Consider the following 115343-nt stretch of genomic DNA (forward strand, 5'->3'; position numbering starts at 1 on the left):
AAAGGAAGAGCAAAACTTAGATACAGATTTTGTACGCAACCTTTATAAGAAAGGCAATGTGGAGCTATGATGACTTTTTTTCAAACTGGTAATTATATACTAGATATTATTTTAATGATCATGTTTTTGGTCCTAGTTACGTATCCAATTATTGGTGGATTTTCTTGGTTTATCGGTGTTTTATGTTATACCTTTCTTTTTAAATATAAACAAACAGAGTGGGATGATATCCCGGTAGAGGTTGAGCCATTCATTACAATCATGGTTCCTGCTCATAATGAAGAAATCGTTATTGAAAATACAATAGAGTACTTGATGACTAAACTAAACTATAAACATTATGAAGTATTGGTAACAGATGATGGCTCTACTGATAGTACACCTGAAATTTTAGCTCGGTTACAAAAAAAATATTCCAAGCTACGAGTCATTCGAATTGAAAAGAACAAGGGGAAAGCACATGCTTTCAATATTGGTATGGGGTTTGCAAAAGGGAAATTGATTCTAAGTAATGATGCAGATACAGTTCCGGAGCCCGACTCTTTGAACATGTACGTCAACTATTTTATTCGCCAAGATTCGACAAATATTTCTGCAGTTACAGCCAATATGGATGTGCAAAATAGAACGAAACTAATTGCAAAGTCACAAACGGTCGAATTTTCTAGTATTGTCGGAATCATAAAACGTACACAAATTGGCGTTTTAGGCAGTATCTACGCTTATAGTGGTGCAAACACGATGTACCGAAAAGACGCATTAATCGATGTGGGATTATTTAGACAAGACCGAGCAACGGAAGATATCAGCATTGCGTGGGATCATCAAATGGATGGTTGGCTTTCACTTTTTGCTCCACGAATCATGTTTTTTATGGAGGTTCCAGAATCTTTGAGGATGCTTTATCGCCAAAGAAAACGCTGGGCTAAAGGTGGAACAGAAGTTTGGTTGACGAATTTCAAAAAAATAGTGTTGCACCCATTTAGAAATATTGGCCACACGGTCATGTTCATTGACCAAACGTTCAGTATCATTTGGTCGTTTTTCTTTTGGATCTCTAGTTTGATTTTTTTGTGGAGTTTAGTCAAGTTTATTTTGGAAGGGAACACGGAAAGAATCTATCACATGATTACGTTGTCTTTTCTTTTTGTCTGCTTTGAAATGATCTCAGGAATTTTTCAATTAGGAGCATCGCTCATCTTGGATGACCAAGGAAGAAAAATCAAGTATTTATTTTTTGCACCATTATATATGTTACTTTATTGGATGATAAATGCCTTAACGATTGTGACAACTTTTATTCCAGCGATCAAAACAATTCTAGGCTTAGGTTCAGGCACGTGGAAAAGCCCAGATCGAAAAGGCCCACCAACTTCAAAAAAAGATTTAACAGATGAAATGAATGAATAGGAAAATGATTGTTCATGCTTACGAAAGTACGAATGAAGGATACGCAAAAAACAACACAGGTAATCCCTAGATAGGATTGCTTGTGTTGTTTTTTGTGAGAAGAATGTGTATAGGAAATAAATTATGTCAACTAAATATTGAATGGAAAATACTTGTGTGCAGTAATAGTTTTTTAAACAAGTAGATTCGTTGTTCAAGAAATAGTTGGAAATCAGTTCAAGATTACCTTACAGTCATTAATCAATCACTGTAACAGCTATCAATCGTTTTACTTGTTCTGAATCACCGGTTGGAATAGGGACAACGGTTGCTTGATCAAGAACGTTTTGTGTTAATGCGCGAATCGCTTCTGGATCACTCGCTTCATCCGCAGACATTTGCCAGTGAGAAGGTGTTGGGTAACGTGTAACTGTTCCATCGTGATTACTTGCATAAACGACAAGACCTTGGTACGAATATTTTCCAGAAAGAGTAACTGTTTCAGTTGGATAAGTAAGACTTCCATTGTCATAAGGATCAATCGGCTGACCTGCTGGACTAAGGTGAACATGTAATTCGAAATCATCTGGTATAGCAGCACCCATGAAAGTCAACCAAACACGAGCGTACTCAATTTGCAAATCAGAATAACCAGCTAGTGGATCTACTTGAGTTACTTGGGAAGAGCTTGTGTCAGTTAGTGGCTGCTCACTAGTGCTAGGAACCGCTAGTTCACTTGTTTGCGACTCTACCTGAGAAGGAGAAGTGACTTGAGTAGAGGAACTACTTGTTGTTGAGGCACTGGAATTTTTGGTTGTGCTGATTGTTGTACTTGAAGAAGCGGCAGAGCTTTTAGTTGTTATTGATAAATTAGGTTTGTTTGCGGCTTTTTTAGTATGGCTTTGTTTAGGACTGCAGCCAACTAAAAGCAAGGCGAGGGCAGCAGAAAGTAAAATAGGACTCATTTTTTTCATAAAATCATCTCCAAATTTATGTTATTAAAAGTATACCATAACAGATAGTATTTTGTGTCAAATGTCTGAATTTACTTAGGTTATGAATGGTGTTTTTGATAAATTATCTAGCATGGATATTGTCATTTTTCCTGTTTTAATGAAACAATTAGGAAAACAATAGAACTTTTACGAGCAAACTAAACAATAACTTTGTCATCTATTTATAGTTAAGCCGTCTTCATAAAACAACAATAAATGTTGAAAGAAGGAGTTTATGTTTTGATCATAAGGTAAAAAAGAGACAAAGGATGAATGAAGATGTTGTTGATTGATAGTAGATTTTGATATAAGTGGAGTTAATCAAAAGGAGTAAATAAGTGAACAAAAAATTAATTAGTTACTTAGTGTAGAGAAATGTAGAGACAGGAGAGAGGTTGATTTTTATTAGTAGATTTATAATTGGAAAGATTGGCTTGGTATGTTTTGTTGGGGAATCCATTCATTATATAAGGTGAAAAAATCGTTCGTTCAAATGTAGACAAGGAAGTGTCAGACTCCGACATGTCTAAGATTGAGTCAGCAATGAAACGTTAGAAAGAATTTATTTTTCTTGGTTTCCTATTTTAAGCCATCAATTTGATTCTAGTATATTGCTTAAACTAATACATAATAAAGAGAATTCAATGAATGAAACAACTAATTCCGCAGAACATAAAACTTCTGCGTATATTCATATTCCATTTTGTGAGCATATTATTGTTGTGATTTTAAGATATCTGATGTTTTTTTATAAGCTATAAAATAAGTGACAATTATGAGTATAAAAGTACTTTTTATGGTGTCTTTAGTCAATAACGATGTTATCAATTTATAGTTTTATTGTCATATAAGACAAATATTAACTTTGGAGGATACATAATGAAAAAGAAATATCTAGGTTTGAAAGTGTGGGTTCGTGTAATAGCAGTAAGTTTTGCTTTGTCCGTTGTAGCAACAAGTGGTAGTGTGGTTGTTTTGGCAAATGAGTTGATTCTAGATGAAACTCAGAATAGTGAAAGCTACTTTAATGATGAAGACTTGGCAATTTATTACTCGAAAGAAGAAAAGAATTCTGAACTAGCTCTTGAGAAAATCAAGGAAGAGTATGGAGACGTGCCACCTAAATTTAACGAAGAAGGAGAAATATTATTAACGCCTGAAGATGAAATGAGATTGGATACAGCAATAACCGAGTACTTGAAAGCGGTAGGGTATAGTTCCTATTTAAGAAGATTTGGTCGTAATTGGTGGAATAGTAGGAGCTTTATTGGTGGTGTTATTGACGTCGCGTTTATTGCTCTTGGGTTTGGAGCGGGAGCTAGATCGGCGAACCAAATAATACAGATAATTAGAGTAAATAGAAGAAATATTACTCGGTCAATCGAGAGACAGCTAAGAACTAAAGTTGGAATCACTCTTGGAAATTGGCTATCTGCTGGATTAGATGTTGCTGGTGCTCTGTCTGGAATAAGTCTTGGCTACGCCGTTGCGTGGGGAATTGACTATGTAGATGGAAAAAGACTAGATGGATATATTTTAGCGTAAAATGAGTAAGAAGTTCAGTGCATTTCTAATCAGAACGAATAAAATTTTTCTTTTTCTTATTTTCTTTTTTTTCATGTTGAGTATTACATCGTTTATTCAAAAAAAATATGTGGTCTGTTTTTTGAGTCTTATTTTTATTCCCACGATATTTAGGATATATCATTCGCTGAAAAAATTTTTAGAAGATGATATACGAGATTAAGTGGAAGAAAAAGTACATGCTGCAATAGAAATCAGCTAAGATTTAATCGTGTAGATAAGAAATTGACAACTATCTTTGAGTATAACATCAGATAGTCTTAAAGTTTATTTAGGAGGCTTTACTAATGAATTACGCTATAAAAAAGGATTCATCTACTTACTAATTGTAGTCTTGTTTACATTTGTTTTATCTATATTTATTACAAATGATAGTGTAGTTGCTTAGCAAATAAATCAAATTTAGAGAAAACTAAGAATATTGACACTAATTTTATCTCTGAAAAAACATCCTTTTTTATGTAGAAGAAAAGAAAAATTCTAAAGTGGTTATTGAAAAAATTAAAGAGGATTATGAGAAGGTTCAACCTAAATTGGAAGAAAACGGAGAATTATTGTTAATAGTAGAAGATGAATTAAGAATGGAACAAGCAATCAATTAGTATTTAGCAATGACTGGATTCAATCCAAGAATACGAGGCGTAGGGAAAAATTGGTGGAACTCAACTGGTTTTGTTGCTGGTGTTATTGATGTAGGGTTAATAGCAATTGGATTATGGACGGCTGCAAGCAATTTTGGAGCGGTAAGAACGTTATTAAGAAATAATCGCAAAAATATTACTAGAATGGTTGAAAAACAAATTTTAGCTAGAGTAGGTATCGGATTGAGTGGTTTATTAAGCAGGATGATCAATGCTGCACGTACGATTGCTAGTGCATCAGTTGGGGGGATTTTAGCAGATGGAAAGAACGACCATTATATTTTAGCATAATAGGAGCATACTTGGATGCGTAAAAAGACAAAAGAAAAAATCAATCGTTTGATTAATATAGGCATATTTTGCTCGATTATCATGGCTATTTTCTCAGTCATCTTACTTCTTCAAAAAAGATATTTTTGGGCATTTTTGAGTATGATTGGAATGATTGTCGGTATTGCTTCTTTTTGGAATTTAAAAAAAGAAATGAAGTTGATTAAAGAAGGTGATTCTTATGATAATAATTGAAGGCTACGTTAAGCAGAGACAGATAAAAACATCGGAGGAATTACATGACTGAGAAAGAACAAGTTCAAAAAATCGTAAAAAAATACAATAAGAGTATTGCTGATCTATCCAAAAATGCCACAGCGAAAGAATTTAAAACAGTGATGAACTATATAGCAGATGAGGCAAATCGTAAGCAACGAAAATTAGTGGGATTGGATAAATAAAAAACTGATTGATATGTTCCAATTATGGAAACATATAAAAGACACAAACAACTTTATAGACTATTTTCTGTAAAGTTGTTTGTGTCTTTTAAGTAGTTGCACCCATTATGTTTTTTCTAATGAATAAATAAGCAGACTACCAACTAAACTATTAACAAAATATACCAGTAAGGCAGAATTATCGAGAAAAAAATTTGATACTAAAAAAGTAGCGACAATTAGAAAAGTAAAAATGAGTATTTTTTTTTTAGCTAGACCACGTTTTATGCAAGTGTATAAAAACAAGCAGCTACCAATAAAAGTAAGTGTAATCCAGACAGATTTTGGAAGATCAGATAGGGTGACAAAACCTATATTAGAGCCGAGGATTAAGATAATACTTATGACCAACAAATTTCTATTCTTCAATAAAATCCCTCAATCTATTTTAAAATGTACCGCTGACGATATTTGGAAAAATTCCATTCATTTCGACTCCTAAATAAACACCTTGTCCGTTTGAGGCGGCTTGGATAACTTGATAGGTAAACCCAGCCAAACTTGGAAAGCCTAAAATCCCTACTGCTCCCGCAATAGCAGTTCCAACTGGACCGAGAGAAATGGTTCCTAACCCGACTATTGCTGCATAAATAGCTGACGGTCCGATTAAAGCTGCTGAGTAAAGAGCAGAAACTACATCAGCATGAGTGAAATATACTTTGCTCCCTTTAACATACATTCTGGATTGAATATTGGAAGTTTCGTTATCCCAAGAGATTGCTGGAGCTTTTAACATGGAATCAATTGTAACGATATCATCATCAGTAAAACCATATTCTGTTTTTAATGTATCATAATCAATTGATAAAGCAAGCTGATTATGATTGAAATAGAAGTATGGATATATATGAGTTAATTTGTTCATAAAAAGTTGTTGTTGTGAATTAAGATCTAAGGTAAAAGAATCTATGTTTGAAAGCTGAATACCATTAGAATCTACGACAGCTAAATCATCTGCATTTACAACTAGACTAGCACTACTTAGAAGTGAAAAACCTAACATTGATGTTGCGGCTAAACCAATAAATCCTTTTCTCATCATTTTATTTATCCTCTTTTCTTATATAAATTTATTTAACTCCAGTTGTTTGCCAAGCGCCGTCGAGTAATAATTCAGGATATGTTTCCATAAAATAACCTCCTTCATATAATGGTTGTTTGCAAAGTAATTATATAAGTAAATTTCTCATCAGATTATTTTGCATAGTAATTCGTCAAAAAAGTATTTTTAAATAGAGTAAAATGATTTAAAATTTTACAAAAAGGGAGGGGTTTGTATGGAGCACAATGAACTATTGAAACTTTTACGAAAAGAAAGGAATTTTACCCAAGAAAAGCTGGCTGAAGGGATTTCACATAGAAATACATTGTCTTCTTTTGAAAATGGGGGAATTAAAATAAGTTTTACTATTTTATTGAAATATCTTAAAAGACTAAATATTAGCTTAGAAGAATATGAATTCATATTGAATGAAAAAGAATTAGAAGGTAAAAAGAAAGTATCTGTTGAATTATCGAAAAAGTACCTTAATCCTTTTGATATAAATTTTGCAAATGAAATTCTGGATATGTATATTGATACCAAAGATTTCTATTATTACAGTTTATATGCTCAATATTATTTAGTTAGAGAGTATAAAGGTGACGCACTAGATAAAAATGAACAACGCAAAATTGCAAAAAAAATCATTAACTATTTAGATAAGATACAAACATGGGGAAGATTCGAACTTGTTATATTTTCAAATTGTTTATTTTTATTTGAAGATAAGTACATAAGGTTTAATTTTGTCGAAAGCATACAGCACATGAAAATTTATTTAGATAGTTCAAATTACTCAAGAGATTTACAAAATTTTATTATCAATGGCCTGTCTTTATCTTATACGAGAAAAAATGAAACAAATATCCAATTATTTTTAAGTGAACTTGATAAAATTATTTTTAATAGCGATGATATGCAAGCTAAAATGGTAAAAAATATTTTTAGTCTACTATTAAATCATGATCAGGGGTTTGACGATGAAAATGAAAAAAGAAGAATCGTAAATACATTAGAATTGCTTGATGAAATGGGATGGGTCGATTATATTGAAAAAGTTTATACATAAACGTATGTGAAAAATATTCTAAGTCCACTATCCAACAATGAATGGTTAGAATAATGTATACCACGAAGATAACATATTATGAAAAAATAAAATACAAGTATTGAATAAAAAACAAACATCTGAAATAATACATTTTTGTTTAAGAATAAATAACTGTGTCAAAGATATCTTAAGAGAAAAATACCCTGATTTTAATAAACATGTTACTACGCATACCTTTCGCTACACGCATATTTCTCTTTTGGCTGAAGCTGGCGTCCCAATCAAAGCCATCATGGATCGAGTGGGTCATTCCAATATGAAAACAACACTGGAAATTTACAATCAAGTGTCTAGTACAACGAAAGAAAAAGTGATCCAAGAAGTCAATTCTTGGATTTTTTAGTGGATTTGTTCATGAAATACAGTTAGTATGCTTTTATATGAGTGATCGAAATGAGTGATCGAAAAGAAGGTCGAAAAATGGTACGACTTTTCGGCGTAAGGAGAATTTAAGTCAATGAATGAAACAACTAATTCCGCAGAACATAAAACTTCTGCGTATATCCATATTCCATTTTGTGAGCATATTTGTTATTACTGTGATTTTAATAAAGTTTTTTTAGAGGGCCAACCAGTTGATGAGTATGTTGAAATGTTACTAAAAGAGATGAAGTTGATGATGGAGAAACATCCTATAGAAGATTTAGAAACATTATATGTTGGTGGGGGAACACCAACTTCGTTATCCGCACAACAATTAGATCGTTTGCTAGCAGGCGCTCGTGATATTTTACCTTTTCGAACTGGAAAGGAATTTACTGTTGAAGCGAATCCAGGTGATTTAACGCGAGAAAAACTACAAGTCATGAAAAACTATGGTGTGAACCGTTTATCTATGGGCGTTCAAACGTTTGATAATCGTTTGTTAAAAAAAATTGGCAGAAAGCATACTGCTGAAGATGTATACCAAACAATGTCATTTTTAGAAGCAGAAAACTTTTCCAATGTAAGCATTGATTTGATTTATGCTTTACCTGGACAAACACTTGAAAATTATCGTGATACACTGGAAAAAGCATTAGCGCTAGATTTACCGCACTATTCTTTATACTCGTTGATTTTGGAAAATAAAACAATGTTCATGAACTGGGTAAGACAAGGTCGATTAGAGTTACCCGATCAAGAAACAGAAACGCAAATGTTCGAGGAAACGATTGAAGCAATGGAACAACATGGCCGTCATCAATATGAAATTAGTAATTTTGGATTGACCGGTCATGAATCACAACATAATCTAATGTACTGGAATAATGACCATTATTTTGGGTTTGGTGCAGGGGCAAGTGGGTATCTTGATCAAACACGTTATCGAAACAAGGGGCCAATCCAGCATTATTTGCGTCCCTTGCGTGAAGGAAATTTACCGATTTTAGAAAAAGAAACGTTATCACGAAACAATCAGATTGAAGAGGAGCTGTTTTTGGGGTTGCGTAAAAAATCCGGGATCAACAAACAACATTTTTATGATCGTTATCAACAAACGATAGAGTCACTCTACCAGTCAACGTTAGATACGTTAGTGAAAGACGACTTGTTGGTGAACACTGAAGAAAGAGTTTATTTAACCCCTAAAGGTACATTTTTAGGGAACGAAGTTTTTGAAAAATTTTTGTTACCAAAAACAGAAATCAATGAATAAAAAATGTTTAAATTTAGTTAAATAAAAAGATAATCACAAATAATTGCGTAGCGAGAAGTCAAACAAACATTGATTTCCCGCTTTTTTTTTGAATAAAACTCATTGTTAGCACTCGGGGTGGAAGAGTGCTAAAAAGTGATGTGTTTTTCTTGACAGAAAGAAGACGACTTGTTATATTAGTAAGTGGGTTAGCACTTAGAAGATAGGAGTGCTAATGAGAGGTGATGGAAGATGTTAACACAGCGTCAAAGTGATATTTTGCGTCTGATCATCCAAAACTATACGAGTAGTGGCGTACCCGTTGGTTCCAAAACGCTAATGGCTGAGGGAATTGAAGCAAGTTCAGCGACGATTCGCAACGATATGAAGGCGCTAGAAGAAGACGGGTTGCTGTTAAAAACTCATTCTTCCTCTGGTCGGATTCCATCTGCGGCGGGATATCGTTACTATGTGGATCATTTATTGAAACCAACTCGTGTAACAAATGATGATTTGCAAGTGATTAGGCAGTCTTTAGGAAAAGAATTTCATGAGATTAACGAAATCATTCGTCAGTCCGCTGAAATTTTATCTGAACTGACAAGCTATACGACATTCTCGTTGGGACCAGAAGTGAAAGATCGCCGATTAACTGGTTTCCGAATCGTACCGTTAAACCATCGACAAATTATTGCTATCGTGGTGACGGATAAAGGCAATGTTGAAAGCCAGGTATTTACTCTTCCAGCAAACCTGGGGAGCCAAGATTTAGAAAAAATGGTTCGGCTTGTGAACGACCGCTTGGTGGGTGATCCGCTAATGACGGTTTATCAAAAACTGCGAACAGAGATCCCAATGATCTTACATAAATATTTCCAATCAACGGAAGGTATCTCCTACTTATTTGATGCTGTTTTAGGTCAAGTATTTGAAGATAAGATTTATGTGAGTGGACAAATGAACCTGCTTGATTATGAACCCCATCAAGATTTGAATCAGTTTAAGTCGATGTTTTCTTTAATGAGGGATTCCGACGAGCTTACTCAAATGATTGTTCCGATGGATAGTAATATTCATATTAAGATTGGCTCTGAATTAGGGAATGATCTGCTACAAAATATGAGCATGATTCAAGCAAGTTATGAAATTGATGGACATGGCCGAGGAACAATTGCTTTACTTGGACCAACAAGCATGCCGTATTCACGAATGTTTGGGTTGGTCGATGTCTATCGAAAAGAATTAGCGAATAGACTGGCTGATTACTATCGTTTGCTTGATTTGTCTGGCTCATGATTGTAAGTCCGCATTTCTAAAATTGATAGCAGCTAATCTGATTTTTAATATGAACAATCAAGACAGCTGACTGAATAATGAAAGGAAGACTGTATCGTGAAAGAAAACCAAGAGGAATTAGAAAAAGAATTAAAAGACATCCAGCAAGATTTGGAAGTCGATACAGAAGCTGCGGAAGACTCAGGTGTTTCAGAAGTTGAAGTGGAAAATGTTGAAATCGTCAACTTGAAAGCTGACTTAGAAGAAATGGAAGATAAATTCCTACGCGCCCGAGCTGAAATTGCCAACATGGCAAACCGCGGAAAAAATGAACGTGAACAATTGCAAAAATATCGTTCACAAGATTTAGCTAAAAAATTATTACCTTCAATTGATAACCTAGAGCGAGCGCTAGCAACAGAAGTTTCAGATGAACAAGGTGCTAGCTTGAAAAAAGGTGTCGAAATGGTATTAGAAGGTGTTCGTTTTGCTTTGAAAGAAGAGGGAATTGAAAAAATCCCTGCAAAAGGCGAAACATTTGACCCAATGCTTCACCAAGCAGTCCAAACTGTTCCCGCATCTGATGAGGTGCCGGCAGATACGATTGTGGAAGTTTTGCAAGAAGGATATAAATTACACGATCGCGTATTAAGACCAACAATGGTCATTGTCGCGCAGTAATTCGTGCAACTATAAACTAAATTTTATTTAATGAGGAGACGTTAATATGACTAAAATTATTGGTATTGACTTAGGTACAACAAACTCTGCAGTTGCTGTATTAGAAGGAAACGAAGCAAAAATTATCGCAAATCCAGAAGGAAACCGTACAACACCATCTGTTGTTTCATTTAAAAATGGTGAAATCCAAGTTGGTGAAGTGGCAAAACGTCAAGCTGTAACCAACCCAAACACAATTTCATCAATCAAACGTCACATTGGTGAACCTGGGTATAAAGTAGAAGTTGAAGGAAAATCTTACACACCACAAGAAATTTCTGCAATGATTCTTCAATATATCAAAGGTTTTGCTGAAGATTACTTAGGTGAAAAAGTTGAGAAAGCAGTTATCACTGTTCCTGCATACTTTAACGATGCACAACGTCAAGCAACAAAAGATGCTGGTAAAATTGCTGGTTTGGAAGTGGAACGTATTGTCAACGAACCAACAGCAGCAGCTTTAGCTTATGGCTTAGACAAAACAGACCGTGATGAAAAAATCTTAGTATTTGACCTTGGTGGTGGTACATTTGACGTATCAATCCTTGAATTAGGTGATGGTGTCTTTGATGTATTATCAACAGCTGGTGACAACCATTTAGGTGGGGATGACTTTGATAACAAAATCATTGATTACATGGTTGCTGAATTCAAAAAAGAAAACGGCGTAGACCTTGGTCAAGACAAAATGGCTTTACAACGTTTGAAAGATGCTGCTGAAAAAGCGAAAAAAGATTTGTCAGGTGTTTCAAGCACTCAAATCAGCTTACCATTTATCACAGCTGGCGAAGCAGGACCTTTGCATTTAGAAATGACATTGACTCGTGCAAAATTTGATGAGTTAACAGCTGACTTAGTTGAACGTACAAAAATTCCAGTACGCCAAGCATTAAAAGATGCTGGTTTATCACAATCTGAAATTGATGAAGTAATCTTAGTTGGTGGTTCAACTCGTATTCCTGCAGTTGTTGAAGCTGTAAGAAAAGAAACTGGTAAAGAACCAAATAAATCAGTGAACCCTGATGAAGTCGTTGCAATGGGTGCAGCAATCCAAGGTGGGGTCATCACTGGTGATGTAAAAGATGTTGTTTTACTTGACGTAACACCATTATCATTAGGTATCGAAACAATGGGTGGGGTCTTCACTAAGTTGATTGATCGTAATACAACAATCCCAACAAGTAAATCACAAGTATTCTCAACAGCTGCTGATAACCAACCTGCTGTAGATATTCATGTTTTACAAGGTGAACGTCCAATGGCTGCTGATAACAAAACACTAGGAAGATTCCAATTAACTGATATTCCTGCAGCACCACGTGGTATCCCTCAAATCGAAGTTACTTTTGATATTGATAAAAACGGGATCGTCAATGTATCAGCGAAAGATCTAGGCACTTCAAAAGAACAAAAAATCACAATCAAATCTTCATCAGGTTTATCAGACGATGAAATCGAACGTATGGTAAAAGATGCAGAAGCTAATGCAGAAGCTGACAAAGCTCGTAAAGAAGAAGTTGATCTTCGCAATGATGTAGATGCCTTATTATTCTCAGTTGATAAAACATTGAAAGAATTAGAAGGTAAAGTAGACGCAGAAGAAGTTCAAAAAGCAGAAACAGCTCGCGATGAATTAAAAGCGGCAGTTGAAGCAAATAACATTGAAGAAATGAAAACAAAACGTGATGCTTTGAACGAAATCGTTCAAAACTTAACAGTTAAATTATATGAACAAGCTGCACAACAACAAGCGCAAGAAAATCCTGAAGCAGCACAAGGCGGAGCAGACGATGTCGTTGATGCTGACTTTGAAGAAGTCGACGGCGACGACAAATAATTAGTTCCCTAGTGTGCTAGGAGTAGACTAGAACAGAAAAGTTGGACTTTGATGATAGCTGTAAATTCAGTTGAAGCCATCTTTTCTGAAACGTCTACCTATTCGTAAAAAAGAGAAGGCTATGGGGAAAGTCGATTCGACTTTTTGCCACAGTCTTTTTCTTTTGAAAGAATGCAAGTAGCAGTTTTGGTTTCAACTAAAATGTGATATGATTACAAGCGATGTGAATTTGATGTATTAGAACCAATAGGAGGAAAGCCTATGGCAACGAAACGTGATTATTATGAAGTCCTAGGAATTTCAAAAGGGGCTTCAGAAGATGAAATAAAGAAAGCTTATCGTAAACTTTCTAAGAAATATCATCCTGATATTAACAAAGAAGCAGATGCAGAAGAAAAATTTAAAGAAGTGTCTGAGGCTTATGAAATTTTAAGTGATCCGCAAAAGCGGGCTGCGTATGATCAATATGGTCACGCTGGTACAGATCCAAACTATGGCGCTGGAGGCGGAGGCGGCTTCGGTGGCTTTGGAGGATTCTCCGGAGGCGGAGGCGGCTTCGGTGGTTTTGAAGATATCTTTGATTCTTTCTTTGGCGGAGGCGGAGGTCGTTCAGTTGATCCAACGGCACCTCGCCAAGGAGCTGATTTACAATACACAGTTGATTTGAGTTTTGAGGAAGCAATTTTTGGTATTGAAAAAGAAATCAAATACAACCGCGAAGAAGTTTGTCATACTTGTCATGGGAATGGTGCAAAACCTGGGACGGAACCAATTACATGTCAAAAATGTCATGGTTCAGGAACAATCAATGTTGAACGTCAAACACCATTAGGTCGCGTGATGAGTCGTCAAACATGTGATGTTTGTCATGGAACCGGAAAAGAAATCAAAGAACCATGTCCAACTTGTCATGGCTCTGGTCATGAAAAGAAAGCTCACTCTGTGAAAGTGAATGTACCAGCCGGTGTCGAAGAAGGACAACAAATGCGTTTAGCTGGTCAAGGTGAAGCAGGTGAAAACGGCGGGCCATTTGGTGATTTATATGTAGTCTTCCGTGTTGAAGAAAGTAATATTTTTGATCGTGATGGTTCAGAGATCTATTACGAGTTACCATTGAGTTTTGTGCAAGCAGCTTTAGGAGATGAAGTTCAAGTTCCAACTGTTCACGGTGATGTTAAGTTAAAGATCCCAGCAGGAACACAAACAGGAACAAACTTCCGTCTTCGCGGAAAAGGTGCGCCTAAACTACGTGGTGGTGCAACAGGTGACCAACATGTGAAAGTGAAACTGATTACGCCGAAGAACTTAAATGAACAACAAAAAGAAGCGTTACGCTCATTTGCTGAAGCAGGTGGAATGAAAGTCGAAGAACAACAAGAAGATGGTTTTTTCGATAAAATGAAGGACGCTTTTGGCGGAAAAAAGCGTAAATAATAAAACGGTGAAGCTGACAAATGTGTCGCTTCACCGTTTTATTACTTATACGTTCAATGTAGTAAACTCTTTTGGAAATAAGCTGAGTAAAAAAGAACTGCGATGAACGCGTCATTCCTTCAGTAATGAATAGTAAAAGGGATAAAAGAAGAGCTTAGTGACGATTGGCTCTTCTAAAATACAAATCAAAAAAGCATCGTCAAAATCTTATTCAAGATTTTGACGATGCTTTTTCATGGTTTGAAACTGTTTCAGGTTCTTTTGTTAAATATCTAAAACTTTATCTAAAAAGTCTTTTGTACGTTCATTTTGTGGATTTTCAAAAATTTGTTCTGGCGTTCCATCTTCAAGGAAGTTTCCACCGTCAATGAACATGACACGATTGGCAACTTCTTTGGCAAATCCCATTTCGTGAGTAACGATGACCATGGTCATTCCTTGCTTCGCAAGTTTTTTCATGACGTTTAGAACGTCGCCGACCATTTCTGGATCAAGTGCAGAGGTTGGTTCGTCAAAAAGCATGATGTCTGGGTTCATTGCTAATGCACGGGCGATCGCAACGCGTTGTTTTTGTCCGCCGGAGAGCATTTCTGGTGACATATCTTTTTTGTCAGCCAAGCCAACTGTATCTAATAGCTTGATTGCTTTCTTTTCTGCTTCTTCGCGAGACTCCTTTTTCAAATCCATTGGCGCAAGAATAATATTTTCTAAAACAGAAAGGTGAGGGAACAAATTGAAATGTTGGAACACCATTCCGATATGTTGACGAACGAGATTGATATTTGTGTTTTTATCCATTAAGTGAGCGCCGTCGATGATAATATCTCCGTCAGTTGGCTCTTCTAAACGATTTAAACAACGCAGAAAAGTACTTTTTCCTGAACCAGAAGGGCCAATGATACAAACGACATCACCTTCGTTGATTGAGACGTTGATATCGTTCAATACAGTATTGTCACCATATTTTTTTACAAGATGTTCAACTAAGATTTTTTCTGACATCTTACTTCACCTTCTTTTCTAAAACTTTCGCTAATTTTGTTAAAGCGGTAATCAAAACTAAATACATGATTGCAATGATTAGGTAAACGTACGTACTTTGGGTTGTACGGGCAACGATAATTTTACCAGCTTGAAGTAATTCGACAACACCAATTGCAGAGATGATTGTTGTATCCTTCAATGAGATAACAAACTGGTTAACGAATGAAGGGAGCATGATTCGAATTGCTTGTGGCAAGATGATTTTTTGCATCGTTCGATTATAAGATAAACCTAAACTTCTTGAAGCTTCCATTTGTCCGACAGGAACAGCATTGATTCCGCCACGAACGATTTCTGCAATATAAGCACTCGCGTTTAATGTCAATGTAATAACGCCGGCAATGAAATCAGGGATTGTAAATCCAACGATACCAGGCAAGCCAAAGAAAATGAAGAAGGCAAGTACCATCATTGGAATTCCGCGAATCACATCAACGTAAATGGTTGCGATTGTGCGTAGCGCACGAATTGGTGAAGCGCTGAATAAGCCGAAAATGACACCAACAACTAATGCCAAAGCAAATGATACCAAAGCAAGTACGATCGTCATCCAGAAACCGCGTAATAGTGGTTTATAATTGTTTTTGATCAAGCCAATGATTGTTGATTCATCTTTGGTTGAATCGGCTGACTCATTTGAAGTAGCTACATACTTGTCGATGATTTTGTCATAAGCTCCTGTACGTTTTAACTCTTTAAGACCTTCATTGAACATTGCTAAAAGTTCTTGATTTTCACCCTTTTTTACTGCAAAGGCATACTTACCACCAGATTCTTTTGCAATCGGTGTATCAATTTTTTGGCCTCGTTTGATGGCATAACCAAGGACAGGATAGTCATCCATTATTGCGTCAATCGCACCAACTTTTAACCCATCGTATAGTTGGTCAGCAGCATCAAAGTATTTGATTTTATAGCCATATTCTTCTTCGTGATTACTTAGAAATTCCGCACTTTCGGTTCCGACTTTGGCACCAACTGTTTTTCCTTTTAAATCTTTGTAGGCTTTAATGGATGTATCACCTTGTTTTACACCTAACTGGATTCCGCTATCGAAATAAGTGTCAGAAAAGTCGTAACTTTGTTTACGCTCATCTGTGACGGTCATTCCAGCAATCATGCCATCAGCTTGACCAGATTCTAACGCTTGCAAAGCAGCAGAAAAACCGCGGTAGTCCATTTGGATATTAAATCCTTGAAGCTCAGAAATCTGTTTCATTAATTCAACATCGATTCCTTCATACTTGCCATCTGTATTTTGAAACTCGAATGGTGCAAAGGCAGAGTCGCTAGCAACGACGTATTTGTCTTTTTTGGGTTGAATCATTTGCATCGTCTCGGCGGTGCTTGATTCCGTATTTTTTGTTTCTGCTTGGGCAGGATTGCTAGTTGCAAGTGTGACAAATCCTACCATTATGAAAATGAACGAGTAGAATAAATGCTTTCTTTTCATAATTACCTCCTAAATTCTCAATATCTGTTTATTATAGGGGAAAAGTAATGAATCAGACAAGTTCTGAAGCTTAAAAAAATGAAAAAAGCGACAAAACCTAACAATCAATGTTATAAAACATAACATCTGTAGTCGAGGGAAAGAAGTGGCGAAAGTATGTTCGGTGTGTTATAATTTTTTAGTAAGGAATGCCTTTGCTTTCCTTTTCTTTTTGCAAGTCATAAAATGAAAAGGAATGAATGAAAAGGGGGACGAAAAATGATTGAAAGAGATACCTCTCAACGATTTGAGCTTGTCTCGAAGTACCAACCAGCGGGGGATCAACCTGAAGCGATACGCCAATTAGTTGATGGTGTTGTTGGTGGGAAAAAAGCGCAAATCTTATTAGGTGCAACCGGTACGGGGAAGACCTATACGATTTCCAATGTGATCCAGGAAGTAAATAAACCAACATTGATTATTGCACATAATAAAACTTTAGCTGGACAATTATATGGAGAGTTTAAAGAATTCTTTCCAAAAAACGCGGTTGAATATTTTGTTTCCTATTATGATTACTATCAGCCAGAAGCGTATGTTCCATCTAGTGATACTTATATTGAAAAGGACTCAAGTGTCAATGACGAAATTGATAAGTTACGTCATTCGGCTACGAGTTCCCTTTTAGAGCGAAACGATACGATTGTGATCGCATCTGTTTCTTGTATTTTCGGATTAGGTTCACCTTTTGAGTATCAAAAGCAAGTTGTTTCGGTTCGACAAGGAGCAGAACTTGACCGTAATCAATTGATTCGTAATTTAGTTGGGATTAATTTTGAACGAAATGATATTGACTTTCAGCGTGGTCGGTTCCGAGTGCGCGGTGACGTGGTGGAAATTTTTCCAGCTTCACGTGATGAACGTGCTTTGAGAGTCGAATTTTTTGGTGATGAAGTCGAACGGATTCGTGAAGTAGATGCATTAACTGGCGAAGTGCTTGGAGAAACAGAACATGTCGCTATTTTTCCGGCTACTCACTTTGTAACAAATGATGAGCATATGGAACAAGCCGTTGCGAATATCAAAACTGAACTAGAGTTGCGCTTAAAAGTGTTACGAGAAGATAATCAGTTATTAGAAGCACAACGATTGGAGCAACGAACAAATTATGATATTGAGATGATGTTGGAGATGGGCTACACTTCAGGAATCGAAAACTATTCGCGTCATATGGATGGCCGAAAAGAAGGAGAGCCACCTTATACGTTACTTGATTTCTTTCCAGAAGATTTCTTGATTGTCATCGATGAATCCCATGTAACGATGCCTCAAATTCGCGGGATGTATAACGGTGACCGAGCAAGAAAGCAAATGTTGGTTGATTATGGTTTCCGTTTGCCTTCAGCACTTGACAATCGGCCGTTGAGATTAGAAGAATTTGAGCAACATGTCCATCAAATTATCTATGTTTCAGCTACACCGGGACCTTATGAACATGAGCAAACAGATACAGTGATCCAGCAAATTATTCGTCCAACCGGTTTATTAGATCCAGTGATTGAAGTTCGCCCTATCATGGGACAAATTGATGATTTGGTTGGTGAAATCAATGAACGCGTGGAGAAAAACGAACGTGTTTTTGTGACGACCTTAACGAAAAAAATGTCTGAGGACTTGACGGATTACTTTAAAGAGCTTGGTATCAAAGTTAAATATCTACACAGTGATATCAAAACACTTGAGAGAACAGAAATCATTCGTGACTTACGTTTAGGTGAATTTGATGTTTTAGTTGGGATTAATTTATTGCGTGAAGGATTAGATGTCCCTGAAGTTTCGTTGGTAGCCATTTTAGATGCTGATAAAGAGGGCTTCTTGAGAAGTGAGCGTTCACTTGTCCAAACAATTGGACGTGCAGCGCGAAATTCAGAAGGTAAAGTAATTATGTATGCTGATAAAATAACGGACTCCATGCGTTCAGCAATGGATGAAACGGCACGGAGACGTTCGATTCAAGAAGCTTATAATGAAGAACATGGGATCGTACCGAAAACGATTATCAAAGAAATTCGTGATTTGATTTCTATTACGAAAGAGGCAAAAGATGAATCAAAAGGAACCGTTCAAGTTTCTTACAATGAAATGAGTCGAAAAGAAAAAGCTGATTTACTGATGAAATTAGAAAAAGAAATGAAAGATGCTGCGAAAGCTTTAGATTTTGAAACTGCCGCTAATTTACGTGATACGATTTTAGAATTGAAAGCAGCAGAGTAAAGAGCAGGAGGACGAGATGGCTAACGATAAAATTATTATTCATGGCGCCAGAGCGCACAACTTAAAAAATGTAGATGTAACAATTCCAAGAGATAAATTTGTAGTAATTACAGGGTTATCTGGTTCTGGGAAAAGCTCATTAGCTTTCGATACACTTTATGCAGAGGGACAACGACGTTATGTCGAAAGTCTCTCAGCCTATGCTCGTCAGTTTTTGGGACAAATGGATAAACCAGATGTTGATAGTATCGATGGCTTAAGTCCGGCGATTTCGATTGACCAAAAAACGACAAGTAAAAATCCTCGTTCGACGGTAGGAACAGTAACGGAAATCAATGATTATCTGCGTTTGCTTTTTGCTCGTGTGGGACACCCAATCTGTCCTAACGACCACATTGAGATTACCAGTCAATCGGTTGAACAAATGGTTGATCAAGTATTGGAATTGCCAGAACGGACAAAAATCCAAATTTTAGCACCAATTGTTGCAAAGAAAAAAGGGCAACATAAAAAAGTATTTGAGCGAATCCAAAAAGAAGGTTACGTTCGTGTACGAGTGGATGGCGATACCTTTGATATTACTGAGGCTCCTGAACTAGAAAAGAATAAAAAACATGACATTGCGATTGTTATTGACCGAATTGTGGTAAAAGAGGGCATTCGTTCACGTTTGTTCGATTCTTTTGAAGCAGCATTACGTTTGGCAGATGGATATGCCTTGGTTGATGTGATTGGTGAAGAAGAAATGTTATTCAGTGAACATTACTCTTGCCCTTATTGTGGCTTTACAGTTGGTGAACTAGAACCACGACTATTTTCATTCAATGCGCCATTTGGAGCTTGTCCAGATTGTGATGGACTTGGTTTGAAATTAGAAGTCGACCAAGATTTAGTTATTCCTGATCGTGCGAAGACCTTGGCTGAAGGAGCAATTGTTCCATGGAATCCAATTAGTTCTCAATACTATCCTCAAATGTTGGCGCAAGCGTGTGAAAGCTATGGAATTGATATGAACACACCGTTTGATGAGTTGCCAACAGAGCATCAAGAAATTGTTTTGAATGGGACGGATGAATTATTCCATTTCCATTACGAAAATGATTTTGGTGGTGTGCGTGATGTTGAAGCTTCTTTTGAAGGCGTACTAAAGAATATCGCGCGTCGTTACCAAGAAACAAGTAGTGATTTTACGAGAGAACAAATGCGTCAATATATGACTGAATTAACTTGTCAAACATGTAAAGGATTACGTTTAAATCCGCAAGCATTGTCTGTCAAAATTAATGGAACAAATATTGGCGAAACAAATGAATTGTCAATCAAAAAGGCAGTTGACTTCTTCTCTGATTTAACTTTATCAGAACAAGAAACGATGATTGCTAAACCAATTTTAAAAGAAGTTAATGATCGACTATCATTCTTAGAAAATGTTGGCTTGGAATATTTAACTTTGAGTCGGGCTTCTGGAACACTATCTGGTGGGGAAGCGCAACGTATTCGCTTAGCTACCCAAATTGGCTCAAATCTTTCCGGTGTTCTGTATATTTTGGATGAGCCATCGATTGGATTGCATCAACGTGATAATGATCGTTTGATTGGTTCATTGAAGAAAATGAGAGATTTAGGAAATACCTTGATTGTTGTGGAACATGATGAAGATACCATGCGAGCAGCTGATTATCTGATTGATGTAGGACCAGGCGCGGGTGAGCAAGGCGGACAAATCGTTGCAGCTGGTACACCTGCGGAAGTTGCGAAGGATCCTCATTCGTTAACAGGACAATATCTTTCAGGGAAAAAGAAAATTGCTGTGCCAACAACGCGTCGTCAAGGAAATGGTGAAGCAATTAAAATTACTGGAGCAGCAGAAAATAATTTGAAAAATGTGACCGTGGAGTTTCCTTTAGCAGAATTTGTGGCAGTTACTGGTGTCTCTGGCTCTGGAAAAAGTACTTTAGTTAATGGTATTTTGAAAAAAGCTCTTGCACAAAAATTAAATCGAAATTCAGCTAAACCGGGTAAATTCAAAACGATTTCTGGCTATGAAACGATTGAAAAAATCATTGATATCGATCAAAGCCCGATTGGTCGGACACCAAGAAGTAATCCAGCAACCTATACAAGTGTCTTTGACGATGTTCGTGATCTTTTTGCACAAACAAACGAAGCCAAAATGCGTGGCTATAAAAAAGGGCGCTTTAGTTTTAACGTAAAAGGTGGCCGATGTGAAGCTTGTCGGGGCGACGGAATCATCAAAATCGAGATGCACTTCTTACCGGATGTCTATGTTCCTTGTGAAGTTTGTCATGGAAAACGATACAATTCTGAAACATTGGAAGTACGTTATAAAGGGAAAAACATTGCTGATATTTTAGAAATGACTGTTGAAGATGCTGTAGAATTCTTCCAACATATTCCTAAGATTCATCGTAAATTAAAGACAATCGTGGATGTTGGTTTGGGTTATATTACAATGGGGCAACCGGCAACAACATTATCCGGTGGGGAAGCACAACGGATGAAGTTAGCCAGTGAGCTGCATAAAATATCTAACGGAAAGAATTTTTATATTCTTGATGAGCCAACGACTGGACTACATGCAGATGATATTGCACGCTTACTAGATGTTTTGCAACGTCTAGTGGATGCAGGAAATACAGTATTAGTGATTGAGCATAACTTAGATGTCATCAAAACGGCAGATTACATCATTGATTTGGGACCAGAAGGTGGTGATGGTGGCGGAACGATTTTAGCCACTGGAACACCAGAAGATATTGTCCAAGTAAAAGAGAGTTATACTGGGCGATACCTAGAAAAAGTGATGAATGAAAAGGTCTAAAAATTAAAAAATGGTGATATGGTTAAAAAAACTTTAAAAGATGATAAAACACTTGTTTTTTTAGATAGCATCTTCTAAAATACATTACAAGGTAGTTCTTTCTACACTGAATTGGTATAGATAAAAACTTCCTATAAGTTCAATCCGTTCAAAAAAGAATTGAGCAATCGGAGGAGTTTCCTTTGATTGCTTTTTTCTTTATGGTATGATATTCCTTGTGTAGTTAAATAAAGAATCAGTAGATTAATGAGTAAGTGAGAGATTGTGATGAATAGTAATGTAAATGAAGAATTTGTTCCTATATTATTAGGAAGTGATATGAACGTCTATGGTATGGCACGTTCATTTAATGAAGCTTATGGTAAAGTGTGTCAAGCATATGCTTCAAACCAACTTGCGCCAACTCGTTACAGCAACATCGTGAGTGTCGAAGTAATTCCAGGTTTTGATAAGGATCCAGTTTTTATTGAAACGATGCTACGCTTGGCAAAAGAAAAATATTCAGATCAAAGTAAAAAATATTTGTTGATTGCTTGTGGAGATGGATATGCAGAGTTGATTTCTCAACATAAAGAAGAACTTTCAGCATACTTTATTTGTCCGTATATTGATTATTCATTATTCGAACGATTAATTAATAAAGTAAGCTTTTATGAAGTTTGCGAAGAATATCAACTTCCTTATCCCAAAACATTGATTGTTAGAGAACCAATGTTAGTGAATGGCCGCTTGGAACAAGACTTGCCATTTGAGTTTCCAGTAGCGTTAAAACCAGCAAATAGTGTAGAGTATCTTTCTATTCAATTTGAAGGACGAAAAAAAGCATTTATTATCGATAATCGTGAAGAATTTGACTTGATTTTAGGACGAATTTACGAAGCCGGATATACAAGTGAAATGATTGTTCAAGATTTCATTCCTGGAGATGACAGCAATATGCGCGTGTTAAATGCCTATGTTGATGAAAATCATCAGGTTCGGATGATGTGTTTGGGACATCCACTTTTGGAAGATCCAACACCTGCATCAATCGGTAATTATGTCGTAATCATGCCTGATTACAATGAAAAAATTTACCAGACAATCAAGAAATTTTTGGAAACAATCGAGTATACTGGTTTTGCGAATTTTGATATGAAATATGATCCACGCGATGGAGAATACAAATTATTTGAAATTAACTTACGCCAAGGACGTAGTAGCTTCTTTGTTACGTTGAATGGGCTAAATTTAGCGCGCTTCGTTACAGAAGACAGAGTATTCCATGAACCATTTACAGAAACTATTTATGGTACGAAAGATTCCGCAGACGCAAAACTATGGCTGGGCGTACCTAAAAAAATCTTTTTAACATATGCTAGAGAGAACGAAGATAAAAAAATTGCAGAAAAAATGATTCAGGAAAAACGTTTTGGTACAACTGTATTTTATGATGGCGATCGTTCATTGAAACGATGGGTACTAATGAAATATATGTTCCATAACTATATTCCTCGATTCAAAAAATATTTTCATGTGAAAGAAGGCTAGTCATGGAGAATTTTTTCAGTATTTTGGGCGGTATGGGAACAATGGCAACGGAGAGTTTTGTCCGCTTGATCAATCACCGCACGAATGCAACTAGGGACCAAGAATATCTAAACTATGTATTGTTCAATCATGCAACGGTACCGGATCGAACTGCTTATATTTTAGATCGTGAGAAGGAAAATCCAATTCCTTATTTGCTGGATGATATTGAAAAGCAAAACCTACTACAGCCAAACTTTATCGTATTGACTTGTAATACAGCACATTATTTTTTTGATGAGCTACAAGCAGCAACAAATATCCCAATCTTGCATATGCCAAGAGAAGCAGCCAACGAGTTAGTTCGTCAACAAACGACTGGTTCAGTAGCTATCTTAGGGACAGAAGGTAGCATGAAGGCAGGAATTTATGAGCGTGAAGTGAGACAATTAGGCTTTGACGTAGTGACTCCTGATGACAAACTACAAGCGAAAATCAATCATTTGATTTATCATGATATCAAAGAATCAGACTATTTAAATGAAGCTTTGTACTATGAAATTTTAGAGGAAGCGGTCGGACAACTAAACTGTGAAAAAATCATTTTGGGTTGTACCGAATTATCATTGATGCAAGAATTTGCTTCTGATAATACGTACCCAGTGATTGATGCACAATCAATTTTGGCTGATCGAACAATTGAGCTAGCAGAAAAATTTCGGGAACAATCTTCTAATGCTAAATAGTAGCGACAATTAATTGAATCGTTAACGATAGAAAAACTTGGAGCAAGTATCATCATTTGTGGTATTTGGTCCAAGTTTTTTGTAACAACAGGTTATTTTTCCATGAAAATTCCATAAATAGGAAAGATATAGCTAGCGATGATACGCCCGGAATGATATAATTTAAATGACAATTAGAGAGGGGTTCGAGAAGATGGCTGAAAATTTACAACTCGTAATTATTACAGGAATGAGCGGCGCAGGAAAAACTGTGGCGATACAAAGTTTTGAGGACATGGGATACTTTTGTATTGATAACATGCCTCCAAGATTGATTCCTAAATTTTGGGAACTAATCAAAGAATCTGGAAAGGTAACAAAAATGGCATTAGGTGTCGATTTACGTTCTCGTTCATTCTTTGAAGAAATTCAAAAAATGTTGATTGAAATTGTCAATACGGATTTCATTGATACTTCGATTCTGTTCTTAGATGCTTCAGATGAAGAATTAGTAGCCCGCTACAAAGAAACTCGTCGTACCCATCCGATGGCAATGGATGGCCTAGTAACTGAAGGAATCCGTAAAGAACGTGCGATTTTAAATGAATTAAGGGTGCAAGCATCCGTTGTTATCGATACGACAACGATGACGCCACGCCAATTAAGAGAAAAAATCATTGCTACATTCAAAACGCAAGAAGATCAAGGCTTCCGAATTGAATTTGTTTCTTTTGGATTCAAATACGGGTTACCGATTGATTCAGATATTGTGATGGATGTGCGTTTTTTGCCAAATCCTCATTACATTCCAGAGTTACGCCCGTTAACTGGAATGGATCAACCCGTTTATGATTATGTGATGTCGTTTACTGAAACAGAGGATTTTTATAGTCAATTTCTTCATTTATTGGAGACTGTTTTGCCGGGATATGTCAAAGAAGGAAAGAGCAGCTTGACTGTTGCAATTGGTTGTACCGGCGGACAACACCGTTCAGTTGCTTTAACAGAACGTTTATCAAAAGCGTTGAGTGAAAATTATAAAGTGAATGTTACGCACCGTGACAAAGATAAGCGGAAAGAGACGGTGAATCGCTCTTGAATATGAAGACCTATCGAATTAGAAAACCAAAAATTGTGGTAGTCGGGGGTGGAACGGGTCTCCCAGTTATCTTGAAAAGTTTACGAAATCAAGGCGCAGACTTAACGGCCATTGTAACAGTGGCGGATGATGGAGGAAGTAGTGGTGCAATTCGGGAATCAATTTCAATGGCACCACCTGGTGATTTGCGAAACGTATTGGTGGCACTTTCTGATATGCCTCAGTTTTATGAAGATATTTTTCAATATCGTTTTAAGAAAGAGGATCAATTCTTAGCTAATCATAGTATTGGTAACTTGATTATTGCGGCTGTTTCAGAAATGAGAGGTAGTACGTACGATGCGATTCAGTTATTGTCGAGAATGATGCACGTAGATGGGCATATTTATCCATCGTCTGAAACACCTTTAACGCTCCATGCTGTATTTAAAGATGGAACAACAGCTGTTGGTGAATCAAAAATTGCGTTAGATCGTAAAACGATTGACCATGTCTTTGTGCGAAATACGACGGACGATCAAGTAGCAAAAGCAGCGCGTAAAGTTGTGAACGCTATTGCGGAAGCAGATATGGTTGTACTTGGTCCGGGAAGTTTGTTTACGAGTATCTTGCCCAACTTAGTTATTCCTGAAATCGGCGAAGCAATCGTTAAAACAAAAGCAGAAGTTGTTTACATCTGTAATATCATGACGCAAAAAGGTGAAACGGAACATTTCACTGATGCGGATCACATACGTGTGTTGCACGAACACTTACAGGAGAAATTTATTGATACGGTGTTGGTGAATACAGAAAAGGTACCAGAAGATTACATGGATCCTGAAATCTATGATGAATACCTTGTTCAGGTTCAGCATGATTTCAACGGGCTTAGAAATGAAGGTTGTCGCGTTATTTCAACTGATTTCTTGGAGTTGAAAAATGGTGGCGTGTTCCATGACGGCGAAAAAGTCGTTGAAGAACTTTTTCGGTTAGTTTTTGGATCGAAATATTAAATTAGGATTGTGAAAGAAAGGAGGAGAATAGAATGTCATTTGCATCTGATGTAAAAAAAGAGTTGACTGGTTTGGAAGTTCATCGTGAACATGCAAAAGCAGAACTTGCTGCTTTGTTGCGAATGAACGGCTCTTTAGGCATTGTCAATCAGCAGTTCATTTTAAATGTTCAAACAGAAAATGCTGCGATTGCCCGACGTATCTATTCTCTTTTAAAAGATCATTATAATGTTCGAAGTGAGTTACTTGTTCGAAAAAAAATGAAATTAAAAAAGAATAATGTTTATATCGTTCGCTTGAAGCAAGGAACGAAAAACGTATTGATGGACTTAGATATTATGGATGGCTTGATGTTTAATGGTCATGTGTCTGATGAAATCATGGGAAATGCACAGAAAATGCGTTCTTACTTACGTGGTGCATTCATGGCATCTGGATCTGTGAACAATCCAGAGACGAGTCGTTATCATTTGGAAATTTTTTCCATTTATGAACAACATAATCAAGACATTTGTGACATGTTGAATTACTATGGCCTGCATGCACGAACACTTGAAAGGCGTAATGGTTATATTTCCTACTTAAAAGGAGCAGAAAAAATTGCTGACTTTTTAACGTTGATTGGTGCGACAAATTCGATGTTGCGTTTTGAAGATGTTCGTATCGTTCGTGACATGAGAAACTCGGTTAATCGTTTGGTTAATTGTGAAACGGCGAATTTAAATAAGACGATTGATGCGGCATCTAAACAGATTGAAAATATTGAATTCATTGAAGCAAGAGTTGGTTTACATGCTCTACCAGAAAAACTGCAAGAAATTGCTGAATTAAGGTTGCAACATCCAGAAGTCAGTTTGAAAGAATTAGGTGAGATGATTCCATCAGGAGCAATCTCAAAATCGGGCATCAATCATCGAATACGAAAGATCAATGATTTTGCTGAGAAGCTAAGAGAAGAAGCTGTGTGATTGACTCAATTAGCGCATTGATTGAGCGAATCACTGTTAATAAAAAAGGTGAACCAAGACGGAATTCGTTTTGGTTCACCTTTTTTATTAGTTGATTAAAGAAGTTAATTCGTCTAACGTGATGCTTTCGTCAAAAATAGTTTGATCGAGTATAATCGTTGGGACGAATTGAATATGCGCAGCATTTGCTTCGTCAATGATTGCTTTTGCCATTTCCATATCTGGTTGATAAGTCAATCCTAATTCTTGCGTTGCGTATTGCGCAACTTCTTCTAAAGAAAGTTCTTTCCATTGGTCTTGCATCTCAAAAATCTGTTTGATTTCTGCTAAAGCTTTTTTGCCGTCGTTAGCAGTAATGTGATGATGCATGACATTACCGCGTTGTAAACTTTCTTTTTCTTTATCAAAGAGTTTAATTAGACGATTGACTTTTCCTTCTTGTACAAATGAGTCAAGTGTCAAAAAAGATTCTTCAAACCATTTTTTACAATAAGGACAAGCAAGATTGAGAAACTCAATCGTTGTTTGTGGCGCTGCGGTATCTCCGTAGTAAATTCCTGTTGTTTCGTTTGTTTTTGTTGCATCAATGACTGAAATATCCATAGAAACACCTCCAAATACATTTTACCGATTCAAAATAAAAAAAGATAGCGTTTTGTTTTCGGAGGATTTCACAAAATATTTCTTATTAAAAGAGTGTTTTATGAAAGTATGTGAATAAATGCTCGAAATTTATTTTTATTCCCCTCAAGTTTACGGTATAATGAAGCAGATTACTCGAGAGAAACTGAACAAGGATGATGATAAATGCGAAAAATGAAAACCATGGATGGGAACACAGCCGCAGCATATATTTCCTATGCGTTTACCGAGTTAGCTGCTATCTATCCAATTACACCAAGTTCAACAATGGCAGAATTAGTCGATCAATGGTCGGCAGCAGGAAAGAAAAATATATTTGGTCAACCAGTTAAAGTTGTCGAAATGCAATCAGAAGCCGGCGCTGCTGGCGTGGTTCATGGCTCCTTAAAAACAGGTGCTTTGACGACTACTTATACAGCATCACAAGGATTGTTATTGATGATTCCAAACATGTACAAAATAGCAGGTGAATTATTGCCAAGCGTTTTTCATGTGGCAAGTCGAGCAGTGACAACTAATGCTTTAAATATTTTTGGCGATCATGGGGATGTTATGGCCGCTAGACAAACGGGATTTGCGATGCTATCAGAAAGTAGTGTCCAAGAAGTAATGGACTTAGCTCCAGTCGCACACTTAGCCTCGATTGAAGCAGAAATTCCTTTTATGAATTTTTTTGATGGCTTTCGAACGAGTCATGAAATTCAAAAAATCGAAGTGTTGGAATATGATGAATTAGCGCCATTGATTAATCAAGAAAAATTAGCAAAATTCCGTCAAAGGGCAATGAACCCGAATCATCCAACCGTTAGTGGAACGAATCAAAATCCTGATATCCATTTTCAACAAAGAGAAACGATTAACCAATATTATGATAAACTTCCAGAAATCGTTCAAAAATATATGCAAGAAATTAATCAGTTGAGAAATACTAATTATGATTTGGTTACGTATCATGGTGCAGAAGATGCAGAAGAAATCATTATTTCCATGGGATCTGTTGCACAGACGATTGAACAGACAGTCGAATATTTAAATAAAAATGGTCGTAAGGTTGGCTTTTTGAATATTCATTTATATCGACCATTCCCAGTTAAAAACTTGCTAGAAAAATTACCAAGTACGGTTAAATCAATTGCGGTTCTTGATCGAAGCAAAGAACCAGGAGCTGGTGGAGAACCATTACTATTAGACGTTCAAAGCGTAATGTATGACGCAGAAATACGTCCAACAATTATTGGTGGACGATATGGTTTGGGTTCAAAAGATGTTACGCCTGATCAAATCGTGACCGTCTTTGATGAATTAAAAAAAGAAAAATCGCAAATGAAAACGCGCTTTACAATCGGAATTGTTGATGATGTTACGTATACTTCACTTGAAAAACGTGAGACACTTGATTTAACGAACCCAACAACTTATCAAGCAAAATTCTGGGGATTTGGCTCAGATGGAACAGTTGGTGCGAATAAATCTGCGATAAAAATCATTGGCGATCATACGAATAAGTATGCACAGGGGTATTTTCATTATGATTCAAAAAAATCAGGTGGCTTGACCGTCTCGCATCTTCGTTTTGGTGAAACGCCGATCCGTTCGACTTATCTAGTTGAACATGCTGATTTCATTGCATGCCATACGCCAGCTTACTTGCATAGTTATGATTTGGTTAAAGGATTGAAACCTGGCGGAACATTCCTATTGAATACAATCTGGAGCGATGAGCAACTTGAAACACATTTACCAACGAAATTAAAAAAATATTTAGCACAAAATGACATCCAGTTTTATACAATCAATGCAATGAAACTTGCACAAGAAGTAGGACTTGGTCGGCGAATCAATACAGCAATGGAAACGGCCTTTTTTAAATTAGCTAATATTATTGAGTTTGAAGAAGTCTTGCCAATTTTAAAAGAAGAAGCGCTGAAAAGTTATGGGCATAAATCAATGACGATCGTTGAAAAAAATACACAAGCCATTGATCGAACAGTCGAGCTTCTTCACAAAGTGGATGTTCCAGAAAGTTGGAAAACGCTTGAAGTACCGCAAAAAGCCGCTCGTAAACAGTCAAGTTATGTAGAAGAAATTCTCGTACCTGTGAACGCACAAGAAGGCAATGAATTGTCGGTGGGAACATTAGTAAGAAATGGAATGACAGCAGGCGAAATGCCTGTTGGGACAGGTGCTGTTGAAAAACGTGGTGTCGCGCTTGAGGTGCCTGAATGGATCAGTGACCGTTGCACGATGTGTAATGAATGTGCCTTTGTTTGCCCGCACGCAGCAATTCGCCCATTTTTGGCAGATGAAGAGGAGATGGAAGAAGCACCAGAAGGGTTCATCGTTCGTGAAATGCGAGGCGCTGATGGCCAGAAATACCGAATCCAAGTTTCTGTGGAAGATTGTACAGGCTGTGGACTATGTGTGGAAGCTTGTCCTGCAAAAGGAAAAGCGTTAGTAATGAAACCTTACGAAGAACAAAAAGAACAAGCAGTGAATTGGGCGTTTGCCATGACATTACGTCAAAAAGAAAACCCGGTTAAAGGAAAAAACACTGTGTTATCAACTCAGTTCAATCAACCATTATTAGAATTCTCAGGTGCTTGTTCTGGTTGCGGTGAAACACCTTATGTGAAATTATTGACTCAAATGTTTGGGGATCGAATGATGATTGCTAACGCAACTGGTTGTTCTTCCATTTGGGGAGGAGCATCACCTGCTTCACCATATACGACAAATGAATGTGGACAAGGCCCAGCTTGGTCAAATTCATTATTAGAAGATAATGCCGAGTTTGGCTATGGGATGTTACTGGCTGCACAAACAAGACGTGAAGCTTTAGCGAAGTCGATGAGTGGAGTGCTACCAAAAGTTTCTTCAGAATTACGTTTATTGATGGAAGATTGGTTGAATCATTTGTTTGATAGTGAAGGCACACAACAACGGGCAGCAAAACTTCAAGCCGCGATAGAAGCAGAACTTGAAGCTGTTCCAGAGTTAGCAATGATTTATCGCGAAAAAGATTTATTTGTAAAAAATAGCCAATGGATGATTGGTGGCGATGGTTGGGCATACGATATTGGTTTTGGTGGTATCGATCATGTGATTGCCAGTGGCGCAGATGTCAACATTTTGGTTTTGGACAATGAAGTTTATTCCAACACTGGTGGACAAACATCGAAAGCAACACCAGCTTCAGCGATTGCTAAATTTGCTGCCAGTGGGAAATATGCAGCGAAAAAAGATTTAGGCAAAATGGCGATGACTTATAATCATGTTTACGTTGCGCAAATCGCGTCGGGTGCAAACCAAATGCAAACAATCAAAGCATTTGAAGAAGCCGAAAAATTCCCTGGTCCATCTCTGATTATTGCATATACACCATGTATCACTCATGGCTTATTTGGTGGGATGAAAGAATCAATCAAGGAAGCAAAAGAAGCTGTATCTTCAGGTTATTGGTCACTGTATCGCTATAATCCGACTTTACTCGAAAAGGGAAAAAATCCAATGACATTGGACTATAAAAAGCCAGATTTTTCAACGATGGCAGAATTTATGCGTAAACAAGTTCGTTTTTCTTCATTAGAAAATACAAATCCGTTAATGGCTAAAGACCTATTTGAAAAAACTGTTCATGATGCAAAAAATCGCTTTTATAGTTATGCACTGATGTCTGGTGAACTCGAAAAAATCAAAGCGAAGTTAGAACCTGAACCCGCTTCGAATACGCCTGAGAAAGAGCAAAAAGAGAAGCGTGTTAAAAAAGAAAGACCTGTTGATCTTGAAGCACAAGAACGACGAGCAAAACGGCGTGAAGAACGTGCAAAACGTCGTAAAGAACAAGAATAATGAAAAGAAAGACTTGCTAATGACGCCTTGAAGGTGAAAATTTAGTAAGTCTTTTTTTGACGAAAAAAGAAATTGTAACTTTCTTGAAAAAATTGTGATTTTATCTGGAAAAACGAAGCAGAAAACTCTTTAAAGAATAAACATATGATATAATGGGAAAGAAATCTCAAAAGAGAAGAGAGGCTTTTTATGTCATTTCAAATCGGGGAACTTTTTAATTTGAATTATTGGCAGCAAATGCTTTCCGGTGATTTTTTATCGCTAAACTTTTTTGTGAACATACTTGATATTCTGGTTGTCTGGTACTTGGTGTACAAACTGATCCAGCTGCTAAGAGGAACGAAGGCCATTCAATTACTAAAAGGGGTTGCGATTTTTATCGTGATTCGAATTTTAGCAGAAATAATTGGACTTCATACGCTATCCTGGTTGATGAATCAAGTCATTACCTATGGTGTTATCGCAGCAGTTGTCATTTTCCAACCTGAAATTCGTCGCGGGTTGGAGCATCTTGGAAGAAGTTCACTATTTAAGCAAACGAAGAGTGAACAGCAAGAAGATGAAAAAATGATTTTGTCATTCGATAAAGCGATCCAATATATGTCCAAGCGAAAAATTGGTGCATTGGTCACGATCGAACGTCATACAGGATTAGATGAGTATATTGAAACTGGAATTGCGTTAGATGCAGATATTACGGGGGAATTACTGATTAATATCTTCATTCCAAATACGCCACTTCATGATGGGGCCGTTATTGTAAAAGACGGTAAAATTGCAGTGGCCAGCGCATATTTGCCTTTATCTGAAAGTATGTTGATCCCGAAAGAGTTTGGGACTCGTCACCGCGCAGCTGTCGGTATCAGTGAAGTCAGTGATGCGATTACGATCGTTGTCTCTGAAGAAACAGGAGATGTCAGTATCACTTTAGATAACGAATTGATTACTGGTCTATCTCAAGAAGAATATTTAGCAATCTTGCGTCGTGAATTGATTGCAGATGAAAAAACAAAGAACAGAAAAAATGTTCTTCAATCCTTCCTAGATGGCATGACTAAGGGAGGGGGTCGTAAATGATCTCAAAAGAAAAAAGGACCAGTATTTTCTATGGGTTTATTGCTTTATTGTTTAGTATCGTTTTGTATTTCAATGCAAACAATCAATCAACTCAAAGTGTCTTATCTGGTTCTGAATCGTATACACAAACTGTGAGTGATGTGCCAATTCAGTTATCTTATGATTCTGAAAAATATTATATTCATGGATTTGTAAGTACGGCAAAAGTGAAACTTACTAGCGCTAATCGTGTTCAGTTAAATGCGGAATCAAATGTTGATACGCGAACGTTCCGTTTAAGTGCAGATTTAACTAAGTTGAGCGAAGGAACCCATGAAGTTTCACTAAGAGTCAGAAATCTTAGTAGTGCAGTGAATGCGAAAGTTGAACCAAGCACAATCACGGTGACAATCGAAAAACGGGTGGAAAAAGATTTTGAAGTAACAACAATCTTGCCATCTGAAACGACACCTTCTGGTTATCAATTAGACACTGTTTCAGAAACACCAAAAAAAGTGTCGATTACGACAGGTGATAAAACATTAGCAGAAATCAACCAAGTGGTTGCTGAAGTCAATGCGTCGGACGTGACAGATGATGGTATCAATAGTAATGTAGCTGTGCAAGCTTTAAATAGCGCGGGAGAAGCGTTGAGCATCATTGCTGATCCAGTGCATGTAAGAGTACAAGCAGATGCAATCAAACCGACAAAAACGGTTCGTCTTTATGGAACACAGCAAGGTGTTCGTGCAGATGGTGTGAAAAGCTATGACTTTAATTTTTCAAAACTGGAAGCAGAAGTAACGGGAACCAGTGAGTTATTGGAACAACTGGGAGATAGTATCATCGTTCCAATCGACGTGTCAGGGATTACACATCGTTTGACGAGAGAGTATGAGATTCCGGTCAGTGATGGGCTAAGTGTTTCACCGAAAAAAGTGAGTGTCGAAATCACACCGGTGTTAGAAGAGACGACCAACAGAAGTTCATCTTCACGTTCAGAAAGCAGTGCAGATCGTACGTCAACAACACAATCTGGAACGGATACAACGAGAACGACAACACCATCAACTTCAAATTCGTCTTCAAGTTCAGATACACAAGCTACGAGTACTGAAGAATCGATAAACGAGACAGTTGATTCAACTCAAAACTAATGGATGAAACCGAACAATTGAATGGGAAAATTTCTTAGAAAATGAAGTTAAAGGAGCAAGTTAATCGTTATGGGTAAATATTTTGGAACGGACGGTGTCCGTGGAGAAGCAAATAAAGAGTTAACACCAGAATTAGCATTTAAATTAGGGCGTTATGGAGGCTATGTTTTAAGTCAACATGAAGTTGAAGGGAAACGTCCTCGAGTTTTAGTTGGTCGTGATACTCGTATTTCTGGCCAAATGCTTGAATCTGCATTAGTTGCAGGGTTGTTATCAGTAGGGATCGAAGTCTTTCAATTAGGCGTTATCTCAACACCAGGTGTAGCTTACTTGACTCGTTTACAAAAAGCGAGTGCTGGAGTAATGATTTCTGCATCGCACAATCCTGCACAAGATAATGGAATCAAATTCTTTGGAGCAGATGGATTCAAATTGGTGGATGACCAAGAATTAGAAATCGAAGCATTGCTTGATGCACCAACTGATGAGCTACCAAGACCTTCTGCTGAGGGATTAGGAACTGTCGAAGAATTTCCAGAAGGATTATTGAAGTATTCACAATTTTTAGTTCAAACAATCAATGGTGATTTGTCTGGGCTAACAGTTTGTGTTGATGCAGCAAATGGTGCAACAGCAACTTCTGTCAATCGTTTGTTTGCAGACTTGGAAACCGATTTCTACACAATGGGAACAAAACCAGATGGCTTGAATATCAACGACGGCGTTGGCTCAACACATCCAGAAAAATTAGCTGAGATGGTTGTTGAAAAAGGAGCAGATGTTGGTTTAGCTTTTGATGGCGATGGTGACCGAATCATTGCGGTTGATGAACTAGGAAATATTGTTGATGGTGATAAAATCATGTTTATCTGTGCAAAATACTTAGCAGAAAAAAATCGCTTGAAAAAAGATACAATCGTAACAACGGTTATGAGTAACTTAGGTTTCCACAAAGCGGTTGAAGGAATCGGTTTGAAAGATGTGATTACTCAAGTTGGCGATCGTTACGTAGTGGAAGAAATGCGTAAAAATGATTATAACTTTGGTGGGGAACAATCGGGTCACATGATTTTCCTAGATTTCAATACAACTGGTGATGGAATGTTATCTGGTATTCAATTGTTGAATATCATGAAACAAACAGGCAAAAAATTATCAGAACTTGCTGGTGAAGTAACGATTTATCCACAAAAATTAGTGAATATTCGTGTCAGCGATAAAAATGGAGCAATGGATGTTCCTGCAATCAAAGCAGTTATTGATGAAGCAGAAGCTGAAATGAATGGGGAAGGTCGTATCTTAGTTCGCCCTTCAGGAACAGAACCATTGTTACGTGTCATGGCAGAAGCACCAACGGATGAAAAAGTAAATTATTATGTTGATAAAATTGCTGCAGTCGTAAAAGCGGAAATTGGTATTGACTAATTAAATAAAGAGCTAAAGCGGATTTTTGCTTTGGCTCTTTTTCTTGCTAAACTCCTGCCCAAAAATAAAATTCCATGCGCAAAATGGTCTTTCGGTTTGTACATGTGTATTAAAAAGAAGTAGCCGTGAAAAACTCACGGCTACTTCTTTTTTGAATTGATTGGGGAAGACTAGAATTAGAATATTTTATTCAACGGTTACAGATTTTGCTAAGTTACGTGGCTTGTCAACGTCGAACCCGCGTAACAAAGTCGCATAGTAAGCAAGTAATTGAGTAGGGACAACAGTCGTTAATGGCGTGAAGAACGGATGAACGGTTGGTAAAACCAACTGATCATTTTCTTTTGCTAACGCTTCTGTTGAAATGACTAACGTGTTTGCACCACGGCTTTCAACTTCTTTTAAATTTCCGCGAGTGTGAGCACCAGTGATAGGATCACTAATAATCCCAATTACTGGGGTGCCTTCTTCGATTAAGGCAATCGTTCCGTGTTTTAATTCTCCGGCAGCAAAACCTTCTGCTTGGATGTAGCTGATTTCTTTTAATTTCAAAGCTGCCTCAAGAGAAACGTAATAGTCAGAGCCACGTCCAATATAAAAAGCGTTTCGCGTATCATTCAAGTAGGCAGTAGCTAGTTGTTCTAAATATTCTTTCTGAGTGATGATCGTTTCCATAGCAGTTGCTGCTAAACTTAGTTCATGGGCTACGTCAAAATCCAAAGAAAGCATGTTCTTGTTTTGATCGCCGACAGCTTTTGCTAATAATGTTAAAACAGCGATTTGAGCAGTATAAGCTTTCGTTGAAGCAACAGCAATTTCTGGCCCAGCATGTAATAAAACAGTGAAAGAAGCTTCTCTTGATAACGTAGATCCAGCTACATTCGTAATTGTTAATGAAGGAAGCCCAAGTTGATTGATTTTCACTAATACTTGTCGACTGTCAGCGGTCTCGCCACTTTGACTAAGAAAAATGAAAAATGGTTTTTTAGAAAGCAAAGGCATATGGTAACCAAATTCACTTGCTAAATGGACTTCAACCGGGATTCCTGTCAATGTTTCTAAAGCTTGTTTTCCAGCAAGACCTGCGTGGTAACTGGTACCACAAGCAACGATATAAATGCGGTCACTGACCGCGAGTGTTGTTACTAATTCTTGATCAAGTGCAATCTGATTCTCAGCTGTTACATAAGTTTGCGCAATTTTACGCATGATGATTGGCTGTTCATCAATTTCTTTGAGCATGTAATAAGGATAGGTTCCTTTTTCGATGTCAGAAGCGTCAACTTGTGCTTCAAAAGACTCACGAGTGATGACATCTCCTTGAAAATTTTGAATGGTTACGTCATCTGCCGTGATGAGAACCATTTCTTGGTCTTCGATTTCAACAAACGTTTTCGTTTGGGCTAGCATTGCCATTGCATCACTGGCAATCACGTTAAAGCCGTTGCCTAACCCAATCAATAGAGGGCTTTTATTTTTGGCAACATAGATGACATCAGGAGTTGTGCGATCCACTAAACCAAACGCATAAGAACCTTTTGTTAGCTGAAGTGTCTTTAAGAAGGCTTCTTTAGTGGACAATCCATTATTAGCAAATACTTCAATTAAATGTGCAATGATTTCTGTATCTGTTTCGCCAATCAATGTATGGTCAGCTAAATAAGTTTCTTTTAGTTCTTCAAAATTTTCGATCACACCATTGTGAACTAAAACAAAACGACCACTTTGTGATGTATGGGGATGGGCGTTTTTCTCTGAAGGTATTCCATGAGTTGCCCAACGTGTATGACCAATGCCAATTGTTCCAACAACTTCTGGCGTTAAGCGATCCTTTAAATTTTGGATTCGTCCTTTTGACTTAATCAAATAATCAGCAGAGTCATTTGCAACAAAAATACCGGCGGAGTCATAGCCGCGATATTCTAACTTTTCTAATCCGTTTACTAATCCAGGAGTTACATTTTCTAATCCAATCATTCCAACAATTCCGCACATAAAAAAACATCCTACTTTCTTCAATAAATTTGTCTGATGTTTCCAACTGCATGAGTATGTTTTTGTTCGATTCTCACAAATCGTTTTTTTCATACTCTGTAGAGTGCAGCTCCCTAGGGTCACCCGCCGAAACTTTCGATAAACCCTTTCCTCGTCATCTGGTTACCCAGATCTGGCGCTATCCTTAATGGTCTACTATTCTCCTTTTTCAAAAAAGTTTTGGAAACATTTAAAATAATAACTTTTATTGGGCATATTTGTCAATAAAAATCTTTTTTTGTTAAATTGGTATATATCTAAAATGTATTTTTGGAGAAGGAACTGCCAGAATTTTATCGAAAATTGACTATCATCTTTTCCAGTAGTTCGGTACAATGGAAACAATCATAAATGTCTAAATTGTAGGAGGAAAAGATGGAAGCCAAAATAGAAATTCTTACGTTGGGTGAGTTAAAAAAACAACTGAAGGCACTAGAAGAGATGCCGGATGTAACAGATGAAACAAAAATTTTCTTGGATACTGGTTGGGACAGTATCCAAGAGCTAGCGCCAGATGCGGTAGCTGTAGCAAAAGCACAAAAGTTTGTTGTTCATGATGAGTTGACGAATGAAGCATTTGCGGGTTACGCATTAGAAGAAAAAGCGGAAAAAATGAATGCAGAAGAAGCAACAGAAACAGTAATCGTAATTAAAAATCTATATTAAACTTGTAAAGTAAGGAGAAAAAGATGAATAAAAAAAGATGGATTGCTGTGGCAATTGCTACAGGGTTGTTAGTGGTATCAATGGTAGCTTCAGGTATGACACGACCTGTAAGTGATGAAATCCAGTTAGATAGTTTTAATCGATTACTATATGGAGAAGATGAGTTGTCAGCAAACGTCCTTGAACCGGGTGATGAATCAGAGCAAATCGTTAAATTAACTGTTGATGGAACGATTCAAGGTGGTGGCTCTTCCGGTATTTTCGCGTCAGAAGGCTACGACCATGCCAGTTTTATGAAACAGTTAAAAGAAATTGAAGAAGATGATACGGTTAAAGGCGTTTTCTTAGAAGTGAATTCTCCAGGAGGAGGCGTTTACGAAAGTGCAGAAATTGCGAAAGAACTAAAGAAAATCCAAACCGAACGCAAAATTCCTTTATATGTTAGCATGACAAGCATGGCCGCAAGTGGTGGGTACTATATTTCAGCTAATGCAGATAAAATTTATGCGACAGAAGAAACAATTACTGGATCAATCGGTGTAATCATGTCTGGTTTAAACTATTCAGGTTTATTAGAAAAACTTGGTGTAGAAGACACGACAGTCAAAAGTGGTGCGCTAAAAGATATGGGATCAAGCACTCGTCCGGAAACAGCAGAGGATCAAGCTGTCTTACAAGCTTACATTGATAGTGCTTATGGTCGATTTGTTTCGGTAGTCAGCGAAGGACGCGACATGCCAGAAGCAGAAGTGAAAAAAATCGCTGATGGTCGAATTTATGACGGCGTGCAAGCGAAGGAAAATGGTCTGGTTGACGAATTAGCATTTCCAGATGAAGCACTAGCAGCAATGAGAAAAGACCAGAAACTAGAAAATGCACAGTTGATCGAATATAGCACTTCTGGCACTGGGTTTGCGAATACTTGGTTTGGCTCGAAGTTTGCAGAATTCCAAGGAATCAAGGCTTCTGAAACAAGCCAAATTTTATCCGTTTTAGAAAACCTTGGTACGGCAGAATCTCCTAAAGCGATGTATTACTACGGAGGTGAATAAGATGGCAGAAACTCCGGAAAAACAACCGACAAATGAACAACCAGCTACAGCAAATGAATCAAAAATAAATCCACAACCAGCTGTTGGACCAGATAAAGGATTTTCTCAAAAGGTACTGAACTCTTTTCGTAAAGAAGAATTGACAGAAGAACAAATCAAAGAAAAACAAGCTGAATGGCAACAATATACAGAGACTCCTACAGAGAAGAAAGAACTGAATGACTTTCCAACGTATTTTTACGCTGGATTTTGGATTCGTTTCTTTGCCTTTTTAATTGATTTGCTCTGTATTGGTGCAATCACACGCTTAACTCTTGGAGTGGCAAGTAATTTCGGGTGGTTGTCAATCAATGATTCCTACCTAAGTGTGTATGGCTTGTTAGGATTAGTCATTTATTTAAGCTACTTTGTTTTATTGACAAAATTAAATCATGGTCAGACCTTAGGAAAAATGATTTTCGGCATTCGGGTCATCAGCTTTGATGAAATGGAATTGAGTTGGTCAACTGTTCTCGTACGTGAAGCGGCTTGCCGATTTATTTTGAAGTTTCCTTTATTGTTTATTGGCTATATTCCAACAATATTTAGTCAGAAAAAACAGCATTTGGGTGACTACTTCTCAAATACCAGTGTTGTAACAGTTAATTTGATCAAAGCGTTTAATCAAGAAATAAATGCTTAATTTCTAAAATTTGTTATTTTGATTGAAAATCGTACGAACGAAGCGAGGCTGGAACAAAAAGATGTTCCAGCCTCTTTTTTTGATTAGTGGCTATGATTAAACGGTGAGATAAAAGCAATATTTTTGAAAATTTAAGCAAAAGCCGCCCAAAAAGCAAAAAAATTTTTTTCAAAAATTCTTTCTTTCATGCCGATTATGATTTTGATTGTCACGCTTTTTTTGTTTTGTTAAAATGGAAAAGGGTTAGGAGGAGTGACATGGTTGGACCAGTTGATTTTCCAGAAAAATATGAGAATTTAATGCGTGTCGCTCAACAAGCGCTTGCGCAACAGAATTTGGGAAAAGCAAAAGAATTATTTACCCGTGCGTATGAATTAAAGCAAACGTTTGAAGCAAACAGCTTACTCGTTTATTGTTTGTATGAGCTTGATGAAAAACAAGAAGCTTTGAGTCAAGCAGTGATCCATGAAACAGAATATCTGAAACAAGAAGAATTTGCCACTTTCTATTTTGACTTACTCATTGGTGCAAAAGATTGGCTATATGCACGTAAACTAATTGCAGCGACTAACTTTTCAGAGCACTTTGAGCATGCAATGATTGAAAAAATCCAGCAAGCAGAAAATTTTTCAGGACAATTAGCGAGGCAAAAAATACGTCAGACGCATCAAAAATTAGCCAATATCGCTGAACTGTCGCCAACGCAACAATTAACATTGATTAGTGAACTTGAGCAGTTACCCTATCATGAATTTATTCAAGCAACGAAAAAAATATTGATTCGTACAGATATCCATTTATTTGTGCGTGCAAAACTTTTAGAGCTTCTCGTACAAGTTGGAGAAAGCAAACCAGTAGCTTTTTTAACAATCGATGAGCAACTGATTGAAGTCGTGCCACAAGGGTTACCAAAACCAGCCGAGCAAAAAAGTTATCGCTGTTTAAGTAAGTTAGCACAAGCTTATGAAAATCAAGACGCATTGTTGAGTGCGGGATTAAAGGAAGAATTCATGATGCAGGCGGCAATCACGTACCCAATCTTTGACACTTATATTGGCGAAGCTACGCAATGGTTTGAGGAAACGATTAAAGTGTATCAAGGAACGACAGAAATGGGTTTCACTGAAGTGGAAGAAGAAAAGTTTTTAGCCAAACGAGAAAAAATCTTGTATTTGATGCAACAATTTCTTTGAACAGGAATGAAAAATCGTCAAAAAAAAGAAAAAAAACTAGTAAAAATCAGGGATTCAGACTATTCAATATGTTTACAATTTTAAAGCGTTAGTGTACTATTTAATGGTATGCATGAAACGCTTTTGATGTATAAAATGAATTTCAAAACTCGGAGGGAAATAAATGACTGCAACATTTGAAAAAAAAGGCACAAATGATGGTGTTTTAACATTTACGATTGCGCAACCAGAAATCCAAAAAGGACTAACAGCTGCGTTTAATAAAGTTAAAGGAAACTTAAACGTACCTGGTTTCCGTAAAGGAAAAGTTTCTCGTCAAGTCTTCAACCGTATGTACGGAGAAGAAGCTTTGTATGAAGATGCCTTGAACGCTGTATTACCAGAAGCTTATGAAGCTGCTGTAAAAGAAGCTGGAATTGATCCAGTATCTCAACCAAAAATCGACGTTGAAAGCATGGAAAAAGGCCAAGACTGGACAATCACTGCTGAAGTAACTGTGAAACCAGAAGTTAAATTAGGTCAATACAAAGATTTAGTTGTTGAAAAACAAGACCGTGAAGTAACGGATGCTGATGTTGATGCACGTCTTAAACAAGAACAAGATGCACAAGCAGAATTAGTTATCCAAGAAGATGAAGCTGCAAAAGACGGCGACACTGTCGTAATCGATTTCGAAGGATTCGTTGGTGACGAAGCATTTGAAGGTGGAAAAGGTGAAAACTACTCACTTGAATTAGGTTCTGGTTCATTTATCCCAGGATTCGAAGAACAATTAGTAGGTCATAAATCAGGCGACAGCTTAGATGTAAACGTGACTTTCCCTGCTGAATACCAAGCAGAAGACTTAGCTGGTAAAGATGCAACATTCAAAGTAACTGTTCACGAAGTAAAATCAAAAGAAGTTCCTGAACTAGACGATGAATTTGCAAAAGATGTTGATGATGAAGTGTCAACATTAGCAGAATTAAAAGAAAAAATTCGTAAAGAATTAACAGAAGCAAAAGAAAAAGCTGCTGAAGACGCAAAAGACGAAGCTGCTATTCGTTTAGCTGTTGATAACGCTGAAATCGTTGAATTACCACACGTAATGGTTCACGACGAAGTTCACCGTTCAATGGATGAATTCTTGAACAACATGCAACGTCAAGGAATCTCTCCTGAAATGTACTACCAATTGACTGGTTCTACAGAAGAAGACTTGCATAAACAATTTGAAGGCGAAGCTGACTTGCGTACAAGAACAAACCTTGTGATCGAAGCAATCGCTGCTGCTGAAAACTTAGATGCAACAGAAGAAGAAATCACTGCAGAAATCAACGAATTGGCTGAATCTTACAATATGCCAATCGAACAAATCAAACGCGTGTTGACTGAAGATATGTTAAGTCATGATGTAACAATGAAAAAAGCAATTGATTTGATTACTGGAACTGCAACAGAAGCTAAGTAATAACTAAAGATGAAACAGATTTGATCCATCGGTCAAAAATGTGAAAATTTACTGGAAAGGCTGGGACTTGATTTAGTTTTTTAAATTATGTCCCAGCTTTCCTTTTTTTAATAAAAGCTACAAAAAAGGCTGATTTTCAGTGCTTTTGCTTTTTTTTGTTTTATGTTATGATAATTGAAGACTGCAAAGTCGCTGATAGTTTCTTGCATTTTTTGCAAGCTAAGGGGTGAAGACCATGTATGATAATCCAAGTGGTAATGAGACCGTGCGTTGTTCTTTTTGCGGCAAGACCCAAGAAGAAGTAAAAAAAATCGTAGCAGGTCCTGGGGTCTACATCTGTAATGAATGTATCGACCTATGTAAAGAAATAATTGACGAAGAATTTTATGAAGAAGCAGTACGTGAATTCACTGAAGTACCTAAACCTCAAGAAATTCTTGATGTCTTAAATGATTATGTGATTGGGCAAGATCGCGCAAAACGATCATTAGCAGTTGCGGTTTATAATCACTATAAACGTGTCAATCAACAAGCAAGCGATACTTCAGAAGATGTAGAACTACAGAAAAGTAATATTTGCTTAATTGGTCCGACGGGTTCTGGTAAAACGTTCCTTGCACAAACATTAGCTAAAACATTGAATGTGCCATTTGCTATCGCAGATGCAACCAGTTTAACAGAAGCTGGTTATGTTGGAGAAGATGTTGAAAACATTTTATTAAAACTATTACAATCGGCTGATTACAATGTTGAACGTGCTGAAAAGGGAATCATTTACATCGATGAAATTGATAAAATTGCGCGTAAAAGCGAGAATGTTTCGATTACTCGTGATGTATCTGGTGAAGGCGTACAACAAGCCTTGTTGAAAATTTTGGAAGGGACAGTTGCGAGTGTGCCACCTCAAGGAGGACGTAAACATCCGCATCAAGAATTTATCCAAATCGACACGACGAATGTCTTATTTATCGTCGGCGGTGCGTTTGATGGAATCGAAACGATTGTAAAAAACCGAATGGGCGAAAAAACAATTGGTTTTGGTACTAATAATCAAAAAATCTCTGATGAAGAAAGTGTGATGCAACACATCATTCCAGAAGATTTATTGAAATTTGGATTGATTCCAGAATTTATTGGCCGTTTACCTGTAATGGCAGCGTTAGAAAAATTAACAACGTCTGATTTAGTTCGTATTTTGACAGAACCTAAGAATGCGTTAGTTAAACAATACCAAAAACTTCTTTCTTTAGATGATACTGAACTAGAATTCGAACCAGAAGCACTACAAGCAATTGCTAACAAAGCAATTGAACGTAATACTGGTGCTCGTGGCTTGCGTTCAATCATTGAGGAAATCATGATGGATGTAATGTTTGACATTCCTTCAGACGAAAACATCGAGAAAGTGATTATCACCAAAGAAGCAGCTGAATTGACGGGCAAACCGACAATTATTTATAAAGATACAGAGAAAAAAGCTGGATAATGCGAAAGAGGTTGGGACATAACTTTCAAGCTATGTCTCAGCCTTTTTTTAAAGGAGAGAAATTATGAAAGTTCATCAAGCTGATATTATAATCAGCGCGGTTGCTCCGAAACAATATCCTGAAACGCAATTACCAGAAATTGCGCTAGCAGGACGATCAAATGTTGGAAAATCTTCATTTATCAACACACTGATTGATCGAAAAAACTTAGCTAGAACTTCAGGTAAGCCGGGGAAGACCCAAACGTTAAATTTTTATTTGATTGAAAATGCGTTACACTTTGTTGATGTACCTGGATATGGTTATGCGAAAGTTTCGAAAACGGAACGTGCGAAATGGGGAAAAATGATTGAGACCTATTTAACGACACGTGAACAATTGCGAGCAGTTGTGTCCTTAGTCGATGTTCGACATAAACCATCACAAGAAGATATTCAAATGTATCAATTTCTAAAGTATTATGATATTCCTGTAATTGTAGTGGCAACTAAAGCCGACAAAATTCCAAGAGGAAAGTGGAACAAGCATGAGAGCGAAATCAAAAAGGCGCTGGATTTTGATCATAATGATCAATTTATTTTGTTCTCTTCCGTAACGAAAAAAGGAAAAGATGAAGCTTGGAAAGCAATTGAAGATGCAATTGACTATCAAGCATAAAAAAGAAAAACCTGTGACATCAGTGAATTAGTCAGGTTACTTCGTGTCATAATTGCACCAAAAATAATTGATAAAAAGATAAGCCGACGATTGCAAAGCAACTGCAATCGTCTTTTTTTAAATTGAATTTAGCAAAAAAGGCATTTGGGAATTTAATTTTCTCCCAGATGCCTTTTTGATAGAGTTTATTTTTAGTATTAGAGAGTGAACTTAACGAAACAGTTCGGCTACTGCATTTGCTACTTTTGTTTCTTCGGAAAGGTAAGGAATAGTGATATGATCTTGACCCGCATTCATCTTGTTGTATTCAATGGAGGTTTCGATTGCATGCTCGTTTCTTGCCCAGCTACGGCGTGCAACTCCGCCCATTGTGTCCCAAGAAATCGCAGATTTGATGATTTCATCTGTTTCTTTTGACCCATCTAAAACTAAACCAAATCCGCCATTAATTGATTTTCCAATACCTACACCGCCGCCGTTATGCAAAGCAATCAGCGTCATACCTCGTGCTGCATTCCCAGCAAAACATTGAGTTGCCATATCTGCACAAATATTACTGCCGTCCTTGATATTTGAAGTTTCTCTAAATGGGGAGTCTGTTCCCGACACATCATGATGGTCCCGACCAAGCATTACTGGGCCTATTTTTCCCTCTCGTACCATTTCGTTAAATTTTAAAGCGATATTTACTCGTCCCATACAATCTTGATAGAGAATTCGCGCTTGTGTGCCTACTACTAATTGATTTTCTTCTGCATCACGAATCCAGTTGTAGTTATCACGATCTTGGTAGCGACGATTTGGGTCAATAACTTCCATTGCTGCCTGATCTGTAGCAACCAAGTCTTCATGGTTTCCGCTTAAACATACCCAACGGAAAGGACCATAACCATAGTCAAAGAGCATAGGACCCATGATATCCTCCACGTAAGACGGCCAAATAAATCCGTCTTTATCATCGATTCCATTTTTGGAGATTTCTTTAATGCCAGAGTCGTAAATAGCTTTCATAAAGGAATTTCCATAGTCAAAGAAATAGGTTCCTTTTGCTACTAAAGATTTGATTACATTATAATGACGGGCAAGTGTTTCATCGACAAGCTGATGGAATCGTGCTTTATCTGAACCTAATAATTCTGTTCGTTCTTCAAATGAAATTCCGGCAGGGCAATAGCCACCTTCATACACGTTATGACAAGAAGTCTGGTCTGATAATAAATGGATAGTAATATTTTCTTTATCAATGTATTCAAGTAAATCAACAATATTTCCATGATAAGCAATAGAGGTTTTCTCTTTTTTGTCCAGGTATTCTTTTGCAATACGCATCGCTTGTTCTGGTGTCTCAGCTAAATTACTGATCCAACCTTGTTCTAAGCGTGTGTCGATTCGAGACCGATCTACTTCAGCAATAATGGCAACAGCATTGGCAATTTCTCCGGCTTTTCCTTGTGCGCCACTCATGCCACCCAATCCAGAAGAAATAAATAATTTTCCAGCTAAATCTCCATTATCTGGAATGCCTAATTTTAATCGACCAGCATTCAAAAGTGTATTAAAGGTTCCATGAACAATCCCTTGAGGTCCAATGTACATCCAACCGCCAGCAGTCATTTGTCCGTAATTTGTCACACCCATTTCTTCAGCAATTTCCCAATCATCGATGTTATCATATTCTCCAACCAAAAGACCGTTGGTAATGATTACACGAGGTGCATCTTTTTTTGATTTGAATAATCCAAGAGGATGTCCTGATTCTAAGACTAGCGTTTGTTCATCTGTCAGAACTTCTAAGTATTTTTTGATTAGCTGATACTGCATCCAGTTTGAACATACTTGGCCTGTTTCACCATAAGTAACTAATTCATAAGGATAGAGTGCAACTTCAAAATCAAGGTTGTTATCAATCATTACTTGCATTGCTTTTGCTGCAATGCAGTTTCCTTTGTACTCTTCAATTGGTTTTCCATAGATTCTTTCTTTTGGATACCACCGATAACCATAGATTCTTCCACGAGTTCGTAATTCTTCTAGAAACTCGGGAATCACAATATCATGATATTTAGGATGAACATAACGTAATGCATTTTTTAAAGCAAGAATCGTCTGATCTTTACTTAAGCGAAAACCACGATCTGGCGCACGACGAATTCCTTCCTGAAAGACTGTTTTTTCTGGTAAGACATCATCTAACTTGATGGTCATTGATGCTTCAACTTCTGTTAACTCTACCATTTATTTTTCCTCCCTAACAAAATACTTGAAATTTAGAGAAACTGTGATTTGATGACTGCATCTTTAGTATAAATAAGAAAGTCAATAAACAGTCTATCTCTTTACTTAATTTCTATTATATAATATAGTTAAGCGCTTTCAATGTTTTGACATAAATTTGACAGTATTTAATAAAATATAAGGTGCAAGAAAAAAAGGAGTGAATAGAAATGAAAGCAGATAAACTTCTAATTAATTTTAGCCAAATTTTTTGTCCGATTGATAAAGGTCATCCTTTACGAGGAGCAGAAATGAGTGAGGCAACGATTATTGAAGACGGATATATAGCGATTAAGGACGGGAAAATACTCGAAGTGAAAGCAGGGAGTCCTCGTGAAGAATTAATGGGAAAAGAGACCGAAGTCATTGACTGCTATAAGAAACTAGCTACGCCAGGGCTAATTGATTGTCACACTCACTTAGTTTATGGTGGAAGTAGAGAAAACGAATTTTCAAAAAAACTAAATGGTGTCCCTTACCTTGACATACTTGCAGCAGGTGGGGGGATTCTTAGCACAGTAAATTCAACGCGAGCAGCTTCGTTCGATGAATTATATCAAAAGTCTACTCGTCTATTAGATGAAATGATTATTCATGGGGTCACGACGGTAGAAGCAAAGAGTGGATATGGGTTAGATTGGGAAACTGAAAAACGTCAATTAAACGTGGTAAAAGAATTAGAAACTGACCATGATATTGACCTGGTTTCAACGTTTATGGGTGCACACGCTATTCCACCTGAGTTTAAAGGGCAAGCAGATGAATTCATCGATTTACTGATCGAAGAAATGTTACCGAAAGTCAAAGAAGAATCACTGGCTGAGTTTTGTGATATCTTTTGCGAAAAAAATGTGTTTACAGCGGAACAATCTTATCGTTTACTTAGTGCTGCCAAGAAGATGGGCTTTAAGCTAAGAATACATGCTGATGAGATTGCATCAATTGGAGGTTCTAAAGTAGCTGCAGATTTGCATACGGTAAGCGCAGAACATTTAATGGTCATTACAGATGAAGACATCGATCGTTTGAGCGAAGCACAGGTAATTGGAAATCTGTTACCTGGAACGACCTTTAGCCTGATGGAGGATACTTATGCGCCCGCTAAAAAGATGATTGAACGCGGCATGGCAATTACATTAACAACTGATAGTAATCCAGGAAGCTGTCCAACCGCAAACTTACAATTCATTATGCAATTAGGCTGTTTTCAGTTAAAACTAACACCGATTCAAGTATTCAATGCTGTCACGATTAATGCGGCATACTCCGTTTGCAGAAATGAAAAAATTGGTAGCTTTGATACAGGAAAACAGGCAGATATCGCGGTGTTTGATGCGCCAAACATTGATTTTCCAATGTACTTCTTTGCAACTAATCTGGTTAGTCAAGTATATAAAAATGGGGAGTTAGTGGTCAACGAACGCCAAAGAGTCTGATTAATTTCATACTAAGCTGATTTGTATACGAAAGGAGGCACCTGTAATCTTAGGTGAAATTCCTTTCGTGTTTTATGTAATCTCTTTATTTGAACGAGAAAGTAAAATAATAGCAAAAAATCAATGTACATTTTTTGTCTATGTTTTTGAGAACGAGTCATAGAATAAAAGAGAGAAGGTGAATACATGGGGAAGCGATTACGTTGTGAATTATTTGGTAATCCTAAAATTTATTTAAATGATGAACCCGTCTTTTTTGCATTTTCAAAAATCAACGCACTTATTTATTATTTAGCCCTTAATGGTTCAGTTAGTAGGGATGAAATTGCGGGAGTTTTGTGGTCTAATAAATCAGAAAAAAGTGCAAAAAAAAATCTTCGAAACACAATCTATCAGGCGAACAAAGAATTAGAAGAGGAGTTTATTGTTTCTCCAAATAAAGCAATTCTGCAATTGAATGATGCTTTGGTACAACCAAGTGATGTCGATCGTTTTTTACAAGATCCAGTAAATCACTTAGATGAATATCATGATGAGTTTTTAAAAGGTTTTTTCTTAAAAGATTCAGATGAATTTGATTTATGGGTGACAAAAATGCGCAATTATTTTGAACAAAAATTCATTCAAAGTTGCTATCAAAAAGTCGCCACAGATATTGAAAATAACCAGTTGATCGATGTAGAGAAAAACATTCGACGATTAATTGCAATTGATGAGTATGATGAGCGAAATTATCAAATGTTGATGAAATTTTATCAGGATAGTCACAGAAATGGAAAAGTTATTGAGACTTATTATGACCTTTCCAGTATATTGGATGAAGAATTAGGAATTAAACCAAGTGAAGAAACACGAGCAATCTATGAAAAAACGTTAGCCATTGTTAAAAGAAAAAAAGAACAGAAAAAAGTCAAAAATTACCGTTTTTTTGGTAGAACAGCGGAAGTGGAAGTGCTGGAAGCAAACCTTGACTGTTTTTTTCATAAGCAGCCATTTCAATCAATCATTGTTCAAGGAGATGATGGTATTGGAAAGACGGCTTTGTGTCAGCTTGTTTTGAGCAATACGGCACCAAAAATCTTGATTAAGGTGACTTGTTATCAAGCAGAACAGAGTTTTACATTAAGAGTGTGGCGGGAGATTATCAATCAGATTGATCAAATTGTACTAGATGAAAAAATAGTAAAAGAAGAAACCTGGCGTGCTATGTGCTATCGATTTTTTCCTAGTTTTATCGACAACCAGAGTGCAAAATTTGAAGAATCAGTGGATGATTCAGATATTAATTACCTCTCTCAGTTTTTGCTTGTTATCCTTAAAAAAATTGCCAAGCTTCATTCTGTGGTCTTTTTAATAGAAAATTTACAGTGGATAGACGAGCGAAGTCTGCAACTATTAACAAGTGTGTTACTACACAATGAAGATTGTATGTTTCTTCTAACCTTGCGGACAGATCATCACAAACGAATTACTGATTTTATCAATGCTGTTAGTCATTATGATAAACTCACACAAATTTTATTAGAGCCTTTCCCTAGAGAAGCAGTCAAAGCCTTTGTTGAAAAGCAAATACCAGATCAAAAATTTAGTTATGATTTTTATGACAGGCTCTACAATGAATCAGAAGGAAATCCACTTTTTTTAATGGAATACGTTCGACAGCTTAGAATAGGGACAAAAATTTCGTATATTACGCCAAAAATTCAAGAAGAACTTGAATTTTCACTGACACAGCTTTCAACATTTGATGAAGAGGTGTTAGAAATTGTTTCCTATTTTCGAGAGTTAGCGGAGCTATCGATGCTAGCGACTATTTTACGAACCAATCATGAGCAACTTGCGCAGGCGATTGAAAATTTACAACAGCGAAATTTATTGATTGAACGAGTATTTTCTGGAAAAATCAGTGTTTGTTTCAAGCAAAAAAAATTACAAGAATATATTTACTCAAAACAATCAACAACAAAGCTTCGTGTCATTCACGAACAAATTGCTTCCTTATTTGAACAACAATGGAAGTTGACGAATGACAACGAGCTATTAGCATTGATTGCGTATCATTATAAGTATGCCAATCAAGAATTGAAATCTCTTGATTATGAATTATCGAAATTGGAGTTGTCTTTGAAGTTTCAACATGAACTTTTTCCTATCTATAATGAACGAAGCGAAATAGCGATTGAACTTCAGCCAATCGAATGGCAAAAAGAATTTGAAAAATTTGAGCAAATTGGTGAGCAACTTAAAAAGAATGAAGAGTTATATGGTGAGCAAGAGGACTATCAACTATTGTTAATGAAATATTTATATCTTGAGGGGCGTTACTTTATTAATCGTGGGAATTATATTCGGGGAATAGAAAACATTCAGCGGGTGATTGTAAAAGCAAGGGAATATCACAATGATTGCTATCTGGTGAAAGCTTATCGACAAATGATCTATTATTTTATCCAGACAGATAATGCAAGTGAGATGGCACAATATATAGAATTAGCAATGTCTATTTCCATCAGGACAAATGATCATGAATCAATCGGGATTTTATTGCGTTTAAAAGGTTTATATAACTTAATGGTGGGTGAACTAGAAGTGGCTGAACGATTGTTTCATGAATCCATTACAATTTTTACTATTTCTGATGAAGTCAGAGAAAAATATGCGAGCAATATCGCTGCGTCCTATGATTATCTAGCAGAAATTGAACGTTTGCGGAAAAATTACCAGCAGGCTATTTCTTATCAGAAAAAAGCCATTGTTTTGTGTGAGGAAACAAACCTAGTTACCAGTTTGGTCATTTTTTATGTAGATATGGGTATTTCAGCTTTTGCTGCACAAGACTATAAAGAGGCCAGACTCTATTTGCAACGATCAAATGAAATGTATGTCAATCTGACTTCTCCTTGGAAAAGGACACAACTCAGTGTCTATCTTGCACTAATTGATTTGTTAGAAGGTGAGTATCATGCAGTTTTTGAAGCTCTCCTACGATTTAATGAAATTCAAACACAAATGACGAATCCGAGAGACTTGGGCATTTTATATTTTTATCAAGCAATCGTCAAGCATTTGTTAAATACACAGGTGATGGTGGAGCCGAATCTAAGTAAGTTACTTGAGAGAGAAGAAACGTATTATTACGAAAAAGCAGTCGAAAACCTTAGTCCTTATCGAGATCAATATGAGTTACATTATTTACGAGAAGTTGTTTTTGATAAGATATCGTCCTAATCAAAAATGAAGAGGGCAGCACTTCCTGTACGAATGCTAAGTTAAGCCCAAACAAAAAAGAGCCGAGGAACGCAGAGGTACTCCTTGGCTTTTTTCTTTATTCAATGTCATTTTTAGCATGGAACTATCATCTTTTTTAACAGGAGAAGTGCTTCTTTTGGATATTTTTGAGAAAGTAGTCCAAGTGCGGAAAATAAATAATGTGTATCAATAAAAAACTTAGGTGATATTGGCTTTAAATGAATCCTATCAGAGATACAAGCGTGCTTTAAAATCTGCTTAGGTTGTGGATGATGGACTAGAACGCCACCAGTTCCGATGACATTTGGGAAATTTCGTAAGTCCTTTCCGTTTTGATAGAAAATAGTTCTGTTAGGTGTTTGACTGGCACGCAGAGTACCAACATGTCGATTCACTGAAAGAGCAACAGCATTGGATGCCAATAGTACATCCAGTTGTTGCTCTTGCTTTGTATCAGGAAGATAAGTTGGTTGGACGATTCTTTTTTGAATACTTCTGTATAGTGCTTGTTTATCTCCGCAAAATAATCGTTGGAAGTCTTCAAAGCCAACTGCTTCAATCAGACTTTCTGAAGAATAACGCATACCTAGATCGCCTTCAACAGTTCTTTTTGAGTAAGGTTCTTCTAAACCTTCAAAAAATGTTTGATCATCTGTAATTGCTGGATTTCCCACACTAAATACATCTGTAGTTGCTCCACCAACGTCGACTACTAAAGTGTGGCCAATTCCTTCTATAGTTGGAAGACCGTCAGCTAATAACTGGATAGCCAGTAAAACAGATGTAGGTGTTGGAATAATGGGCAACAGACTTTTTTTTGCAACTAAATCAATACCGTTTGTGTGAATGATTTTTTTTAAGAAAATCTCTCTTGCAATTTTTCTTACAGGCTCTGCCTGTAGTACATTTACTTTAGGCATAACATTTTTTGTGTAGTAAATGGTTAGATGCGTATTAGTTAAAAGCGAACGAATTTCAGAAATTGCTGCTTCATTTCCTGCAACTAAAATGGTTCCTGAAGATAAATAGCGATGGAGCATTTTGGCATTATGACAGATGATTTGTTGATTTCCTCCATTTGTTCCTCCTGACAAAAGGATGATGTCCGCATTTAGCTGATTCATCTCTTCTACTTGCTCTTTTGTCAGTCTATAATGATAGGTTTTGACTACTCTTGTTCCAGCGCCAAGTGCTGCACGTTTTGCTGCCTCTGCTGTGAGACTTTCAGTTAAACCAATAGCAATCATCCGAAAACCACCCCACGCAGAGGAGCAAATAAAGACATCATCAAACATTGGCAAACCAAGTTGATGCAACAAACTGGTTTCACCTGTTTGATAACATGTCATAATCCCTTGCTCATGAGAGGTAGGTAGGCTAAGATGAGCAACTACCTGTATGGTTGTTACGTTTATTGCAGTAAACTTTGTATAAGTACTTCCGAAATCCACGAGTAAAATGAACTTATTCATCTTTTGAACCTCCTATTTAGAAAAATATTTAATGAGAAAAAATTAATTTATGTTTTACTTTCCTCATTTTAGAATCAATTAAACGTCAAAAGTATCGGAAATGGTTCTAAAATCTATGTACTGATTAAATTTTATATCGATCTAAAAAAGAAGAAGATTTTCTGTTTGTTTCTTCCTATTTATTTAATTAAGATGATTTTCATTCGTTTTAACAGTTACTTTCTATCCTTACAAAAAAAGACTGTCTATGTTATCAAAATTATCTAGAGAATGAATAGTTTTTCAGTTGGGCGTCAGTTACTTTTTAATCACTAATAATACTCTGAGTGTAAAAAAAAGTAGTCAAAAAAATGTCAAATAATTTGCCTCAAAAAAATAAGTGAATCTTTTGAAACGGAATTAGTTTGGATGAAATGGTCGTTGAATGATGAGAAAAGACTGATATCACGCTATTTATACGTGTTGACCAACCCATATAAGCATGATAAGGTAAATTCGTAAATGAAAGCGTTAACAAAATATGGATCTTGTTAACGTAGCAATCTTGATTTTTTAGAACAAGAACTGTGATGAGAAACTGCGTGTTTTTATTTTGTGCGGGAGTGATGACCTGCGCAAACGGAAGTCTATACTTTGGTAATTAAAAGAAAGTTAAAAGACGAAAGTGAAAAAAGAAAGGATGTTTTAAATGGCAAAATTAATTGAGTGTATCCCAAATTTTAGTGAAGGTCGCGACGAAAAAGTAATTGAAGGCTTAGTGAATACTGCAAAAAGTGTCAACGGTGTTACTCTTTTGGACTATTCATCGGACGCAAGTCATAATCGCAGTGTGTTTACCCTAGTTGGTGATGAAGAAGGGATTCAAGAAGTTGCCTTTCAATTAGTTAAGTATGCGAGTCAAAACATTGACATGACCAAACATCATGGTGAGCATCCTCGTATGGGTGCAACGGATGTTGTTCCTTTTGTCCCAATTAAAGATGTGACAACTGAAGAATGTGTTGAGATTTCAAAAAAAGTAGCTAAAAGAATTAATGATGAGTTGAACATTCCAATCTTCTTGTATGAAGAATCGGCAAGTACACCTACTCGTACAAACTTAGCAAAAGTAAGAAAAGGACAATTCGAAGGAATGGCCGAGAAATTATTAGAAGAAGAGTGGGCACCTGACTTTGGTGAACGAAAACCACATCCAACTGCTGGAGTTACTGCTGTAGGGGCACGCATGCCACTAGTTGCATTTAATGTAAATCTTGATACCGATAACATTGCTATCGCAAATAGAATTGCAAAGATTGTTCGTGGATCTGGCGGGGGATTTAAATATTGTAAGGGAATTGGTGTGATGTTGGAAGACCGAAATATTGCGCAAGTTTCCATGAATATGGTGAATTATGAAGGTACGCCATTATATCGAGCATTTGAAACGATTCGCTTTGAAGCAAAAAGATATGGCGTCAATATTATTGGCAGTGAAGTTATTGGGTTGACTCCTGCAAAAGCACTCATTGATTGCGCAGAATACTATTTGCAAATTGAAGAATTTGATTATAAAAAACAAGTATTGGAAAATCATCTACTAAACTAGGAGGACTGAGCATGAAATTAATTGATCAAAAAGTAAAAGAATTTGTAACGGTCTTAGGATCTGATGCACCAGCTCCTGGAGGTGGATCAGCATCAGCGCTTGCAGGTGCAATGGGTATTTCACTAACAAAAATGGTGACAGAATTAACCATTGGAAAAAAGAAATATGCAGAATTTGCAGAAGAAATGAGTGCAGCGCAACAAGAAGCGACTCGTTTACAATCTGCGTTCGTACGCGCCATTGATGAAGATACAGAGGCATTTAATAAAGTGTCGGCAGTATTTACGATGCCAAAAGACACAGAAGAAGAAAAAGAACTACGCAAGCAAACGATGCAACGTGCTTTAGAAGGTGCAACACAAACGCCTTTCAAAATGATGGAAATTGCGGTGGAAGCATTAAAAGTCACCAGAGAATTGATTGGAAAATCCAATACAAACGCAGCAAGTGACTTAGGTGTAGCAGCATTAAATTTGAAATCTGCATTGCAAGGGGCTTGGTTAAACGTCTTAATCAATCTTTCAGGAGTAAAAGACGAAGCATTTGTTACTCGATACAAAGAAAAAGGAAATGCATTGTTAAGTGAAGGAATGAGTCTGGCAGATGAAATCTATACTGCCATCGAAAAAATTGTCTAGCTAGGAAGGAAGAGAAAAATGACAAACTTATCAGATATCGAAATTGCAAATCAAGTTGAGATGAATCCAATTACGGACATTGCTGAAAAACTTGGAATTCCTAAAGAAAGCCTCGCATTGTATGGCGATTACAAAGCAAAAATCAATGTTAGCAAGCTAGAAAATTTAGACAAAGCGAAACGAGGGAAACTAATTCTTGTAACAGCAATCACACCGACGCCAGCTGGTGAAGGAAAAACAACTACTTCCGTTGGGTTAGTTGATGCTCTAACAAAAATTGGAAAGAAGGCAGCCATTGCGTTACGCGAGCCCTCTTTAGGACCAGTATTTGGTGTGAAAGGTGGAGCAGCAGGGGGAGGCTATGCGCAAGTAGTGCCAATGGAAGACATCAACTTGCATTTTACTGGCGATTTCCATGCAATTGGTGCGGCTAATAATTTACTGGCAGCTTTGCTAGATAACCATATCCATCAAGGTAACGCATTAGGGATTGATAGCCGAAGAATTACTTGGAAGCGTGTTGTAGATATGAATGATCGACAACTACGTCATATTGTGAATGGTCTACAGGGAAGAATTAATGGTGTTCCCCGTGAAGATGGCTACGATATTACAGTTGCCTCTGAAATTATGGCGGTTCTATGTTTAGCAAATAACATTACTGATTTAAAAGAAAAACTAAAAAAAATCATTGTTGCATATAGCTTTGAAGGAACTCCTATCACAGCAGGAGATTTAAAAGCAGAAGGGGCAATGACTGCTCTTTTAAAAGAAGCAATCCAACCAAACATTGTACAAACACTTGAACATTCACCTGCATTTATTCATGGGGGACCATTTGCGAATATTGCCCATGGTTGTAACAGTGTTCTCGCTACAAAGCTTGCATTGCAATATGCCGATTATGCAGTAACAGAGGCTGGATTTGGAGCAGACTTAGGCGCAGAAAAATTTATTGATATCAAGTGTCGGTTAGCCGAATTAAAACCAGACGCAGTTGTCTTAGTTGCGACGATTCGTGCATTAAAAATGCATGGAGGAATGAAAAAAGCTGATTTAGGAACAGAAAGCGTAGAAGCCGTTCTTAAAGGCCTTCCTAATCTGGAAAAACATTTGAGTAATATTCAAGAAGTATATGGTATGCCTGTTGTAGTTGCAATCAATAAATTTCCTACCGATACGGATGCTGAGTTAGCTGCTGTCGAAAAAGCTTGCGAAGAACGAAACGTTGAAGTAACACTATCAGATGTCTGGGCGAAAGGTAGCGAAGGCGGCATTGATCTTGCAAATAAAGTAATAGAACTAGCAGAAAAACCCAATAGTTTTAGTCATGTTTATGATCTATCAGATTCAATAGAAGAAAAATTAACGAAAATCGTTCAACGAGTGTATGGTGGAAAAGGGATAGAACTTGCACCAAGCGCTCGAAAAGAACTTGCGGAATTAGAAAAACTTGGATTTACTGAGTATCCTATTTGTATGGCAAAAACGCAGTATTCTTTCTCAGATGATGCGACTCTGCTGGGAGCACCTAAAGATTTCACGGTAACTATTCGCAATCTAAAAGTGTCTGCTGGCGCAGGATTTATTGTGGCTTTAACAGGTGCGGTAATGACAATGCCAGGTCTACCGAAATCACCAGCAGCAGAACGAATTGACGTAGATGCTGAAGGAAATATCTCTGGACTATTCTAAGATGAATGTAGAACATTTTAGGAGTAGCCAATATCATCAATCAACTTGGAGTGGAGGAAAAACAACCGAGCTTTTCCTCTTTCCCCCGGAGGCAAATTATCAGCGGAGAGTATTTGATTATCGAATTTCCAGCGCCACGATTGAGGAACAGTATTCTATGTTTACTGTATTACCTGGATACAACCGACTTTTGATGCCACTTGAAGGAAGTGTCACACTGACGAATAGTGAACAAACGGTACGACTAGAAACGTTTGATGTAGGCGAATTTGACGGAGAACTTTCTACAACAAGTGTGGGGAAATGTGTTGACTTTAATTTAATTTATAAAAAATCCATGCAGGGGGAGATGAAGCGTGTTCAAACACATAATTCTCTATATTCAGTAGAAAAAGATTGTTATCTGTATTGTGTCGAACAATGTACAGTAAAAATAAAGCACGTTACTTATTTCTTGAAACAATCTGATAGTCTCGCGCTGACTGGAATAACAGAACGAACTGCGATAGAACTGTTACCAAAGGACGATGTTGTTAAACTAATTTATGTCAGTTGCAATTAGATTCGAATGAAAGCGCTTTAAGAAGAGGAGGGAAACCATGCAAAATGAGGAACAGATTCCGGAAATTTCAGACATTAAAGATCCAGAAGAATTTTCGAAGGGAGAAGAAAATGAAAAGTTCAGCCTGAGCGGTGCGACATTATATGGAATTAACGCGGTCATTGGTTCAGGAATTTTCTTACTTCCAAGGACGATCTATCAAGATTTAGGACCAGCATCACTAGTAGCGATACTCGTTGTCGTATTACTTGTGTTGATGCTTGCCGTTTGTTTTGCGGAAGTAGCAGGGTATTTTAGTAAAAATGGTGGGGCGTTTCAATATACAAAAGCAGCCTTTGGTGATTTTGTTGGATTTAACGTTGGAATTTTGGGCTGGTTTGTAACAATCATTGCCTGGGCTGCGATGGCTGCAGGATTTTCGAAATTATTAATTCAAACATTTCCAACATTAGAGGGACAAAATACCCTGATAAGTGTGCTATTGATTATCTTTTTATCAATAATCAACAGTATGGGGATTAAAACATCAAAGATTTTTACAATCACGATTACTATTGCAAAATTAATTCCAATTATTGCCTTTACTTTGATGAGTATTTTCTTTATAAAAAATGGGATTAATGCTGGAAACTTTACACCTTTTCTACAACTGAATCCTGATATGACCTTGTCTCAGGCGATGGCATCTACTTCACTAACTGTGTTTTATGCATTTATTGGATTTGAAGCTTTGCCAGTAGTTGCAGGGGAAATGCGAAATGCGAAGAAAAATGTACCAAAGGCAATTATCGGATCAATTAGCATTGTATCTATTTTGTATTTTATGATTATTGCTGGAACGATCGCGATGTTAGGCACAGGGATTCTTCAAAGTAATGCTCCAGTGCAGGATGCATTTGTTGAAATGGTAGGTCCGGCAGGAAAATGGATTATTTCAATTGGGGCATTAATTTCTATTGCTGGATTAAACATGGGGGATTCATTGATGATTCCACGTTATGGTGCTTCCATTTCAGACGAAGGATTATTGCCGAAAGTTATTGCAAAGAAAAATGCTAAAGGAGCACCGATTGTCGCCATTATTGTATCCGGGTTAATTACGATTGGCTTTTTATTAAGTGGTTCATTTGAACAATTGGCTGAATTGAGTGTGGTTTTCCGTTTCTTCCAATATATTCCCACAGCTTTGGCGCTGATTTGGCTTAGACGGAAAAAGATGGATACTGTACCAGCCTTTAAGCTACCTCTAGGACCGATTATCCCTGTTATCTCCATTGCGGTGAGTATTTGGATGGTAGCAGCAGCTAATCCATTCAACCTAATTGCTGGGTTAGTCGGAGTGATTGTTGCCAGTCTTCTCTATTTTGTGATCAATAAAGGAAGTAGACCTGGAACAACACCAGAGTAGAAATGTTGAATATAAGCGAATGAAAATTGGAGGATATTAGACATGAAAGCGGATGAAGAAACAATTATTTTAGATGGTAAAAGTTTGACATTGGAAGATGTGGTTGCCGTTGCAAGAAGAAATGTCCAAGTGAGCATCGCAGAAAGCGCAGAAGAAGCGGTCAACCGCTCTCGGAAAATCATTGACGACATCGTAACCGAAAAAAGAGTGGTATATGGGGTAAATACAGGGTTCGGTTCATTATGTAATGTGAGCATTTCCCAAGAAGACACAGCACAGCTACAAGAAAATCTTATTCGGACACACGCTGCTGGTTTTGGGGATCCTTTTGCAGAAGATGTCGTTCGTGCAATCATGCTGATTCGCGTGAATTCACTTGTGAAAGGCTATTCTGGTATTCGATTAAGTACGGTAAAAGCACTGATGACCATGTTAAATAAAGGAGTTCATCCATTTATCCCAGAAAAAGGTTCACTAGGTGCTTCTGGAGATTTGGCGCCATTAGCACACATGGTGATGCCTTTACTCGGTCTTGGAAAAGCTTACTACAAAGGAGAATTATTGCCAGGTAAAGTGGCAATGGAGAAGGCTGGATTAGCCATTATTCAATTGAGTGCAAAAGAAGGTCTTGCATTCATTAATGGAACAACTGTTTTAACGGCTGTGGGTGCGCTAGCAACGTACGATTCAATCGAGTTGTTGAAACTTTCAGATATTGCAGGAGCACTTTCTTTAGAAGTACATGGAGGAATATCTAGCCCGTTTGAAGAAGACCTACACACCATTCGTCCACAAAGCGGACAGTTAGCAACTGCTAGAAACATTCGTCGGTTGATTGAAGGAAGTGGTTATATCACAGAGGCAACCCCTGATCATGTGCAAGATCCGTATACTTTACGCTGTATGCCACAAATCCATGGTGCTAGTAAAGATTCTGTCGCGTATGTGAAAGAGAAAGTTGAAATTGAGATTAACTCAGTGACCGATAATCCAATCATTACACGTGATGGAAAAGTAATTTCTGGTGGGAATTTCCACGGAGAACCAATGGCGCAACCATTTGATTTTCTAGGAATTGCCGTAGCTGAAATAGGGAATGTGTCTGAACGTCGTGTGGAACGATTAGTAAACAAACAACTAAGTAAACTCCCTTCGTTCTTAGTTAAATATCCTGGATTAAATTCCGGATTTATGATTACGCAATACGCTTGTGCTTCCTTAGTTTCTGAAAATAAAATCTTAGCACATCCAGCAAGTGTAGACTCTATCCCATCTTGTGAAAATCAAGAAGACTTTGTTAGTATGGGAACAACTGCTGCACGAACTGCCGCAGAAATCTTACTGAATTCTAGACGTGTGGTAGCAACTGAAATAATGGCGGCCTGTCAGGCAATAGATATCCGCGGTTATCAAGACAAACTAGGAAAAGGAACACAGGCTGCTTATCAAGCATTCCGCCAATTCGTGGCATTTATTGAACATGATAAAGAAATTGAAATGTATGAGGAATTAAACAAGGCAACAGAAGTCATGATTCATGGCGATTTATTATCTGCTGTAGAAAAAGAAGTAGATTTAGCTATTCAATTTAGCTAGTTGATTAACCAGATTGATGAGTGGAACCAGTAGAAAGAAAAGGTTGCTTCAGTCTTCTCTACTGGTTTACACTTTTTGTTTTCCTACAGCAATGCATTCTTGAATGAGGAGGCTGACATATGAAGTACCAAAAGCAAAAGAAAACAGCAGGTATTTGCTAGGTGAATCTGAAAAATGGCCATTTGTTGAAAATAAAGCACGTGAAGTCTTCAATGAGGAAATGAAGGAAGTGTAGCAGCATGTTTCAGGCAAAACAAGAAAAGTTTTGGCAAGATTTGGTAACAAAAGTAACTATCGCGTTAATCTATGCATTCTTATATTCGATAGCCCTTAACTTTTTTTGGCAACCGGGACATATTTATGCAGGCGGATTGACTGGGATTGCGCAAATTCTTTCTACTTTATTTGATCGAACTGGAGGATTTACGTTGTCTATTTCGGTTATCTATTATTTGTTGAATGTTCCGATGTTTATCTTAGCATGGGTTAAGATAAATAAAAAATTTGTCTTTTTTACAGTAATCTCTGTAACTTTTGCTTCTTTTGCTATTTCAATGGTTCCAACGGTTTCGCTAACGAATGACCCCATCATTTGTGCTATTTTTGGTGGAGTTATCAATGGATTTTCTTTAGGTTTAGCGTTGAAATATGGAATTGCTACCGGAGGAATGGATGCACTTATTATTACACTTAGACAACATACTGGACGAAGTGTTGGTGCAATCTCAATGGGAATTAACGGGCTAATTATTTTGACTGCAGGTTATCTGTTTGGCTGGCCTTATGCATTTTATAGTTTGCTTGCTATTTTTGTCAGTGGAAAGGTAACTGATTTAGTCTATGTCAAGCATCAAAAAGTTCAAGTTATGGTGATTACGCAACAGCCAAACCACGTCATCCCAGAATTACAAAAGGTTTTGAAGCGGGGAATTACGGTCATTCCCCAAGGATATGGAGCTTATGATTATCGTGCCCAAACAATTTTGATTACAGTCATTACTTTTTATGAGATGGAGCTTTTAGCAAAAATCATGAAAGAAGTTGATCCAAAAGCGTTTGTTAGTGTCTCGCAAGACATTAAAATTCTAAGTCACTTTGAAGAATTAGATATATTATAAATGAATCATTAAAATGGAAAATCAGTTTTTGAAGGTTGAGGAGATAGGTCGATGTTAAATCCAAATGAAATTCTACAACACAGTATTCGGGTGGGGAGTCAAAAAATTGAAAAAACTCTTTTAGCAAAGCTAATCTTGGGGTTCATCGGGGGTGCAATGATTTCATTGGGATATCTGGCATATTTTCGTGTATCTGCATCAATTTCTGTTGAGTTCCCAAGCCTTGCAAGTCTGGTGGGAGCAAGTGTGTTTCCAGTTGGACTGATTGTCATCTTATTAGCAGGTGGTGAATTAGTCACAGGAAATATGATGGCAGTTAGCTGTGCATTTTTTGCAAAAAAAGTGACACTAAAGGAATTAATAAGTAATTGGGGAGTCATTACACTTGCGAATATTGTGGGTGCCATTTTTGTCGCCTATTTTTTTGGTCACTTTGTCGGGTTAACTCACACCGGTGTTTTTCAAGAACAAGTAATCAGTGTTGCCCAGCATAAAGTAGAGAGTTCATTTTTTCAAGCTTTTGTTTCAGGTATTGGCTGTAACTGGTTTGTGGGTCTTGCTTTATGGTTAGGTTATGGAGCAAAGGATACAGCTGGGAAAATTTTAGGGATCTGGTTTCCGGTGATGGTTTTTGTCGCCATTGGATTTCAACACAGTGTGGCAAATGCGTTTGTCATTCCAGCAGCCATTTTTGAAAGCAGTGGGACTTGGCTGGACTTTATTCAGAACTTTATTCCCGTTTATTTAGGAAATATTGTTGGCGGATCTGCATTTGTTTCCGGATTCTACTATCTAAGTTATACTCATCATTAAATAAAAAATAACAGAGTAGAGGACAAAGCGTTAAGTGTCATAAGAGATGGGATGTTGCTCTATGAACGAAGAATAAGTATTCGCGGTTTTGCCCTCGCATTCGCTGCATGAATTTTTGTGTAGCAGCTCTAGAGGAGATGCTCGTAATGAATAAATTAAATGTACACGCTCTGACAACCATTAGTTTACTAATTGCTCTGATGGTTCTATTGTCTCAAGTATTTGGCTTTGAAACACAGTTAATAAAAATAACCTTTGATTTTATCCCCGAAGTAGTTATGGCGTCTCTGTTTGGTCCTTTTTGGACGGGCGTAGGCGCGTCTGTTGCAGATATTATAGGAAATACTTTGTTAGGGAAAGCGCCATTCTTTATCGGCTTTACACTTAACGCATTTATTGGTGGCTGTGTCTATGGTTTCTTCTTTTATAAAAAAAGTGTCACACTTAAAAATGCCTTTTTTTGTGTGTTGGTGAACACCTTGATTATTAGCCTGTTTTTGACACCATTATGGCTGTCCATAATGTATGATATTCCTTTCACGGATGGAAAACTTTGGGCCGTTCGTTTAATCAAAGCAGTTGTGATGTTGCCAATTCAAACGAGTCTTATCTTCTTCTTTGGTAATGCCATTCCAATAAGAATAATTGGTAAGCGATTCGTTTCGTAAAAAACAGAATGAATGACACTTCGTAAGCGTAGATACCTTAGATGAATGCCTGTCTTTTAAGCCAAATTCTTTGGCTGATCTTACTTATCGTATAGGAAGCATGTATCAAAATTCTGGTAGCTACTCTTTTTGTTTTGATTCTTTTGTATTAGAGTGCAGGAGAAGACGTTTGAGAAAAATAAAATTTCTTTTATCGTCAGAAAGGGCATGAAAAAATAGGAACTTACTTCGAGGTCACTCATCGATATAGCTGATTTGGATAGGCGCTGTATCGAGGATGACTAAACTTTCCTATCAATTAGCTATATCGTTTTTATTCAATAGATGAATAGATGGGTGAGGAGATATAGTGATGGACAATAAAGAAAAATTAATCAATTGGAAAAAAAGTGAAGAGAATCAAAAAAATTCAAGATTGGGATTTTTCTTATCTTGAACGATGAGCGACAATTTTTTTAAAAATAGAAGAAACTTTCTTCAGAGAAAATGAGCACAAAAAAATAGGACCCGAATAAAAAGATGATTTCGATTTTCTAACAGAAAATTGAAATCATCTTTTTTGAATCAACGAATGCTGTTTTTATCATTTAATCGTTTCTTTATGTAAACCGAATCAGTCAGAAATAAGTTTCTTTTGTTTCGACTTCCATTGACTAAAAAAAGCGATAGCTTCTTTTTTGTTTTTACTTCTTTGGTTTAGCAGCTTTGTTCGCTTTTTTTGTGTCAGGAGTTTCTGGTTTTAAAAAACGGTTGATCTCTTCGTTAGAAGCTACTTTTTTCTCTGGATCCACTGCAAATGACTCGAAAAGTTTGTCGAGATTATCTGTACGTTCGAATTTTAGTCCCATTTTTATCACCTCATTGATAGTGTACCATGTAATTCTTAAAAATCTACTATATTTTATGAAGTCGAAAAATTTTGGTTTTTGGCGTTTGTTAGTTATAATTAGATTATAAAAAGATTTGAAAGAGGTGAGAAAAATGTTTGGCGAAGAAAAACTATTGATGACTATCCAGATGAACCACCTAGAGGAACGTGACAAAATCCAAGAAATAACTGATTGGGGTATACTTATTCGTTTATTGATCCAGCCGACATTTTTTCGACCTTTTCATGAAGCAACTGAATCCTTTCATTTGAAAAAATTTCAATTGGCATTGGAGTTAGCGGTAGAGAATGAACAAATTTTTTTCGTAGTTGGAAACGAAGAAAATGAATGCAGCTTTCATTATGAAAATCAGCAACTATTAATTAAAAATGTGATTGATAAACAAGTCTTTAATGAAAAAGAAGCATTGATTCATGACTATCTTCGTATGAAAATGGCAACTCATGGTGTATTTGCTTATTTACGTGCCTATAGCGAATTCTTGACACATAATACAAAAGAAATTGAGCGACGAACATTATTTGAGACACAAGAAGAAATTGGTAGCCTTCCTAAGATGAAAGGGCAGGAAGGTGAAGTGATCGTTGATTGTAATCATTTTGCTGGCTATGATTTATTTTATCGCGGCTTGTGCCTGACTTCTTGTTGGGAGATGTATTACAGTGCGGCTTACTTCAAAGTTATTCCAAAACCAATTTTTCTTGATGTTCAGCAAGTGGAAAGTATTACTGAACTAGAGAATCAGGTATTGAAGATCCAGCTTTACAAAAATCCATTTAATTGGCGAAAAAAAGAGAATCTTCGTTTTCAAGCTTATTATCGTGACCAGTTAGGTTTTGATCACTTGGCTTGGGATAACGGTGTTGGCTTACTGAAAGAACCATTTATTGAATATGCATACACTGATCGAGTAATCCAGTCCGTCCAGTATCAAAATCAAAATATGCAACCTGTACCAAAAAAAGCTGCGACTTTCTTTGTCACAAGAAGCTATGATATCGAACAAAATCAGTATCGTGAACGTCGTGTAAAAGGAGCGTTAAATGCGCAAGCTTATTTTCCTTGGGTTGATGAAAACCGTGCGCAAATGATGTGTTACAAAATGATTGATCCAACTGTCGCAATGGACGAAGGAATTCAAGCCTATTGCTATTACATTCGTGAATATTTGGAAGTAGAAGTCCAAGATGAAAAGTATCAAGATTATCAAGTGGTTTTGAGATTATATGTACCACCTGAAGCTTTAGCGAATTTACCAATTGCTGAAATGAAGCAGCAATTAACAGATATCCAAATAAGCCGACAGAAAAAGAAAAAAGGAACCATCTTCTTTGATTTGAAAAAAGGGGACAATCATTTAAGGGTCGTTTTCTTAGATTATCGTAAATTAGAAGCATTAACAACTATACAGAGAGCATGAGGTGGAAAAAATGGATAAAAAATTATATTATCGTGTGATGGGTCCGACAGTCGTATTAGCTGCATTGGTTTTATTTATTCCAAATTTCTCAATTCGTTCGTTGGTTGGCTTTTTGATTATGTTTTCTGGCTTGGGTATGTATTACCGATTATCAAGAAAAGTGAAAGTTCAAGCAATTTATACCAAGAAAGACCAATAAAGAATAGTAACGTTAGGAGAGTTATCTGTAGGATGACTCTCTTTTTTTCGGTTTTTTTCAAAAAATGTGCTGATTGAACGTTTTAGAAGTATAGTGATTGTTTTTGGATGTTTTGTGTTGCAAGCAAATAATTATTATGTTAATATTTGTCGTGAGGAGGTTGTGGAAATGCTTACAGAAGAACGCAGACAGAAAATTTTAGACTTGTTAGAGCAACACAAAATTGTTAAATCGCAAGATCTTGTAACCTTGTTAGATGCATCTGAGTCCACTATTCGCCGTGATTTGCAAGAGTTGGAGAACGAAGGTTTTTTAGAAAGAATTCATGGTGGTGCAAAAAAAGAGCAGCTTTTAGGATTTGAACAAGCGATGAGTGAAAAAACGCTCAAAAACGTTCAAGAAAAACAACAAATTGCTCGTTTAGCCGCTGATTTGATTGAACCAGATGATGTCATCTATCTGGATGCTGGCTCAACGACGTTGGAAATGATCCCGTTTTTACAAGGAAAAAATGTGACGGTTGTTACCAATTCAGTCAAGCATGCTGCTAACTTAGTTGATTTACAAATACCAACGATTATCCTTGGCGGCCAAGTCAAGCTATCTACTAATGCGGTATTGGGTTCAAGTAGTGTGGAACAGTTGAGTGCATTTCATTTTAACAAGGCGTTTATGGGAATGAACGGCGCGCACTTGGTTCAAGGATTTACAACCCCTGACCCAGAAGAAGCAGCACTTAAGCGAATTGCGATGAGACAATCCGAAGAAGCATTTGTCTTGATTGATCAAACTAAGTTTAACAAGCTATCTTTTACTTCTGTTGCTCCTTTAGCGGCAGCCACAATCGTAACCGAGCGTTGTCCATTAGAATTTGTCGCAGATTATCGTGACCTGACAACAATTAAGGAGGCTATTCAATGATTTACACAGTAACACTTAATCCATCAATTGACTTTATTGTTCGTGTGGATGGATTAAAATTAGGCGACTTGAATCGCATGACAGAAGATTTTAAATTACCAGGTGGCAAAGGAATCAACGTTTCTCGTATCTTGAAACGAATCGATTCAAACTCAACTGCTCTTGGCTTTCTAGGCGGCTTTACCGGAGAATTTATCTCTGATTGGTTGAAGAAAGAACAAATTCATACTTTGTTTACCAAAGTCCATGAAGATACACGTATCAATATCAAATTGAAATCAGATGCTGAAACAGAAATTAACGGCTTAGGTCCAGTTATCTCTAATGAAGAAATCAATGAATTGAAACAAGCATTGAGTACGGTTGAAGCAGGCGATATTGTCGTGTTATCTGGAAGTACACCTGCAAGTCTTAGAAAAGGTTTTTATCAAGAGTTGATTGAAATCATCCGTGACAAAGGTGCTGATTTTGTGATTGATACTACGGGAGAGGATTTAAAAAATGCTCTTTCAAAAGAACCATTATTAATCAAACCAAATAACCATGAGTTAGCAGAGTTGTATCAAACTACTTTTGAATCAGTTGAAGATATCATTCCTTATGGCCGTAAGTTATTGGCAGAAGGTGCGCAAAATGTATTAATCTCAATGGCTGGCGATGGTGCCTTATTATTTACTAAGGAAGGTGCCTACCAATCGAATGTTTTAGTACGCCCTTTGAAAAACTCAGTTGGTGCCGGAGATTCGATGATTGCTGGATTTATTGGCTCATTTAGCAAACATCATGATGCAGTCGAAGCTTTCAAATGGGGCGTTGCTTGCGGAAGTGCAACAGCGTTCTCTGATGACTTAGCTTCTCGTGAAATGATTGATTCACTATTACCTGAAGTTGAAATTACAAAAATCGACTAAATTTTAAGGAGGATAACCATGAATATTAAAGATTTGATGATCAAAGAAGCAATGATCATGGATTTGCAAGCAACTGATAAAGCAGGTGCTATTGATGAAATGGTCCAAAAAATGTATGATGCTGGCCGTATTTCAGATATTGACACATATAAACAAGGGATTTTGGCGCGTGAAGCTCAAACATCAACAGGTCTAGGTGATGGAATTGCAATGCCGCATGCAAAAAATGCGGCAGTTAAAGAAGCAACAGTTTTATTTGCAAAAAGTAAGGTTGGCGTTGACTATGAAGCACTCGATGGTCAACCAACTTATCTATTTTTCATGATTGCTGCTCCAGAAGGCGCAAATGATACTCACTTGCAAGCTTTAGCGGCATTATCACGTTTGTTGATCAATCCGGATTTTGTGGCAAAACTAAAAGAAGTTCAAACACCTGATGAAGTGCAAGAACTTTTCCAAACAGCTGAGGACGAAAAAGAAGCAGAAGAAAAAGCAGAACAAGCTGCCCAACAAATTGAAGCGTTAACTGATTCAGATCGAAAATTTGTCGTAGCTGTGACAGCTTGCCCAACCGGAATCGCGCATACGTACATGGCAGAAGATGCTTTGAAGAAAAAAGCAAAAGAGATGGGCGTAGATATCAAAGTTGAAACAAATGGTTCTGAAGGAATTAAAAATCGTTTGACTGCAGAAGATATTGCACGTGCAGATGGCGTAATCGTTGCAGCAGATAAAAAGGTTGAGATGAATCGCTTTGATGGAAAAAAATTAGTTAACCGTCCAGTAAGTGATGGTATTCGTAAATCAGAGGAATTAATCAATCTTGCTGTTGAAGGAAATGCACCTGTTTTCCATGGCGATAGTAAAAATGATTCATCAGATGAAGGAAATGCTGATGGAACAATCGGTCAACGAATCTATAAAGATTTGATGAACGGTGTTTCGCATATGCTTCCATTTGTAATCGGTGGTGGGATTGCGATTGCACTTTCCTTCATGATTGACCAATTTATGGGTGTACCACAAGATCAATTGGCAAACTTGGGGAATTACAATCAAATGGCAAGCTGGTTCAACCAAATTGGACAAGCGGCATTTGGTTTCATGTTGCCAGTTTTAGCTGGGTTTATTGCATCAAGTATTGGTGATCGCCCTGGATTGGTTGTTGGTTTTGCTGCAGGCGCATTAGCTAATGCTGGTGGAGCTGGTTTCTTAGGTGCATTGATTGGTGGTTTCTTGGCTGGTTATGTCATTGTCTTCTTACGTAAAGTTTTCAAGAACTTACCAAAATCATTGGATGGAATCAAAACGATTTTATTCTACCCAGTCTTTGGACTATTGATTACTGGTTTCTTGATGTTGATGGTCAATGTGCCAATGAAAGCAATCAATGATGGATTGAATGGTTTCTTGACAAGTATGAGTGGTTCAAATGCTGCGTTACTTGGGGCTTTGTTAGCTGGAATGATGGCTGCTGACCTTGGTGGACCAATCAACAAAGCAGCTTACGTGTTTGGTACAGCAACGCTTGCAACAACTGTCGCAACTGGTGGTAGTGTCGTTATGGCATCTGTTATGGCAGGTGGGATGGTTCCACCATTAGCAATTTTCGTTGCAACTGTGTTATTCAGAAATAAATTTAGTAAAGCAGATCAAGATGCTGGTTTAACAAACATTGTGATGGGGCTATCCTTTGTAACAGAAGGTTCAATTCCGTTTGCTGCTGCTGACCCAGTTCGTGCAATTCCAAGCTTCATCGTAGGTTCTGCTTTAACTGGTGGTTTAGTTGGCGCTTTTGGTATCAAATTATTAGCACCACATGGTGGAATTTTTGTTGTCTTCCTACTTAGTCATCCTGTATTGTACCTAGTCTTTATTGCAATTGGTGCAGTTGTTTCAGGTGTGATTTATGGATTATTAAGAAAAGCACCAGAAGCTGTTGAAGCTTAATTTTAGATAGATAAATAACGAAAACTTCTTGTCACTCTTTCTTGGAGAGGGTGATGAGAGGTTTTTTTGTTTAAAGAAATAACGGAAAGTAGCCGATAAATGTTTGACCTTGTAAAATGCAAATAGTATCATATCATTATAATGATGAAAATTATCATGTAAAATTAATTTTTTGCATATATTAATTAAAATAAAATGGGAGAACTGGATATGGGATGGGGAAAATGGACGGTTTGTTGGCTGATGTTAATTTGTTTGTATACAATGCCGATAAAAGAAATAACTGCAGATGAACTGGAAAAAACCACAGATGCAGATGAGCAAGTGGTATCTTTGACGGAAAGTAGTTCAGAGGTACCGCTTTTGAATGTAGCGGAGCAAAGTCATTCTTCATCTGAATTAAAAAATGATGAAATTATAAATGCAGAAACGTCAGATGAAACAGTTGATAAGGTAGAAAGTAGTGCCGAGAAAACTATTTCGTCTAGTGAAACAAAAAATCAGTTGATTCCTTTTGCGTTAATAGGCGAAGGGACGGTCACAAATCCTTACACTGCTGGGACTGTGGGTGAGTTGAAGGACATACTGACAGCAATCAAAAATGATGTTGGTACAGGAACCTACTATCTTAATTTAACGGAAAATATTGTTTATTCAGGTGCAGATGTATTTGAGATTTACAAAAGTGTTGAAATTAATGGTCAAGGAAACTATATGCTATATGAAAACAGCTCGAGTACCACTGAAGCGAATGTGGGCTATCGAATAAAAGTTTCAGGTTTACAAGTCAAAATAAAAAATCTGAATTTTGGGAGCTCGACTTTGACAGATGATAAAGGAAACGTATATGGCAATCAAAGCTATTATGGAATTATTGGTGCAGGAGGTTCGTCTGCGATTCAATTTGATGCAACATTAGAAAACGTGAATTACTATGGAAAAACTGGTGCGCAACCTCTGCTGACGTGGAACACAGAATCCACTTTCACGATGATGGGGGAGAATCATTTTAAGAGTGAGGTTGGTAGCAATAGTCAAGAGTTTATGGAAGGGTACAACCTGTTCTTTGCCAAAGGATCAAAGACAACAATTGACCATCAGACAAGTGCAAGCTCGAGTTTGCTTTATGGTTATGGTACAGGAGGTTCTGGCGATAGAAAGATGCGAGTAACCCTTGAAGAAGATGCTGAAGTGGACTTTACTTCAAGTAAAACGTATTTCACATATGGTTCCAATGGATTGATTCTAACTATTGGCAAAGGAGCAGAGTTTTTCTATACACAAACGGATAATAAGGCACTCACTTTCACAAATACTAGCTCTGCAAGCGCAGAAATCAACGCACAAAAAGATTCGCAAATGACTGTACTGAGTGGTGGAAGAATCACTTCATCTGGAGCGATTACGATGAATGTCAATGAACCGAATTGGCTACGATTTAAGAATACTGCCACGACGGGATTATTCAATAAAAATGTGACGTTTAATCGTTTAGATGGAAATGTTGGTGAAATTGGAGGCTATCAGTTCAATTATTTAAGTGCATCTCAGGAGTTATTGAAAAAAGAAGTAGCAGGAGCATCCACTTTAACATTAGCAGATAATTATTTTGAAAATCCGTCACTAAAACAAGCGATTTACCAGAAAAAAATCAAAATAATAGATTGGGAAAGTTTTTCAGATGTAGATGTTGGGAGAAGTAACTTAATAACAACGATTAAGGATTACGATCCTTCTGAACGAACGTTAACCAACAACACATTTAAATTAAGCAAAGAACGCCTATGGACAGGTGATGAAATCAAGAATGAAACGGCGCAACAAGAAATTGAAGACGCGACAGATGAAACGCAAGGTATGGTAACAAGTGAAACTTCAGCAAGTTCAACGTGGCATGTGGAAGAGTTAATCTCAGGTTCTTATTATGTCTATGTAAAGATCTCTGGAACAATCAATGAAGACCCAGAACTCCAAATTTTTGCTAGCGAAAGTTTGTGGGTAGAAAAAGAGGTGGAGATTGCAAAAAGTCCGCTGAGTGTCGAGGTTCCTTTGGAGTTGCTTTTTCAAGTGAGGGAAGTGGGTGCGTTTGACACCAAGGAATCCGCTCAACCAATTTTAAGCGAGAGCAACTATCCCATTGATTTTACTATTGATTCTGTTCAAGATCTTTCTGTAGAGTCACCAATTACGTTAGTTGATCAAGTAACAGCAGGAGAAAGCAACCAATTACGACTTCAGTTGGCAGCTACCAATGACACTATATTAGGACCATTAATAGTAGGAGAAAATACTGTCGATTCCTTAACGATAGCACCATTTTTAACTGAGCCACTTGGTATCTATTTAAAAGGAGAGTATTCAGGCCCGATTTTTAAAAAATATGATACAAACTATACATTTACTTATAGTTTGACACCTCAAGGAGAGTCAAAATGATCGAAAAGACCGAAACGAATAAAAGGAAAAGACGAATGATTATCTTGATTGTCTTGGGAGTGCTACTCGCAAGCTGGTTCATTTATCGTCAATATTTCCAAGTGAAACCAGAAACGACAACGGTTGTCAGCGGTGAGTTTTTACCTGCAGAAAAAGACGCACAAAAAATATCTGACAAAGAGCTAAAAAAACTTGCGCAAAAAGCCGTAGATAGAAGTAAATTTAATTTGATGATTTCGCCAGAAGCGAAAATTGACGAACAAACATTACAAGGAAAATTGATGATTAAAAATTCCATCCAAAACAATTATCCAATCAATGTTGAGATTCGAGAAAAGCATACGAATAAACTTGTTTATACTTCCGGGGCAATTCAACCTGGGTATGAAATAAAAGATGTCACCTTAGAGCAGACATTAACAAAGGGGGAGTATCCGTCAGTTGCATTATTCAGTTTGTATGATCCAGAGACAAACGAAAAAAAGGGGCAAGTTGCCGCTGGAATTACATTAACAGTTGAATGATTGAAAAGGAGAAAGAAGAAAATGAAAAAAAGATTAGCTAGTTTGTTTATTGTAGGAAGTTTCGTAGGGGGATTGGTTCCCATTGCAGTTCAAGCACAAGATGTGATTGGTGACGGTAGTGCAGAAATCAAAGTGAATGGATCGATTGGATTGGATAATACGGATCCAACAGAAACAATTGATGAAGAGAGTGAAGATTGGATCAATGTAACTTTAGATACCGCGACGATTTTCTATAACATCAGTGGTCGTACCAATATTGAATCGCCAACATATACAATCAAAAATAATTCGGGTCGTCCCGTAGATGTGACGATTACAAAATTTGAAAAAACCAACAGTGAGTCGATCTCAGAGATTTCAAGTTTGAAATTCGTATCGCCTGAAGCAAGTGATACAGCATTAATTTCAAGTGGATCAGTCACAGATTTTGAGACAACGCCAGCTCGATTATTTACATTAGCAAACAATGAAGGAAAACTAACTTCAGCTGGTGAAAGTACTTCAGCGTCTGAAACAACATTTGGTTACCAAGGAGTCTTATCTTCAAGCACAGCTGCCAAAAGTGCACCAACATTTGATTTAACTTTACAATTAGATGCTGTTTCTTGGACTGCACCGTAAAGAATTTTTCAACTTCGCTTTGGTGTTGAAAGGGATCGCAGGTGATAACTTATGGATACGACACTAAAAATCAAAGGATCAATTGGTATGGATTCTGAAAGTTTGCCGGCTGAACAGGAAGAAGGTAACGAAAAAAACATTGAGACTGTATTACAAACAGAAACGAGAACGATTGAATACTTCCCAAAAACAAGTGACTCGTCAAACGTTTTTTTCAGTGTACTTGGCATGCTTTTGGTTTTTATAGTAATTGGTCTCAACTATGGGTATAAAAAAAGAGTGAGTATGAATGAAAATTCATAGCCACTCTTTTTTTTGCTGAAATGCTAGCTAGACTTTAGTTGGATTTCTTTTTTGATTGATGCCATATTTGATTCATCTGTCAAAATGACCAGAATATCTCCAACTTTCATTACTGTGTCACCATGAGTAATCAATTCTTTTTTTCCTCGATAAATTGAAATAAGCAACATGTTTTTGGGCCAATTAAAATCGCGAACCATGATGCCATCTAGTTGACTTTCAGCTGTAACAGGGAAATCAAAAGTGGTTTTCTTTCCAGATGATTGCTTTGGCTGATTGTCAACTAGTCTTTCAAGCAAAGATTCATAAATCGGATGTCCACCCAATAAATCATTTACGATATAGGCAACCAACGAGGCAACGCCAAGTGGCATCAAATGATTGAGTGAGCCAACCATTTCCGTCACGAGGATTATTGCAGTCAGAGGTGCTTTTCCAATGGCTGTAAAGTAACCCGCCATAGCAATCACAACGAAATCTTTCACAAAAACAGGATCCATTCCAAAATAAAGAACAAGCAACTTTCCGTAAAGACTGCCAATTAGGGCGCCCAATGTCAAAATGGGTAAGAAAATTCCTCCTGGTAAACTACCACCATACGAAATCATGGAGAAAACAAAGCGAATGATTAATAGTAAAATAATTCCTTGAAGTGGTGGCGTTAGCTGTCCTAACTGCACGACGATTTGATTACCACCACCCAAAATTGTTGGCCATAAATAACCGATTGGTAAGACCAAAAGAAAAGGAATGAGTCCGTGATAATATTCAGGCAAGGGGACTCTTTTGTAAAATCGAGGCAAAGCGAGCAATGTTTTTTGATAAATAAAACCAAGAAGACCTAAAATAATTCCTAAAATGATCAAAGCACCATAATAATGAAAAGGTAAAGAAGGCAACGCCCCTAAATAAAGTACAGGTTTCAGTCCAAAAAAATAAAGTGAAACAGCGTTTGCGACAATTGCTGAAGTAAAAGAAGTGAGCCAAACTAATGGTGAAAATGAATGGTGAACTTCTTCAATGACAAATAACAATCCAGCAACGGGTGCATTAAATGCTGCGGCTAAGCCAGCGCTAGCGCCGCTTGAAATCAAAATTTTTTCTTCAGAGCTAGAAGAATGAAAAAGTTGGCTCGTACCTTGTCCGACTGCTGCCCCTAATTGAATGGAAGGACCTTCACGCCCTAAGAATAGACCGGAACCGACGGAAAAGATTCCGCCAACCATTTTTTTCCACAAAACAGAAAACCAATTATAAGTTAGTTCACCTTGCAATTGACCTTCCACTTGGGGAATTCCGCTTCCTTTGATCGCAGGCTCATGCTTGATCAATTGACCAACTAAAAAAGCAGCAACCAGTGAAAAAAGAAACAAGCCAATGAGAATGCTTGGTGTTTGCTGGCTTTGCTGATAAAAAAATTGAATCTTCTTGCTTAATGTTTCAATCCCTAATCGAAAAAAACTGACCACGAGTCCAGCAAATAAACCCACAAGCATTCCTTTTAAAATAAAAAGAATTCGAGTGTCATCGAATGTTATTCGTTTAAATCGTTTTTCCATCGTAAAATTATCCCTCACTTTCTTTTACTTTAGCATGAAATCTTTGTTCTGACGAGAGACGAAAAAATTGTTTCAGAAATTCGGATGATTTTCAGCTAGCTGGTTTAATGAAGAGTGGTAAAATGCTATAATTGATGAGATTGATAAAAGAAAGGATGTTGTGAATGTCATCCAAGCAAGAATTATTACAGGGGATGAATCCTCGCCAAAAAGAAGCTGTTCTTCATACCGAGGGGCCGTTGTTATTGATGGCAGGTGCAGGAAGCGGAAAGACCCGCGTTCTTACGCATCGAATTGCTTATTTAATTGAAGAAAAAGAAGTGAATCCTTGGAATATCCTAGCGATTACTTTTACCAATAAAGCCGCGAAAGAAATGAAAGAGCGTGTGAACGCAATTTTGGAATTTGGTGGCGAAGATGTCTGGGTTTCAACATTTCACTCAATGTGCGTCCGCATTTTGAGAAGAGATGTTGATTTTATTGGTTACAATCGTAATTTTACGATTATCGATTCTTCCGAACAACTTACTTTGATGAAACGTATTTTAAAAGAGCTTAATATTGATCCTAAAAAATATGATCCTCGAGGAATTTTGGGAACTGTTTCTCAAGCCAAGAATAATTTACAAATGCCTGAAGACTTTGAAAAAATGCAAGGCAGCTATTATGAAGAAATTGCTGCTAAATGTTATAAAGCTTATCAAAAAGAATTACAATACAATCAATGTATGGACTTTGATGACTTGATTATGAATACGATTCGTTTGTTCAATGAACATCCAGACTCCCTGACTTACTATCAAAATAAATTCCAATATATCCATGTGGATGAATATCAAGATACCAACCATGCTCAGTACACGTTAGTCAATTTACTAGCAGGACGTTTCCGCAATTTATGTGTTGTGGGAGATGCCGACCAAAGTATTTATGGCTGGCGTGGTGCAGACATGCAAAATATTTTGGACTTTGAAAAAGATTATCCTGATGCAAGTGTTATTTTATTGGAACAAAATTATCGTTCAACCAAAACAATTTTGGATGCTGCTAATCAAGTGATTGAAAACAATACCAACCGCAAACCTAAAAATCTCTGGACTGAAAACCAAGAAGGTGCTAAGATCACCTACTATCGTGGCGATAATGAACGTGATGAAACACGTTTTGTCATTGAAAAAATGCAACATGAAATGCGTGAAAACGGGCGAGATTATGGCGACTTTGCAGTTCTTTACCGAACAAATGCGCAATCACGTGTAATGGAAGAAACGCTATTAAAGGCCAACATACCTTATAAAATGGTTGGTGGACACAAATTCTATGATCGAAAAGAAATCAAAGACATTTTGGCGTATCTTAATGTGATCGCCAACCCGCAAGACTCAATCAGCTTTGAACGAGTAGTCAATTCGCCTAAGCGAGGAATTGGTCCTGGTTCAGTTGATAAGTTACGTCAATTTGCTTCAATTCATGAATGGGCATTGTTAGAAGCAGCTCAAAACGTGGACTTAGCAAATATTAGTGGGAAAGCTGGTCGTCAATTAGCAGAATTTGGAGCGATGATTGATGAAGTCACACAAATGGTTCCTTACTTATCTGTTACGGATTTAACGAAAGAAGTTTTGGAACGCAGTGGCTATCAAGAAGATTTGAAGATCCAAAATACACTAGAAGCACAAGCTAGACTAGAAAACTTGGAAGAATTTTTAAGTGTTACGCAAGAATTCGATAAACAATTTGAAAAACAGAATGAAGAAACAGCAGATGCACCTGAAGAAAAATTAACGGTTTTCTTGAATGATTTAGCGCTAGTTTCAGACATTGATAATTTAGAAGAAGAGACGACGCAAGTAACTTTAATGACGTTGCATGCGGCCAAAGGTCTGGAATTTCCAGTGGTCTTTTTGATTGGTCTAGAAGAAGGCGTCTTTCCACTTTCCCGTGCTTTGATGGAAGAAAGTGAACTAGAAGAAGAACGTCGCTTAGCTTATGTAGGAATTACCAGAGCAGAAGAAGTCTTATACTTGACCAATGCTTTTTCGAGAACGTTATATGGACGAACACAATACAATCGTCCTTCAAGATTTATTGACGAAATTGACCAAGATTTATTGGAAATTCAAGGAATGCGACCAACACCAAAGAAAATTTCTCCATTTACGACAAAAACCACTACACCTAGTTATCAACAGCCACAAGTGACGACTGTTTCATCAAAAACAGCGACTGGTGGCGAAAACAATAGCTGGAAAGCTGGCGACAAAGTCAAGCATAAGAAATGGGGAGTTGGGACAGTCGTTCGAGTAAATGGAACAGCTACAGATCTTGAATTAGACGTTGCATTTCAAGGTCAAGGAGTTAAGCGATTATTAGCGGCATTTGCACCAATTGAAAAAGTTTAATAGTGGGGGGAAAACGATGGCACAAGAAATGACGATTGATTACGCAACAAAAAGAGCAGAAGAATTGCGTGTACAATTAAATCGTTGGTCCCGAGAATATTATGTGGAAGATCAGCCAACGGTAGAAGATTCTGTTTACGATAAACATTATGCAGAATTAGTAGCAATCGAAGCAAATTATCCAGAACTAATCACCGTAGACTCACCAACTCAAAGGGTCGGTGGTGGTGTTCTTGCAGGATTTGAGAAAGTCACGCATGACATTCCACTCTATAGTTTAAATGATGTATTTGACAAGGAAGAATTGTTTGCTTTTGATCAACGTGTGCAAAAAGCGATTGGTCATCCAGTGGATTATTGCTGTGAGTTGAAAATTGACGGGCTTTCTGTTTCATTGCGTTATGAAAATGGACTCTTTGTCCGTGGCGCTACTCGCGGCGATGGAACGGTCGGTGAAAATATTACTGAAAATGTGAAAACTGTTCGTTCCGTTCCTTTGCGGTTGAACGAACCAATTTCGATTGAGGTTCGTGGCGAATGCTTCATGCCAAAAAGATCCTTCGTCGAGTTAAATCAAAAACGAGAAGCCGCTGGTCATGATGTTTTTGCTAATCCGCGGAATGCCGCGGCGGGTTCATTAAGGCAACTTGATTCAAAGATTGCAGCTAAGCGCAATTTGGATACTTTTTTGTACACTGTAGCTGATTTTGGTCCGATGGAAGCAAAAACACAGTACGAAGCATTGCAAGAACTGGCGAAACTTGGTTTTCATACCAATCATGAAGCACAGTTGTGTCATTCAATTGAAGAAGTTTGGACGTATATTGAAAAGTTTCATGATCAACGAATTGATTTGCCTTATGAAATTGACGGAATCGTAGTGAAAGTCAATGACTTTTCACTTCAAGACCAGCTTGGGTTCACGGTCAAAGCTCCTCGCTGGGCGACTGCGTATAAATTTCCTCCAGAGGAAGTCGAAACGGTCATCGAAACAATTGAATGGACTGTTGGTCGAACAGGAGTAGTTACGCCAACGGCAGTCATGACCCCTGTTCGTGTTGCGGGGACTACGGTGAGCCGTGCCAGTCTGCACAATGGCGACTACATCAAAATGAAAGATATTCGACTGCACGATACGGTACTAATCTATAAAGCAGGAGATATCATTCCAGAAGTTGCTCGCGTGATTGAAGACAAACGACCAAAAGATAGCGAACCTTATCCATTACCAACACATTGCCCTGAATGTGAAAGCGAGCTAGTCCATTTAGACGGAGAAGTTGCTCTTCGCTGTATCAATCCAAAATGTCCGGCACAAATGAAAGAAGGGCTCAATCACTTTGTCTCCAGAAATGCGATGAATATTGAAGGCTTAGGTCCAAGAGTACTTGAACAAATGTATGATAAAAAGCTAGTCGCAGATGTTGCAGATCTATATAAACTAACAGAAGAAGAATTGCTGACGTTAGACAAGATTAAAGAAAAAGCTGCTAATAATATTCTGACAGCAATTGCCAACAGCAAGGGAAATTCAGTCGAACGGTTAATTTTTGGCTTGGGCATTCGCCATGTTGGAGCGAAAGCTGCTAAGATTTTGGCAGAACACTTCGGTAATTTAGAAGCAATCAGTCAGAGTGATTTTGAATCAATCATTGCGCTTGATAGCATGGGAACGATTATCGCAGATAGCATCGTGACGTACTTTAGTAATGAAGAAGTACATGAATTAATGGATGAATTAAAGGCTGCTGGGGTCAACTTTGACTACAAAGGCATTCGCTTGGAACAATTAGCTGAAGTAGAATCACCATTCAAGGATAAAACAGTTGTTCTAACTGGAAAGTTAACTCAATTTACGCGGGAAGAAGCGAAAGCTACGATTGAAAATCTTGGTGGAAAAGTGACTGGAAGTGTCTCTAAAAAAACAGATATCGTTGTAGCAGGTGAAGAAGCTGGAAGTAAGTTGACGAAAGCAGAATCACTAGGAATTGAGATTTGGACGGAAGAAAAGATGGCAGAAGCGTTAGCACAAAGTCATCCTGTGGAAACCGAAAACTAAGCTTTTTCAGATAAATTTCAATAAATAATTTCAGTGCTTCCACACTTGTGGTAAAATAGAGAGCAAAGTTTTTAACTCGTTTAAGAAAGAAGGGGTAGTATGGCGATTAGTGAAGAACAAGTCAAACACGTTGCCAAATTAGCAAAACTTGCGTTTGATGAAAAAGAGCTTGCAAGTTTTACAGACCAATTAGGTAAAATCATTGATATGGTGGAAATGCTTGAAGAAGTAGATACAGAAGGTGTTCCATTCACATCAAACGTGGTTGAAACAGTGAATGTAATGCGTCAAGACCGTGCACAAGCAGGTTGGAGTCGCGATGAGTTATTAAAAAATGTGCCAGAATCTGAAGATGGTTTTATTAAGGTACCCGCAATTATTGATAATGGGGAGGCAGGCGCGTAATGACAGAATTATACAACCGTTCATTAGAAGAATTGCATGGGATGCTTGTTTCTAAAGAAATAACTGCACAAGATCTAATGAGAGCAACATTTGAACGTATTAAAGAAACAGAACCAGAAATCGAAGCGTTTATTACATTAAATGAAGAAAAAGCACTTGAATTAGCAAAAGCATTAGATGAAAAAGGAATTGATGAAAACAATGTGTTAGCAGGTATTCCAATTGGGATCAAAGACAACATTGTAACGAAAGATTTGTTGACAACAGCGGCATCAAAAATCCTTTATAATTTTGACCCAATCTATGATGCAACAGTTATGGATAAAGTCTATCAAGCAGATATGATTCCTGTAGGTAAACTAAACATGGATGAATTTGCTATGGGTGGAAGTACAGAAACTTCTTACTTCAAGAAAACAAAAAATGCTTGGGATCATTCTAAAGTTCCTGGTGGTTCATCAGGTGGCTCTGCTGCAGCAGTTGCTGCTGGACAAATTCCTGTATCTCTTGGAAGCGACACAGGTGGAAGTATTCGTCAACCGGCTGCATTTAATGGAATCGTTGGAATGAAACCAACTTATGGACGTGTTTCACGTTTTGGGTTGATTGCATTTGCTTCTTCATTAGATCAAATTGGACCAATGACAAGAACGGTTAAAGACAATGCATTAGCATTAACAGCAATCAGCGGATATGACGAAAAAGACGGAACATCATCAGGTGTTTCTGTACCTAACTTTGCTGAAGGCTTGACTGGTGACATCAAAGGAATGAAAATTGCTTTGCCAACAGAATATCTTGGTGAAGGTGTGGCACCTGGAGTCAAAGAAGCAGTATTGAAAGCGGCAGAAACATTCCGTTCATTAGGTGCAACGGTCGAAGAAGTTAGCTTGCCACATTCAAAATATGGTGTAGCAGTTTACTATATCATCGCTTCATCTGAAGCAAGTTCAAACTTGCAACGCTTCGATGGTATTCGCTTTGGCTATCGTTCTGAAAATGTGAAAAATTTGGAAGATGTGTATGTTAACTCACGTTCGGAAGGTTTTGGTGACGAAGTAAAACGTCGGATTATGCTAGGAACATTCTCATTGAGTGCAGGATATTATGATGCTTACTTCAAGAAAGCTGGCCAAGTGAGAACATTAATCAAACAAGACTTCGAAAAAATTTTTGCTGATTATGACCTAATCATTGGACCATCTTCACCAACTGTAGCATTTGGCATCGGCAAAAATATCAACGATCCAATTACGATGTATATGAGTGATATTTTAACAATTCCAGTGAACTTAGCAGGACTTCCTGGTATGTCAATTCCAGCTGGACTTTCAGAAGGTCTTCCTGTTGGGTTACAACTAATCGGTAATTATTTTGAAGAAAAAACAATGTATCAAGCAGCGTATGCTTTTGAACAAGCGACAGAATTTCATAAGCAACAACCTGCTATTCTAGGGGGGCAAGGCGAATGAACTTCGAAACAGTCATTGGACTTGAGGTCCACGTTGAATTAAAAACAAATTCTAAAATTTTCTCACCAGCGCCTGCACATTTTGGAGCAGAACCTAACAGCAATACAAACGTGATTGACTGGGGTTACCCTGGTGTGTTACCAGTAATGAACAAAGCGGCTTTAGAGTTTGGGATGAAAGCAGCTTTAGCATTGAATTGCGAAATCTCAAAAGATACACATTTCGACCGCAAAAACTACTTCTATCCTGATAATCCAAAAGCTTACCAAATCTCACAATTTGACCAACCAATCGGTCACGATGGTTGGATTGAGATTGAAGTTGAAGGACAAAAGAAAAAAATTAGAATCGAACGTGTTCATTTAGAAGAAGATGCTGGGAAAAACATGCACGGTATCGGTGGCTATTCATACGTTGACTTAAACCGTCAAGGCACACCGCTAATCGAAATCGTTTCAGAAGCAGATATGCGTTCACCAGAAGAAGCATATGCTTATCTTGAAGCATTGCGTTCAATCATCCAGTTCACTGAAGTTAGTGATGTGAAAATGGAAGAAGGTTCTATGCGTTGTGATGCCAATATTTCTTTACGTCCTTATGGTCAAGAAGAATTTGGAACAAAAGCAGAACTAAAAAACTTGAACTCACTTTCATTTGTTAAAAAAGGACTTGCTTTTGAGGAAAAACGTCAAGCAAAAGTTTTACTTTCTGGTGGCGAAATCCAACAAGAAACTCGTCGTTTTGATGAAACAACAAATAAAACAATTTTGATGCGTGTCAAAGAGGGATCAAGTGATTATCGTTACTTCCCAGAACCAGATATTCCAAAATTTGTGATTGATGATGAGTGGATTCAACGTGTCAAAGCAACGTTACCAGAATTACCAGCATCACGTCGCCAACGTTATATCAATGATTTCGGATTGCCTGAGTATGATGCAATGGTCTTAACGTTAACGAAAGAAATGTCTGACTTCTTTGAGGCGACATTAGAAAACGGTGCAGATGCAAAACAAGCTTCTAACTGGTTGATGGGTGAAGTTTCTGCCTACTTAAATAGTGAAAAACTAGAATTAGCAGAAACACAATTAACACCAGAGAACTTGGCAGGAATGATCCGTTTGATTGCGGACGGAACAATCAGTTCAAAAATTGCGAAAAAAGTGTTCCGTGAGTTAATCGCAAACGGTGGCGATGCACAAGGAGTCGTTGAAGCCAATGGCTGGATCCAACTATCTGATCCAAGTCAATTACTGCCAATTATCAATGAAATTTTAGATAATAACGAACAATCTGTTGAAGACTTTAAAAACGGAAAGGATCGTGCAGTCGGCTTCTTAGTAGGACAAATCATGAAAGCAACAAAAGGACAAGCAAATCCAGGTGTTGTGAATAAACTACTAAAAGATGAATTGACGAAACGTTAAGAGGAAAATCATGAAAAAAGCACGTGTCATTTATAATCCAACTTCAGGTAAAGAATTGCTGAAAAAAAACCTCGCTGATATTCTTCAAGCACTAGAAGACGCAGGTTATGAAGCAAGTGCTTATGCAACAACTCCCGAAGAAGACTCTGCGAAAAATGAAGCAACGAGAGTCGGAAAATTAGGCTTTGACTTGGTTGTGGCAGCAGGCGGAGATGGAACGATCAATGAAGTTGTTAATGGAATCGCACCTTTGAAGAAACGACCTAAAATGGCGATTATCCCGGCTGGAACAACGAATGATTATGCACGAGCACTAAAAATTCCTCGTGACAATATCAAGGCAGCTGCCGAAGTCATCAAAAAAAATCAGACGGTTAAAATGGATATTGGTCATGCCGAAAACAGTTACTTCATCAATATAGCAGCAGGTGGCTACTTAACGGAATTAACTTATGAAGTGCCATCTGAATTGAAAAGTATTTTTGGTTACTTAGCCTATCTCGCAAAGGGAGCAGAAATGTTGCCTCGAGTGAAACCAATCAAAATGCGTTTGAAGTATGATGAAGGAGAATATATTGGAAATGCGTCCATGTTTTTCTTAGGGCTAACGAATTCAGTAGGTGGCTTTGAGCAAATTGCTCCGGATGCAAAGCTTGACGATGGAAAATTTTCATTGATTATCGTCAAGACAGCCAATATTTTTGAAATTTTACACATTGCAGCGCTGATGTTGAATGGCGGACGTCATGTCGAAGATCATCGTGTGATTTATACAAAGACAAGCGAATTGTATGTTGAAACCGAAGATGATACAAATCGTCCAGTGATGATCAATTTAGATGGTGAATATGGTGGCGATGCACCGATGCACTTCTCTAATTTACATCAACATATTGAATTTTTTGCGAATACGGATAAGATTCCTGATGCCGCTATCACGGGTGTAGAGGAAGAAGAATTCGAAGAAGTTGGTAAGGAATTTGTAAAAGAAGTCGAACGATTAACAGACGAAGATATTGACGGTGACGGCAAGATCGCTGACGAGGAAAAATAGACAGACAACCGGTACTGATACTAGGAACCTAGGTCAGTACCGGTTTTAGTTGTTGTGAAAAACAATGATTTATAGTAGAGTCAGAACTAGACAAGTAAGAAGTTAAAGGAGTAAATAATGAGCGAACAAACAGTGAAAAAAAATGAACGTTATACCGTAAAAATTATTGATTTAAGCTATGAAGGAATGGGTGTAGCTAAAATTGACGGCTACCCATTGTTTATTGAAAATGCGTTACCTGGAGAAGAAGTTGAAGTTCTTGTTTTAAAGGCAGGAAATAAATTTGGCTATGCGAAAGTAGAAAACTGGTTAACGACTTCACCAGATCGTCAACCTGTTGAAGACAAAACATTAATTCGTACAGGAATCGCTCCACTTGCACACTTAAGTTATGAAAAACAATTAGTGTTCAAACAACACCAAGTTGAAAATGTGATGGAAAAAATTGCGAAGCTACCAGAAGTGCCTGTCCTACCAGTAGTGGGGATGGCTTCACCAGTTGCTTACCGAAATAAAGCACAAATTCCTGTTCGTAAAATCGATGGTCATTTGGCTACTGGTTTTTATAAGAAAAACAGCCATGATTTAGTTTCCATTACAGATTTTTACATTCAAGATCCAGAAATCGATAAAGCAATCGTTGTTGTGCGTGATATCTTAGAACGTTTCCAAGTTCGTGCGTATAACGAAGCCAAAAACGAAGGACAAATTCGTCATATCGTCATTCGTCGTGGACATTATTCACATGAAATGATGGTTGTTTTAGTTACTCGTAAAGAAAAATTCTTCAAAGCAAAAGAAATTGCTAAAGTGATTCATGAAGAATTACCAGAAGTTGTTTCTGTCATTCAAAATATCAATGAAGAGAAAACAAATGTCATCTTTGGTAAAAAGGAAGTTGTTTTATTTGGAAAAGATTACATTGAGGATCAACTCTTAGGTAAGACCTTCCGAATTTCTGCTAAGTCTTTCTATCAAGTCAATACACAGCAAGCAGAATATCTTTATCAAACAGCAATTGATTTTGCGAACTTAACCAAAGAAGATGTTGTAATCGATGCATATTCAGGAATCGGTACTATTGGTTTATCCTTAGCTGATCGTGTTGCTGAAGTCTATGGAATGGAAATCATTCCTGAAGCGATTGAAGATGCACAGTTTAACGCATTAACTAATAAAATCGAAAATGCACATTATGAAGTGGGCAAAGCTGAAAAGGCAATGAAAAAATGGCAAGATAAAGGTATCAAACCATCTGTCATCATGGTTGACCCGCCACGTAAAGGATTAGACGGCAGCTTCATTGAGTCAGCAATCGAAATGAACCCCTCTCGAATTGTCTATATTTCATGTAATCCGGCAACCTTTGCGCGCGATGCAAAATTGTTTGCCGAAGCAGGCTATGAAACAACAAAAGTGCAACCTGTTGATTTATTTCCGCAGACGCATCATGTCGAGTTGGTGGCGTTGCTAGAACAAAAAGGAAAATAACAACCGGACTTACCAAAAGCTTTATAACATCATTAGGGAAAATTGTTAGAGGCGAGGATATTGGAAGAATATCCTCGCTTTTTTTGTTTTTATATTGCACATCAAAACAAAAAATAAAAGAAAAATAAAAAATGTAAACGTTGACATTGGATGGAAATAGTGATATTCTCTTTCTGACAAAACAAGTAAAACGTTTAACTTTTTTTAATTAGGAGCGGAGAGAATGAAGAAGGTAACGATCAAAGATATTGCACGAGAGGCAGGTGTTAGTATTGCGACTGTTTCAAATGTTATGAACAATAAACCAAATCGAGTGTCAGAAAAGAAAAAACGTGAGATTAACAAGCTGATGGAGAAATATAATTATGCCCCAAACCTGAATGCACGTTCTCTAGTTGCACAGGAATCAAAGATGATTGGAATTTTATATTATTCAACAAAAGAAGAAATTGATTTTGGCGATCCGTTTATTTCCGATTTGATGACTGGTCTTGAGTTTGAAGCAAAAAAACAAGGAATGTTTTTGATGTTCCATGGATTCAACGAATTAGCGGATATCGATGTACTGCAGCGAAATTGGAACTTTGATGGCTTTATTGTTGTCGGAGCTTTTGAGCATATTATTACAGAGCTGATTAATAAAATCAGTAAACCAATCGTTTTCATTGATAGTTATTATAATCATGATTTTGAGCGTGCAAATATTCTTTTTGTTAACAATGATGATCGAAAATTGAGTTATGAGGCTACGAAAACATTGCTTGAACACGGACATCGGCAGATTGCATTTTTCAGCCCAACTTTCTCACTAACAGATGATGGTGTAGTTCCACAAAGATATCTAGGTTATATGGATGCTTTAGCTGAGTATGAACTGAGACCAGATGAAAAATTATTGTTTTCCGAAGAAGAAATGGAGCGATTTATTGACTTGAGCAGCAACTATACCGCGTTTATCATCAACTCTGATTACTTAGCGGCACAATATCTTCAACAATTACGTGAACGAAAACTTAGGTTTCATTCTTTTGTAAGCTTTGATAATAATATTTTTGCTAAATTGCTCGATCCGTCACTTTCAACCGTAGACCTTAGACAAAAGGAAAAAGGGCGAATTTCAGTCCGTCAAATTAATTTAATGTTGCAGCACGCGACACAAGAGCAAACAATGGAAAACAAAATTTTAGTTGAGGGAGAACTGATTCAACGTGATTCTGTTCTAGAAAGGAAAAAAGAACATGGTAAAAATTTCTAGTAAGCAAATGATAACTGGTGAAAAGTATCGCTTTACTTTACTGACACCTCACTTAATTCGCATGGAATATTCAGAAGAGGGTAAATTTGTTGATTCTGATACACAAATAGTTGTGAATCGCGAATTCCCAGAATTTGAGTTTGACTTAGTAGAGTCAGAATCGCTAGTGGAAGTGTACACTGAGTCGTTTCATCTGCGTTATGATAAGCAAAAATTTTCAAGCCGTGGCTTGGTGATTGAAATGAAATCAAATTTTACAGATTTTAACAATCGGTGGTACTACGGTGAAAAAATTGAGACATTAAAAGGGACGACACGAACATTAGACAATGTAGATGGTGCAACGGAATTAGATGAGGGAATCATCTCTAGACAAGGCTACGCTGTACTCGATGACTCACATTCAGCTATTGCGACAGCCAAAGGAAATTTACAGCCAAGAAAAACAGGAGGAATCGATCTTTATTTCTTTGGTTATCAGCACCAATACAAACAAGCTTTGAAAGATTTTTATCAATTGACGGGACCGTCACCAATCGTTCCGCGCTATGCTTTAGGAAATTGGTGGAGTCGCTTCTGGGCTTACACAGATGAATCCTATTTAGCATTAATGAATCAGTTTACGGAAGAACAGGTTCCACTCGCAGTGAGTGTAGTCGATATGGATTGGCATCTTCGCGATATTCCAAAACGTTTTGGTAGTGGTTGGACCGGTTATTCATGGAACAAAGAGCTTTTTCCAAATCCAGATAAATTTTTACAAGAACTTCATGACCGAGGATTAAAAGTTTCGTTAAATGTTCACCCATCTGATGGAATACGTGCGTTTGAGGATGCTTATCCAGCTATTTCTAAACGAATGAAGTTAAACGTTTTACTTGAAGAGCCAGCAGAGTTTGATCTGACGAATGAAACATTTGTAAAAGGCTATTTTGAAGATGTGCATCATCCCTTGGAAGAACAAGGTGTTGATTTTTGGTGGATTGATTGGCAACAAGGTGAGAAAAGTAAAGAAGAAGGACTAGATCCACTTTGGCTGTTAAATCAATATCATTTTGAAGATCTTTCCCAAAGAAAAGAGGGACTGATACTTTCCCGCTATGCGGGACCAGGCAGTCATCGATATCCAATTGGTTTTTCAGGAGATTCTATCATTAGTTGGGCCTCATTACAATTTCAGCCATATTTTACAGCAACAGCTACTAATATTGGGTATACCTGGTGGAGTCACGATATTGGTGGACATATGGGGGGGAGTCGGGATGATGAGTTGACACTACGTTGGATGCAATTTGGTACGTTTAGTCCGATTAATCGTTTGCATAGTTCATCAAGCCCATTTAATAGCAAAGAACCATGGAATTTCTCTGGAGAAATCCAAGTAGCGATGAAGGAAACCCTTAGAGAACGTCATCGTTTACTTCCCTATTTGTACACAGCGAATGTTGAAACGAGTGAAAAAGGTGAGGCATTGATCCAGCCCCTATATTATAGCTACCCCGAAGAAAATGAAGCATATCTTTATCAAAATAACTATCTATTTGGTCAAGAACTCTTAGTTGTACCAATTGTGCATCAAATGAATCCTGATTATCAATTTGCTAAGGAAGAAATTTGGTTGCCTGAAGGAAAATGGTACGACTTTTATACAGGAAATCGGTATGCAGGACAAGCAGAATTGAGTATCTTTCGCCAAGTGAATGAACTGGCTGTGTTTGCTAAAGCGGGTGGAATTATTCCAACAGACCCAAATGTGATGGAAACAAAACCTGATTGTTTACCAGAGAAAATTGAATGGAAAATTTTTCCAGGTGACAGTAATTGTTACGAAATGATCGAAGATTTGAATGGAAAACGCTGTATCACTGTACTTTCATTAGATTGGAAAAGAAAACTCGTTTCAATTAGTACCAGTGGAGATACTTCGATTTTACCTGAAAAACGGCAGAATCAAATCTCTTTATATTGTGTAGAAAATGAAGATGGTTCCAAACTAATCAACAATATTTTTCATGCAGAAATAATTGATCAGCTTCAGCTACCAGTTAGGGAAATCGTGAAGCAAGAGGTCACTGATTTATTGTTTGAACGAATTGATCGGCCGGCTATCTCATACGAATTAAAAAATCAACTTTGGACGTATCTATCTCAGAAGCAAGAATTGATAAAGAAGTTAGCAACTGTTAAACACTTTAAAGATGAATGGCTAACAGAAATGTTATTTGAAGTCTTCTATATTGAAGAAAGTTAAGGAGGAAATGAAAAATGATTGGTTCAAAGAAAAATAACCTCTTTTGGATTTGTTTATTCTTATTACCCAGTTTGATTGGATTTTTGCTTTTTATTATTTATCCAGTCTTTTATTCATTAGGGGTGAGTTTTACGGACTGGGATTTAATTAATCCAATGAAATTTGTAGGATTAAAAAATTATCAAAATTTGCTCCATGATCCGAAATTTTGGAATTCTTTAAAGAATACTTTTCTCTTCATTCTGGGCTATCTTCCTTCAGTCATGATTATTGGTTTGATGGTAGCATTATTGTTGAATAGCAAACTGAAAATGAAAGCGGTATTTCGTGGTATCTATTTTTTGCCAGTTGTTACTTCATGGGTGGCTGTATCCTTAGTTTGGAAATGGTTGTTTAATCCCAAATTTGGTTTGATTAATTATTTTTTGTCATTGCTAAGTGTACAAGGTCCTAATTGGTTAAATGATCCGAAAACAGCTATGTTAGCAATTATCATTACCAGCGTGTGGAAGGATATCGGGTTTATCATGGTGCTTTATTTAGGAGGTTTGCAAAACATTTCGCCATCATTATATGAAGCGGCAGATATCGACGGGGCAGATCATTGGCATCAATTTTGGAAAATCACATTACCTATGTTGAAACCAACTACTTTTTTCGTTTCGATGATCTCATTAATCAATTCATTTCAAGTATTTGATCAAGTAAATATCATGACGGAAGGTGGACCAGGTGAAGCGACGACGGTCTTAGTACAAAATATTTACAATTCAGCTTTTAAATACTCAGAAATGGGGTATGCAGCAGCGATGTCTTGGGTACTCTTTTTAATTATCCTAGTCGTGTCAATCGGTCAAATGTGGGGAGAAAGGAGGATGACAAGATGAAAAAAGTCAATGTATGGATGATTCTAAAATATAGCATTATTTTGCTAGGATGTATCGTTATGATCTTACCCTTTTTGTGGATGGTTTCAACTTCATTAAAGGAGCGCGGGGCAACGATGGTCTTCCCACCTGAGTTTTTGCCTAGCAATCCACAACTACAAAATTACCAACAAGTAATCGAACGGTTTCCGATGCTAACGTTTATGAAAAATTCAATCATCGTTTCATTATTGACAACGATTGGTACGATTGTAGTGGCATCAATGGCAGCTTATGCGTTTGCACGTATGCGATTTAAAGGGAGAAACCTGTTGTTTTTGCTTTATTTGAGCACAATGATGATTCCTTCTCAAGTAATCATGATTCCACAATTTATTTTGTTGAAAAATTTGGGCTGGATTGATAGCTATCAAGGATTGATTTTACCAAATATTTTTGGTGTGTTTGGTGTTTTCTTGATGCGACAAGCATTTTTGACAATTCCAACTGAACTGGAGGAAGCAGCCTTTATGGATGGTGCAAATCATTGGACGGTCTTTATGAAAGTTGATTTGCCACTTGTTAAGCCGACGATTGCAACACTTTTTATTTTTACGTTTATGCAATCTTGGAACAATTATTTATGGCCATTGATTGTGACAAGCAGTCGTGAGATGGCGACTTTGCCGTTAGGATTATCGTTGTTGCAAGGTCGTTGGAGCACGAATTGGAACCTAGTCATGGCTGGTGTGGTTATTAGCGTGATACCAATTTTGGCAGTGTACTTATTTGCTCAGAAATACTTCATTCAGGGGATGACCATGAGTGGAATGAAAGAATAAAATTTGGGGGAGATAAAATGAATAAAAAAGTTTTATTGACAGTAGTAGCAGTAATCACAGCTTTATTTTTAAGTGCTTGTGGCAGTGGGAGCAGTTCGTCAAGTGAGAAAGAAACTGTCATCAAGTATTATAGTTTCTCGGCAACGCCTGATTATGAAGACCAGCTCAATGAAATGGTTTCTGAATTTGAGAAAGAAAATGAAGAAATAAAGGTTGATGTCGAGTTAATCCCCTATAAGGATTACTTTACAAAGTTACAGACACTGATGGCAGGGGACCAGACACCAGATGTTTTTGAATTAAATTATGAAAATTTTGTTTCTTATGCTGAAAAAGGTGCGCTATTAAATTTAGATGATTACATCAAAAAAGATACGGAATTTGATGCAAATGATTTAAATAAAGAGGCTTTTGAGGCATACAAGTACGATGGAAAGCAATACGGAATGGTAGAAAGTTTTTCTAACGTTGTTACTTTCTATAACAAGGAACTGTTCGATGAAGCTGATGTCAGCTATCCAACAAAAGAGTGGACATGGCAAGATGAAGTTGCAGCTGCAAAAAAATTAACGAATAGTAAAGGAAATATCTATGGTACTTATTCACCAGTGACAATGAACGAATTTTATAAAGTTGCTGCACAAAACGGTGGCAAATTAAAAGATGAAAATGGAAACTGGACCTTGAATGATTCTAAAAATGTCGAAGCATTAGAACACATGGTTAATAATGTTGTTCAAGAAAAAATCTCTCCTTCACCAGAAGAAATGTCAGGTCAAAATTCAGAAGATCTATTTTTAAATGGCCAATTAGCGATGGTACACACGGGTATTTGGATGTTTGGTCAATTCAAGGATGCAGATTTTGATTGGGATATTCAAGTTGAAGCAGGGAATACTCAAAAGGCAACACATTTCTTTGCGAATGGTTTGGCAGTTTCTAAAGATTCAAAACACGCAGAAGCGGCATATAAATTTACTCGTTTTATGAGTGCAAGTCCGGAAACTGCGAAAATTCGCATTGATAATGGTTGGGAGCTTCCGGCGATTACTGATGGCAAGATTTTGGCACCTTATCTAGAACAGACACCACCTGAAAATCGTCAAGCTGTGTTTGATTCATTGGATTATCTAATTTTACCGCCAGTAGATGCGGATTGGAGTAAAGTTAGCGATAGCGCAGATAAAGAGTTTCAAAAAGTGCTATTAGGGGAAGAATCTGCTAAAGAAGCGCTGGATAAATTGCAAACAGAATTCCAATAAGTAAACAAATTTTGAAGAAGAAAACTACTGATATCAAGAGTAGGAGAGGGATTATTCATGGAGCTAGAGCCAAAATTCGCTCAAATTTTAACGCATTACACGGATGTACTAAATCAGTCAGCTGATTTGAAAGCAATCGCTGATTTAAGTGGCGAACAAGAAAAGTTACCGATTGCAGCTGCGACAGTGTGGGTAAAAATGAAAGCAGAAGTACATCTTAATGATACTGATTTTGGAATTGTTAAACGAATTCAGCAAGACTGGGCAAAAGAAGTGACAAATGTTTTTGGTGAAGAGAGTGACAATTACACATCTAATTTAGCTATTTACTATATTACCTTGTCAGAAGTCAAAAATAAATATCACCAGAATGATTTACAAAAAGAAATAACTGAAATACGTGATTATATATTTGATCACTTGATTCGTCGTGGAACGCTGATCTCGTCAGTGAAACAAGCAACTCCTGCTGTTGATTTAGTACTGAGCGTCTTGCCATTTGGCCTTTTTGCGCCAGAAGATTTGATTATGGTAGCTGGAATGGAGGAATTGGTTTCCCGTAAAACGACGTGGTCGAAAGATGAGGCAGCTTTACTAGGTATTTATTTTACTGAAAAGTATGATTTTGTGAAGGCTGAAAACTATTTGATGCACGCAAAGGAACAAACGGACAAAAATGAAGTATTTGTAGACTTATTGGACACCTATCTTCGACAGAAAAAAGAAAGTTTATCAACCAGTCCCTTTATTCATAAGCCTTTAGGAAATGGAAATGTGTATGAAAAATTACCTTACGAGCGCACCCCACATTACCCAACAGTGGGAGAAACGTGTACGTTTGATGTTCAAGTAAATAGTAAGAATGTTACCCAAGTCTTTTTAACGATTGAAGGGCTTAACGAAAAAATTGTCTGTACACTAATTGATGACACATTACGAATTTATCAAGCACATGTCCAGATTCCTGAAACTTATTCTGGTGGCAGCTATTTCTTTACTGCAGAAAATCATCAAGTAGAAACCTCTGATTGTTATGAGTTAACGATTCAAAAAAATTGGGGATTCAATAAAATCGAGTTTATTGGTTCAAATCAAAATGAAAATGTTTATCTAACGAAGAATATGGAACAGTCTTTATTCTTAAAATTACAAGAGGATAAGTTGGCATTAAGTCAAATAGAACCACAGTTGGATTCTGTTCAATTGAAGGATTGCTTTGCCAGCATTAATGATAAAAATACGATTTGTTTACCGAACGAAAAAGAAAAATTATCTTTTTATTTTTCTGAAAATTGTTTAACTTTGCATGAACTGGCTGGAAAAGGAGCAAAGGGAGTAACGCTACGTCTGCAAGACCAGGCTAACTTATATTATGGTTTTGGCGAACGTTATAATTCAATCAACCAATTAGGAAATGAAATCGATTGTTTTGTTTACAATCAATATCGAGATCAAGGAACTCGAACCTATATGCCGATGCCTTATTATTTCACCAATGACGGTTATGGGTTATATTTCGCAACAGATTCTTATACTCGATTTGATTTAAAAAAGAATGACCCAAAAGAAATAACAATTTATGTTGAAACAAGTGAAGAAGAAAACCTAGCGGAAATCCATTTGCTACATGGTGAAATGAAAGAAATGATTGCACAATATATGACTTACACTGGAGAACCGGTCATGGTTCCTAGTTGGGCACTAGGCCCGTGGATGTCTAGCAATAATTGGGATCGGGAAAGCGTGGTTCGAAATGAACTTGAGCAAACGACTAGGTATGACATTCCTGCAACCGTAATCGTTTTAGAACAGTGGAGTGATGAAACAACCTATTATATGTTTAATGATGCACAGTACCCATTACTTCCTCCAGAACAAAGTTATTCATATGATCAGTTAACATTTCCTGCGTGGGGAAGATGGCCAGATCCGAAACGATTGATTGAAGATTGTCATAAAAATGGTCTGAAATTTATTCTTTGGCAAATACCAATTGAAAAATATTTGAATCAGCAAAAACATCCCCTAAAAGATCAAGACGAGGCATATATGATTGAAAAGGGATATGTTGTCAAAAATGCAGATGGTTCACCTTATCGGATTCCAGAAAATTGGTTTACAGATAGCTTATTATTGGATTTTACGAATGAGGAGGCGAAACGTTGGTGGTTTGAAAAACGTCAGTACCTGATTGACATTGGTGTAGATGGTTTCAAAACAGATGGCGGCGAAATGGTTTATGGTTCTGATCTTGTTTTTGCCGATGGTCGTACAGGAAGTCAAATGCGCAATCGCTATCCTAAAGAATACATCAAAGCTTATTATGATTTTGCGCAACAAAACCAAGGAATTACTTTTAGTCGCTCGGGCTATACAGGTGCGCACGCTTATCCGGCACATTGGGCGGGAGATGAACGTTCAACTTTTGATGCGTTTAAGCGACAATTGATTGCAGGAATCAATTCCGGGATGTCAGGTGTCATTTTTTGGGGCTGGGATTTAGCGGGATTCAATGGAGATATTCCCACGGCGGAGTTGTTTATGCGTTCTTCTTCAATGGCAGCGTTCTGCCCAATTATGCAATATCATGCAGAAAGTAAGGGGGAGTACAATCAAGATCGCACACCGTGGAATATTGCGGAGCGAACCAATAAACCAGAAGTGATTGAAGTGTATCGTTTCTTTGCGAATACACGAATGAATTTACTTCCGTATATTTATGACCAAGCCGTCAAATCAGTCACCAATAAAGTGCCATTGATGCGAGCGATGCAAATTGACTATCCATTAGAAAATTTTGAAGATTGCTATGATCAGTTCATGTTTGGAGAATCGCTATTGATTGCACCAATTGTTACAGAAGGTGCAACTTCAAGGCAAGTGACATTCCCTCGAGGAACATGGAGTGATTTCTGGACAAAAGAAAAAGTAACAGGCGGACAGACGATTATTGTTCATGCGGAAATGAATCAAATTCCAGTTTACGTGAAAGAAAATTCAGTCATTTTACTAAATTTAGGTGAGTCAAAAAGAATTGGTGAGTCAATTGGAAATGATTTGTCTAACTATACCAATGCAACATTACTAGTTACTGCTACAACAGATTTTAATCAGACAATTACAGATCATCTAGGTCATACTTTTGACTTGCACGTGAGTAAGGCTAACCAAAAAGTAACGATAAATAAAGAAATGCCAATGGATATTGAATTAATTTGTCTATAGGAGGAAATCATGAAAAAGGAATGGTGGCAAAATTCAGTCGTTTATCAAATTTATCCACGTAGTTTTCAAGATACAAATGGAGATGGAATTGGCGATTTACAAGGAATCATTCGGCGATTAGATTATTTAGAAAATTTAGGGATTGATGCTATCTGGCTTTCACCTGTTTATCAATCACCGAACGACGATAATGGGTACGACATCAGTAATTACGAAGAAATCATGAGTGAATTTGGCACGATGACGGATATGGAAGAATTGATTGCAAAAGGAAGAAAGAGAAATATCCGAATCATTATGGATTTGGTAGTCAATCATACCTCAGATGAACATGCTTGGTTTGTTGAAGCACGCAAGAGTCCAGAAAATCCTTATCGTGATTACTACATTTGGCGTGACCCTGTTGCCGGTCAGGTGCCTAATGAGCTGCGTTCTACTTTTAGTGGTTCTGCTTGGGAATTTGATGAGGCATCAGGACAATATTTCTTGCATTTATTTAGTAAAAAACAACCGGATTTAAACTGGGAAAATGAAAAAGTCCGTCAAGAAGTCTATGACATGATGAATTTTTGGATTGAGAAAGGCGTCGGCGGATTCCGAATGGACGTGATTGACTTGATAGGCAAACTTCCAGATCAAGAAATTACAGGAAATGGACCAAGACTTCATGAATATTTACAGGAAATGAATACTGAAACGTTTGGTGGAAAAGATCTCTTAACGGTTGGCGAAACATGGGGTGCCACGCCAGAAATTGCGAAGCGATATTCTGATCCAAAGCGAAATGAACTATCTATGGTTTTCCAATTTGAACATGTTGGCTTAGACCAACAAGCAGGAAAAGAAAAATGGGATTTAGCACCATTAGATTTAACCAAATTGAAGGAAGTATTGTCAAAATGGCAAACTTCTTTAGGAAACGAAGGATGGAATAGTTTATTTTGGAATAACCATGATTTGCCGCGAATCGTTTCAAGATGGGGAAACGACCAACAGTATCGAGTAGAGAGTGCCAAAATGTTTGCGATTCTTTTGCACATGATGAAAGGGACGCCGTATATTTATCAAGGAGAAGAAATTGGAATGACGAATTATCCGATTTCTGACATTTCAGAAGCAGAAGACATTGAAACCATCAATATGTATCATGAACGAATTGAAAAAGGCTATACCAAAGAAGAAATTATTCGGTCAATCAATACAAAAGGACGAGATAACGCACGTACCCCCATGCAATGGGACGACAGTCCAAACGGTGGGTTCACTACAGGAACACCATGGTTACATGTGAATCCAAACTATCAAGTGATCAATGTGGAACAAGCATTAACAGATTCGAGTTCGATTTTTTATACCTATCAGCAATTGATTGAGCTACGCAAACAAAATGAAATCGTTGTTTGGGGTGCGTATCGATTATTGGAAGACACACCAGAAAAAGTTTTTGCCTATACGCGTGAATTGGGCGCTGAAAAATGGTTAGTTGTTACGAATATTAGTGAAGAGTTGAATGAGTTCAGAATGCCGACTCCAGCAAAAGAAGTGCTCGTTGCTAATTATGAGCTAACAAGTGAATCATTAACCGGAGAGATCAACTTACGACCTTACGAAGCTTTTGCTGTACGACTATAATAAAAAAAGAGTATCTCTTTGGGATTTCCCAAAGAGATTTTTTCATGACTTTAGTCAGTCACAAATATTTTACGCACGAAACAAAAAGTCAAAAGCCTCTACACACAGCAAATTAACCTAACAAAATAAGCTGAAAAATAGAAGGAGGCGTAGTTGATGTCAGTTCAAGGTAAAAAAGAATGGACAAAAATTCCGAAAGCCCGTCAAGAGTTATTACTCAAGAATGTCTTTTGCAATCATTGTGGGGAGACAAGGATTCTTCGCTAAGAACCAAAAATTAGCAGGAGATTGCTCGTTCTTGAAGGCGGTTGTAAGTTATTGTGGTCCGTCAACAGCACGCGTAGTTGATTGATGTGCACTTCTTTTTTAGCCACGCCGAAAAAAAGAATGATTTTACTTGCTTTTTGTTGTATATTAAACAAGGAGAAAGTTGCTGCTGTTGCAGGATAAATAAAGGTGGAATTAAAATGAATTCAAAAGAAAAAATGTTAGAATTGATTAAAAAGAAACAAGGCGGAGGTAGATCAGAACAAAAAGATACACCTAAAAATGATCGCCGAAATATGCGTAAAGGACCAAAAATCTTTAATAAGTAATTGGTAAATGAAAAGGAGTTATGACAACTTAATTGTCATAACTCCTTTTTTGTATAAACAGATTGAAAACTTATTTCTTTAAAAAGCAAGTAGAATACGCTCAAAATTGGCGGAGTACTCGCCCAAGAATTTTCTTACTTCTCGATACGACTCATTGAGTCCAAATTTTTTTGAACGTTCCTAATAAAATTTGCGAAAATTTTTAGGTGTATAGCCTGTTTTCTTTTTAAACGTGTTAATAAATTGACTAGTAGAATCAAAACCAACTCGTTCGCCGACGAGTTGAATCGATAGATCAGGTTGATTGATTAGGAAGTTTTTTGCCTGACGAATGCGAAAGTCAATCAAGTACTGATAAGGACTTTTACCCATGAATTTTTTAAAAAGGCGACTAAAGTATTGAGGGGTGATGAATTGTTTTTGGGCGATTTGATCGATTGTTAGATGCTGTGCGTAATTTGCTTGAATCTCATTGAGACTTGGAAGAACATACTTTTGATATAATTCATCAATCTGCATGTTCTCTTGTGGTTGACTCAATTGGAGCAAAAACTGATAACACAAAACTGAAAGAGCCAAGTGATCGGTGTTCGCTTCAAAAGCAGCAATCATTTTTTCAATTTGGGTGGAGAACTGAAACTTCTCGGTGTCTTTTGCTAAAAGAAACTGTTCGTTTCCGACTAACAGATCTAAATGATTTTTTAAGTGCCCATCAAAAGTGACGAAATTCGTTTGCCAATCATCAGTTAGTGGATAGTAAGCATGGGGGACAAAAGGGGAAATCAATACGCCTTCGCCTGCTGCTAATGTCAATTTTTGTTTTTCAATCCAGATTTCTCCAGCCCCAGTTTCTGTTTGTAACCAATGGTATAAAGGATGTCCTTGTGTGCGTTGCAAACTTACTTGCTGCCAATTGGTTCCAATACTTTCGATGCTAATGGGTAATTGTCGAATCGACAAATTGAAATAAATGGTCAAAATGAATACCTCCTTGTTTCGGAATCTTATATTTTTTAGTTTAACATATTATACATTTGATTTGTGATGACGCTTACAATGAATATGAGAAGGAAAAGGAGGCAGTCATTAATGAAAAAAATAAAACGAATATTCTATGGTGGTGATTATAACCCTGAGCAGTGGGAGAAAAAGATTTGGCTCGAGGACATGGAAATCTTTAAGTCTGCAAAGATCAATTCTGCAACAATCAATGTGTTTTCATGGGCGAAAATCCAACCAAGTAAAGATGTTTATGATTTTGAACAATTAGATGAAATCATGAATCAATTGGCGAAAGAAAATATTGAAATCGTTCTAGGAACGTCAACTGCAGCATTGCCAGCTTGGTTATATAAAGAATATCCGGAAGTTGGTCGGGTCGATTTTGAAGGACGCCGCCATCGCTTTGGACAACGTCATAATGCTTGTCCGAATAGTCTTGTCTATCAGCACTTTTCAACGCGGTTAGCAGGTAAACTGGCAGAGAGATACAGCGACGTACCTCAATTAGCTGTTTGGCATATCAATAATGAATATGGGGGAATTTGCTATTGTGAAAATTGCGAGAAGGCTTTTCGGATTTGGCTAAAGAAAAAGTATCAAACAATCGAAGCTTTAAATACTGCTTGGAATTTAAAATTTTGGGGACATACTGTTTATGACTGGGATGAAATTGTGGTGCCCAATTGTTTAGGTGATGCAATGAATGAGGAAGAGACTGCTTTTGCGGGTTTGTCGGTTGATTATATGCGTTTTAATTCGGATAGTTTATTGGCTAATTTTAAAGCAGAGCGTGAAGCCATTCGACAATTTGATCAAGAAACACCAGTAACAACGAATTTGATGGGTACCTATAAAGGGTTAGATTATTTCAAATGGGCAAAAGAAATGGATCTTGTTTCTTGGGATAATTATCCTGCCTATAATACCCCTTGGAGTTCAGTAGCACTTGGTCATGATTTGATGCGAGGATTGAAAGATCAGTCGTTTATGCTTATGGAACAAACACCAAGTCAGCAAAATTGGCAACCGTATAATTCATTGAAAAAACCGGGAGAGTTGCGCGCTCAGAGTTATCAAGCGATTGCACACGGTGCAGACACAATTCAATATTTTCAGTTACGTCGAAGTATTGGCGGGTGTGAAAAGTTCCATGGGGCAGTGATTGAACACGCTGGAACAACGAATACACGAGTTTTTAGAGAAGTGGCAGAACTAGGGAATGAGTTGGAATCACTTGGAGATTTGCTGGTAGAAGCAACGTGTCCAGCGAAAGTAGCCATCTTATTTGATTGGGATAATTATTGGGCGTTGGAATATACAAGCGGGCCGAATCAAAATTTGAAATATGTTGAGCAGATTCAGCAAGTCTATGCTTATTTTTATCAGCAAAATATTCCGGTTGATTTGATTCCAATTGACCGTGATATTTCAAAGTACGAACTCATTTTAGCACCAGTACTCTACATGATAAAAGGAGAGATCGTTTCGCGACTTGAAGACTTTGTTCGTGCAGGTGGAACCTTCGTGACGACTTTTATGAGTGGAATTGTTGACCAGTCGGATAACGTTTTACTGGGTGGATATCCTGGGCCGTTGCGGAAACTAACAGGTATTTGGGTGGAAGAGCTGGATGCTTTAGCTCCTGAACAATCGAATCAAATTCAATTTGCAGATGGCGAAACTGGAACGGCAACCTTAGTGAGTGATTTGTTACATCTAGAAACAGCTGAAAGTCTGGGAAGTTACACGGATAATTTTTATGCAGGACAACCGTTTGCTACAAAGTGTTCCTTTGGAAAAGGACAAACTTATTATATTGGTACACAGTTAGATACGAATTCACTAGCCAAAGTGTTAAATGAGGCTTGTGCAAGTGCCAAGGTTGAATCAGTTGTTGCTGAAGAAACGGCGTTGGAAATCACTTATCGTGAAAAAGGAAGGCAAAAATTTTATTTTATCATTAATTTGTCAGATCAATCACAAAAATTACCAACAAAATTTATCGGTCAAAAAGACTTGTTAAAGCAAACATCTTTAGTAGCAGAGTATCTTGTAAAGGCATATGAAGTTTTGATAGTGAAAGAGTCACAATAACTTATTAATTGAATGGGTTGAATGAATAGTAACCAAGAATAGTAACTAAGATAACAGTTAAGTAAGGTAATAATTAAATAAAGTGATAACTAAAATAATAGCTAAATAGTAGCTACTATTTAGCTAGATGGGAGCAGAACATAATGACAAAACTAACAATTGCCATCCAAAACAAAGCAGGCGAACTTCGCACAGCAGCACGCGGTGAAGAACGAAAAGAGATGCCTTTAACCGATTCAGCGGAAAATCTCGTTCACCTTGCAATGAGAAATTTTAAGTATCAGGAAGGTGACAAAATTGTGGTTCAAGCGGATCAACCAGAAACCTATTTAATGGTTAAGCTAGATGAAACATTAGCTACTTCACTTATTTATTTATCAGGAAATAGCTGGAGCTATCCAATTTCATTTCTGCCTAACGTGCTAGCAGCGCGTCCTAAAGAGCGTTTTGCTGGAGAAAGTCATTATCTGAGTGCCCGAGTAGCGACTGCTGAAGAAATAACTATGTATCAAAATCTGGCATTGAATCCACATGATCAAAAGGTATTTACCGGAAGTTATCCCCACGCTGAGGCAAATGTCGAAACGAGAAACGACGCAACATTTTTTGCGTGCAATGCGATTGATGGTATTTACGCCAATCACTCACATGGTTCGTATCCTTTTCAATCTTGGGGCATCAATCAACAACAAGATGCGGCATTGACCATTCTATTTGGGCGCGAGGTGGAGTTGGATAAAGTAGTTTTTACTTGGCGAGCTGATTTTCCTCATGATAGTTATTGGACGCAGGTTTCTTTATGCTTTTCTGATGGGACAAAAGAAGTTTTTCAGACAACAAAGACAGCGAGACCACAGACGTTTGAATTCAACCAACGACGAGTCACAGCGATCACTTTTGAAGAACTAATTCAAGCAGATGACGATTCACCTTTTCCAGCATTAACTCAGATTGAGTGCTTTGGTCGAAACGTGAATATTGAGGAGAATTAAAAATGATTGAGACCTATTTACAAAGTATCCAAAAAGAAGCGAAGGCTTACGTGGCAACAGCGACCATTACACCTTTGCCACTTGATGGATATGTCTCCTACTTGGAAACCGGCAATCGACTAGTCTTTGAAACTGCTTATTTTGCCAGAAGGAGACAGTTGGCGATTTTGGCACTGGCATATATGACTACTCATGAGCAGGAAACGAAGAAGTTACTGGAGCAAGTGATTTGGGAAATCTGTAATGAATATACCTGGGCGTTGCCTGCGCATTTACCAGTGGAAAAAAATCCGTTTAAGCAATCATCTGTTTGGTGGATTGACTTGTTTGCTGCCGAAACAGCCCAAACCTTAGCCGAAATTATGGAATTAATAGGTGCAGAATTTACTTTACTGACACAAAATAGAATCAGAGAAGAAATCGACCACCGACTATTCCAACCATTTGAAGAAAATCATTGGGAATGGGAAGAGAAAAAGAACAATTGGAGCGGCGTCATTGGTGGATGCATTGGAATGGCTGCTCTATCTTTACTGGAAAAAAACAGTGTAAGGCAAGGAGCAATCCTTCAAAAAGTAGACCATAGTTTACAGTCTTATCTAAAAGGTTTTGCGTTAGATGGTGCGTGTGAAGAAGGTGTGGGGTATTGGAGTTATGGATTTGGTTATTACATTTATTTTGCGGAAAAACTAGCAGATATGTTAGGGGACGAAACCTATTTGAATTTGCCAAAAGTCAAAGAAATAGCTGCATTTCCGTATTATGTCGTTCGAAAAAATCAACAAGCCTTGCCATTTTCAGACTACAATTTTACTGAGTTGCCTAGTGGTTTACTTAGTTTTTGCCATCAGGTATTTCAAGTACCAATACCTGATGTAGTGAAGGTGAATGAGATTGATTTCGATCATTGCTATCGGTTTGCACAACTTTATCGTAATTTGATTTGGACGGAAAAAACGGAAGTTGAGCGACCAACTATTATGCATTATTTTTCAGATGTGGAATGGGGCATTTTTGAATCAGAAGCTCAAGACTTATTCTTCGCTGCCAAAGGAGGACACAACGAGGAAAGCCATAATCACATCGACTTGGGGCACTTTATTTTTGGAACACCAAATGAATTATTTTTAACGGATCTAGGGGCGGGAGAGTATACGAAAGATTACTTCGATGAAGAAAAGCGCTACCAGTATTTGGTAAATAATGCATCAGGTCATTCCTTGCCAATCATTAACGATTGCTGCCAACAAGCTGGTGCAGTGGCAGCCACAGCAACCAAATTTATTGATACGCCAAAAGGAAAACGCTTTTCACTTGATTTGACGAAGACTTATGAGCCAAGCGCAAATCTGAAACAATTTCAGCGAAGTTTAGTGTTGATTCCAGAAGAAAGCACGTTGGAATTACGTGATTATTTCAGGATGAAAAAAGCTGGAAATAAAATCATTGAAAGTTTTGTTACGACATATCCAGTTGAAAGGAACGGTCAAACAGTCAGCATCAAAGGACGCCAGACCTGTGAATTGATTTTTGGGGAGGAAGTAAAAAAAATTGACTGTCTGAAAAAAATGTACCACGACCATGAAGGAAACACTTGTCAGGCAACCTTGATTCAGACAACGTATACTATTTCAATGGAAGCAGAAGTGGTAGTCAAAATGAAGTTAGTCCACTAGCAATATTCCTTTAGAAAAAAACGCAAAAGAGAGTGGGATAAAACTAAAAATTCAACTGTCTTTAATCCATTTTTCAATTAAAAAAGCCTAAAATCAACGTTTTCAAAAACGAATTTTAGGCTTTTTTATTTAGGCAACTTTTGTCCCAGCTTTTTTTGCTCTATTTAATTTCTTGACTCTTTTCATTTATTTTAGGTGCAGCGGTTGATCCTCGAACGACTAATTCAGTACCCAAAAAGATTCGTTTGGCGATTGTGGGTGTCAAGATTCGTTCATGCAATGTGCTGATGCCGACCTCGCCCATTTCTTCGGTGTAGGCTTTGACAGTAGAAAGTGGTGGAGTGATATAGCGCGAAATAGAAATATCGTTGATGCCCATAACACTAATATCATCTGGTACAGAAATGTTTTGCGCCGTTAGCGTATGAATGATTCCAATTGCAAAGGCATCATTGGCAGCCAAGATTGCCGTTGGTAGGTCGGTCCCCCAGCTTTGCAAAGCTTGTTTGGTTAATTCTTCACTATTTTTCACATTCAATTGGCTATTTTCCTGCACGATAAAGTAAGACGCATCAAATAAGCCATAATGTTTCATCATACTTAAGTAAGTGAGGGTAGTAGGCGTCTTGTACTGACAATAGCCATGAAGATTTTGACTTTCTTCTGCTCCAATAAATGCAATTTTTTTATGGCCTAATTCAAGCAAATGATTGATTGCAATTTCTGTTGCTTGTGTGAAATCCGTATTGATGCAGTCATATTCTGATAGCGGAAAATTTGTTCCAATAACGCAAAGATTAGCAGCTAACTTGTTTAGTTCATCAATTTTTTCTTTTGTAAATTTTCCGATGGCTAAAACGCCGTCAACATTTTGAATATTACTCAAATCCGTTGGTGAAAAGTTCACGACATTGTAACCTAGTTCAACTGCTTTTTTTTCTGCACTCATACGGATTGATAGGTAATAAATGTCTTCGAGTTCCTCGTCATTTGAACGCCAAGTAATAAATCCGATAGAACCAGCTGAGCCTTCTAACTCTTCATGCAAAACGTTTCGCTGAGCGGCTGCTTTTGCTTGATTTTTCTTTTTATATTTTGTGTAATTCAATTTCTCTGCAACTTCAAAAATTTTTCTCTTCGTTTCTTCAGTAGCGGAGAGAGTTGCATCATAATTCAATACGCGTGAAACAGTTGAGATCGAAACCCCAGCTTCTTTTGCGATATCAGTAATCGTAGCCATGTGTTCCCTCCTAATTGATTGTCTTTATTTATAGTATAAGATTCGAAAAAGAAACACAAGAAAAAGTTTTCTTTTTTTTACCAAAAAACTATTGAAATTTTTAGTTATAAAAGGTAAAATTTAGTAAAATAATAGCTTTGATGAGGTAAAGGAGGTAAAAAGATAGGAAAATTTTTAATCTTTCTCCACATTTTAGTACTTATCGTGGTCTTTTCAGGTTGTGGAGGGAGTCAAGAAACCGCGCAGAACAATCAATTTACAAATGAAGTGACGCGTGAACTTAGGCAAAAAGCAAAGCGCTATACCGAACAAGAGTTGCAAAATACAGAAGTTCCTTTGCATGCGTTCATTCAATTAGAGGGAAAAATCATTCGCTCAGATGGAGGCAAAACCATTTTGCAAGGAGATCGTTTTATTTTGAGAAGTGGTTCAAGCAACTATCAAATATTTAATGAACAGAAAGAAACAATCTCAATTGGCGATCAAGTGACCGTATATGGTGAGTATTACGGTTTTATCAAAGGAATCATCATTGAAAAGGAGTAAAAGTATGGATTCTTTTTTAACAAAAGAAGAAATAAGTAATCAATTTGTAGCATTAGTTGAACCATTAGAACCATTTTTTAGTAAAAAAAATTTAGGACGATTAAAACTAGGCAGTCATGGAACAGTTTATACTGAATCAACTCGAGAAGTCGAAGCCTTCCTTCGACCACTTTGGGGATTGGGTCCGTTTTTGACTTCTGCAGAAGAGAACGTTTTGTTAGCAGAATACCTTCAAGGAATCACAGCAGGCACAAATCCTGACAGTCCATTTTATTGGGGAACAGTTACTGATTATGACCAGTTGATTGTTGAAATGGCATCATTGAGTTTATTTTTATTATTGAATAAAGAAAAAACGTGGGATCAATTAACAGAGAAAGAGCAAGCAAATCTGCATCAATGGTTGATTCAGGTAAATGAACGAGAAATCCCTCGAAATAATTGGCACTTTTTTCGTATTTTAGTCAATGTTGCGATGAAAAAGTGCAACATGTCATACTCGCAACAACAAATTGAAAGCGATTTTATGGTTGTGGAAGAATTTTATCAGAAAAATGGCTGGTACTGTGATGGAGAAGAAACACAATTTGATTATTATATTTCGTTTGCCATTCATTACTATAGTTTAGTTTATGCTCGCTTTATGGCAGAAGAAGATCCTGAACGTGTAGCAGTAATCAAAGAGCGTGCAACCCTTTTTGCCCAAACATTCAAGCATTGGTTTGATGCAAAAGGAGAAGCTATCCCATTTGGTCGAAGCTTGACGTATCGATTTGCGCAAGTTTCTTTCTTTAGTGCGTTAGTGTTTGCGGATGTGGAGGCGTTGCCGTGGGGAGAAATCAAAGGATTGATTAATCGCCATATGAAAAACTGGTGGGCACAAGAAATTTTTTCAACAGATGGATTATTAACGGTTGGCTATCATTATGAAAATCTTATTTTTGCCGAAGGTTATAACGGATTTGGCTCGCCTTATTGGGCATTGAAAAGTTTCTTGTTATTAGCTGTCCCAGCTGATCATCCTTATTGGCAAGCACAAGAACAACCACTTACGATTGACGAACGCTTTTTAGCTGTTCCAGAAAGTAAAAACTTTTATCAATACAATCGAGAGTTAACACATCTTCAAGCTTTTCCTGCGGGACAATTTGTTCAATTCCAAAATCATCCACATGCTAAATATAGTAAGTTCGTTTATTCAACAGTATTTGGTTTTAGTGTGCCTAAGCAAGATTATTGGTATTACGAAGGTGCTTACGACAATGTGTTAGCGTTGGCAAAAGATGGTCATTATTTCAGGTCGAAAGGTTTGGATACTCATTTTGCTATTTTGCCTGATCGAATTGTTCATGAATGGAATCCATGGAGTGATGTGTCCATTGTTTCAACCATTGTTCCGTTAGAAACGTGTCATGTTCGTATTCATGAAATTGAGACGAAAGAAGCATTAAGAGCTTATGATGGCGGATTTAGCGCACCCTACACGAGTGAGCTTCCAGTGGCAGAAGGGGGAGTAGCAGAGGTAGCTTCACCGATTGGGCTTTCGCGAATTGAAGGGCTTTTGGGATTTGAAGAGGCTGCTATTGTCAGAACCGAGCCGAATACGAATTTATTTTATCCACGAACGGCACTTCCACATGTAGTAGCAAACATTTCGCCAGGAAAAACAGTTTTAGTTTCACTTGTTGCCGGTTTGCTACCGGAAGAGCAAATGGAAAAACCAACAATTGAAATCAGTAATGAGCAAGTAAAAGTCCAACAAAATGAAAAAAGAATCGAAGTAGCTTTAGGCACTAGGAGGAAAGCATGGAAAAATTAGAGTGGTTGCAAGAAGAAATCGAGTTTGCTGTCAACAAAGTTCGCGAAAATCTCAAAACGTTTCAAGAAACAGTTCCACCAGCAGCAAGTGAAGGATTGGTCTATCCTGAAGAAGAAAATATCGATTGGACAGCCAGTTTTTGGGTTGGCATGTTGTTTTTGGCAAAAGAGCTGACGAATTCCACGGAATTTGATGCCACGATTGAAAAACAAATGGCTTCGTTCAAGCATCGATTAGAAAATAAAATTGAGTTAGAAACCCATGACATTGGTTTTTTATACAGTTTATCTGCCGTAGCGGATTATCAAGTCAACAAACATGAGGCATCAAAAAAACTGGCAATTCAAGCAGCAGATTTATTGATGGAACGCTATTCTCCAACTGCTCAAATCATTCAAGCTTGGGGAAACCTTAATGACCCAGCGCAACGTGGACGAATGATTATTGATTGTTTAATGAACTTACCTTTACTGTATTTTGCTTCTGAGCAAACAGGAGATGAATCCTACAAAAAAGCAGCTTATGCACATGCGAAGCAAACACAAAAATATATCGTTCGGCCAAACAATACGACGTTTCACACCTACTATTTTGATGTGAAAACAGGTGAACCAATTGAAGGCAAAACGCAACAAGGTTACTCCGATGATTCTTGTTGGGCGAGAGGACAGGCTTGGGGAATTTATGGCTTTACGCTAAGCTACAATCACACCGGCGATTATCAATTTTTAGAAACAGCGAAAGCGGTCGCTGACTATTTTATTAGCCAGTTACCAAAAGATCAAGTCGCTTATTGGGATTTATTATTCAATGATGGTAGTGGGCAAGAAAGAGATAGCTCCGCAGCGGCGATTGCTGTTTGCGGGCTGCTGGAATTAGCTAAACAATTACCTTTATCTGATCCAAAGCATGAAGAATACGAAGCGGTAGCAATCAAAATCATGCAAGCTTTAGCCCAAAAGTACACAAGTAAAAAGAGTGAACACTCAAATGGCCTGTTACTCGAAGGTGTTTATGATAAGAACTCCAATAAAGGGGTTAATGAATGTATGATTTGGGGCGATTACTATTATTTGGAAGCGCTAACTCGGTTGGCAAAAAGTTGGTACAGTGTTTGGTAATAAAAATATTTTTATTATAAAAATGGAGGAAATAAAATGAAGCGATGGAAAAAAGGAATCACTGCTGGTGTGTTACTAGGAACTTTAGGTTTGTTGGCTGCTTGTGGTGGTGGCGACAAAGCTAGCGCAAAAAATGGTGGTGATTCAGGCGATACAACTTTGACAGTCACAACTTGGAATTATGATACAACGCCAGAGTTCAATAAATTGTTTCGTGCATTTGAAGAAAAGAATCCTGGAGTCAAAGTCGAAGCAGTTGATATTGCATCAGATGATTATGATACGAAATTGACAACAATGCTTTCTAGTGGGGATACAACGGATATTTTAACGATGAAAAATCTACTTTCGTACTCGACTTACGCTTTACGTGACCAATTAGTTGATTTGACAGATCATATTGATGGACTAGAAACGGAACCTGCGAAGGAAAGCTATGAAATGTATGAGATTGATGGGAAAAATTATGCGCAACCTTATCGTACAGACTTTTGGGTACTTTACTATAACAAGAAAATGTTTGACGAAGCAGGTCTTGAATATCCGAACAACTTAACCTGGGAAGAATATGAAGCACTTGCAAAACAATTATCGAAACCAGATGAACAAATTTATGGTGCTTATCAGCATACTTGGCGCTCAACTTTGCAAGCAATCTCAGCTGCTCAAAATGATAAAAACTTAGCAAAACCAGATTATAAATTTTTAGTCGATGATTACAAACGGATGTTGCGTATGCAAGATGAAAAAGCACAGATGGATTTTGGTACTGCAAAATCAACAAACGTCACTTATCAGTCACAATTTGAAAACGAAAAAGCTGCCATGATGTATATGGGTACTTGGTATATGGGCGCATTGTTAACAAATCTTGATGAAGGAAAAACAGACGTTGAATGGGGCATTGCTGAGATTCCACAAAAAGAAAAAGGAGAAGCAATCAAAACATTTGGTTCACCAACTGCTTTTGCCATCAACAAAAATTCAAAACAACAAGAATTAGCACAAAAATTCCTTGATTTTTGTTCCGGAGAAGAAGGCGCTGAAATCCTTGCGGGCGTAGGTGTCGTTCCTTCTTATCGAACAGACGAAATCAATAAATTATACTTTGGTCGTGAAGGAATGCCAACAGATGAAGTTTCTCAAAAAGCATTCGATCCAGAAAAAATCGCAATTGAATTCCCAATTGATGAAAATGGACCAGCCATTGATAAAATTCTTCAAGAAGAACATGAATTGATCCTAGTTGGAGATGTTACACCAGAAAAAGCGGTTGGGGAAATGAAAAAACGTGTCGAACAAGAAATTGAATAAAGGCTTCATTTGATAACTGAAAACAGAGATGCGTCAAAAATGGCGCATCTCTTAGATAAAAAGGGGGAAAGGTTAAAAAGTTATTGCTTTTTAACAATCAGATATGGAAAATAAAGCAAATCCTGTCTCAAAGCTAAAAAGAAAAAATACTTTGATCGCGTGGTCATTCATTGCACCAAATTTTATTGGTTTTCTGTTATTTACGCTGATACCAGTTGTATTTTCGTTGATTCTCGCATTCATGAAGTGGGATTCATTCAGCACGCCAGAATTCATTGGATTGAAAAATTTTTCAAAAATGATGACGGACGAAACTTTTTGGATCTCATTGAAAAATACTTTTTTGTATACGATTGGCGTGGTTCCGCTAACATTGGTTTGTTCGTTAGGACTGGCAATCTTATTAAATCAAAAAATTCGTGGAGTGAAGTTTTTTAGAACAGCCTTCTTCTTTCCTTATGTGACGTCTTTGGTTGCAATCGCAGTTGTTTGGAATATGCTCTTTCATCCAACAATGGGACCAATCAATCAATTTTTAAAACTATTTATTGCGAATCCTCCGGGTTGGGTATCTAGTTCACAGTGGGCACTAACAGCAATTATTATCGTGAGTGTTTGGCGTGGAATGGGCTATTATATGATTTTGTATTTGGCTGGATTGCAAAGTATTTCAAAAGAACTTTATGAAGCTGCCGCGATGGATGGTGCGAATAAATGGAAACAATTTGTCAATATCACTGTTCCTGCACTAAGACCGACAACCTTTTTTGTAACGATCATGTTAGTCATTAATTGCTTCAAGATTTTTGATTTGGTGCAAGTAATGACGGATGGTGGGCCTGGTAGAGCGACGAATGTTTTGGTTTACCACGTTTATAATGAAGCGTTTGTCAAATTTAATTTCGGTTATGCTTCTGCAATTGCGATGATTCTATTTGTGATTGTCTTAGCGATTACAGTGATTCAGTTCAAATGGAATCAAGTCCAAGAACGAGTTTAAGGAGGGGAATCATGAAAACGACAACTGTGACAGGAACCAAAGAAAAACAAACAACTAGCCATTTACTGGTGATTTGTTTATTAACGATTTTAGCTTTGCTGACATTAGTGCCATTTATCTGGATGCTCTCCGCTTCTTTCAAAGCAAATAATGACGTATTCACTGTTCCGATCCAATGGATACCGAAAACTTGGCATCCAGAAAACTATTCAGTGATTTGGACAAGAATTCCGTTATTAACTTTTTTTAAAAACACTGCAATTTTAAGTATTGTTATTACATTAATCCAACTATTTACGTCAAGTTTTGCTGCGTATGGTTTTTCTAAACTACAATTTAAAGGTCGTGACTTTTTGTTTTTGGCCTATATAGGGACAATCGCTGTTCCTTGGCAATCCTATATGATTCCCCAATTTATCATGATGAGACAATTAGGATTGACAGATAAGCTGCTTTCTTTGATTTTGTTACAAGCGTTTAACGCATTCGGGGTATTTTTATTAAAACAGTATTATAGTAGTATCCCTGATTCTTTGTGTGAAAGTGCTCGAATTGATGGCTTGACTGAGTGGGGGATTTATCGAAAAATCATTTTACCGTTAACCAAACCGGCACTAGCTAGTCTGACGATTATCACCTTTGTTAACACTTGGAATGACTATATGGGACCATTCATTTATCTTTCTTCAACTGAAAACAAAACAATTCAATTGGGACTGAAAATGTTTGTTGGTTTGTTTGATGCCGAGTATGCATTGATTATGGCAGCGTCTGTGCTATCTATTTTGCCAGTGGCAATCGTCTTCTTGGCGATGCAAAAATATTTTGTAGAAGGAATTGCTTCTTCTGGCGTGAAAGGCTGATGAATAAATGAGTCGTTAGATCGGAGTGATGTGAATGTTTAAGCAACAGAGTTTTGAAACGAATATTTATATGAAGTTATTTCATTGGGCCTATCTTTTTCTTGCAGGAAATTTGAGCTTTATGCTTGTCAGTTTTCCATTCTTTTTAGTTACCATCACTTCAGCAATTGATGTGAGGAACCTCTTCTTCTTTTTAGGGGCTTCTGTCTTCTTTCTGCCAGCAGCATTGGCTTTGATGGCTTGGATCAATAAGTGGCGAGAGGAAAAAGAAGTTGCACCATTCAAAGACTACTTTCATTTTTATTTTCTGTTTTGGAAAAAAAGTTTTTTATTAGGGAGCGTCGGGTGGTTAGGGTGTTTGATTGTTGGTGGTGATATTCTGTTTTTAAGCCAAGTAACATATGGTAGATGGCTTGTTCCATTTCTGTTTCTTTTATTGATTCTACTTGTAGCCATTCAGTTAAACAGTTATTATTTTCAGGTAAAGAATCCCGAAGCATCTGTAACGGTGCTTCTCAAAGTGGCTACATATGTGGCGTTGAAGAAATGGTACATCAGCTTATTGAATGCTGTGCTGGTTGGAATTGTGCCAATCATGATGATCTTGAAACCACAATTTGGGTTTACACTCTTTCCAGTCTTCTTCTTTGGACTAATCTATTTGAATTGTGGGCGGCATTATCGTGGGATTCTGTAGGTGAAACTGGTGATGCCAGTCATTTTTTAGAACGAATGATAATTATTTAATAGAGATTGGAACGAAGATTTGTTTCAGTCTCTATTTTGTTGACTAAATGAATCAGCTTCTTTCCTAAGTAAAAGAGTCATTTTATTGATTTTTGACAACTCATTACGAAAAAATAAAATTTTGGAAAAATCCTAGAATCTTTCTGACATTTTAGTAGAAGTATGCTATTTTAAAAAGGAAGTAAAGGAGGAGAAAAATGAATTTTTTAGTTGTTTTAAAAGATGAATCAGTTGAACGTTCAACTTTTATTTATGTTCAATTAAATGAAGAAAAAACGTTGCTGCATTTTTCACCAGAATTCCATTTAGAGGGATTAACCTTAGGGGAAGTTTATCGAACGAAAGGCACGTCAGGTATCCTAGCTTTTTTTGAAAAGGAACTTGATCTACCGGTCAAAGAGTCTATCGAAATCTCATTAACAGAGTGGGATCGAGTAACCACGGATTTATTTCCAACAGGTCTTGACGTGGAAATTGAGGAAGGTACCGTGCATTTAAGTACAGCTGAATTGCAACATCAGATGCGTTATCGAGTCGATGAGGAAGATTCTTTTTCGATTTTTAAACGACAACAGAAGATTTTAAAAAGTTTTTTAAAACCGCTTAGCAGAAAAAGGAACCTTTTGAAAACCACACAACTTTTGAAAAAGTATCCTAATCTGATACATACATCTATTCAATTTCCGCAGATTTTATCACTGGTTCATCGTTATTTGCAAGTTCAACAAGTACCATCGCGAAAACTTTCATTACCTTTAGCAGACACGTTTCGGGTAGTCAAACGAGCTGAAGAGAAAAAAGTAATCGTAATCGATTTTACAAAAAATCGAAATATGCTACATCAAATAACTATGGGAAAAGCCAATTAGGGCTTTTCCTTTTGCACTTTTTATTCTATTAAATAGTCAATGGAGGAAAAAATGGCTCAAGTTTGGTTACAACGAATGATTAAAATGTATCAAAAATATCAACAACTAATGAAAGGAAGATATGCAAAATTTGATGAACTGAATCGCTTTTTATTAATCTTGTCGCTTTTGTTTAGTCTATTTAGTCGCTGGTTGCCTTATGAATCTGGCAGATTATTCTCGTTAGTGTTTTTAGGACTTTTGCTTTATCGCTTCTTATCAACTAAAATCTATCCAAGATTGAATGAAAATCAGCGCTTTTTAAAAAAATGGCAAATGGTACGCAACTTTTTTCAAACAGTCACTAAAAGAAAAACAAAGACAAATAAGAAAACGGCTTACCAAACGTATACGTTTTTTTCTTGTCCAAATTGCCAACAAAAACAACGTGCTCCGCAAGGCCGTGGAAAGATTCGAGTAACATGCAAAAAGTGTGGTACACGATTTGAAACAAACGTATAGGAAGTGAAAATAATGAAAATGGTTTTGTTACGTCACGGTGAGAGTGAAGCGAATTTCATGAATTATTGGACGGGTTGGTTAGATGTGGCATTGACTGCGAAAGGTATGCAACAAGCGAGCCAAGCTGGGAATAAAATGAAAGAAGCTGGTTTAGAATTTGATGCTGTCTACACTTCAGTTTTGAAACGGGCAATTAAAACATCTCAATTCGCTTTAGAGGAAATGGGGCAATTGTGGATTCCGATTACCAAAACCTGGCGCTTAAATGAACGTCATTATGGTGAACTAGTTGGAAAAAATAAAGATGAAATGAAAGACATCTACGGGGCAGAACAAGTCAAAATTTGGCGTCGTGCTTATCGTGAAGTCCCGCCACTTGCCAAGGAAAATCAATTTGATCGAAGGTATGATTTTTTAGATCCTCGTTTGGTTTCCCGTGGAGAAAGCCTAGAAATGACGGTTAAACGTCTAATCCCGTTATGGGAAGATTCGCTTGCACCTAGACTTCGTGAGCAACAAAACCTCTTAGTTGTCGGACACGGAAACAGTGTGCGTGCGTTAACGAAATACTTGGAGGATGTGCCAGAAGATTTAATGGATACGATTGATATTCCAAATGCACAACCAATCCAATATACATTTGACGAGCAACTAACAATCATTGATAAAAAGATTTTATAAAAACTTTGAGTGACTTGTATGGAAAAAGGAGCAGGAACTTTGATAAAGAATTTTATTTGGGATTTTGATGGTACATTATTCGATACGTATCCGGCAATGGTTGATGGAGCGTGGCGTGCCTTACAGGATTTTGGGATTGCAGCGGATAAAAAGGAAATTTATTTTGTGATGAAAAAATACTCGACAAGTCAATTACGGCAAAACTATCAGTTGTCAGAGGAGAAATTCACGCCGTTATTTCATCAGTACGAAACAAAAAGTCGAAAAGTGTCAGCACCATTTCAAGACACAAAGACAGTTCTAGAAAACTTGAAGGCGCGTGGCGGACGACACTTTATCCTAACGCACCGCTTAACTGATTCGACTTGGAGGCTTTTAAAAGACTTTGGCTTAGACGAGTTAATTGAATCGGTCGTTGGAATAGACCAAGAATTCCCTAGGAAACCAGATCCATCTTCCTTAAATGCGATCATTCAAAATTTTCACTTACAAAAAGTGGAATCAATGATGATTGGTGATCGCCGTTTAGATATTGAAGCAGGGAATAACGCGGGAATTGCAACTTGTTTATATGACATTGATTATTTTTTAGGTGATATTCCCGCAACTTATGTTGTGAATGAACTGAAGCAAATCATTGAGTTGCCAGAGATTATTTAAAATATTGTCCGCTTTCAATTTTCATATGCTATAATTTTTATAGAGGAGTGATGATATGGAAATTAGAAGACAAAAAGAAGTTGTTGAGGCTTTTCACTATGACCAAAAGCCTAAAGATCAAGAAATCCAAACTGACTTAAAAGTTGGTTTTTCGCCGTTGAATGAAACGATTGAAAATTATCCAGAAGAACACAGTATTGTGGGTGCTCGTTTAGAGTTTCGCTTAGTATTCGACCAATATGTACTATCTGGAAGTGTTAGTCAAATCAACCACATTTTGAATCGTAAAGTTCAGGGACAGGCAGATGTGACACAAGAAGAAGTGGATGAGTTAGTCGCTCCTTTGTTTGACATTGTTAGTCGAATGGCATATGAAATTACAGAAATTGCTTTAGATGAACCAGGTGTCAAATTAAATTTTCAATCAGAAAAAGAAGCATAAAAAAGAGTAGTGGTGATAGTTTAAAGCTATCGCTACTACTCTTTTTCTATTACTAAATGTAAGCAAAATGAATGCCATTTGGCAAAAAATGAGCTAGAATGAACAAGTCACTGAAAAAATACAAATTTTTTTCAGGGGAATAGTTGAAGAATTATTCCCGGGAACCTTTACTTCCTTTGATGGACTTGTCATTAAAAAATTTTAAGGAGGAAAAAAATGACAACACTCATCACAGTTTTAGTGGTTCTAGTTTTTGCGGCATTATTATATGTGTTTTATCGTATGCAAAAGCGCCATACTAAATTTTCAACGCGCGTCTTTACTGCGCTAGGAATCGGGATCGTTTTTGGCGGTCTACTGCAAATTATCTTTGGGGTTGATAATCAAGTCGTCACTCAATCAATGGAATGGATCGGAATCGTTGGAGATGGCTACGTTGCTTTCTTACAAATGCTAATTATGCCATTGGTTTTCATTTCAATTGTCGGCGCGTTTACCAAAATGAAAGTTTCGGAAAAATTAGGTAAAATCAGCGCAACAGTTTTAACAACTTTGTTAGCGACAACAGCAATCTCTGCATTGATTGGGATTGGGACAACGATGCTCTTTAATTTACAAGGTGCAAAGTT

General features: G+C 37.3%; 93 protein-coding genes, 1 pseudogene and 1 riboswitch (2 of these 95 cut by a window edge). Of the genes and pseudogenes, 82 read left to right on the forward strand and 12 right to left on the reverse strand.

Going from position 1 to position 115343, the window contains the following annotated elements; translation table 11 throughout:
- Together IGJ66_RS04990 and IGJ66_RS04995 are read left to right on the forward strand one after the other, a co-directional pair.
- Window positions 1–70: the 3' end of a cell division protein gene (locus tag IGJ66_RS04990; RefSeq protein WP_430616906.1), read on the forward strand. It extends 440 nt beyond the left edge of the window; 70 of the gene's 510 nt are visible here — the last part of the coding sequence; its start codon lies off the left edge, out of view; its stop codon occupies window positions 68–70.
- Window positions 67–1410 (forward strand): glycosyltransferase family 2 protein, encoded by a 1344-nt coding sequence (locus IGJ66_RS04995; RefSeq protein WP_430616907.1) that lies wholly within the window; start codon window positions 67–69, stop codon window positions 1408–1410. Before IGJ66_RS04990 ends, IGJ66_RS04995 begins: the two co-directional genes overlap by 4 nt.
- Before the next feature lie 236 nt (window positions 1411–1646).
- Here the strand turns inward: IGJ66_RS04995 and IGJ66_RS05000 are convergent, their stop codons facing one another.
- On the reverse strand, window positions 1647–2363 hold the full coding sequence (locus IGJ66_RS05000) for a hypothetical protein (protein ID WP_430616908.1): 717 nt from the start codon (window positions 2361–2363) through the stop codon (window positions 1647–1649).
- 900 nt (window positions 2364–3263) lie between these two features.
- On the opposite strand from IGJ66_RS05000, the gene IGJ66_RS05005 reads away from it, so the two are divergent.
- The 4 genes from IGJ66_RS05005 (at window position 3264) to IGJ66_RS05020 (ending at window position 5340) form a co-directional block, all read left to right on the forward strand.
- Window positions 3264–3929: a hypothetical protein gene (locus tag IGJ66_RS05005; protein WP_430616909.1), complete on the forward strand. Its 666-nt coding sequence runs from the start codon at window positions 3264–3266 to the stop codon at window positions 3927–3929.
- Window positions 3930–4579: 650 nt separating this feature from the next.
- Window positions 4580–4900, forward strand: a complete 321-nt coding sequence (locus IGJ66_RS05010) for a hypothetical protein (RefSeq protein WP_430616910.1) — start codon at window positions 4580–4582, stop codon at window positions 4898–4900.
- Between the two features lie 15 nt (window positions 4901–4915).
- Window positions 4916–5134, forward strand: coding sequence for a hypothetical protein (locus IGJ66_RS05015; RefSeq protein WP_067484249.1), 219 nt, complete (start codon window positions 4916–4918; stop codon window positions 5132–5134).
- 44 nt (window positions 5135–5178) lie between these two features.
- Window positions 5179–5340: a hypothetical protein gene (locus IGJ66_RS05020; RefSeq protein WP_430616911.1), complete on the forward strand. Its 162-nt coding sequence runs from the start codon at window positions 5179–5181 to the stop codon at window positions 5338–5340.
- Window positions 5341–5767: 427 nt separating this feature from the next.
- Here IGJ66_RS05020 and IGJ66_RS05025 read toward each other — a convergent pair whose 3' ends face one another.
- On the reverse strand, window positions 5768–6421 hold the full coding sequence (locus tag IGJ66_RS05025; protein ID WP_067484252.1) for a hypothetical protein: 654 nt from the start codon (window positions 6419–6421) through the stop codon (window positions 5768–5770).
- A gap of 235 nt (window positions 6422–6656) precedes the next feature.
- Between IGJ66_RS05025 and IGJ66_RS05030 the strand changes: the two genes are divergently transcribed.
- From IGJ66_RS05030 to dnaJ, 7 genes and pseudogenes are all read left to right on the forward strand, one after another.
- Entirely contained in the window at window positions 6657–7490 is an 834-nt protein-coding gene (locus IGJ66_RS05030) for a helix-turn-helix domain-containing protein (protein WP_430616912.1), read from the forward strand.
- 154 nt (window positions 7491–7644) lie between these two features.
- Window positions 7645–7875, forward strand: a pseudogene (locus IGJ66_RS05035) (tyrosine-type recombinase/integrase); the annotation flags it as partial.
- 114 nt (window positions 7876–7989) lie between these two features.
- Window positions 7990–9171, forward strand: a complete 1182-nt coding sequence (gene hemW, locus IGJ66_RS05040; RefSeq protein WP_075491004.1) for a radical SAM family heme chaperone HemW — start codon at window positions 7990–7992, stop codon at window positions 9169–9171.
- Window positions 9172–9402: 231 nt separating this feature from the next.
- Entirely contained in the window at window positions 9403–10446 is a 1044-nt protein-coding gene (hrcA, locus tag IGJ66_RS05045; RefSeq protein WP_067484260.1) for a heat-inducible transcriptional repressor HrcA, read from the forward strand.
- Between the two features lie 96 nt (window positions 10447–10542).
- Complete coding sequence (gene grpE / locus IGJ66_RS05050; RefSeq protein ID WP_067484263.1) at window positions 10543–11106, forward strand: nucleotide exchange factor GrpE; 564 nt, start codon at window positions 10543–10545, stop codon at window positions 11104–11106.
- A 46-nt stretch (window positions 11107–11152) separates the two neighbouring features.
- The gene (gene dnaK, locus IGJ66_RS05055) at window positions 11153–12982 is read left to right on the forward strand and encodes a molecular chaperone DnaK (RefSeq protein WP_067484266.1); all 1830 of its coding nucleotides are present in this window, start codon (window positions 11153–11155) and stop codon (window positions 12980–12982) included.
- Between the two features lie 261 nt (window positions 12983–13243).
- Window positions 13244–14416 carry a molecular chaperone DnaJ gene (gene dnaJ, locus IGJ66_RS05060; RefSeq protein WP_067484269.1) on the forward strand — a complete coding sequence of 391 codons (1173 nt, stop codon included), beginning with the start codon at window positions 13244–13246 and terminating at the stop codon, window positions 14414–14416.
- 264 nt (window positions 14417–14680) lie between these two features.
- Here the strand turns inward: dnaJ and IGJ66_RS05065 are convergent, their stop codons facing one another.
- Entirely contained in the window at window positions 14681–15418 is a 738-nt protein-coding gene (locus IGJ66_RS05065; RefSeq protein ID WP_071868498.1) for an amino acid ABC transporter ATP-binding protein, read from the reverse strand.
- A gap of 1 nt (window position 15419) precedes the next feature.
- Window positions 15420–16913 (reverse strand): amino acid ABC transporter substrate-binding protein/permease, encoded by a 1494-nt coding sequence (locus tag IGJ66_RS05070; RefSeq protein WP_086271026.1) that lies wholly within the window; start codon window positions 16911–16913, stop codon window positions 15420–15422.
- Between the two features lie 258 nt (window positions 16914–17171).
- Here IGJ66_RS05070 and uvrB point away from each other — a divergent pair, with 258 nt between their 5' ends.
- From uvrB to whiA, 7 genes are all read left to right on the forward strand, one after another.
- Window positions 17172–19166 carry an excinuclease ABC subunit UvrB gene (gene uvrB / locus IGJ66_RS05075; RefSeq protein ID WP_067484275.1) on the forward strand — a complete coding sequence of 665 codons (1995 nt, stop codon included), beginning with the start codon at window positions 17172–17174 and terminating at the stop codon, window positions 19164–19166.
- A gap of 16 nt (window positions 19167–19182) precedes the next feature.
- Entirely contained in the window at window positions 19183–22008 is a 2826-nt protein-coding gene (uvrA, locus tag IGJ66_RS05080; protein WP_067484278.1) for an excinuclease ABC subunit UvrA, read from the forward strand.
- A gap of 264 nt (window positions 22009–22272) precedes the next feature.
- Window positions 22273–23538, forward strand: a complete 1266-nt coding sequence (locus IGJ66_RS05085) for a D-aspartate ligase (RefSeq protein ID WP_172843722.1) — start codon at window positions 22273–22275, stop codon at window positions 23536–23538.
- A 2-nt stretch (window positions 23539–23540) separates the two neighbouring features.
- A complete protein-coding gene (locus tag IGJ66_RS05090) occupies window positions 23541–24263 on the forward strand; it encodes an amino acid racemase (protein ID WP_067484284.1) in 723 nt (240 codons plus the stop codon).
- 193 nt (window positions 24264–24456) lie between these two features.
- Window positions 24457–25341, forward strand: coding sequence for an RNase adapter RapZ (gene rapZ, locus IGJ66_RS05095; protein WP_430616913.1), 885 nt, complete (start codon window positions 24457–24459; stop codon window positions 25339–25341).
- The gene (locus tag IGJ66_RS05100; protein ID WP_172843723.1) at window positions 25338–26336 is read left to right on the forward strand and encodes a gluconeogenesis factor YvcK family protein; all 999 of its coding nucleotides are present in this window, start codon (window positions 25338–25340) and stop codon (window positions 26334–26336) included. Before rapZ ends, IGJ66_RS05100 begins: the two co-directional genes overlap by 4 nt.
- A 32-nt stretch (window positions 26337–26368) precedes the next feature.
- Complete coding sequence (gene whiA / locus IGJ66_RS05105) at window positions 26369–27304, forward strand: DNA-binding protein WhiA (protein ID WP_067484292.1); 936 nt, start codon at window positions 26369–26371, stop codon at window positions 27302–27304.
- Between the two features lie 87 nt (window positions 27305–27391).
- On the opposite strand, the gene IGJ66_RS05110 is transcribed toward whiA, so the two are convergent.
- A complete protein-coding gene (locus IGJ66_RS05110) occupies window positions 27392–27907 on the reverse strand; it encodes a DsbA family protein (protein ID WP_075491016.1) in 516 nt (171 codons plus the stop codon).
- Between the two features lie 204 nt (window positions 27908–28111).
- Between IGJ66_RS05110 and nifJ the strand changes: the two genes are divergently transcribed.
- The 4 genes from nifJ to glmM all read left to right on the forward strand — a co-directional run bounded on the left by nifJ (window position 28112) and on the right by glmM (window position 35433).
- Window positions 28112–31795, forward strand: a complete 3684-nt coding sequence (nifJ, locus tag IGJ66_RS05115; RefSeq protein ID WP_430616914.1) for a pyruvate:ferredoxin (flavodoxin) oxidoreductase — start codon at window positions 28112–28114, stop codon at window positions 31793–31795.
- A gap of 189 nt (window positions 31796–31984) precedes the next feature.
- Window positions 31985–32872 carry a diadenylate cyclase CdaA gene (gene cdaA / locus IGJ66_RS05120; protein ID WP_067484300.1) on the forward strand — a complete coding sequence of 296 codons (888 nt, stop codon included), beginning with the start codon at window positions 31985–31987 and terminating at the stop codon, window positions 32870–32872.
- On the forward strand, window positions 32869–34008 hold the full coding sequence (locus IGJ66_RS05125; protein ID WP_430616915.1) for a CdaR family protein: 1140 nt from the start codon (window positions 32869–32871) through the stop codon (window positions 34006–34008). The genes cdaA and IGJ66_RS05125 overlap by 4 nt, the downstream gene beginning before the upstream one ends.
- 69 nt (window positions 34009–34077) lie before the next feature.
- Window positions 34078–35433, forward strand: coding sequence for a phosphoglucosamine mutase (gene glmM, locus IGJ66_RS05130; RefSeq protein WP_071868495.1), 1356 nt, complete (start codon window positions 34078–34080; stop codon window positions 35431–35433).
- 186 nt (window positions 35434–35619) lie between these two features.
- Here the strand turns inward: glmM and glmS are convergent, their stop codons facing one another.
- Window positions 35620–37428 (reverse strand): glutamine--fructose-6-phosphate transaminase (isomerizing), encoded by a 1809-nt coding sequence (glmS, locus tag IGJ66_RS05135; RefSeq protein ID WP_430616916.1) that lies wholly within the window; start codon window positions 37426–37428, stop codon window positions 35620–35622.
- Window positions 37429–37842: 414 nt separating this feature from the next.
- Here glmS and IGJ66_RS05140 point away from each other — a divergent pair, with 414 nt between their 5' ends.
- The 7 genes from IGJ66_RS05140 to yihA all read left to right on the forward strand — a co-directional run bounded on the left by IGJ66_RS05140 (window position 37843) and on the right by yihA (window position 44654).
- A complete protein-coding gene (locus IGJ66_RS05140; protein WP_270344569.1) occupies window positions 37843–38133 on the forward strand; it encodes a hypothetical protein in 291 nt (96 codons plus the stop codon).
- Between the two features lie 23 nt (window positions 38134–38156).
- Complete coding sequence (gene sppA, locus IGJ66_RS05145; RefSeq protein ID WP_067484313.1) at window positions 38157–39185, forward strand: signal peptide peptidase SppA; 1029 nt, start codon at window positions 38157–38159, stop codon at window positions 39183–39185.
- Window position 39186: 1 nt separating this feature from the next.
- Entirely contained in the window at window positions 39187–39867 is a 681-nt protein-coding gene (locus IGJ66_RS05150; RefSeq protein ID WP_368026868.1) for an RDD family protein, read from the forward strand.
- Between the two features lie 257 nt (window positions 39868–40124).
- Complete coding sequence (locus IGJ66_RS05155; RefSeq protein WP_067484316.1) at window positions 40125–41060, forward strand: hypothetical protein; 936 nt, start codon at window positions 40125–40127, stop codon at window positions 41058–41060.
- 163 nt (window positions 41061–41223) lie between these two features.
- Window positions 41224–42510 carry a trigger factor gene (gene tig, locus IGJ66_RS05160; protein WP_067484318.1) on the forward strand — a complete coding sequence of 429 codons (1287 nt, stop codon included), beginning with the start codon at window positions 41224–41226 and terminating at the stop codon, window positions 42508–42510.
- Between the two features lie 235 nt (window positions 42511–42745).
- Entirely contained in the window at window positions 42746–43996 is a 1251-nt protein-coding gene (clpX, locus tag IGJ66_RS05165; RefSeq protein ID WP_067484321.1) for an ATP-dependent Clp protease ATP-binding subunit ClpX, read from the forward strand.
- A 64-nt stretch (window positions 43997–44060) separates the two neighbouring features.
- Window positions 44061–44654, forward strand: coding sequence for a ribosome biogenesis GTP-binding protein YihA/YsxC (gene yihA / locus IGJ66_RS05170; RefSeq protein ID WP_430616917.1), 594 nt, complete (start codon window positions 44061–44063; stop codon window positions 44652–44654).
- A 210-nt stretch (window positions 44655–44864) separates the two neighbouring features.
- Here the strand turns inward: yihA and IGJ66_RS05175 are convergent, their stop codons facing one another.
- Complete coding sequence (locus IGJ66_RS05175; RefSeq protein WP_271027000.1) at window positions 44865–46889, reverse strand: urocanate hydratase; 2025 nt, start codon at window positions 46887–46889, stop codon at window positions 44865–44867.
- Window positions 46890–47098: 209 nt separating this feature from the next.
- Here IGJ66_RS05175 and hutI point away from each other — a divergent pair, with 209 nt between their 5' ends.
- Window positions 47099–48364: an imidazolonepropionase gene (gene hutI / locus IGJ66_RS05180; protein WP_071868492.1), complete on the forward strand. Its 1266-nt coding sequence runs from the start codon at window positions 47099–47101 to the stop codon at window positions 48362–48364.
- A gap of 186 nt (window positions 48365–48550) precedes the next feature.
- Window positions 48551–51592, forward strand: coding sequence for an AAA family ATPase (locus tag IGJ66_RS05185; RefSeq protein WP_075491022.1), 3042 nt, complete (start codon window positions 48551–48553; stop codon window positions 51590–51592).
- A 113-nt stretch (window positions 51593–51705) separates the two neighbouring features.
- On the opposite strand, the gene glmL is transcribed toward IGJ66_RS05185, so the two are convergent.
- Window positions 51706–53085 (reverse strand): methylaspartate mutase accessory protein GlmL, encoded by a 1380-nt coding sequence (gene glmL, locus IGJ66_RS05190; protein ID WP_430616918.1) that lies wholly within the window; start codon window positions 53083–53085, stop codon window positions 51706–51708.
- Window positions 53086–53773: 688 nt separating this feature from the next.
- Here glmL and ftcD point away from each other — a divergent pair.
- The 9 genes from ftcD (at window position 53774) to IGJ66_RS05235 (ending at window position 63171) form a co-directional block, all read left to right on the forward strand.
- Window positions 53774–54673: a glutamate formimidoyltransferase gene (gene ftcD / locus IGJ66_RS05195; RefSeq protein WP_430616919.1), complete on the forward strand. Its 900-nt coding sequence runs from the start codon at window positions 53774–53776 to the stop codon at window positions 54671–54673.
- 11 nt (window positions 54674–54684) lie between these two features.
- The gene (locus IGJ66_RS05200) at window positions 54685–55311 is read left to right on the forward strand and encodes a cyclodeaminase/cyclohydrolase family protein (RefSeq protein ID WP_067484342.1); all 627 of its coding nucleotides are present in this window, start codon (window positions 54685–54687) and stop codon (window positions 55309–55311) included.
- Between the two features lie 18 nt (window positions 55312–55329).
- On the forward strand, window positions 55330–57006 hold the full coding sequence (locus IGJ66_RS05205) for a formate--tetrahydrofolate ligase (RefSeq protein WP_067484344.1): 1677 nt from the start codon (window positions 55330–55332) through the stop codon (window positions 57004–57006).
- A 1-nt stretch (window position 57007) separates the two neighbouring features.
- Window positions 57008–57568, forward strand: coding sequence for a HutD family protein (locus IGJ66_RS05210; RefSeq protein WP_430616920.1), 561 nt, complete (start codon window positions 57008–57010; stop codon window positions 57566–57568).
- A gap of 37 nt (window positions 57569–57605) precedes the next feature.
- On the forward strand, window positions 57606–58976 hold the full coding sequence (locus tag IGJ66_RS05215; protein ID WP_067484349.1) for an APC family permease: 1371 nt from the start codon (window positions 57606–57608) through the stop codon (window positions 58974–58976).
- 42 nt (window positions 58977–59018) lie between these two features.
- A complete protein-coding gene (gene hutH / locus IGJ66_RS05220; RefSeq protein WP_071868486.1) occupies window positions 59019–60572 on the forward strand; it encodes a histidine ammonia-lyase in 1554 nt (517 codons plus the stop codon).
- Between the two features lie 239 nt (window positions 60573–60811).
- Complete coding sequence (locus tag IGJ66_RS05225) at window positions 60812–61690, forward strand: YitT family protein (protein WP_067484353.1); 879 nt, start codon at window positions 60812–60814, stop codon at window positions 61688–61690.
- Between the two features lie 51 nt (window positions 61691–61741).
- Entirely contained in the window at window positions 61742–62503 is a 762-nt protein-coding gene (locus IGJ66_RS05230) for a formate/nitrite transporter family protein (protein ID WP_067484355.1), read from the forward strand.
- A gap of 9 nt (window positions 62504–62512) precedes the next feature.
- A riboswitch (THF riboswitch) is annotated at window positions 62513–62611 on the forward strand.
- A gap of 29 nt (window positions 62612–62640) precedes the next feature.
- Window positions 62641–63171 (forward strand): folate family ECF transporter S component, encoded by a 531-nt coding sequence (locus IGJ66_RS05235; protein WP_067484358.1) that lies wholly within the window; start codon window positions 62641–62643, stop codon window positions 63169–63171.
- A 683-nt stretch (window positions 63172–63854) separates the two neighbouring features.
- On the opposite strand, the gene IGJ66_RS05240 is transcribed toward IGJ66_RS05235, so the two are convergent.
- Window positions 63855–64019: an SPJ_0845 family protein gene (locus IGJ66_RS05240; protein ID WP_086271020.1), complete on the reverse strand. Its 165-nt coding sequence runs from the start codon at window positions 64017–64019 to the stop codon at window positions 63855–63857.
- Between the two features lie 133 nt (window positions 64020–64152).
- Between IGJ66_RS05240 and IGJ66_RS05245 the strand changes: the two genes are divergently transcribed.
- The 9 genes from IGJ66_RS05245 to IGJ66_RS05285 all read left to right on the forward strand — a co-directional run bounded on the left by IGJ66_RS05245 (window position 64153) and on the right by IGJ66_RS05285 (window position 73349).
- A complete protein-coding gene (locus IGJ66_RS05245; RefSeq protein WP_075491030.1) occupies window positions 64153–65481 on the forward strand; it encodes a hypothetical protein in 1329 nt (442 codons plus the stop codon).
- A 10-nt stretch (window positions 65482–65491) separates the two neighbouring features.
- Complete coding sequence (locus IGJ66_RS05250) at window positions 65492–65680, forward strand: hypothetical protein (protein WP_067484364.1); 189 nt, start codon at window positions 65492–65494, stop codon at window positions 65678–65680.
- A 168-nt stretch (window positions 65681–65848) separates the two neighbouring features.
- Window positions 65849–66601, forward strand: a complete 753-nt coding sequence (locus IGJ66_RS05255) for a DeoR/GlpR family DNA-binding transcription regulator (protein ID WP_075491032.1) — start codon at window positions 65849–65851, stop codon at window positions 66599–66601.
- Window positions 66598–67512, forward strand: coding sequence for a 1-phosphofructokinase (pfkB, locus tag IGJ66_RS05260; protein WP_071868482.1), 915 nt, complete (start codon window positions 66598–66600; stop codon window positions 67510–67512). The genes IGJ66_RS05255 and pfkB overlap by 4 nt, the downstream gene beginning before the upstream one ends.
- Window positions 67513–67530: 18 nt before the next feature.
- A complete protein-coding gene (locus tag IGJ66_RS05265) occupies window positions 67531–69462 on the forward strand; it encodes a PTS fructose transporter subunit IIABC (protein WP_430616921.1) in 1932 nt (643 codons plus the stop codon).
- Between the two features lie 210 nt (window positions 69463–69672).
- The gene (locus tag IGJ66_RS05270; protein ID WP_430616922.1) at window positions 69673–71898 is read left to right on the forward strand and encodes a hypothetical protein; all 2226 of its coding nucleotides are present in this window, start codon (window positions 69673–69675) and stop codon (window positions 71896–71898) included.
- On the forward strand, window positions 71895–72422 hold the full coding sequence (locus tag IGJ66_RS05275) for a hypothetical protein (protein ID WP_244897512.1): 528 nt from the start codon (window positions 71895–71897) through the stop codon (window positions 72420–72422). Before IGJ66_RS05270 ends, IGJ66_RS05275 begins: the two co-directional genes overlap by 4 nt.
- A gap of 21 nt (window positions 72423–72443) precedes the next feature.
- Entirely contained in the window at window positions 72444–73046 is a 603-nt protein-coding gene (locus IGJ66_RS05280; protein ID WP_067484376.1) for a hypothetical protein, read from the forward strand.
- A gap of 51 nt (window positions 73047–73097) precedes the next feature.
- Window positions 73098–73349: an LPXTG cell wall anchor domain-containing protein gene (locus tag IGJ66_RS05285; RefSeq protein WP_430616923.1), complete on the forward strand. Its 252-nt coding sequence runs from the start codon at window positions 73098–73100 to the stop codon at window positions 73347–73349.
- 23 nt (window positions 73350–73372) lie between these two features.
- On the opposite strand, the gene IGJ66_RS05290 is transcribed toward IGJ66_RS05285, so the two are convergent.
- Window positions 73373–74908: a ClC family H(+)/Cl(-) exchange transporter gene (locus IGJ66_RS05290; protein ID WP_430616924.1), complete on the reverse strand. Its 1536-nt coding sequence runs from the start codon at window positions 74906–74908 to the stop codon at window positions 73373–73375.
- 164 nt (window positions 74909–75072) lie between these two features.
- Between IGJ66_RS05290 and pcrA the strand changes: the two genes are divergently transcribed.
- The 15 genes from pcrA to IGJ66_RS05365 all read left to right on the forward strand — a co-directional run bounded on the left by pcrA (window position 75073) and on the right by IGJ66_RS05365 (window position 97147).
- On the forward strand, window positions 75073–77310 hold the full coding sequence (pcrA, locus tag IGJ66_RS05295; RefSeq protein WP_067484385.1) for a DNA helicase PcrA: 2238 nt from the start codon (window positions 75073–75075) through the stop codon (window positions 77308–77310).
- Window positions 77311–77326: 16 nt separating this feature from the next.
- Entirely contained in the window at window positions 77327–79369 is a 2043-nt protein-coding gene (gene ligA, locus IGJ66_RS05300) for an NAD-dependent DNA ligase LigA (protein ID WP_067484387.1), read from the forward strand.
- A gap of 99 nt (window positions 79370–79468) precedes the next feature.
- Complete coding sequence (gatC, locus tag IGJ66_RS05305; protein ID WP_067484390.1) at window positions 79469–79774, forward strand: Asp-tRNA(Asn)/Glu-tRNA(Gln) amidotransferase subunit GatC; 306 nt, start codon at window positions 79469–79471, stop codon at window positions 79772–79774.
- Window positions 79774–81246 (forward strand): Asp-tRNA(Asn)/Glu-tRNA(Gln) amidotransferase subunit GatA, encoded by a 1473-nt coding sequence (gene gatA, locus IGJ66_RS05310; protein WP_430616925.1) that lies wholly within the window; start codon window positions 79774–79776, stop codon window positions 81244–81246. The genes gatC and gatA overlap by 1 nt, the downstream gene beginning before the upstream one ends.
- The gene (gene gatB, locus IGJ66_RS05315; protein ID WP_430616926.1) at window positions 81243–82673 is read left to right on the forward strand and encodes an Asp-tRNA(Asn)/Glu-tRNA(Gln) amidotransferase subunit GatB; all 1431 of its coding nucleotides are present in this window, start codon (window positions 81243–81245) and stop codon (window positions 82671–82673) included. Before gatA ends, gatB begins: the two co-directional genes overlap by 4 nt.
- Window positions 82674–82683: 10 nt before the next feature.
- Entirely contained in the window at window positions 82684–83727 is a 1044-nt protein-coding gene (locus tag IGJ66_RS05320) for a diacylglycerol kinase (protein WP_067484400.1), read from the forward strand.
- 117 nt (window positions 83728–83844) lie between these two features.
- Window positions 83845–85218, forward strand: a complete 1374-nt coding sequence (gene rlmD, locus IGJ66_RS05325) for a 23S rRNA (uracil(1939)-C(5))-methyltransferase RlmD (protein ID WP_376016212.1) — start codon at window positions 83845–83847, stop codon at window positions 85216–85218.
- A gap of 223 nt (window positions 85219–85441) precedes the next feature.
- Entirely contained in the window at window positions 85442–86473 is a 1032-nt protein-coding gene (locus tag IGJ66_RS05330) for a LacI family DNA-binding transcriptional regulator (protein WP_067484404.1), read from the forward strand.
- Entirely contained in the window at window positions 86457–88724 is a 2268-nt protein-coding gene (locus IGJ66_RS05335) for a TIM-barrel domain-containing protein (RefSeq protein ID WP_430616927.1), read from the forward strand. The genes IGJ66_RS05330 and IGJ66_RS05335 overlap by 17 nt, the downstream gene beginning before the upstream one ends.
- A 14-nt stretch (window positions 88725–88738) precedes the next feature.
- A complete protein-coding gene (locus IGJ66_RS05340; RefSeq protein ID WP_067484408.1) occupies window positions 88739–89611 on the forward strand; it encodes a carbohydrate ABC transporter permease in 873 nt (290 codons plus the stop codon).
- The gene (locus IGJ66_RS05345; RefSeq protein WP_067484411.1) at window positions 89608–90432 is read left to right on the forward strand and encodes a carbohydrate ABC transporter permease; all 825 of its coding nucleotides are present in this window, start codon (window positions 89608–89610) and stop codon (window positions 90430–90432) included. Before IGJ66_RS05340 ends, IGJ66_RS05345 begins: the two co-directional genes overlap by 4 nt.
- Before the next feature lie 17 nt (window positions 90433–90449).
- Window positions 90450–91694, forward strand: coding sequence for an ABC transporter substrate-binding protein (locus tag IGJ66_RS05350; RefSeq protein WP_430616929.1), 1245 nt, complete (start codon window positions 90450–90452; stop codon window positions 91692–91694).
- A 57-nt stretch (window positions 91695–91751) separates the two neighbouring features.
- On the forward strand, window positions 91752–94919 hold the full coding sequence (locus tag IGJ66_RS05355; RefSeq protein WP_430616930.1) for a TIM-barrel domain-containing protein: 3168 nt from the start codon (window positions 91752–91754) through the stop codon (window positions 94917–94919).
- Between the two features lie 9 nt (window positions 94920–94928).
- The gene (locus tag IGJ66_RS05360; RefSeq protein ID WP_430616931.1) at window positions 94929–96551 is read left to right on the forward strand and encodes a glycoside hydrolase family 13 protein; all 1623 of its coding nucleotides are present in this window, start codon (window positions 94929–94931) and stop codon (window positions 96549–96551) included.
- A gap of 467 nt (window positions 96552–97018) precedes the next feature.
- Complete coding sequence (locus tag IGJ66_RS05365; RefSeq protein ID WP_067481724.1) at window positions 97019–97147, forward strand: hypothetical protein; 129 nt, start codon at window positions 97019–97021, stop codon at window positions 97145–97147.
- Window positions 97148–97327: 180 nt separating this feature from the next.
- On the opposite strand, the gene IGJ66_RS05370 is transcribed toward IGJ66_RS05365, so the two are convergent.
- Complete coding sequence (locus IGJ66_RS05370) at window positions 97328–98125, reverse strand: AraC family transcriptional regulator (protein WP_071868466.1); 798 nt, start codon at window positions 98123–98125, stop codon at window positions 97328–97330.
- A 111-nt stretch (window positions 98126–98236) separates the two neighbouring features.
- Here IGJ66_RS05370 and IGJ66_RS05375 point away from each other — a divergent pair, with 111 nt between their 5' ends.
- From IGJ66_RS05375 to IGJ66_RS05385, 3 genes are all read left to right on the forward strand, one after another.
- Window positions 98237–100243: a beta-galactosidase gene (locus tag IGJ66_RS05375; protein WP_430616932.1), complete on the forward strand. Its 2007-nt coding sequence runs from the start codon at window positions 98237–98239 to the stop codon at window positions 100241–100243.
- A gap of 143 nt (window positions 100244–100386) precedes the next feature.
- Complete coding sequence (locus IGJ66_RS05380; protein WP_430616933.1) at window positions 100387–101235, forward strand: hypothetical protein; 849 nt, start codon at window positions 100387–100389, stop codon at window positions 101233–101235.
- Window positions 101236–101237: 2 nt separating this feature from the next.
- Window positions 101238–102911, forward strand: coding sequence for a hypothetical protein (locus tag IGJ66_RS05385; protein WP_430616934.1), 1674 nt, complete (start codon window positions 101238–101240; stop codon window positions 102909–102911).
- 160 nt (window positions 102912–103071) lie between these two features.
- Here the strand turns inward: IGJ66_RS05385 and IGJ66_RS05390 are convergent, their stop codons facing one another.
- Entirely contained in the window at window positions 103072–104151 is a 1080-nt protein-coding gene (locus IGJ66_RS05390; RefSeq protein ID WP_430616935.1) for a LacI family DNA-binding transcriptional regulator, read from the reverse strand.
- A gap of 204 nt (window positions 104152–104355) precedes the next feature.
- On the opposite strand from IGJ66_RS05390, the gene IGJ66_RS05395 reads away from it, so the two are divergent.
- From IGJ66_RS05395 to IGJ66_RS05455, 13 genes are all read left to right on the forward strand, one after another.
- Window positions 104356–104697 (forward strand): hypothetical protein, encoded by a 342-nt coding sequence (locus IGJ66_RS05395; protein WP_095803558.1) that lies wholly within the window; start codon window positions 104356–104358, stop codon window positions 104695–104697.
- Between the two features lie 4 nt (window positions 104698–104701).
- Window positions 104702–106516: a DUF2264 domain-containing protein gene (locus IGJ66_RS05400; protein WP_430616936.1), complete on the forward strand. Its 1815-nt coding sequence runs from the start codon at window positions 104702–104704 to the stop codon at window positions 106514–106516.
- Window positions 106504–107637, forward strand: a complete 1134-nt coding sequence (locus IGJ66_RS05405) for a glycoside hydrolase family 88 protein (protein ID WP_270660313.1) — start codon at window positions 106504–106506, stop codon at window positions 107635–107637. Before IGJ66_RS05400 ends, IGJ66_RS05405 begins: the two co-directional genes overlap by 13 nt.
- A 36-nt stretch (window positions 107638–107673) precedes the next feature.
- Window positions 107674–108951 (forward strand): ABC transporter substrate-binding protein, encoded by a 1278-nt coding sequence (locus tag IGJ66_RS05410; protein ID WP_430616937.1) that lies wholly within the window; start codon window positions 107674–107676, stop codon window positions 108949–108951.
- Between the two features lie 103 nt (window positions 108952–109054).
- Entirely contained in the window at window positions 109055–109951 is an 897-nt protein-coding gene (locus tag IGJ66_RS05415; RefSeq protein WP_067481743.1) for a carbohydrate ABC transporter permease, read from the forward strand.
- Between the two features lie 122 nt (window positions 109952–110073).
- Entirely contained in the window at window positions 110074–110814 is a 741-nt protein-coding gene (locus tag IGJ66_RS05420) for a carbohydrate ABC transporter permease (RefSeq protein WP_370629930.1), read from the forward strand.
- A gap of 34 nt (window positions 110815–110848) precedes the next feature.
- A complete protein-coding gene (locus IGJ66_RS05425; protein ID WP_067481747.1) occupies window positions 110849–111511 on the forward strand; it encodes a DUF624 domain-containing protein in 663 nt (220 codons plus the stop codon).
- A 247-nt stretch (window positions 111512–111758) separates the two neighbouring features.
- Window positions 111759–112430, forward strand: a complete 672-nt coding sequence (locus IGJ66_RS05430; RefSeq protein WP_071868457.1) for a hypothetical protein — start codon at window positions 111759–111761, stop codon at window positions 112428–112430.
- 51 nt (window positions 112431–112481) lie between these two features.
- On the forward strand, window positions 112482–112931 hold the full coding sequence (locus IGJ66_RS05435) for a hypothetical protein (RefSeq protein ID WP_067481752.1): 450 nt from the start codon (window positions 112482–112484) through the stop codon (window positions 112929–112931).
- Window positions 112932–112943: 12 nt separating this feature from the next.
- Window positions 112944–113612 (forward strand): 2,3-bisphosphoglycerate-dependent phosphoglycerate mutase, encoded by a 669-nt coding sequence (locus IGJ66_RS05440; RefSeq protein ID WP_071868456.1) that lies wholly within the window; start codon window positions 112944–112946, stop codon window positions 113610–113612.
- A gap of 42 nt (window positions 113613–113654) precedes the next feature.
- Window positions 113655–114272 carry an HAD-IA family hydrolase gene (locus IGJ66_RS05445; RefSeq protein WP_430617018.1) on the forward strand — a complete coding sequence of 206 codons (618 nt, stop codon included), beginning with the start codon at window positions 113655–113657 and terminating at the stop codon, window positions 114270–114272.
- Between the two features lie 55 nt (window positions 114273–114327).
- Entirely contained in the window at window positions 114328–114714 is a 387-nt protein-coding gene (locus IGJ66_RS05450) for a DUF1149 family protein (RefSeq protein WP_067481756.1), read from the forward strand.
- Window positions 114715–114930: 216 nt separating this feature from the next.
- Window positions 114931–115343: the start of an L-cystine transporter gene (locus IGJ66_RS05455; protein WP_071868455.1), read on the forward strand. It continues 979 nt past the right edge of the window; only the first 413 of its 1392 coding nucleotides appear in the window; its start codon is at window positions 114931–114933; its stop codon lies off the right edge, out of view.

This window comes from Enterococcus sp. DIV0176 (genome assembly GCF_050528535.1).
Classification (GTDB): domain Bacteria; phylum Bacillota; class Bacilli; order Lactobacillales; family Enterococcaceae; genus Enterococcus_B; species Enterococcus_B thailandicus.

Bases quoted from the DNA above. Each gene is read 5' to 3' on its own strand.
- IGJ66_RS04995 (WP_430616907.1), top strand. From the start codon at position 67: ATGATGACTTTTTTTCAAACTGGTAATTATATACTAGATATTATTTTA.
- IGJ66_RS05000 (WP_430616908.1), bottom strand. From the start codon at position 2,363: ATGAAAAAAATGAGTCCTATTTTACTTTCTGCTGCCCTCGCCTTGCTT.
- IGJ66_RS05005 (WP_430616909.1), top strand. From the start codon at position 3,264: ATGAAAAAGAAATATCTAGGTTTGAAAGTGTGGGTTCGTGTAATAGCA.
- IGJ66_RS05010 (WP_430616910.1), top strand. From the start codon at position 4,580: ATGACTGGATTCAATCCAAGAATACGAGGCGTAGGGAAAAATTGGTGG.
- IGJ66_RS05015 (WP_067484249.1), top strand. From the start codon at position 4,916: ATGCGTAAAAAGACAAAAGAAAAAATCAATCGTTTGATTAATATAGGC.
- IGJ66_RS05020 (WP_430616911.1), top strand. From the start codon at position 5,179: ATGACTGAGAAAGAACAAGTTCAAAAAATCGTAAAAAAATACAATAAG.
- IGJ66_RS05025 (WP_067484252.1), bottom strand. From the start codon at position 6,421: ATGATGAGAAAAGGATTTATTGGTTTAGCCGCAACATCAATGTTAGGT.
- IGJ66_RS05030 (WP_430616912.1), top strand. From the start codon at position 6,657: ATGGAGCACAATGAACTATTGAAACTTTTACGAAAAGAAAGGAATTTT.
- hemW (WP_075491004.1), top strand. From the start codon at position 7,990: ATGAATGAAACAACTAATTCCGCAGAACATAAAACTTCTGCGTATATC.
- hrcA (WP_067484260.1), top strand. From the start codon at position 9,403: ATGTTAACACAGCGTCAAAGTGATATTTTGCGTCTGATCATCCAAAAC.
- dnaK (WP_067484266.1), top strand. From the start codon at position 11,153: ATGACTAAAATTATTGGTATTGACTTAGGTACAACAAACTCTGCAGTT.
- dnaJ (WP_067484269.1), top strand. From the start codon at position 13,244: ATGGCAACGAAACGTGATTATTATGAAGTCCTAGGAATTTCAAAAGGG.
- IGJ66_RS05065 (WP_071868498.1), bottom strand. From the start codon at position 15,418: ATGTCAGAAAAAATCTTAGTTGAACATCTTGTAAAAAAATATGGTGAC.
- IGJ66_RS05070 (WP_086271026.1), bottom strand. From the start codon at position 16,913: ATGAAAAGAAAGCATTTATTCTACTCGTTCATTTTCATAATGGTAGGA.
- uvrB (WP_067484275.1), top strand. From the start codon at position 17,172: ATGATTGAAAGAGATACCTCTCAACGATTTGAGCTTGTCTCGAAGTAC.
- uvrA (WP_067484278.1), top strand. From the start codon at position 19,183: ATGGCTAACGATAAAATTATTATTCATGGCGCCAGAGCGCACAACTTA.
- IGJ66_RS05090 (WP_067484284.1), top strand. From the start codon at position 23,541: ATGGAGAATTTTTTCAGTATTTTGGGCGGTATGGGAACAATGGCAACG.
- rapZ (WP_430616913.1), top strand. From the start codon at position 24,457: ATGGCTGAAAATTTACAACTCGTAATTATTACAGGAATGAGCGGCGCA.
- whiA (WP_067484292.1), top strand. From the start codon at position 26,369: ATGTCATTTGCATCTGATGTAAAAAAAGAGTTGACTGGTTTGGAAGTT.
- IGJ66_RS05110 (WP_075491016.1), bottom strand. From the start codon at position 27,907: ATGGATATTTCAGTCATTGATGCAACAAAAACAAACGAAACAACAGGA.
- nifJ (WP_430616914.1), top strand. From the start codon at position 28,112: ATGCGAAAAATGAAAACCATGGATGGGAACACAGCCGCAGCATATATT.
- cdaA (WP_067484300.1), top strand. From the start codon at position 31,985: ATGTCATTTCAAATCGGGGAACTTTTTAATTTGAATTATTGGCAGCAA.
- IGJ66_RS05125 (WP_430616915.1), top strand. From the start codon at position 32,869: ATGATCTCAAAAGAAAAAAGGACCAGTATTTTCTATGGGTTTATTGCT.
- glmM (WP_071868495.1), top strand. From the start codon at position 34,078: ATGGGTAAATATTTTGGAACGGACGGTGTCCGTGGAGAAGCAAATAAA.
- glmS (WP_430616916.1), bottom strand. From the start codon at position 37,428: ATGTGCGGAATTGTTGGAATGATTGGATTAGAAAATGTAACTCCTGGA.
- IGJ66_RS05140 (WP_270344569.1), top strand. From the start codon at position 37,843: ATGGAAGCCAAAATAGAAATTCTTACGTTGGGTGAGTTAAAAAAACAA.
- sppA (WP_067484313.1), top strand. From the start codon at position 38,157: ATGAATAAAAAAAGATGGATTGCTGTGGCAATTGCTACAGGGTTGTTA.
- IGJ66_RS05150 (WP_368026868.1), top strand. From the start codon at position 39,187: ATGGCAGAAACTCCGGAAAAACAACCGACAAATGAACAACCAGCTACA.
- IGJ66_RS05155 (WP_067484316.1), top strand. From the start codon at position 40,125: ATGGTTGGACCAGTTGATTTTCCAGAAAAATATGAGAATTTAATGCGT.
- tig (WP_067484318.1), top strand. From the start codon at position 41,224: ATGACTGCAACATTTGAAAAAAAAGGCACAAATGATGGTGTTTTAACA.
- clpX (WP_067484321.1), top strand. From the start codon at position 42,746: ATGTATGATAATCCAAGTGGTAATGAGACCGTGCGTTGTTCTTTTTGC.
- yihA (WP_430616917.1), top strand. From the start codon at position 44,061: ATGAAAGTTCATCAAGCTGATATTATAATCAGCGCGGTTGCTCCGAAA.
- IGJ66_RS05175 (WP_271027000.1), bottom strand. From the start codon at position 46,889: ATGGTAGAGTTAACAGAAGTTGAAGCATCAATGACCATCAAGTTAGAT.
- hutI (WP_071868492.1), top strand. From the start codon at position 47,099: ATGAAAGCAGATAAACTTCTAATTAATTTTAGCCAAATTTTTTGTCCG.
- IGJ66_RS05185 (WP_075491022.1), top strand. From the start codon at position 48,551: ATGGGGAAGCGATTACGTTGTGAATTATTTGGTAATCCTAAAATTTAT.
- glmL (WP_430616918.1), bottom strand. From the start codon at position 53,085: ATGAATAAGTTCATTTTACTCGTGGATTTCGGAAGTACTTATACAAAG.
- ftcD (WP_430616919.1), top strand. From the start codon at position 53,774: ATGGCAAAATTAATTGAGTGTATCCCAAATTTTAGTGAAGGTCGCGAC.
- IGJ66_RS05200 (WP_067484342.1), top strand. From the start codon at position 54,685: ATGAAATTAATTGATCAAAAAGTAAAAGAATTTGTAACGGTCTTAGGA.
- IGJ66_RS05205 (WP_067484344.1), top strand. From the start codon at position 55,330: ATGACAAACTTATCAGATATCGAAATTGCAAATCAAGTTGAGATGAAT.
- IGJ66_RS05210 (WP_430616920.1), top strand. From the start codon at position 57,008: ATGAATGTAGAACATTTTAGGAGTAGCCAATATCATCAATCAACTTGG.
- IGJ66_RS05215 (WP_067484349.1), top strand. From the start codon at position 57,606: ATGCAAAATGAGGAACAGATTCCGGAAATTTCAGACATTAAAGATCCA.
- hutH (WP_071868486.1), top strand. From the start codon at position 59,019: ATGAAAGCGGATGAAGAAACAATTATTTTAGATGGTAAAAGTTTGACA.
- IGJ66_RS05225 (WP_067484353.1), top strand. From the start codon at position 60,812: ATGTTTCAGGCAAAACAAGAAAAGTTTTGGCAAGATTTGGTAACAAAA.
- IGJ66_RS05230 (WP_067484355.1), top strand. From the start codon at position 61,742: ATGTTAAATCCAAATGAAATTCTACAACACAGTATTCGGGTGGGGAGT.
- IGJ66_RS05235 (WP_067484358.1), top strand. From the start codon at position 62,641: ATGCTCGTAATGAATAAATTAAATGTACACGCTCTGACAACCATTAGT.
- IGJ66_RS05240 (WP_086271020.1), bottom strand. From the start codon at position 64,019: ATGGGACTAAAATTCGAACGTACAGATAATCTCGACAAACTTTTCGAG.
- IGJ66_RS05245 (WP_075491030.1), top strand. From the start codon at position 64,153: ATGTTTGGCGAAGAAAAACTATTGATGACTATCCAGATGAACCACCTA.
- IGJ66_RS05250 (WP_067484364.1), top strand. From the start codon at position 65,492: ATGGATAAAAAATTATATTATCGTGTGATGGGTCCGACAGTCGTATTA.
- IGJ66_RS05255 (WP_075491032.1), top strand. From the start codon at position 65,849: ATGCTTACAGAAGAACGCAGACAGAAAATTTTAGACTTGTTAGAGCAA.
- pfkB (WP_071868482.1), top strand. From the start codon at position 66,598: ATGATTTACACAGTAACACTTAATCCATCAATTGACTTTATTGTTCGT.
- IGJ66_RS05265 (WP_430616921.1), top strand. From the start codon at position 67,531: ATGAATATTAAAGATTTGATGATCAAAGAAGCAATGATCATGGATTTG.
- IGJ66_RS05270 (WP_430616922.1), top strand. From the start codon at position 69,673: ATGGGATGGGGAAAATGGACGGTTTGTTGGCTGATGTTAATTTGTTTG.
- IGJ66_RS05275 (WP_244897512.1), top strand. From the start codon at position 71,895: ATGATCGAAAAGACCGAAACGAATAAAAGGAAAAGACGAATGATTATC.
- IGJ66_RS05280 (WP_067484376.1), top strand. From the start codon at position 72,444: ATGAAAAAAAGATTAGCTAGTTTGTTTATTGTAGGAAGTTTCGTAGGG.
- IGJ66_RS05285 (WP_430616923.1), top strand. From the start codon at position 73,098: ATGGATACGACACTAAAAATCAAAGGATCAATTGGTATGGATTCTGAA.
- IGJ66_RS05290 (WP_430616924.1), bottom strand. From the start codon at position 74,908: ATGGAAAAACGATTTAAACGAATAACATTCGATGACACTCGAATTCTT.
- pcrA (WP_067484385.1), top strand. From the start codon at position 75,073: ATGTCATCCAAGCAAGAATTATTACAGGGGATGAATCCTCGCCAAAAA.
- ligA (WP_067484387.1), top strand. From the start codon at position 77,327: ATGGCACAAGAAATGACGATTGATTACGCAACAAAAAGAGCAGAAGAA.
- gatC (WP_067484390.1), top strand. From the start codon at position 79,469: ATGGCGATTAGTGAAGAACAAGTCAAACACGTTGCCAAATTAGCAAAA.
- gatA (WP_430616925.1), top strand. From the start codon at position 79,774: ATGACAGAATTATACAACCGTTCATTAGAAGAATTGCATGGGATGCTT.
- gatB (WP_430616926.1), top strand. From the start codon at position 81,243: ATGAACTTCGAAACAGTCATTGGACTTGAGGTCCACGTTGAATTAAAA.
- IGJ66_RS05320 (WP_067484400.1), top strand. From the start codon at position 82,684: ATGAAAAAAGCACGTGTCATTTATAATCCAACTTCAGGTAAAGAATTG.
- rlmD (WP_376016212.1), top strand. From the start codon at position 83,845: ATGAGCGAACAAACAGTGAAAAAAAATGAACGTTATACCGTAAAAATT.
- IGJ66_RS05330 (WP_067484404.1), top strand. From the start codon at position 85,442: ATGAAGAAGGTAACGATCAAAGATATTGCACGAGAGGCAGGTGTTAGT.
- IGJ66_RS05335 (WP_430616927.1), top strand. From the start codon at position 86,457: ATGGTAAAAATTTCTAGTAAGCAAATGATAACTGGTGAAAAGTATCGC.
- IGJ66_RS05340 (WP_067484408.1), top strand. From the start codon at position 88,739: ATGATTGGTTCAAAGAAAAATAACCTCTTTTGGATTTGTTTATTCTTA.
- IGJ66_RS05345 (WP_067484411.1), top strand. From the start codon at position 89,608: ATGAAAAAAGTCAATGTATGGATGATTCTAAAATATAGCATTATTTTG.
- IGJ66_RS05350 (WP_430616929.1), top strand. From the start codon at position 90,450: ATGAATAAAAAAGTTTTATTGACAGTAGTAGCAGTAATCACAGCTTTA.
- IGJ66_RS05355 (WP_430616930.1), top strand. From the start codon at position 91,752: ATGGAGCTAGAGCCAAAATTCGCTCAAATTTTAACGCATTACACGGAT.
- IGJ66_RS05360 (WP_430616931.1), top strand. From the start codon at position 94,929: ATGAAAAAGGAATGGTGGCAAAATTCAGTCGTTTATCAAATTTATCCA.
- IGJ66_RS05365 (WP_067481724.1), top strand. From the start codon at position 97,019: ATGAATTCAAAAGAAAAAATGTTAGAATTGATTAAAAAGAAACAAGGC.
- IGJ66_RS05375 (WP_430616932.1), top strand. From the start codon at position 98,237: ATGAAAAAAATAAAACGAATATTCTATGGTGGTGATTATAACCCTGAG.
- IGJ66_RS05380 (WP_430616933.1), top strand. From the start codon at position 100,387: ATGACAAAACTAACAATTGCCATCCAAAACAAAGCAGGCGAACTTCGC.
- IGJ66_RS05385 (WP_430616934.1), top strand. From the start codon at position 101,238: ATGATTGAGACCTATTTACAAAGTATCCAAAAAGAAGCGAAGGCTTAC.
- IGJ66_RS05390 (WP_430616935.1), bottom strand. From the start codon at position 104,151: ATGGCTACGATTACTGATATCGCAAAAGAAGCTGGGGTTTCGATCTCA.
- IGJ66_RS05400 (WP_430616936.1), top strand. From the start codon at position 104,702: ATGGATTCTTTTTTAACAAAAGAAGAAATAAGTAATCAATTTGTAGCA.
- IGJ66_RS05405 (WP_270660313.1), top strand. From the start codon at position 106,504: ATGGAAAAATTAGAGTGGTTGCAAGAAGAAATCGAGTTTGCTGTCAAC.
- IGJ66_RS05410 (WP_430616937.1), top strand. From the start codon at position 107,674: ATGAAGCGATGGAAAAAAGGAATCACTGCTGGTGTGTTACTAGGAACT.
- IGJ66_RS05415 (WP_067481743.1), top strand. From the start codon at position 109,055: ATGGAAAATAAAGCAAATCCTGTCTCAAAGCTAAAAAGAAAAAATACT.
- IGJ66_RS05420 (WP_370629930.1), top strand. From the start codon at position 110,074: ATGCTCTCCGCTTCTTTCAAAGCAAATAATGACGTATTCACTGTTCCG.
- IGJ66_RS05425 (WP_067481747.1), top strand. From the start codon at position 110,849: ATGTTTAAGCAACAGAGTTTTGAAACGAATATTTATATGAAGTTATTT.
- IGJ66_RS05430 (WP_071868457.1), top strand. From the start codon at position 111,759: ATGAATTTTTTAGTTGTTTTAAAAGATGAATCAGTTGAACGTTCAACT.
- IGJ66_RS05435 (WP_067481752.1), top strand. From the start codon at position 112,482: ATGGCTCAAGTTTGGTTACAACGAATGATTAAAATGTATCAAAAATAT.
- IGJ66_RS05440 (WP_071868456.1), top strand. From the start codon at position 112,944: ATGAAAATGGTTTTGTTACGTCACGGTGAGAGTGAAGCGAATTTCATG.
- IGJ66_RS05450 (WP_067481756.1), top strand. From the start codon at position 114,328: ATGGAAATTAGAAGACAAAAAGAAGTTGTTGAGGCTTTTCACTATGAC.